Annotated in this window: 95 protein-coding genes, 1 tRNA gene, 1 rRNA gene and 2 pseudogenes (1 of these 99 running past the window's edge); 64 read left to right on the top strand and 35 right to left on the bottom strand. The window is 46.2% G+C overall.

The features are described from left to right. From rrf to tsaD, 6 genes are all read left to right on the top strand, one after another. A 5S ribosomal RNA gene (gene rrf / locus AC2Q9J_RS14720) occupies positions 1-79 on the top strand; the annotation flags it as partial. A gap of 12 nt (positions 80-91) precedes the next feature. Beyond that, positions 92-164: transfer RNA gene (locus AC2Q9J_RS14715), tRNA-Asp, on the top strand. Positions 165-351: 187 nt separating this feature from the next. After that, complete coding sequence (gene tsaE / locus AC2Q9J_RS14710; RefSeq protein WP_499041058.1) at positions 352-804, top strand: tRNA (adenosine(37)-N6)-threonylcarbamoyltransferase complex ATPase subunit type 1 TsaE; 453 nt, start codon at positions 352-354, stop codon at positions 802-804. Further along, positions 801-1,493 carry a tRNA (adenosine(37)-N6)-threonylcarbamoyltransferase complex dimerization subunit type 1 TsaB gene (gene tsaB / locus AC2Q9J_RS14705; protein WP_499041057.1) on the top strand — a complete coding sequence of 231 codons (693 nt, stop codon included), beginning with the start codon at positions 801-803 and terminating at the stop codon, positions 1,491-1,493. The genes tsaE and tsaB overlap by 4 nt, the downstream gene beginning before the upstream one ends. Beyond that, complete coding sequence (gene rimI / locus AC2Q9J_RS14700; protein WP_499041079.1) at positions 1,493-1,948, top strand: ribosomal protein S18-alanine N-acetyltransferase; 456 nt, start codon at positions 1,493-1,495, stop codon at positions 1,946-1,948. The genes tsaB and rimI overlap by 1 nt, the downstream gene beginning before the upstream one ends. After that, positions 1,941-2,960: a tRNA (adenosine(37)-N6)-threonylcarbamoyltransferase complex transferase subunit TsaD gene (gene tsaD, locus AC2Q9J_RS14695; RefSeq protein WP_499041056.1), complete on the top strand. Its 1,020-nt coding sequence runs from the start codon at positions 1,941-1,943 to the stop codon at positions 2,958-2,960. Before rimI ends, tsaD begins: the two co-directional genes overlap by 8 nt. 428 nt (positions 2,961-3,388) lie before the next feature. Here tsaD and AC2Q9J_RS14690 read toward each other — a convergent pair whose 3' ends face one another. Further along, the gene (locus AC2Q9J_RS14690) at positions 3,389-5,329 is read right to left on the bottom strand and encodes an ABC-F family ATP-binding cassette domain-containing protein (protein ID WP_499041055.1); all 1,941 of its coding nucleotides are present in this window, start codon (positions 5,327-5,329) and stop codon (positions 3,389-3,391) included. 129 nt (positions 5,330-5,458) lie between these two features. On the opposite strand from AC2Q9J_RS14690, the gene AC2Q9J_RS14685 reads away from it, so the two are divergent. From AC2Q9J_RS14685 to tatC, 3 genes are all read left to right on the top strand, one after another. Next, positions 5,459-6,094 carry a redox-sensing transcriptional repressor Rex gene (locus tag AC2Q9J_RS14685; protein WP_499041054.1) on the top strand — a complete coding sequence of 212 codons (636 nt, stop codon included), beginning with the start codon at positions 5,459-5,461 and terminating at the stop codon, positions 6,092-6,094. A 91-nt stretch (positions 6,095-6,185) separates the two neighbouring features. Next, on the top strand, positions 6,186-6,380 hold the full coding sequence (locus AC2Q9J_RS14680) for a twin-arginine translocase TatA/TatE family subunit (protein WP_112223307.1): 195 nt from the start codon (positions 6,186-6,188) through the stop codon (positions 6,378-6,380). Between the two features lie 12 nt (positions 6,381-6,392). Then, on the top strand, positions 6,393-7,163 hold the full coding sequence (tatC, locus tag AC2Q9J_RS14675; RefSeq protein ID WP_499041053.1) for a twin-arginine translocase subunit TatC: 771 nt from the start codon (positions 6,393-6,395) through the stop codon (positions 7,161-7,163). A 63-nt stretch (positions 7,164-7,226) separates the two neighbouring features. Here the strand turns inward: tatC and AC2Q9J_RS14670 are convergent, their stop codons facing one another. Next, positions 7,227-8,045: a CPBP family intramembrane glutamic endopeptidase gene (locus AC2Q9J_RS14670; RefSeq protein WP_499041052.1), complete on the bottom strand. Its 819-nt coding sequence runs from the start codon at positions 8,043-8,045 to the stop codon at positions 7,227-7,229. Between the two features lie 196 nt (positions 8,046-8,241). Between AC2Q9J_RS14670 and groES the strand changes: the two genes are divergently transcribed. The 4 genes from groES (at position 8,242) to AC2Q9J_RS14650 (ending at position 12,592) form a co-directional block, all read left to right on the top strand. Beyond that, a complete protein-coding gene (groES, locus tag AC2Q9J_RS14665; protein WP_084242988.1) occupies positions 8,242-8,526 on the top strand; it encodes a co-chaperone GroES in 285 nt (94 codons plus the stop codon). A 164-nt stretch (positions 8,527-8,690) separates the two neighbouring features. After that, entirely contained in the window at positions 8,691-10,319 is a 1,629-nt protein-coding gene (gene groL, locus AC2Q9J_RS14660; RefSeq protein WP_499041051.1) for a chaperonin GroEL, read from the top strand. Between the two features lie 641 nt (positions 10,320-10,960). Next, positions 10,961-11,692, top strand: a complete 732-nt coding sequence (locus AC2Q9J_RS14655) for a hypothetical protein (RefSeq protein ID WP_499041050.1) — start codon at positions 10,961-10,963, stop codon at positions 11,690-11,692. A 234-nt stretch (positions 11,693-11,926) separates the two neighbouring features. After that, positions 11,927-12,592: a hypothetical protein gene (locus tag AC2Q9J_RS14650; protein ID WP_499041049.1), complete on the top strand. Its 666-nt coding sequence runs from the start codon at positions 11,927-11,929 to the stop codon at positions 12,590-12,592. A gap of 395 nt (positions 12,593-12,987) precedes the next feature. On the opposite strand, the gene AC2Q9J_RS14645 is transcribed toward AC2Q9J_RS14650, so the two are convergent. Further along, complete coding sequence (locus AC2Q9J_RS14645) at positions 12,988-13,752, bottom strand: SDR family NAD(P)-dependent oxidoreductase (protein WP_499041048.1); 765 nt, start codon at positions 13,750-13,752, stop codon at positions 12,988-12,990. Positions 13,753-14,002: 250 nt separating this feature from the next. On the opposite strand from AC2Q9J_RS14645, the gene AC2Q9J_RS14640 reads away from it, so the two are divergent. From AC2Q9J_RS14640 to AC2Q9J_RS14610, 7 genes are all read left to right on the top strand, one after another. After that, the gene (locus tag AC2Q9J_RS14640) at positions 14,003-14,848 is read left to right on the top strand and encodes a DegV family protein (RefSeq protein ID WP_499041047.1); all 846 of its coding nucleotides are present in this window, start codon (positions 14,003-14,005) and stop codon (positions 14,846-14,848) included. 168 nt (positions 14,849-15,016) lie between these two features. Further along, positions 15,017-16,159: a sensor histidine kinase gene (locus AC2Q9J_RS14635; RefSeq protein ID WP_499041046.1), complete on the top strand. Its 1,143-nt coding sequence runs from the start codon at positions 15,017-15,019 to the stop codon at positions 16,157-16,159. Further along, complete coding sequence (locus AC2Q9J_RS14630; RefSeq protein WP_499041045.1) at positions 16,156-16,788, top strand: response regulator; 633 nt, start codon at positions 16,156-16,158, stop codon at positions 16,786-16,788. The genes AC2Q9J_RS14635 and AC2Q9J_RS14630 overlap by 4 nt, the downstream gene beginning before the upstream one ends. Positions 16,789-16,906: 118 nt before the next feature. After that, positions 16,907-17,839, top strand: coding sequence for an ABC transporter ATP-binding protein (locus AC2Q9J_RS14625; protein ID WP_499041044.1), 933 nt, complete (start codon positions 16,907-16,909; stop codon positions 17,837-17,839). Between the two features lie 13 nt (positions 17,840-17,852). Beyond that, a complete protein-coding gene (locus AC2Q9J_RS14620) occupies positions 17,853-19,124 on the top strand; it encodes an ABC transporter permease (RefSeq protein ID WP_499041043.1) in 1,272 nt (423 codons plus the stop codon). 1 nt (position 19,125) lies between these two features. Continuing rightward, on the top strand, positions 19,126-20,229 hold the full coding sequence (locus tag AC2Q9J_RS14615) for an ABC transporter permease (protein ID WP_499041042.1): 1,104 nt from the start codon (positions 19,126-19,128) through the stop codon (positions 20,227-20,229). 206 nt (positions 20,230-20,435) lie between these two features. Then, positions 20,436-21,413: a tRNA dihydrouridine synthase gene (locus AC2Q9J_RS14610; RefSeq protein WP_499041041.1), complete on the top strand. Its 978-nt coding sequence runs from the start codon at positions 20,436-20,438 to the stop codon at positions 21,411-21,413. Between the two features lie 49 nt (positions 21,414-21,462). On the opposite strand, the gene AC2Q9J_RS14605 is transcribed toward AC2Q9J_RS14610, so the two are convergent. Together AC2Q9J_RS14605 and AC2Q9J_RS14600 are read right to left on the bottom strand one after the other, a co-directional pair. After that, a complete protein-coding gene (locus tag AC2Q9J_RS14605) occupies positions 21,463-21,675 on the bottom strand; it encodes a hypothetical protein (RefSeq protein ID WP_499041040.1) in 213 nt (70 codons plus the stop codon). A gap of 89 nt (positions 21,676-21,764) precedes the next feature. Next, the gene (locus AC2Q9J_RS14600; protein WP_499041039.1) at positions 21,765-21,998 is read right to left on the bottom strand and encodes a hypothetical protein; all 234 of its coding nucleotides are present in this window, start codon (positions 21,996-21,998) and stop codon (positions 21,765-21,767) included. Between the two features lie 256 nt (positions 21,999-22,254). On the opposite strand from AC2Q9J_RS14600, the gene AC2Q9J_RS14595 reads away from it, so the two are divergent. The 4 genes from AC2Q9J_RS14595 to AC2Q9J_RS14580 all read left to right on the top strand — a co-directional run bounded on the left by AC2Q9J_RS14595 (position 22,255) and on the right by AC2Q9J_RS14580 (position 25,374). Next, positions 22,255-22,470: a hypothetical protein gene (locus AC2Q9J_RS14595; protein WP_112223318.1), complete on the top strand. Its 216-nt coding sequence runs from the start codon at positions 22,255-22,257 to the stop codon at positions 22,468-22,470. Between the two features lie 235 nt (positions 22,471-22,705). After that, entirely contained in the window at positions 22,706-23,704 is a 999-nt protein-coding gene (locus tag AC2Q9J_RS14590) for an ATP-binding cassette domain-containing protein (RefSeq protein ID WP_499041038.1), read from the top strand. Continuing rightward, positions 23,701-24,543 carry an ABC transporter permease gene (locus tag AC2Q9J_RS14585; RefSeq protein ID WP_499041037.1) on the top strand — a complete coding sequence of 281 codons (843 nt, stop codon included), beginning with the start codon at positions 23,701-23,703 and terminating at the stop codon, positions 24,541-24,543. The genes AC2Q9J_RS14590 and AC2Q9J_RS14585 overlap by 4 nt, the downstream gene beginning before the upstream one ends. 111 nt (positions 24,544-24,654) lie before the next feature. Then, positions 24,655-25,374, top strand: a complete 720-nt coding sequence (locus AC2Q9J_RS14580) for a class I SAM-dependent methyltransferase (protein ID WP_499041036.1) — start codon at positions 24,655-24,657, stop codon at positions 25,372-25,374. Between the two features lie 85 nt (positions 25,375-25,459). Here the strand turns inward: AC2Q9J_RS14580 and AC2Q9J_RS14575 are convergent, their stop codons facing one another. Beyond that, positions 25,460-26,359 (bottom strand): glycine betaine ABC transporter substrate-binding protein, encoded by a 900-nt coding sequence (locus tag AC2Q9J_RS14575; protein WP_499041034.1) that lies wholly within the window; start codon positions 26,357-26,359, stop codon positions 25,460-25,462. Between the two features lie 197 nt (positions 26,360-26,556). Beyond that, a complete protein-coding gene (gene cudC / locus AC2Q9J_RS14570; RefSeq protein WP_499041033.1) occupies positions 26,557-27,108 on the bottom strand; it encodes a choline uptake/conversion transcriptional regulator CudC in 552 nt (183 codons plus the stop codon). A gap of 297 nt (positions 27,109-27,405) precedes the next feature. On the opposite strand from cudC, the gene betB reads away from it, so the two are divergent. The 8 genes and pseudogenes from betB to AC2Q9J_RS14530 all read left to right on the top strand — a co-directional run bounded on the left by betB (position 27,406) and on the right by AC2Q9J_RS14530 (position 37,982). Further along, positions 27,406-28,878 (top strand): betaine-aldehyde dehydrogenase, encoded by a 1,473-nt coding sequence (gene betB, locus AC2Q9J_RS14565; RefSeq protein ID WP_499041032.1) that lies wholly within the window; start codon positions 27,406-27,408, stop codon positions 28,876-28,878. A 173-nt stretch (positions 28,879-29,051) separates the two neighbouring features. After that, positions 29,052-30,734: a choline dehydrogenase gene (gene betA, locus AC2Q9J_RS14560; RefSeq protein ID WP_499041031.1), complete on the top strand. Its 1,683-nt coding sequence runs from the start codon at positions 29,052-29,054 to the stop codon at positions 30,732-30,734. Positions 30,735-30,885: 151 nt separating this feature from the next. After that, positions 30,886-31,395, top strand: coding sequence for a YehS family protein (locus AC2Q9J_RS14555; protein ID WP_499041029.1), 510 nt, complete (start codon positions 30,886-30,888; stop codon positions 31,393-31,395). 162 nt (positions 31,396-31,557) lie between these two features. Beyond that, entirely contained in the window at positions 31,558-32,373 is an 816-nt protein-coding gene (locus AC2Q9J_RS14550; RefSeq protein WP_499041028.1) for a hypothetical protein, read from the top strand. A 320-nt stretch (positions 32,374-32,693) separates the two neighbouring features. Then, positions 32,694-33,608, top strand: a pseudogene (locus AC2Q9J_RS14545) (formylglycine-generating enzyme family protein); the annotation flags it as partial. 20 nt (positions 33,609-33,628) lie between these two features. Beyond that, the gene (locus AC2Q9J_RS14540; RefSeq protein WP_499041027.1) at positions 33,629-35,581 is read left to right on the top strand and encodes a glycoside hydrolase family 65 protein; all 1,953 of its coding nucleotides are present in this window, start codon (positions 33,629-33,631) and stop codon (positions 35,579-35,581) included. A 30-nt stretch (positions 35,582-35,611) separates the two neighbouring features. Continuing rightward, positions 35,612-36,712 (top strand): ABC transporter ATP-binding protein, encoded by a 1,101-nt coding sequence (locus AC2Q9J_RS14535; protein ID WP_282020079.1) that lies wholly within the window; start codon positions 35,612-35,614, stop codon positions 36,710-36,712. Positions 36,713-36,977: 265 nt separating this feature from the next. Continuing rightward, on the top strand, positions 36,978-37,982 hold the full coding sequence (locus AC2Q9J_RS14530; protein ID WP_499041026.1) for an LLM class flavin-dependent oxidoreductase: 1,005 nt from the start codon (positions 36,978-36,980) through the stop codon (positions 37,980-37,982). A gap of 53 nt (positions 37,983-38,035) precedes the next feature. Here AC2Q9J_RS14530 and AC2Q9J_RS14525 read toward each other — a convergent pair whose 3' ends face one another. Continuing rightward, entirely contained in the window at positions 38,036-39,646 is a 1,611-nt protein-coding gene (locus AC2Q9J_RS14525; protein WP_499041025.1) for a glycoside hydrolase family 43 protein, read from the bottom strand. An 81-nt stretch (positions 39,647-39,727) separates the two neighbouring features. Beyond that, positions 39,728-40,936 (bottom strand): ROK family protein, encoded by a 1,209-nt coding sequence (locus AC2Q9J_RS14520; RefSeq protein ID WP_499041024.1) that lies wholly within the window; start codon positions 40,934-40,936, stop codon positions 39,728-39,730. Between the two features lie 515 nt (positions 40,937-41,451). On the opposite strand from AC2Q9J_RS14520, the gene AC2Q9J_RS14515 reads away from it, so the two are divergent. The 3 genes from AC2Q9J_RS14515 to AC2Q9J_RS14505 all read left to right on the top strand — a co-directional run bounded on the left by AC2Q9J_RS14515 (position 41,452) and on the right by AC2Q9J_RS14505 (position 44,567). Beyond that, a complete protein-coding gene (locus AC2Q9J_RS14515) occupies positions 41,452-42,753 on the top strand; it encodes an extracellular solute-binding protein (protein ID WP_499041023.1) in 1,302 nt (433 codons plus the stop codon). Between the two features lie 98 nt (positions 42,754-42,851). Next, positions 42,852-43,730 carry a carbohydrate ABC transporter permease gene (locus AC2Q9J_RS14510; RefSeq protein WP_499041022.1) on the top strand — a complete coding sequence of 293 codons (879 nt, stop codon included), beginning with the start codon at positions 42,852-42,854 and terminating at the stop codon, positions 43,728-43,730. Positions 43,731-43,745: 15 nt separating this feature from the next. After that, complete coding sequence (locus AC2Q9J_RS14505; RefSeq protein WP_499041021.1) at positions 43,746-44,567, top strand: carbohydrate ABC transporter permease; 822 nt, start codon at positions 43,746-43,748, stop codon at positions 44,565-44,567. A 107-nt stretch (positions 44,568-44,674) separates the two neighbouring features. On the opposite strand, the gene AC2Q9J_RS14500 is transcribed toward AC2Q9J_RS14505, so the two are convergent. Further along, entirely contained in the window at positions 44,675-45,298 is a 624-nt protein-coding gene (locus tag AC2Q9J_RS14500; protein ID WP_499041020.1) for a YesL family protein, read from the bottom strand. Between the two features lie 616 nt (positions 45,299-45,914). Between AC2Q9J_RS14500 and xylA the strand changes: the two genes are divergently transcribed. The 10 genes from xylA to AC2Q9J_RS14450 all read left to right on the top strand — a co-directional run bounded on the left by xylA (position 45,915) and on the right by AC2Q9J_RS14450 (position 58,437). Beyond that, entirely contained in the window at positions 45,915-47,237 is a 1,323-nt protein-coding gene (gene xylA / locus AC2Q9J_RS14495) for a xylose isomerase (RefSeq protein WP_499041019.1), read from the top strand. Between the two features lie 30 nt (positions 47,238-47,267). Continuing rightward, entirely contained in the window at positions 47,268-48,767 is a 1,500-nt protein-coding gene (gene xylB, locus AC2Q9J_RS14490) for a xylulokinase (RefSeq protein WP_499041018.1), read from the top strand. Between the two features lie 83 nt (positions 48,768-48,850). Further along, positions 48,851-49,834, top strand: a complete 984-nt coding sequence (locus AC2Q9J_RS14485; protein WP_499041017.1) for an aldo/keto reductase — start codon at positions 48,851-48,853, stop codon at positions 49,832-49,834. A 47-nt stretch (positions 49,835-49,881) separates the two neighbouring features. Then, positions 49,882-50,979, top strand: coding sequence for an ABC transporter ATP-binding protein (locus AC2Q9J_RS14480; protein ID WP_499041016.1), 1,098 nt, complete (start codon positions 49,882-49,884; stop codon positions 50,977-50,979). A 96-nt stretch (positions 50,980-51,075) separates the two neighbouring features. After that, on the top strand, positions 51,076-52,089 hold the full coding sequence (locus tag AC2Q9J_RS14475; RefSeq protein ID WP_499041014.1) for a Gfo/Idh/MocA family protein: 1,014 nt from the start codon (positions 51,076-51,078) through the stop codon (positions 52,087-52,089). Continuing rightward, positions 52,086-53,153, top strand: coding sequence for an aldose epimerase family protein (locus AC2Q9J_RS14470; RefSeq protein ID WP_499041012.1), 1,068 nt, complete (start codon positions 52,086-52,088; stop codon positions 53,151-53,153). The genes AC2Q9J_RS14475 and AC2Q9J_RS14470 overlap by 4 nt, the downstream gene beginning before the upstream one ends. A 188-nt stretch (positions 53,154-53,341) precedes the next feature. Next, positions 53,342-54,661 (top strand): short-chain fatty acid transporter, encoded by a 1,320-nt coding sequence (locus AC2Q9J_RS14465; RefSeq protein ID WP_499041010.1) that lies wholly within the window; start codon positions 53,342-53,344, stop codon positions 54,659-54,661. A 305-nt stretch (positions 54,662-54,966) separates the two neighbouring features. After that, positions 54,967-55,956 carry a TAXI family TRAP transporter solute-binding subunit gene (locus tag AC2Q9J_RS14460; protein ID WP_499041008.1) on the top strand — a complete coding sequence of 330 codons (990 nt, stop codon included), beginning with the start codon at positions 54,967-54,969 and terminating at the stop codon, positions 55,954-55,956. 28 nt (positions 55,957-55,984) lie between these two features. Further along, positions 55,985-56,410, top strand: a complete 426-nt coding sequence (locus tag AC2Q9J_RS14455; protein ID WP_499041077.1) for a DUF1850 domain-containing protein — start codon at positions 55,985-55,987, stop codon at positions 56,408-56,410. Continuing rightward, on the top strand, positions 56,407-58,437 hold the full coding sequence (locus AC2Q9J_RS14450) for a TRAP transporter permease (RefSeq protein WP_499041007.1): 2,031 nt from the start codon (positions 56,407-56,409) through the stop codon (positions 58,435-58,437). Before AC2Q9J_RS14455 ends, AC2Q9J_RS14450 begins: the two co-directional genes overlap by 4 nt. Before the next feature lie 61 nt (positions 58,438-58,498). Here AC2Q9J_RS14450 and AC2Q9J_RS14445 read toward each other — a convergent pair whose 3' ends face one another. Then, on the bottom strand, positions 58,499-59,260 hold the full coding sequence (locus AC2Q9J_RS14445) for an SDR family NAD(P)-dependent oxidoreductase (RefSeq protein WP_499041005.1): 762 nt from the start codon (positions 59,258-59,260) through the stop codon (positions 58,499-58,501). Between the two features lie 183 nt (positions 59,261-59,443). Between AC2Q9J_RS14445 and AC2Q9J_RS14440 the strand changes: the two genes are divergently transcribed. After that, complete coding sequence (locus tag AC2Q9J_RS14440; RefSeq protein ID WP_499041004.1) at positions 59,444-60,427, top strand: F510_1955 family glycosylhydrolase; 984 nt, start codon at positions 59,444-59,446, stop codon at positions 60,425-60,427. Positions 60,428-60,491: 64 nt separating this feature from the next. On the opposite strand, the gene AC2Q9J_RS14435 is transcribed toward AC2Q9J_RS14440, so the two are convergent. The 4 genes from AC2Q9J_RS14435 to AC2Q9J_RS14420 all read right to left on the bottom strand — a co-directional run bounded on the left by AC2Q9J_RS14435 (position 60,492) and on the right by AC2Q9J_RS14420 (position 61,616). Beyond that, complete coding sequence (locus tag AC2Q9J_RS14435; protein WP_499041002.1) at positions 60,492-60,818, bottom strand: four-helix bundle copper-binding protein; 327 nt, start codon at positions 60,816-60,818, stop codon at positions 60,492-60,494. Positions 60,819-60,914: 96 nt separating this feature from the next. Beyond that, positions 60,915-61,169 carry an SHOCT domain-containing protein gene (locus AC2Q9J_RS14430; RefSeq protein ID WP_499041000.1) on the bottom strand — a complete coding sequence of 85 codons (255 nt, stop codon included), beginning with the start codon at positions 61,167-61,169 and terminating at the stop codon, positions 60,915-60,917. Between the two features lie 15 nt (positions 61,170-61,184). Further along, positions 61,185-61,409 carry an SHOCT domain-containing protein gene (locus AC2Q9J_RS14425; RefSeq protein WP_499040998.1) on the bottom strand — a complete coding sequence of 75 codons (225 nt, stop codon included), beginning with the start codon at positions 61,407-61,409 and terminating at the stop codon, positions 61,185-61,187. Positions 61,410-61,469: 60 nt separating this feature from the next. Then, complete coding sequence (locus AC2Q9J_RS14420) at positions 61,470-61,616, bottom strand: hypothetical protein (protein WP_499040997.1); 147 nt, start codon at positions 61,614-61,616, stop codon at positions 61,470-61,472. A gap of 244 nt (positions 61,617-61,860) precedes the next feature. On the opposite strand from AC2Q9J_RS14420, the gene AC2Q9J_RS14415 reads away from it, so the two are divergent. The 3 genes from AC2Q9J_RS14415 (at position 61,861) to AC2Q9J_RS14405 (ending at position 66,822) form a co-directional block, all read left to right on the top strand. Then, entirely contained in the window at positions 61,861-62,835 is a 975-nt protein-coding gene (locus tag AC2Q9J_RS14415) for a BadF/BadG/BcrA/BcrD ATPase family protein (protein WP_499040995.1), read from the top strand. 3 nt (positions 62,836-62,838) lie between these two features. Beyond that, positions 62,839-64,047, top strand: a complete 1,209-nt coding sequence (nagA, locus tag AC2Q9J_RS14410; RefSeq protein WP_499040994.1) for an N-acetylglucosamine-6-phosphate deacetylase — start codon at positions 62,839-62,841, stop codon at positions 64,045-64,047. Between the two features lie 822 nt (positions 64,048-64,869). After that, entirely contained in the window at positions 64,870-66,822 is a 1,953-nt protein-coding gene (locus AC2Q9J_RS14405) for a bifunctional 2',3'-cyclic-nucleotide 2'-phosphodiesterase/3'-nucleotidase (RefSeq protein WP_499040992.1), read from the top strand. A gap of 559 nt (positions 66,823-67,381) precedes the next feature. Here AC2Q9J_RS14405 and AC2Q9J_RS14400 read toward each other — a convergent pair. After that, complete coding sequence (locus AC2Q9J_RS14400; protein ID WP_499040990.1) at positions 67,382-68,860, bottom strand: phytoene desaturase family protein; 1,479 nt, start codon at positions 68,858-68,860, stop codon at positions 67,382-67,384. A 208-nt stretch (positions 68,861-69,068) separates the two neighbouring features. On the opposite strand from AC2Q9J_RS14400, the gene AC2Q9J_RS14395 reads away from it, so the two are divergent. The 4 genes from AC2Q9J_RS14395 to AC2Q9J_RS14380 all read left to right on the top strand — a co-directional run bounded on the left by AC2Q9J_RS14395 (position 69,069) and on the right by AC2Q9J_RS14380 (position 71,448). Next, entirely contained in the window at positions 69,069-69,611 is a 543-nt protein-coding gene (locus AC2Q9J_RS14395; protein ID WP_499040988.1) for a GNAT family N-acetyltransferase, read from the top strand. A gap of 99 nt (positions 69,612-69,710) precedes the next feature. After that, a complete protein-coding gene (locus AC2Q9J_RS14390) occupies positions 69,711-69,998 on the top strand; it encodes a DUF5316 family protein (protein ID WP_084242925.1) in 288 nt (95 codons plus the stop codon). 132 nt (positions 69,999-70,130) lie between these two features. Continuing rightward, positions 70,131-70,352: a hypothetical protein gene (locus AC2Q9J_RS14385; protein WP_499040986.1), complete on the top strand. Its 222-nt coding sequence runs from the start codon at positions 70,131-70,133 to the stop codon at positions 70,350-70,352. A 337-nt stretch (positions 70,353-70,689) separates the two neighbouring features. Next, positions 70,690-71,448, top strand: coding sequence for a class I SAM-dependent methyltransferase (locus AC2Q9J_RS14380; protein ID WP_499040984.1), 759 nt, complete (start codon positions 70,690-70,692; stop codon positions 71,446-71,448). 49 nt (positions 71,449-71,497) lie between these two features. On the opposite strand, the gene AC2Q9J_RS14375 is transcribed toward AC2Q9J_RS14380, so the two are convergent. The 7 genes from AC2Q9J_RS14375 to AC2Q9J_RS14345 form a co-directional block, all read right to left on the bottom strand. Further along, a complete protein-coding gene (locus AC2Q9J_RS14375) occupies positions 71,498-71,722 on the bottom strand; it encodes a helix-turn-helix domain-containing protein (RefSeq protein ID WP_499040982.1) in 225 nt (74 codons plus the stop codon). A 10-nt stretch (positions 71,723-71,732) separates the two neighbouring features. Next, the gene (locus AC2Q9J_RS14370; RefSeq protein WP_499040980.1) at positions 71,733-72,212 is read right to left on the bottom strand and encodes a DUF2975 domain-containing protein; all 480 of its coding nucleotides are present in this window, start codon (positions 72,210-72,212) and stop codon (positions 71,733-71,735) included. Between the two features lie 158 nt (positions 72,213-72,370). Beyond that, positions 72,371-73,009: a hypothetical protein gene (locus AC2Q9J_RS14365; RefSeq protein WP_499040978.1), complete on the bottom strand. Its 639-nt coding sequence runs from the start codon at positions 73,007-73,009 to the stop codon at positions 72,371-72,373. Between the two features lie 189 nt (positions 73,010-73,198). Further along, positions 73,199-73,381, bottom strand: coding sequence for a hypothetical protein (locus tag AC2Q9J_RS14360; RefSeq protein ID WP_499040976.1), 183 nt, complete (start codon positions 73,379-73,381; stop codon positions 73,199-73,201). Beyond that, complete coding sequence (locus AC2Q9J_RS14355) at positions 73,374-73,589, bottom strand: hypothetical protein (protein WP_499040974.1); 216 nt, start codon at positions 73,587-73,589, stop codon at positions 73,374-73,376. The genes AC2Q9J_RS14360 and AC2Q9J_RS14355 overlap by 8 nt, the downstream gene beginning before the upstream one ends. Positions 73,590-73,620: 31 nt before the next feature. Further along, entirely contained in the window at positions 73,621-73,881 is a 261-nt protein-coding gene (locus AC2Q9J_RS14350; protein WP_499040972.1) for a hypothetical protein, read from the bottom strand. Positions 73,882-73,893: 12 nt separating this feature from the next. After that, positions 73,894-74,250 (bottom strand): DUF1801 domain-containing protein, encoded by a 357-nt coding sequence (locus AC2Q9J_RS14345; protein ID WP_499040970.1) that lies wholly within the window; start codon positions 74,248-74,250, stop codon positions 73,894-73,896. 123 nt (positions 74,251-74,373) lie between these two features. Here AC2Q9J_RS14345 and AC2Q9J_RS14340 point away from each other — a divergent pair, with 123 nt between their 5' ends. Beyond that, positions 74,374-74,775 carry a hypothetical protein gene (locus AC2Q9J_RS14340; RefSeq protein WP_499040968.1) on the top strand — a complete coding sequence of 134 codons (402 nt, stop codon included), beginning with the start codon at positions 74,374-74,376 and terminating at the stop codon, positions 74,773-74,775. Positions 74,776-74,841: 66 nt separating this feature from the next. After that, positions 74,842-75,270: a helix-turn-helix domain-containing protein gene (locus tag AC2Q9J_RS14335; protein WP_499040966.1), complete on the top strand. Its 429-nt coding sequence runs from the start codon at positions 74,842-74,844 to the stop codon at positions 75,268-75,270. 301 nt (positions 75,271-75,571) lie between these two features. Here the strand turns inward: AC2Q9J_RS14335 and AC2Q9J_RS14330 are convergent, their stop codons facing one another. Continuing rightward, entirely contained in the window at positions 75,572-76,132 is a 561-nt protein-coding gene (locus AC2Q9J_RS14330; RefSeq protein ID WP_499040964.1) for a maltose acetyltransferase domain-containing protein, read from the bottom strand. Between the two features lie 563 nt (positions 76,133-76,695). Here AC2Q9J_RS14330 and AC2Q9J_RS14325 point away from each other — a divergent pair. Together AC2Q9J_RS14325 and AC2Q9J_RS14320 are read left to right on the top strand one after the other, a co-directional pair. Further along, positions 76,696-77,139 (top strand): annotated as a pseudogene (locus AC2Q9J_RS14325) (DUF4385 domain-containing protein); the annotation flags it as partial. A 36-nt stretch (positions 77,140-77,175) separates the two neighbouring features. Further along, positions 77,176-77,370: a helix-hairpin-helix domain-containing protein gene (locus AC2Q9J_RS14320; RefSeq protein ID WP_499041075.1), complete on the top strand. Its 195-nt coding sequence runs from the start codon at positions 77,176-77,178 to the stop codon at positions 77,368-77,370. A 33-nt stretch (positions 77,371-77,403) separates the two neighbouring features. Here AC2Q9J_RS14320 and AC2Q9J_RS14315 read toward each other — a convergent pair whose 3' ends face one another. The 3 genes from AC2Q9J_RS14315 to AC2Q9J_RS14305 all read right to left on the bottom strand — a co-directional run bounded on the left by AC2Q9J_RS14315 (position 77,404) and on the right by AC2Q9J_RS14305 (position 78,472). Next, the gene (locus AC2Q9J_RS14315) at positions 77,404-77,859 is read right to left on the bottom strand and encodes an HIT family protein (RefSeq protein ID WP_499040962.1); all 456 of its coding nucleotides are present in this window, start codon (positions 77,857-77,859) and stop codon (positions 77,404-77,406) included. 12 nt (positions 77,860-77,871) lie between these two features. After that, the gene (locus AC2Q9J_RS14310) at positions 77,872-78,174 is read right to left on the bottom strand and encodes a TIGR04104 family putative zinc finger protein (RefSeq protein ID WP_499040960.1); all 303 of its coding nucleotides are present in this window, start codon (positions 78,172-78,174) and stop codon (positions 77,872-77,874) included. Positions 78,175-78,271: 97 nt separating this feature from the next. Further along, positions 78,272-78,472, bottom strand: coding sequence for a hypothetical protein (locus tag AC2Q9J_RS14305; protein ID WP_499040958.1), 201 nt, complete (start codon positions 78,470-78,472; stop codon positions 78,272-78,274). A 213-nt stretch (positions 78,473-78,685) separates the two neighbouring features. Between AC2Q9J_RS14305 and AC2Q9J_RS14300 the strand changes: the two genes are divergently transcribed. Both AC2Q9J_RS14300 and AC2Q9J_RS14295 read left to right on the top strand, forming a co-directional pair. After that, positions 78,686-79,513 (top strand): undecaprenyl-diphosphate phosphatase, encoded by an 828-nt coding sequence (locus tag AC2Q9J_RS14300; RefSeq protein WP_499040956.1) that lies wholly within the window; start codon positions 78,686-78,688, stop codon positions 79,511-79,513. Positions 79,514-79,660: 147 nt separating this feature from the next. Continuing rightward, a complete protein-coding gene (locus AC2Q9J_RS14295; protein ID WP_499040954.1) occupies positions 79,661-80,038 on the top strand; it encodes a hypothetical protein in 378 nt (125 codons plus the stop codon). Between the two features lie 117 nt (positions 80,039-80,155). Here the strand turns inward: AC2Q9J_RS14295 and AC2Q9J_RS14290 are convergent, their stop codons facing one another. The 3 genes from AC2Q9J_RS14290 to AC2Q9J_RS14280 form a co-directional block, all read right to left on the bottom strand. Continuing rightward, positions 80,156-80,893 carry a hypothetical protein gene (locus AC2Q9J_RS14290; protein WP_499040952.1) on the bottom strand — a complete coding sequence of 246 codons (738 nt, stop codon included), beginning with the start codon at positions 80,891-80,893 and terminating at the stop codon, positions 80,156-80,158. A gap of 48 nt (positions 80,894-80,941) precedes the next feature. Then, on the bottom strand, positions 80,942-81,661 hold the full coding sequence (locus tag AC2Q9J_RS14285) for a hypothetical protein (RefSeq protein WP_499040951.1): 720 nt from the start codon (positions 81,659-81,661) through the stop codon (positions 80,942-80,944). A gap of 162 nt (positions 81,662-81,823) precedes the next feature. Next, on the bottom strand, positions 81,824-82,045 hold the full coding sequence (locus AC2Q9J_RS14280) for a hypothetical protein (RefSeq protein WP_499040950.1): 222 nt from the start codon (positions 82,043-82,045) through the stop codon (positions 81,824-81,826). Positions 82,046-82,230: 185 nt separating this feature from the next. On the opposite strand from AC2Q9J_RS14280, the gene AC2Q9J_RS14275 reads away from it, so the two are divergent. From AC2Q9J_RS14275 to AC2Q9J_RS14265, 3 genes are all read left to right on the top strand, one after another. Next, positions 82,231-83,145, top strand: a complete 915-nt coding sequence (locus tag AC2Q9J_RS14275) for a TIGR01777 family oxidoreductase (RefSeq protein ID WP_499040948.1) — start codon at positions 82,231-82,233, stop codon at positions 83,143-83,145. Between the two features lie 192 nt (positions 83,146-83,337). Further along, the gene (locus AC2Q9J_RS14270) at positions 83,338-83,994 is read left to right on the top strand and encodes a DUF4085 family protein (RefSeq protein ID WP_499040946.1); all 657 of its coding nucleotides are present in this window, start codon (positions 83,338-83,340) and stop codon (positions 83,992-83,994) included. 187 nt (positions 83,995-84,181) lie between these two features. Continuing rightward, the gene (locus tag AC2Q9J_RS14265) at positions 84,182-84,487 is read left to right on the top strand and encodes a hypothetical protein (protein ID WP_499040944.1); all 306 of its coding nucleotides are present in this window, start codon (positions 84,182-84,184) and stop codon (positions 84,485-84,487) included. 26 nt (positions 84,488-84,513) lie between these two features. Here AC2Q9J_RS14265 and AC2Q9J_RS14260 read toward each other — a convergent pair whose 3' ends face one another. After that, the gene (locus AC2Q9J_RS14260) at positions 84,514-85,146 is read right to left on the bottom strand and encodes a CPBP family intramembrane glutamic endopeptidase (RefSeq protein WP_499040943.1); all 633 of its coding nucleotides are present in this window, start codon (positions 85,144-85,146) and stop codon (positions 84,514-84,516) included. Continuing rightward, on the bottom strand, positions 85,143-85,949 hold the full coding sequence (locus tag AC2Q9J_RS14255; protein ID WP_499040942.1) for an alpha/beta fold hydrolase: 807 nt from the start codon (positions 85,947-85,949) through the stop codon (positions 85,143-85,145). The genes AC2Q9J_RS14260 and AC2Q9J_RS14255 overlap by 4 nt, the downstream gene beginning before the upstream one ends. An 88-nt stretch (positions 85,950-86,037) precedes the next feature. On the opposite strand from AC2Q9J_RS14255, the gene AC2Q9J_RS14250 reads away from it, so the two are divergent. Both AC2Q9J_RS14250 and AC2Q9J_RS14245 read left to right on the top strand, forming a co-directional pair. Beyond that, positions 86,038-86,187 (top strand): hypothetical protein, encoded by a 150-nt coding sequence (locus AC2Q9J_RS14250; protein ID WP_499040939.1) that lies wholly within the window; start codon positions 86,038-86,040, stop codon positions 86,185-86,187. 157 nt (positions 86,188-86,344) lie between these two features. Continuing rightward, complete coding sequence (locus AC2Q9J_RS14245; RefSeq protein WP_499040938.1) at positions 86,345-88,711, top strand: M14 family zinc carboxypeptidase; 2,367 nt, start codon at positions 86,345-86,347, stop codon at positions 88,709-88,711. A gap of 421 nt (positions 88,712-89,132) precedes the next feature. On the opposite strand, the gene AC2Q9J_RS14240 is transcribed toward AC2Q9J_RS14245, so the two are convergent. From AC2Q9J_RS14240 to AC2Q9J_RS14230, 3 genes are all read right to left on the bottom strand, one after another. Continuing rightward, positions 89,133-89,504, bottom strand: a complete 372-nt coding sequence (locus tag AC2Q9J_RS14240; RefSeq protein WP_499040937.1) for a hypothetical protein — start codon at positions 89,502-89,504, stop codon at positions 89,133-89,135. A 35-nt stretch (positions 89,505-89,539) separates the two neighbouring features. Further along, on the bottom strand, positions 89,540-89,965 hold the full coding sequence (locus tag AC2Q9J_RS14235) for an ester cyclase (RefSeq protein WP_499040935.1): 426 nt from the start codon (positions 89,963-89,965) through the stop codon (positions 89,540-89,542). Positions 89,966-90,052: 87 nt separating this feature from the next. Beyond that, positions 90,053-90,710: the 3' portion of a hypothetical protein gene (locus AC2Q9J_RS14230; protein WP_499040934.1), read on the bottom strand. It continues 467 nt past the right edge of the window; only the last 658 of its 1,125 coding nucleotides appear in the window; its start codon lies beyond the right edge, outside the window; it ends in the stop codon at positions 90,053-90,055.

The following is a 90,710-nucleotide window of genomic DNA, read 5'->3' as shown; positions in this document are numbered from 1 at the left end:
CCCGAACACGGCAGTTAAGCTCTTTTGCGCCGATGGTAGTTGGGGGATCTCCCCCTGTGAGAGTAGGACGTCGCTGGTCTGATTTTTTTATGGTCCCGTGGTGTAGCGGTTAACATGCCTGCCTGTCACGCAGGAGATCGCCGGTTCGATCCCGGTCGGGACCGTCTTATGATAAACACAGCCAAGCCGCTGTGTTTATTTTTTTTGTCCAAAAGCAATAAATAAACTTTAATTAATTTAAGAATACAAAACTTCAGAACTTCAAAACAACTGAGTGATGCGAATAATATATTTTGATTTACCGCGGTATCTTCGCTAAACTATGTTAAGACTCAATAGAGGTGACAAGGAATGACTTATACTATAGAAGTAAATTCTCCAGAAGAAACGGAAGCGTTTGCTGTAAAATTAGCTGGAAAACTGGAGCCGGGCGATTTATTGACGCTTGAAGGCGGCCTTGGGGCAGGTAAAACAACGTTTACTAAAGGACTGGCGAAAGGTCTTGGAATAAAAAAGATGGTTAACAGTCCAACTTTCACCATTTTAAAACAGTATTCAGGTAATCTTGAACTGAACCATTTTGATGTCTACCGCTTAGAAAACAGTGATGAAGACATCGGTTTTGATGAATTATTCGCCAGTGAAGCAGTTTCTGTTGTCGAATGGGCGCAATTTATAGAAGATTATTTACCAGGTGAACGCCTGGAAATCACGATAGACCGTCTAACGGAAGAAAGCCGTTCTATTCAATTACATCCGCTTGGACAGCGTTATGAAACTCTATGCAAGGAGATAATGCCATGATTTACTTGGGAATTGACACATCAAATTCGCCATTAAGTATTGCGTTGGCGAAAGATGATACCATTCTGATAGAAGAAACATCGAATCTTAAAATAAACCATTCGTTGACTGCAATGCCTGCTGTAGAAGATTTAATGGCAAAAGCAAAGGTTAATCCATCGCAACTGACTCACATTGCTGTTGCGGAAGGCCCAGGATCTTATACTGGCGTGCGTATCGGTCTTACAATTGCCAAAACGTTGGCCTGGTCGCTAAAAATCCCCTTGCACATGGTGTCGAGCTTAAAAGTACTAGCAGCAAATGGACAATTTTTTAACGGAATAATATGTCCGTTAATTGATGCAAGAAGAGGCACCGCCTTTTTGGGTGCTTATGACGGTGAAAGCTTAAAGTCGGTAATTCCTGATCAGCACACTGATGTAAGAGAATTCCTTCCCCAATTAAAAGATATGGGACGTCCCGTATTATTTGTGGGGATGGATATTGAAATTCATAAGGAAGCAATCCGCGAGGTTCTTGGAGATCAGGCTGTTTTTGCAGCACATCAGAACCGCTTGCCGCGGGCTTCGAACCTGATTATGCTGGCGAAAAAATCAGCTGAAAAGGATGTTCATCATGCGGTCCCTGAATATCGTCGGATTACTGAAGCGGAAGCAAATTATATTAAGGCACAAGGCGGCGGAGAATGATGAGCGAAGAAGTGACTTTTCGCAAAATGACAGTCAATGATGTGGATGCTGTATTTGAGATAGAGCATCTATCCTTTTCTTTGCCATGGACAAAAGAAGCTTTCCATTATGAAATGATCGAAAACAGGCATGCATATTATGTATTGGCTGAAACAGCCCATGGAATCGTCGGTTTTTGCGGCTTATGGATTGTCATGGATGAATGTCATGTTACGAATATCGCTATTCGGCCAGAACAGCGCGGCAAAAAATTGGGTGAGAAACTTATGATTGCAGCGATGGAAACGGCGAAGGAAAATGGCGCTAAAACGATGACGCTTGAAGCAAGAGTAAGCAATACTATTGCACGAAATCTTTATGAAAAACTTGGATTTAAAAATGGAGGTATCCGGAAGAGTTATTACTCGGATAATTTTGAGGATGCCATAGTGATGTGGGTGAATTTTGATGAATGAAGATATCTATGTTTTGGGAATAGAGACAAGTTGTGATGAAACCGCTGCGTCTGTAGTAAAAAACGGTACAGAAATCATCTCCAACGTTGTCGCTTCACAAATTGAAAGCCATAAGCGCTTTGGTGGAGTTGTACCGGAAATCGCTTCAAGACACCATGTCGAACAGATTACATTGGTGATTGAAGAAGCCTTGCACCAGGCAGAAATGACTCCGGCGCAATTAAGTGCTGTAGCGGTAACAGAAGGGCCAGGATTAGTCGGTGCTTTATTGATTGGCGTAAATGCAGCTAAAGCTTTTGCTTTTGCCCATCAATTGCCGATAATCGGAGTGCATCATATAGCAGGCCATATCTATGCCAACCGGCTTGCGCAGGAAATGGAGTTTCCTCTACTTGCTCTAGTGATTTCGGGTGGCCATACAGAATTGGTATATATGAAGGAACATGGCCATTTTGAAGTCATTGGGGAAACCCGGGACGATGCAGCAGGGGAAGCGTATGATAAAGTGGCGCGTACGTTGAACCTCCCGTATCCAGGAGGCCCTCATATTGACCGTTTGGCGCATGAAAGCACTAACCCGGTCAATTTTCCGCGTGTGTGGCTGGAAGAAGGCACTTACGATTTCAGTTTCAGCGGTTTGAAATCTTCGGTATTGAATTATATGCACAATGCGGCGCAGCGCGGAGATCAGGTGAGACCTGAAGATGTGGCTGCCGGATTCCAAAATAGTGTGGTCGAAGTAGTTACGTCCAAAACCTTGCGGGCAGCTGATCAATACAAGGTTCGGCAAGTGATTGCGGCGGGGGGAGTAGCAGCCAATAAAGGCTTGCGTGCTTCATTGGAAAAAGAATTTGCTGAGAAAGGAATTCCTTTCTTTATCCCGCCTTTGAAATTATGCACAGATAATGCGGCAATGATTGCAGCTGCTGGTACAGTGATGTTTGAAAAAGGAATCCGCGGAAATATGGCTATGAACGGCCGTCCGGGAATGGAAATGGCTTCTTGGATCTAAGATGTTAATAAATAAATACAAAAAAGCTCTTTATCCACAAAAAGGATAAAGAGCTTTTTTATTTGTGCATAAGTAAGCTGGAAATTGGACACTTAATGAAAAAATGCGAAAATTCCATAGACTTATCCACTTTTTATAAACAAATCACTCGAAATCTGTCAATAGAGAACATTTGTACTTATGCACAATTTGTTAGTAAGCTGTTTGTAAGTCGAGAATAACTTGGTGATTTCCTATATCTTGTGTACCATATAGCAGTATATTATGTGGATAACATTTTTATTAATTGTGGATAATGTGCATAACCCTGTTGATAGTTGATATTAAAGGAGAAGTGATGTGCACAACTTTGTGGAAACAAATATTTTGCAAAAGGGTATTGACCAAGATATGGACAAAGAAAAACCGTATACAAAAGTATACGGTCATTAACTCAATTGTTCAAGTTTTTCCTGCAATTCAAGCCATAATGCCATTGTTTCTTCGTGCTGTCCTTTGAGTTCTTCCAAATGCTGCTGCAGGGGAAGGAGGCGTTCATGATCCTGGAAAATTTCAGGGTCGGTGAATTGCTCTTCTGTTTCAGCAATTTGCAAATCCAGTTTTTCCATATCCTGCTCCACTTCTTCGAGCTGGCGCGTCAATTGGCGTTCCAGTTTTTTTGCTTCCTTATCAATTTGTGAGGTGGAAGTGGCAGTTTCCGGTTTATTGATAATAGAAGGGTTTTCGGCTTCTTCCAATGCTTTCAATTCTTCTGTTTCCAGCTTCTTCTCTACATAATAATCGTAATCGCCAAGGTATTCGGTCGTACCTTCCTTCATCAATTCAACCACTTTTGTGGAAATGCGGTTCATGAAATAGCGGTCGTGGGATACGAAAAGGATGGTGCCGGGGTAGTCGAGCAACGCGTTTTCAAGAACTTCTTTGCTGTCGAGGTCCAAATGGTTGGTCGGTTCGTCGAGCAATAAAACATTCGCTTTTTGCATCATCAGTTTCGCGAGAGCTACTCGAGCCTTCTCGCCGCCGGAAAGGGATGAAACAGGTTTCAGCACATCGTCGCCTGAGAACAGGAAACGGCCGAGAATGCCGCGGATATCTTTTTCGTTGACCATCGGATAATCGTCCCATAACTCGTTTAATACCAGTTTATTGCCTTTCAGGTTTGCCTGTTCCTGATCATAATAGCCGAATTGGATGCCCGTACCGTAATGGATATCGCCATTAAGGGGGGGAATCTCTTTCATGATCGTTTTTAGGAACGTCGATTTGCCGACACCATTCGGGCCGACGAGCGCAAGGCTTTCCTGGCGGTACAGCTTCAAATTGATGTTTTCGGAGACAGGCTTGCCGCTGTAGCCGATTTTCAAATCACGGACATTAAGTACATCGTTGCCGCTTTGTTTGGCGATTGTAAAACCGAAGCGCGCTGATTTTTCATTGCCGTCTGGCGCTTCCATCCAATCGGTTTTTTCGAGCACACGGCGACGGCTTTGAGCCATTTTGGTCGTTGAGGCGCGGACCAGGTTGCGGGCTACATAATCTTCGAGCTTCGCTTTTTCGCTTTGCTGCTTTTCGAACTGCTTCTGATCCAGCTCGTACTGTTTTGCCTTTTCGTCGAGGTAACGGCTGTAGTTGCCGGTGAATTTCCGTACCTGATGGCGTGAAACCTCATAGACGATATTGACGACCTGGTCCAGGAAGTAGCGGTCATGTGACACGACTAAAATCGCGCCGGGATAATTCTTCAAATAATTCTCAAGCCAGCTTAACGTTTCGATGTCCAGATGGTTGGTCGGCTCATCGAGGATCAATAGCTGTGGCTTCGTCAGCAGATGTTTGGCGAGCATCAGGCGTGTTTTCTGACCGCCTGACAATGAAACCACTTTTTTGCCATAATCATCAGGATAGAATTTCATGCCGTGCAAAATGGCACGGGTATCTGCTTCATATTGATAGCCGCCGGCATCTTTGAAAGCATGCTGAAGAGCGTCGTATTCCTGCATCACTTTTTCATTTATTTCCTGATTGTTGTAGACAGCGGGAACGGCCATTTGTTCCTCGAGCCGGCGCAATTGCTGTTCCTGTTCGCGGAAACCGCTGAAGATGGTCATCATTTCGTCCCATACGGTCATATCGGATTCGAGTTTTGACTGCTGTTCGAGATAGCCGACAGTAAGGTCTTTCGGCATGGTGATGTCGCCGCTGTCATAAGACATTTCCCCGGAAATAATTTTCAGCAGCGTCGATTTGCCTGCGCCGTTGCGGCCGACAAGAGCGACCCGGTCCCTGTGCTGGACTTCTAATTTAACGCCGGAGAGAATTTTCTCTGCTCCGAACGATTTATGGATTTGGTTTACTTGTAAAACGATCATTTTGGGTCACCTCTATTCTCTCTAAGTGTAGCCGATAGAAGCGGGCTTCGCAATCGGCCGGACCTTTACATATCGGGCCGCCTAATGTAAGATAAAGGCGATTTGACACGACCCAGGAGGTAACATTGCATGTTACAGGAACCAACATCCAAAATTCCGCAAGCCACTACCAAAAGGCTTCCGCTTTATTATCGTTTCCTTCAGAATTTCGCCAATGCCGGACAGAAGAGGATCTCATCACAGGAATTGAGCGAAGCGATGAAGATAGATTCGGCAACCATCAGGAGGGATTTCTCCCAACTGGGCGCTCTCGGCAAAAAAGGCTACGGCTATGATGTTCAGGAGCTGCTCGAATTTTTCCGTAAGACGCTGGACCAGGACGAAGCGACAAACGTTGCGCTGATCGGTGTCGGCAGTCTCGGAAACGCATTTTTGAAATACAATTTCCACCGGAACCATAATACGAAAATCATTCTTGCTTTCGACTCGAACAGCCCGCATGAAGGTGAAAAAATCAGTGGCATCGATACGTATCATCCCGATATGATCGAAGAGAAAATCAAGGAATATGGCGTCGAGGTGGTCATTTTGACGGTGCCATCGCGCTCTGTCCAGGAAGTCACCGATCGCCTGGCCATCACGAACATCAAAGGGATTTTGAACTTTACACCGGTACGCATCGCGGTTCCCGAGCACATCCATGTGCAGACAATCGATTTGTCCGTTGAACTGCAGACGCTGATCTATTTGATCAAGCAAACATGACTTAAAATCTTCACATTTGCAGAGTCCAAGGAAATAGCCAAAGCGTTACAGATGCTGTAAAATAAGACGCATACTACAGGAGGTGTCAATTATGCCAGGTCCACTAAGTTTGATCGTTATTGCAGTTGTAGCATTATTGATTTTCGGGCCGAAGAAATTGCCGGAATTGGGTAAAGCGTTCGGTTCTTCTCTGCGCGAATTCAAGAATGCCACTAAAGGGCTTGTTGATGATGACGACGATGACGTTTCAACAAAGAAGAAAGAAGAGCAAAAAGAACTACGATAGGATGTTAATCCGATGAATGAAAAAGATATGACATTAGTTGAACATATAGGTGAATTGAGAAAACGGCTGACGATTATAGTCGTTTTCTTTCTATTGGCCGTCATTGCCAGCTTTTTTCTTGCTCAGCCGCTGATTAACTATCTGCAGTTTACAGAGGAAGCGAAAAATCTGACATTGAATGCCTTCAAGATAACAGACCCGTTGAAGATTTATATGCAGGTCATGATGATTCTTGCGCTGTTCATCACTTCACCAGTGATCATGTATCATTTCTGGGCTTTCATCAGTCCCGGGCTGCATGATAAAGAACGGCGGGCAACATTAAGTTATATTCCGTTTTCACTATTGCTGTTTGTCGGCGGAATCGCCTTTTCCTATTTGGTGCTGTTCCCTTATGTAATCGGCTTTATGCTGAACATTTCCGACAATCTTTCTATACAGGAAACAATCGGAATCAATGAATACTTCCAGTTCCTGTTCCAGATCACCTTGCCATTCGGCTTCATTTTCCAGTTGCCGGTGCTGATGCTGTTTCTGACCAGGCTTGGAATTATTACGCCGATGCTGATGACGAAATACCGTAAGTACGCGTATTTCATCCTGGTGGTTATCGCGGCATTTATCACACCGCCGGATATCATCTCGCATCTCATCGTGACGCTGCCATTGATCCTATTATATGAATTCAGTATTGTCATCGCGAAAATCGGTTATCGCAAGTTTTTGAAAGCCGAACAGCAGCAGGCAATCGAAGAACAACAACAAGGCCTTTCAGGGGAATAAACTCTGAAGGGTTTTTATTTTATTACGTTAAAAGCCCGACTGCTAAGTGCAGCCGGGCTTTGTTTATCTGAAGAAAATTTGGGTGATGAATTGGATCTGTTCCAATTGTTCCATCCGTTCGATGAAGCGGTTGATTTTGTCCATATTCAGCTGGATGAGCATAACGTAGCCGTTCAGCAGGATATGGGCGATGATTGGAGTCAGTATGCTTTTCGTTTTCTTGTACAGGAACGCCAGAATCAGACCAGTCGTGAAATACAGCAGAAGGTGCGTGAATTCCAGGTGGACGGCTGCGAAAACCAGGGCGCTGACAGCTGTGGCAATCCAGAAATTCGTTGTCTGAATCAGAGAACCGAAAATGACGCGGCGGAAAACGAGTTCTTCCATAACCGGTCCAAAAAGGACGACAGCAAAAATGGCGGCTGGCACAACTTCAGCGATGCTTACCAGATTGGATGTGTTTTCAGATCCAGGGTCAATGCCGATGGCAAGTTCGATTAATGCAGCGAGGGATTGCCCGATGATCAGCAGGAGGAAACCGAAGAAGCCCCAAAGGATTGCCCAGCCGATATTCAGCTTTTTGCCTTTCCAGATATCGAAGAACTTCTTATCGCGGAAAACAACGATGAGGGCTATGGCAAAGCCGATGCCCATGGCTAGGAAAATCAGCCAGCCGGAAGTTGCCGCCTGGGCTATATCAGGTTCCATTCCCTGGCCGATGAAGTAATCATATGTGGAGTTGATGAACAGCACGGGAGATAATTGGATGGCGATGAAAATAAGCAGCACATACAATGAAGTCTTTTTAGTTTTCTTCCCTTTTGTTTTGGTTCCGGAATTTTTGAAGAATGTATCTATCAAAGGATTTTTCTTGTTGGCCATGTATACATAATTCCTTTCGTTTACAGATCTCTTTTCTATTGTAGTGGTTTGAAAAAAATAGCGCAAAGAAATTAAAAGGTTCTAACCTTCCCGCTTGCAAATATTCTTTGTTTTTATTAAACTTGGAAATGGGTTAGCACTCGAAGAGTGAGAGTGCTAATAATTGCATTTACTTATTCAGAGGAGGGTGTTTCAATTGTTAAGACCATTAGGAGACCGAGTTATCATTGAACTCATCGAAGCGGAAGAAAAAACTTCAAGCGGGATTGTATTGCCGGGATCGGCTCAGGAAAAACCGCAGGAAGGCAATGTCATCGCGGTAGGAAATGGCTTGATCCGCGAAAACGGCGCACGCACGGAGCTGGATGTTAAAGAAGGCGACCGCGTAATCTTCTCAAAATATGCAGGATCTGAATTGAAATACGAAGGCAAAGAGTATTTGATCTTGCGCGAAAACGACATTTTAGCAGTAATTGGCTAAAGAGAAACTTCATTCAGTGGGAGTTACTTCATCACACTGATTGTTAGTTGATCCAATCGGGTTTTTACGGTCAGTTGATTTCTCGCTTGGAAAAGTGGGAGTCTTACTGACCGTTAATACGGGATAAACGATAAAATTCAGTTTGATATAGGAGGAAGCTAAACATGGCAAAAGAGATTAAGTTCAGTGAAGATGCACGTACCCTCATGCTGCAGGGTGTAGATAAATTGGCGGATGCGGTAAAAGTTACGCTTGGGCCAAAAGGGCGCAATGTTGTGCTTGAGAAAAAATTCGGTTCACCACTTATTACGAATGACGGTGTAACGATCGCAAAAGAAATCGAACTTGAGAACGCTTTTGAAAACATGGGTGCGAAACTCGTGGCTGAAGTTGCTTCTAAAACAAATGACATCGCTGGTGACGGAACAACAACTGCGACAGTTCTTGCGCAGGCAATGATCCGTGAAGGCTTGAAAAACGTTACAGCTGGCGCGAACCCTGTGGGCATACGCCGCGGCATCGAATTGGCAGTTGAAAAAGCGGTTGAAGGCTTGAAATCCGTTTCTCAGCAAATCGAAGGTAAAGAGTCGATTGCACAGGTTGCAGCGATTTCGTCCGGCGATGCTGAAGTAGGTAAACTGATCGCTGAAGCGATGGAGCGCGTCGGTAACGACGGCGTCATCACTTTGGAAGAATCACGCGGCTTCACTACAGAGCTTGACGTAGTGGAAGGTATGCAATTCGACCGCGGTTACCAGTCTCCTTATATGGTGACGGATTCAGATAAAATGGAAGCGGTTCTTGATAATCCGTTCATCCTTGTCACTGACAAGAAAATCGGCAACATCCAGGAAATCCTACCAGTGCTTGAGCAAGTTGTTCAGCAAAGCAAGCCTTTATTGATCATCGCTGAAGATGTTGAAGGCGAAGCATTGGCTACTTTGGTGGTCAATAAACTCCGCGGTACATTCAATGCAGTAGCGGTTAAAGCACCTGGATTCGGTGACCGCCGCAAAGCGATGCTTGAAGATATCGCAGCGTTGACTGGCGCTGAAGTGATCACGGAAGACCTTGGACTTGAATTGAAAACAACGAACATTGCACAGCTTGGACGTGCGGCGAAAGTTGTTGTTACAAAAGAAAACACAACAATCGTTGAAGGCGCTGGAGATCCACAGAACATCGTGGCGCGCGTTACGCAAATCCGCAGCCAGTTGGAAGAAACAACTTCTGAATTTGACAAAGAGAAATTGCAGGAACGCCTTGCTAAACTTTCAGGCGGCGTAGCAGTCATCAAAGTCGGAGCGGCTACTGAAACAGAATTGAAAGAACGCAAACTTCGCATTGAAGACGCGTTGAACGCAACTCGCGCAGCGGTTGAAGAAGGCATCGTGGCAGGCGGCGGTACAGCGTATATCAATGTTTACAATAACGTCGCAGAAATTCTTGAATCAACAGAAGGCGACGAGGCGACAGGCGTTAAGATCGTTCTTCGCGCACTTGAAGAGCCGGTTCGCCAAATCGCGACAAACGCAGGCCTTGAAGGATCAATCATCGTTCACCGCCTGAAATCCGAAGAAGTCGGCATCGGCTTCAACGCAGCAAACGGCACTTGGGTCAATATGCTTGACGAAGGCATCGTCGATCCAACTAAAGTGTCCCGTTCTGCACTGCAAAACGCAGCATCCGTTGCGGCTATGTTCCTGACTACAGAAGCAGTAGTAGCTGACATTCCGGAAGAAAACAACGGCGGCGGCATGCCTGATATGGGCGGCATGGGCGGCATGATGTAATAAAAACCCCGTAAACCTTGTTAAATCAGGGTTTCGGGGATTTTTTTACCCATTTTTATATGAGGAAGGCAACAAAAAGGCAACAATGAAATTATTTTTACTCATTTTCAAAGCCCATGCCCCGGAACGGATGCAGTCAGCCATTGCTCAAGTGTTCCGGGATATGGCCAGTCAGAAAGTAACTCCTAAATATGGCTTAAACGAAATTCAGCGCATTAGAAAAGAGGTAATAGGTTGAGTACACTAAACCAGTTGAGAGCCTTTGAGAAGCGGGTGAAGGACAGGGGGTTAGATAGTAAGGCGCATTTCTTTGATAGCCCTGAAGAGTATGAGGAAGCGTTAAATGGGGGGGAGGTCAGAATGATGTATGTATCATTAATGATATTTCAAATGATGAAACCAGCGTATTAACTTATCAAATCAATACCGCCAGCGATCATAATAAGTAACAAGGAAGGCGACTTTTAACCGAGTCGCTTTTTTTTGACACAAAATATAGGTTCAATAAATTATAGGATGTCTCATCATAAGGAGGGGTAGTCACATTCCTGCTTTTAAAGTACACTTTTAAAGTAGAAGTAATCAATTTATTAAAAGTAAATATTTCTTATAACAATCAAATCGCAAAGAGAGTGATTCCCATGGCAATTTTCTATATGTTTTTAGCATGTGCTGTTATTATTGTAATCGCACATCAATTTCTTTTATTAATTCCTGCGGAAGAAGTATGGCACTATAATTTAGGGATTCTTTTCCAAGGTCTTTCATTATCTTATATAGCAGCATTCATCTTTTTTACTGTTCATGAATACTATCCACTTAAAAAAACTAAAAAGAAATTTGAGTCTGTTATTAATAAAGAGCTAAGCGATTTATGGGGAATCTGCCATGAGTTTACCGTTAGGCTTAAGTCTAAATCTGGAGTTACTGTTAATTTAAGTAGTGTAGATAAAGACGTATATGATCTATTGAATAAACTACCAGTAAATTTGAATGCTAATCCAGTAACACCGGGAGGTTCACAGGCTATTCCAATGCTTCCACCTCTTACACCAGCTCACGGTAGTTCGAATCTCCATATACTAACAGTAGATTTTAATAAATGGAGCGAAGCCGCAGAGTATTTGGAAAAAAAAGTAGATGGAACTCTAAATAGAATTTTAAAAATACAGCATGTTGTAGAACAAGAAACTTTAATTGACCTATTTAACTTAGTAAAAAGTTTTGAAATGTTCTTTATGATATCGGAAATCTATGAAAATGGAACGAATCATCAATATCTTTACAATGAACATCTTCAAAAGGAAGTTGTAAATATTTTTGAAGTTACAACTAAATTGAAAGCTTATAGCAACATGCATAAAAACTCGTAAATAAGAAAACCTCTCTAGTAGGATCTTAATCAATTTACTATAAGTGCATGCTTTTATCACATATGTATTAGTATCCCCAAACTAGTAAACATAAAAGGCAACAATTTGGCAATAATGAAATGACTTGATAAAATGAACTATGAAAAGGAACATTGATTTTATGCCGAAAAACGTTGTATATACATAGAAGGAAAAACACCAAAAAACTGCTAAGTCAATAAAGGGGATATTTTCTTGGGAGATAGATATAGATATATGCATATGGTTAAAAGAATGAATCTTAATGGTGAGAAATCGAAGGAAATGATGAAATTAATGGTGGAATGGGAAGAAAAGTTATTTCCTATACTGTTGAAGGATGAAGACATTTCCAGCTATATTACATGGAATTGGAAAGTGAAAATTACATCTTTTTTTCAATATGTTAATGAAGATAGTGTAAAACTGGAAATTCGTAAAGATGTTGATGAAGGATGTATAGGGGCAGTAAAGTTATGGGAAGCATTTTCCCCTTATAATAAAACTAAAAATGGAGACACGGTTACTTTTTCATGGTGGTATATTTTAGCTTTTTGTGAGTTTGTAATTACGCCTGCAGGAAATATATTATATGATCCTTTAGTATATAACCCTAGCAAATTGCAACAAAGATTAACTATGAAAGAGAAGTTAGGAAATAATTTATCAACAGGTCTATTAGGTGTATTGCTAGGTATTCCTGGTATAGGTTTTCTTGCAAAGTGGGAAAATTATTCTACTAAGCGTAGACAAAGTAAATTGTTTAATCGACTTGAGGGGATATATAAACCTAAACCAAGTCCGATGTCCATAGTTATAAATATGACAGAAGAGTTAACCAATTTAAGGATTGCTATGAAACATAGACTTGGTGATTATTAGAATAAAACATACACCAAAGATAACAATTTTGTACTCATAAAACTTACAAAGCAAATATGAAAAAAGAATATTTATTTCTAAGAGTTACTATAGGATACAAGGCATTGCACATTAATACTTTTTAAATTCTTAGAAAAGTTGGTATTCGATTTGTGTATAAGGAAATTAAAGACTCTTCTTTTTCTGTAAGGCAACAATCCGGCAATAATGAAATGATTATTTATAATGAAGTATAAAAAACGATGCTGATTTAATGGGAAAAAAAGCGGTATTTAATAGAAGGAAAAACGCCAAAAAACTGTTAAGTCAATGGACGGTATGATGTAATCTCGCTCAACCATAAAGAAAACTCCTCTCACATAGTGGGAGGAGTTTTTTCATGGAGAAAAATTAAATTACTTAGCTGTCCGCTTCGAAACATAAGGGAAAATAGGATCCATCAATTCGAAGTCATAGCTGTCACTGTTCACTTTTCCAATCGTCTTCTCGCTATCATAAAGATCCAGCATGAATTGGGCCATTTCTTTTGCGGTGTGGTATTTTTGGACATTGTCACTGTAGCTGAAGTCGTCCAGCTCACGGGCGGTTTTTACAAATTCCGTTTCCGTCATGGAGGGTGCCAGTATTTTCACTTTCATGGGTGAGTCATGATCCTGCAATTCCTGGGCGAGCCCTTCTGTAAAGGCGCTCACATAGAACTTGGTAGCGGCATAAGACACGGCATTCGGTACGATCCGGTAGCCCAAGTCAGACGAGACGTTAATTAATTGTGCACCTTCTTTATTGGAATAATCACGTGCGTAGAGCGTGGAGAGGGTGGTGAGCGCTTCAACATTTACACGGAGCATCTTTTCGATTTTCCTAACATCCTGCTCGGCAACAGGCGCGCTGTTTCCGAAGCCGGCGTTATTGACCCAGGTTTCAATGTCATAGTCTTTGAGGCTGTCATACAGCTTATGGACTTGTTCACTTTCGGAAAGATCTGCGGGTTTGATGACGACATCCAGTTCAGCATTGATGTCTTGGATGGCTTCTTTCAATTCACCCAGCTGCGCTTCACGTCTTGCAACGAGAATGAGGTTTTTATTCCGTGCCGCAAAAGCTAACGCGGTTTCATATCCGATACCTGAGCTGGCTCCTGTAATGACGGTGTATTTCATAAGAATTCCTCCAGTGAAATTTTTTATGATACACAGCTATCGTACTGTTAACTTTATCCGGAAAGCAAATGTTGTGAGAAGGGCCTGCGATTCCTCAGGTGAATGAAATATGTTCACATTATGTCAGCCAGTCTGAATTTTTCTCCTAATATGACAGCTGTCACTATCCTCGCGCTGTTCGATACTGTAAATTAGCGATAGTCGACAGATGGTTCCTGAAGGGACTCTGACTGAAAAGGAGATTTATCTAATGAAAAAAATAGCTTGGATTACGGATACAGCTGCACAGCTGGATGACGCATTCATCCAAAAACATGATGTTTATGTCCTGCCCCTCAGTGTTGTATTTTCCGATGGAACATATAGAGAATCAATCGATCTTACACAAGAAGAATTTTACGATAAATTGCGTGTCGCTAAAACCTCACCGAAAACTTCACAGCCGGCAATCGGCGAGATGCTTGCTTTATACGAGAAATTAGAAGCAGAAGGCTACGATTCGGCGATCGCACTGCATTTATCCAGCGGACTTTCGGGTACTTTTGAAAGCGCCCAGTCAGCTGTGAAAATGACAGGCTTAAAAGTTTATCCCATCGATTCGAAAATCGGTTCTTTCCCGATGGTCAAGATGATTGAAGCCGGAGATGAACTCTTGGAAAACGGGAAAGAAGTTGAAGAAGTGGTTGCGGCTCTGAATGAAATGACACCTAAAGCCCACTTATCTTTTATTCCTTCAAGCCTGAACCAATTGCACAAGAGCGGACGTGTTTCCGGCACGCAGAATTTCCTGAGTAACATCTTGAATATTAAACTGGTCATTACTTTTGTGGATGGGGTGACCGTCATGAAGGAAAAAGTGCGTTCGAATAAGCGGGCTAAAAACAATGTGACTGAAACGCTTCGCGCGGATATGACTGCCGGCACCGTGACCGAAGTGGCGGCTATTCACTGCAATAACGCCGCTGACGCTGAAACTTGGAAGAAAGAGCTTCTCCAGGAATTTCCGGATTTAAAAGTGGAAGTGGTGCAGCTCAGTGTGTGCGTTGGCGTATATGCGGGCGAAGGAACTACTGGTTTGAGCTGGCTGGCTAAATAAAATATAAAGAGGCGATTCGACAATACTAAATTGTCGAATCGCTTTTTTTTGTTTTCTATGAAACGTACTGAAAGAATATTTCGTAAATAACATGGTGATAATCGAATTTTAATGACGTAGTATAGAAACCATAAAGAAATGAAAGTTGTGGCGGGAGGAGAGTGAAGCATGCGGTCGTACTGGTTTTGGGTTTTAATACTGGGGGTGGCCTGGACGATGGGGCTCATTCAATTATCGATAGACATCACTGAATTGCCGTTGCGCATTTTCGGAAGTGCACTATTTTTCGGACTGTTTTTCCTGATGCCTTTGCTGAAAAGGATGCCGGTTTTAGCCTTGCTGAATTTATTGGGCATGGCTGTATTATCAATTTGGATTTTCTGGCCGGCACCGGGAACAGCGCTGAACCTTTATCCGCTGCTGATTTTTCCGATTATCGCAGGTAAAGCGGTGTACAGGCTGTCAGTGAAAGGCGCTATTGTGATAGGTCTCGTTTTATTGGCCGGTGCTTTGCTCCATAGCTTGGCCGGAGATTCAGGAATATCGCCATTCTTCATATTGCTTTATGCTTTATTGCATAGTGCAGCCTTATTGTTTTTCAAAAGAAGTTACATATTGGAGGATGAGTTGCAGGAACGCAATGAGGCGTTATTGAGTGAATACCGCAAGATGAAACGGCGCTTGCTGACGGATGAGCAGGCGGCGCGGCAGGAAGATCGGACGCAGATTGCCCGGGATATCCATGATTCGGTAGGGCATAAGCTGACGGCGCTGTTGATGCAGCTTGAAGTGTTCCGGCTGCAGGCGGATGGCGATGCTGCTGGACAGTTGGGGGATTTGAAAGCGTTGGCGAAAGAAAGCCTGGAAGAAACGCGAAGCGCTGTGAAAACTTTGAAACATGACGAAGCAGGTGGAGTTACCGCCATTATCGGCTTGATCCGTAAACTGGAGGCGGAAAGTTTTCTGCGCATCCAATTTGCGGTTAAGCACGGCGCTTTGTCCGCGCCGCTTGGCAATGAGCAGATGGTGATTGTGTACCGGGCGGTGCAGGAAGCGCTGACGAATGTAATGCGGCACAGTTCGGCGCGGGAAGCGGAGATTGTGTTTGAAGCACCAGGGGGAAGTATTTTCCGTTTCACGGTAAGCAATAAAACCGAAGATACTTCCACGTTCCGTGAAGGTTTCGGATTGTCTTCAATGAGGGAGCGTGTCGAGCAGGCAGGCGGCGAATTCAAGGCGGGACCGGAAAATGGTTTATTCGTCGTAAAAGGTTCGCTTCCTTTAATCGTTAAGGAGAGTGATTTGGGATGATTCGAGTGTTATTGGCCGAAGACCAGGCAATGGTGCGGCAAGGCTTGAGGATGATGATTGAAACAGATAAGGGAATTCAGGTGACGGGCGAAGCTGTAAACGGCAAAGAAGCGGTGGCGTTATGTGAAAGCCAGGCGTTCGACTTGATCATTATGGATATCCGAATGCCGGTGATGGACGGTTTGGAAGCTGCACGGATCATCCTGTCGCGGCGTCCGGAGAGCAAAGTACTGATTTTAACCACTTTCAATGACGATGAATACGCATTGGAAGCGCTGAAAAGCGGGGCTTGTGGGTATTTGCTAAAGGATGCTGATACGTCAGAGTTGATCCGTTCAATCCATAGCTGCCTTGAAGGCGGTTTGGTGCTTGAAGATCAGGTGGCAGCCAATATTCTGCCGAAATTAATGAAAGGGACAACTCAGGGGAAAGCGGATGACTCTTTGACACCAAGGGAATTGGATATTATATGCCGGATCGGGGAAGGGCGCAGCAATCGCGAAATTTCCGATGAATTGGCGTTGTCAGTCGGCACAGTGAAAAATCATATCAGCATCATTCTCGATAAACTTGAACTGCGGGACCGCACACAGATCGCGATTTACGCCATCCGCCATGGACTGGTTTAAATCCATGTGACGGAGGTCATGTTTATTGATGAAAGTTATGACGCAAGACAGTGGGAGCACTGTCTTTTTTTACATACACTGAACTTAATGGAACGGAGATTGAAAGGAGAAGGAGAGCATGCTTGAAACCGAAGAGTTGAAGAAAGTGTTCAAAGGCAAGACGGCAGTGGAAGGAGCCAGCCTCTATATCGATAAAGGCGAATCAGTCGGTTTGCTGGGTCCGAACGGAGCTGGAAAATCGACGACGATTTCCATGATTTCGACTTTAATGAAGCCGACTTCCGGAGATGTCCGGCTGAACGGCAAAAGTGTCATTAAGAACCCAACTGACATGAGGCTTGTACTGGGTGTCGTGCCGCAGGAAATCGCGTTGTACGCGGAATTGTCGGCATATGAAAATCTGAAGTTCTTTGGAAGGATTTACGGGCTCACAGGAAAAGGGCTGGAAGATGCTATTCAGCGTTCGTTGGAATTAGTGGGATTGGTGGAGCGGCAGAAAGAGATCGTCAAAACCTATTCCGGAGGAATGAAACGCCGGGTCAATATTGCCGCCGCTATGATGCATGAACCTGAAGTGATCATCATGGATGAACCCACGGTCGGCATCGATCCTCAATCACGCAGCCACATTCTTGAGATGGTCCGCAAGCTTAACAAGGAAAAAGGGTTGACGGTGCTTTACACAAGCCACTATATGGAAGAAGTGGAGCGGCTTTGTGACCGGGTTTATATCATGGACCACGGCAAAATAATCGCCAGCGGCACGAAAGACGAGTTGAAAAGCATCCTGTCGAGCGAAGAAACAGTATGGATTGAATTGGACCGTCCTTATCCGGCGTTCTTTAAAGAGCTGCAATCTTTCGAGTCGATCAAACAGGCGATTGAAACAGAAAAAGGCATCAAGCTGATCCTTCCGAAAGGCAGCCGCGTGCTGGACAAAGTTTTTCAGGCATCAGAACGTCATCATGTCCAGATCATTAACGTTAACGTCCAGACGCCAAGCCTTGAAGATGTATTTCTGCATTTGACTGGCCGAAAACTGAGAGATTGAGGAGGCAAGCTCCATGTATGCGTTTTTGAAAAAAGACATACTGATCTTAATTCGCGACCGCACTGAATTGGCCGTCCTGTTGGCGATGCCGTTCATATTAATCGCGATTCTCGGATTTGCACTCAGCGGATTGCTGAGCGGAAATTCGGAAGTCCTGTCGATGGACGTAGCCGTAGTTCAGGAAGATGACGAACAACAGGGGCTCGACCGATTTGGGGAAGAGTTGGAGGGTGCAGGAATCCCGGCAGAAGCCCAAACCGGAATTATGGCGGCAGCTGAAGAAAGCAGCCCTTCTTCAATTCTTCAAGGGATTTTGAAGGATGACAGCTTAAGCGGCTTGGTGACTGCCCATGAAATGGACGCGGCAGCGGCAACCAGGGCGCTGAAAGAGGAAGACGTAGTGGCAATCCTCACGATTCCGGAAGATTTTACATTCAATGCTCTGCAGAAAATGATGTTGGACTCGGGAGACGGAGCGGAACTGCAATTGATGATTTCAGATCATGCAGCAACGCAGTCAGAAGTTTTTCATGACATTTTAGAGGAATTCGTCTGGTCGCTGAATTTTGAAAGTGCCATTGCAAGAGCGGCGAATGGAGAAGGCGCGTTGCCGGAAGCGGAGCAAACGCAGATTGGCGGAGTGGAAAGTGTGTCAGCTGTGCAGCCGATCAGTTCGTTCCAATATTACACAATCGGTATGGCCGTCATGTTTGCGTTATTTGTCGGAGCCACGATATCTGGGATGGCGTATGTTGAAAAGCAGCAATTTGTCTTTAACCGCATCTTGCTGTCAGACCATCATCCATTTGTCTATTTGGGCAGCAAGGCGATTTCAGCAGCGCTTATAACGTTCCTCCAGTTCTGCATTCTGTTCTTCTTATCGTCGCTGATTTTCGGCGCATTCGATTTGACGGATGGGGCATTTTGGCCGGGGATGCTACTGATTGCATCCAGTCTGGCCATTTGTGTTGGCGCAGTGGCGGCATTTTTGACGGCGTTGACGATGCGCTTTGATAACGACACGATCACCACTGTTTTTTCCGGTGGAATCGTTACGGTTTTCGCGTTTCTTGGGGGCAGTTTTACACCCACTGAAGGGCTGCCGATTTTTGTTCAGGAACTCGGAGGCTGGACGCCGAATGGAGCTGCGTTGAATGCCTTTCTGCTATGGGTTCAGAATTTGGAAATCGGTTTGCTTTGGGAACCGCTTGGGCGGCTCTTGCTGATTACAATTCTGCTCCTCGTTTTGAGCTTGCTGCTGTTTCCAAGAAAGGGGGAGGCTTAGCATGAAATCTGTGTATTTATTGCAATGGCAGAGGTTTCGCCGAGCCCCTCTCATGGTTTTGTCGTTCTTCGTGATGACCATTATTTTTGTAGGGGCACTGGCGGGCAGTAATCCGGCGGAACGGCCGGCAATCATGGCTTATGCGGATGATTCGTTGGCGCCGTCTGAAGCGGAGGACTGGGTGGCTTCGCTCAATGAAGCAGAAGAATTTCAATTTCAATTATTGGATGAAGAGGAGGTTCGCGAAGCGGTTTCGAGCGGCGACACAGCGCTGGCGGTGCGTCTCCTGGAAGACGATTACCGGATTGTCCTCGCAGCTGATGATATGAGCCGCTTTGTCATTGAAGCATTCCTGGACCGGAAATACCGGGAGGAGCTGCGGCTGGAGCAACTCGAACAGCAAACAGGCGCTGGTGAAATTCGGTCAGCAACAGCGGCAGAGATGGAAGAACCCGCGCTGCAGCTAACCACTTCAACGTTGGAAGGCATTGATGAGTTTAAATACGATAACCAATTGCAGCTTCTGTTCGGGATGACCTTATTCTTTTCAGTGTATACGATCATGTTCAGTCTGATGAAAATCGTCGAAGAAAAGAAGCAGGGCACTTGGAATCGGCTAATTTTGTCTCCAGTCGGAAAATGGGAAATTTACCTGGGGCATCTTGCGTACAGTTTCACCATCGGCTATTTGCAGATCGTGATGATATTCCTATTATTCCAATACGTCTTCAATTTTGATATCGGCGACCGTTTCGGAGCGATATTGCTGATCATCGCCTGCTATACTTTCGCAATTGTAGCGCTCAGCATGCTCGTGATGAGCCTGGTCAGCCGGCCGCAGCAGCTGCAGGCGGTCGTGCCGATTATTGCAACGGGCATGGCGATGATCGGCGGCGCGTTCTGGCCGATTGAATTGGTAAGCAATCAATTGCTGCTGGCGATTTCTAAAATCCTGCCGATCACTTATGGACTAGATGCGTTGAAAGCTGTTGCGATTTATGACCGCAGCTGGCAGGAATTGAGTGAACCAATTTCGATTTTGCTGCTCTTCGGCGTGGCTTGCATGGGAATCGGCATCAATTTGATGGAGCGGCGCTCGTATTAATAAATCAAGGATAGGCAATCCATTCAGCCCGAGCGGCGGCTGAATGGATTGCTTTTTTCATTTATTAAACACCTCACTTTCCAGAAACGCCTGTGTCGTGTAAACTGTATAAGGTTAAGAATGAATGAGATGTATTTTATTTTGATTTTATTGATTTCAACTATAGATTCAAAAAGAGTCAGGAACGAAAGGATTGGAATGAAATTATGAAAGAGAATTTTTGGCAGGATCTGCCGCGGCCGTTTTTTGTATTGGCGCCGATGGAAGATGTGACGAATGTTGTGTTCCGCCATGTAGTGGCTGAAGCGGCACGGCCGGATGTGTTTTTCACTGAGTTTACGAATACGGAAAGCTATTGCCATCCTGAAGGGATCTTCAGCGTGCGCGGCCGTTTGACGTTCACGGAAGATGAGCAGCCGATGGTCGCCCATATCTGGGGCAATAAACCCGAGCATTTCCGCGAAATGAGCATCGGCATGGCGAAACAGGGCTTTAAAGGCGTCGACATCAATATGGGTTGCCCAGTACCTAACGTTGCCGCAAAAGGAAAAGGCAGCGGGCTGATCAATTACCCGGATAACGCAGCTGAGATTATCCAGGCAGCGAAAGCTGGCGGATTGCCGGTCAGCGTCAAAACGCGTCTTGGCTACACGAGCGTGGACGAATGGAGAGGCTGGCTGACGCATGTGCTTGAACAGGACATCGCCAATTTGTCGATTCACCTGCGGACGAAAAAAGAGATGAGCGCTGTACCGGCGCATTGGGAATTGATCCCTGAAATCAAGGCATTGCGTGATGAAATCGCGCCCGATACGCTCATTACAATCAATGGTGATATTCCGGATTACAAAACCGGCATGGAACTTGCTGAGAAATACGGCATCGACGGCGTCATGATCGGACGCGGAATTTTCCATAATCCGTTTGCTTTTGAAAAAGAACCGAGAGAGCATAGCAGTGAAGAATTATTTGATCTGTTGCGTCTCCATCTGGATCTCCATGATAAATATTCTACGGACATCGAGCCGATTGCATTCAAACCGCTGCGCCGCTTCTTTAAGATTTACGTTAAAGGAGTTCGCGGAGTCGGTGAATTGCGGAACGAATTGATGTACACCGAGACGACGGATGAAGTACGGGAACTGCTCAATAATTTTGAGGCAATGGCCAAAGTGAAAAGCTAATCAAAAACAGCGCATTCCCTGGAATTCAGGGAATGCGCTGTTTTATGTCTTATATTCTTGCAATCAGATTCTCAATCAATGTTTCATTGAGCATATTTTTTTCGTTCGGCAATGGCAAGGCTCTTTTGCCGGTCAAAACGTCTTCAACAAATATAATCTCCCGGCGTACGGTATTTGAAAAGCAAATCATGTATTTTTTGTCGTTATAGTCTATAACGCTGAAACGCGTTCGATCTGTAAGAAACCAATTTGGTGAGATCACTTGATGGCCGCCTTTACTGATGGATTTTAAAATAGTATGCCATGATATGGGAATTAAGTAAATATAAAAACTCCCTGAAAAAATGGGAGTTAAGTCACTTTATTGCGGTTAAGCTGAAGATCTATAACGACAGCAGCCTCTTCAACTGAATTGAATTGTTCCACTGCAGATGTTTCCAGAAACGTTAACTCGATTGTCGTTGTGTTCGGCACACAGCGTGCAATTATTATGTCTTTGTCTTCAAAAGTAAAAGTCTGGGTTATGCGAACGTTATTGTATTGAGAAATTGTACTTAGCAAATCACTGATATGATTGATTTTCATCGGAATTCTCCTTTCCATAATGGAAATTGACTAAAAAAAGTCTCGAAGAATCCAAATGTATTTAACTCGTAATGAGTAAACTATAACATTCTGTGCCTGCAATGAACAGAAACAAGCGATTCCGTTTTTTATTCTAGGGAAAGTGGGGGGCAAGCAAAGATAGTGTGTCCGTGCTATAATGAAGAACTTAGGAATGCCGAAGAGACTGTATGCCTGAAGAATTGAGCTTACCAATAAATCATAGAGGTGTAATGGAATGAACAAAAGATGGACGATCGATAAAATAAGAGAGTTTACCGAAAAGAATTCGACGAGCACATTGCTGTCGAAGGAATACCACGGATTTTCACAAAAGCTGCTGTTCAAATGTGAATGCGGCAATAACTTCGAAAAGACTTTTACGAAGTTCAACAAGAACAACCAGCGCAAATGTGATGTTTGCCAGCCGCCGAAAGAACCTCGGGGCGCGTAGTTTATATAGAAGAAACGCTGATTTCTGTAAAAGGAAATCAGCGTTTTTTATTGGATAAAAAGATTGAATAATTAGACTATAATCATTTACTTTTTGCTGGGATGGGTGTAGAATATACGGAACAAGTGTTCTTATCGGAGACACATAAATAGCCAGCAGATAGAATAGCGCAGAATGTCAACCTGCCTCTTATTCCACGGATTATTCCTTAGTTTCAAAGGAAAGGGTGAGAAGAGTGAAAGGTGTAAGTTTAGGGACAACAACACCTGAATGGGCAATTGAAGCAAAAGGTCTTGTGAAGATTTTTGGAAAACATCGGGCTGTGGATGGCGTAGATCTGTCTGTAAGAAAAGGTACTGTATTTGGATTTCTGGGACCCAATGGAGCAGGGAAAACTACGACAATCCGTTTGCTGGCGACTTTGCTGAAGCCGGACGGCGGATCAGCCGAAATATTTGGCCACGATTTAAGTAGAGAAGGAGATGAGATCCGCAGCCGCATCAGTCTGACTGGCCAATATGCCTCTATCGATGAAGATTTAACGGGAATGGAAAACTTGGTCATGATGGGCAGGTTAATGGGGTACGGGCGTGTTGCCGCAAAGGCGCGGGCCGCAGAATTATTGAAAGCGTTCGGGCTGCAGGAAGCGGCGAAACGCCAAGTGAAGAATTATTCCGGTGGTATGAGGCGGCGCATCGACATCGCGGCCAGCATTGTTGTGACTCCTGAACTGCTGTTCCTGGATGAACCGACGGCGGGGCTGGATCCGAGAAGCCGGAACCAGGTGTGGGATATCATTCGGGCACTGGTCGGGAGCGGCACAACAGTGTTGCTAACGACACAGTATCTTGAAGAGGCTGACCAGCTGGCAGATCGCATTGCAGTCATCAACCAAGGTAAAATTATCGCCGAAGGAACAAGCAGTGAGTTAAAAGCTTCGGTCGGTACAGGCACGTTGAGCCTTCAATTGGTTCACGCGGAAGAGCGGTCCCAGGCAGTGGATATTCTGGAAGATAAGCTTTCCACAGCTGTCCGCTTAATGCCTGATGCCACCTCACTGACGGCTCAGATCAACGATTCGTTTCTTGTCGCGGATGCTTTAAGTGAGCTGGCAAGAAATCAAATTGCCGTAAGTGATTTTTCATTCGGACGGCCTAGCCTCGATGAAGTATTCCTGACATTGACCGGACATGAAGCCACACAAGAGGCACAATCCGAGGAGGGTGTATCATGACGGGCTATATTGAACAAAGAGAAAAGGACGCAAGCGAACTGCGGCTTAATGAGTCTATTGCTTCAAGCGACCGGCCAAAACCGCCAAGCGCTGCTGCTTCCACTTTAACTTTCGCGACAAGGGCGTTATTGCGCATTAAACACGTTCCTGAGCAAATGTTTGATGTTACGGTTTTTCCGGTTATCTTCTTATTGATGTTCACTTATCTATTCGGCGGTGCGATTGCGGGGTCAACGGAAGAATACCTCCAATTCCTGCTGCCTGGGATTTTGGTGATGACGGTTGCTCAAATTACGATGTACACCGGAATTGATTTGAACAATGATATCCGTAAAGGAATATTTGACCGTTTCCGCACGCTGCCGATCTGGCTGCCGTCTGCCTTGATCGGATCGCTGCTGGTCGACGTCGTCCGGTACTCGATGGCTTCAGTGATTATGATCAGTCTTGGATTTGCGCTCGGATTTCGGCCGGAAGGTGGTTTGATGGGCGTGCTGGGTGCAATTGCCTTGATTTTGGTGTTCTCTTTCAGCCTGTCATGGATTTGGACGGTCTGCGGTTTGATTGTGCGCTCGGAGAAAGCATTGATGATGATCAGCTTTATGGTACTGTTCCCGCTGACATTCGTCAGTAACGTATTCGTCGATCCGCGGACTTTGCCGTCGTGGCTGGAGAGTTTCGTCGATGTCAATCCGATTTCGATTCTGGCTACCGCAGTGCGCGGCGCTATGCACGGAACGGTTACAACACAGCAAGTAATATTGGTGCTCATTGTTTCGGTGATCATGACCGCGATATTTGCACCGATTACCGTTTATTTGTACCGCAATAAGAAATAGACTGCAGGAACGCTGATTTCCGGTAAGAGAGATTGGCGTTTTTGTGTTCGCTGAAAGAGGGCTTTATTTCGCTATAATAGAAGCAAGCTCTACAATATCAGGAGGCGGATTATGAAAGAAAAAGTACGGGATACTTTCAATCAGATGGCAAATGCCTATGAACATTCAATAGACAGTAATAATTTATACAACTCGGAATACGAGCGGCCGGCGATGATGAAACGGATTCCCGAAAATTTAGCGGGCCAAAAAGTACTGGACGCCGGATGTGCAGCCGGTTGGTATACACTTCAACTGGTGAACAGGGGAGCAAAAGCAGTGGCAATTGATATGAGCCCAGAAATGGCTGAAGCTGCAAAGAGGCGGGTGGAAGACCATGCGCAGGTGCTTTGCATCGATTTGGAGGAGGCGTTGCCTTTTGAAGATGAGTCGTTCGACTTCATCCTGAGTTCGCTTACTTTGCATTACTTGAAGGATTGGGAAGAGACTTTCACGGAATTCCACCGTGTCCTGAAGCCGGGCGGGCGATTTCTGTTTTCTGTCCACCATCCATTAACTGATATCCGGCTGCTGGATAATCCTGAGTATTTTTCGACAGAATTGATTGTAGATGAATGGAAAAAAGAAGGAAAGACCTTTAAAGTGCCTTTTTACCGTAGGCCATTGAATGCGATATTGAACAGAACACTGGCACATTTCGAGCTTATAAACTTGCTAGAACCTCTGCCGACAGAAACTTTCAGGGAGCGGGACCCTGAACGATTTGAGCGATTGATGAAAGAGCCCAATTTTCTCATTATCGATGCAAAGAAAAGGACAGTTGTTATCTGATATCATGAAAGCCAAGTGTATATGCCATAAAAAAGCTCCGAATGATAGCCATTTACAAACTGGCCGTCATTCGGAGCTTTATTATTTATTTCACCCATTCGCCAATCAGGTCTTCGTTCTCGCCGACCCATTTCTCAGCACCTGTGTAAGGATCTTCGGCATTTTCGACATAGTCGATAAGTTCACCGATTTGTTTATCGTCCATTTTCCAGTTTTTCAACCATTCACTGACTTCCGGATTGTCATCTTCAAATCCTTGGCGTGTGGCATGGTGGATTTTTTCTACACCACCAAATGTGTTTTGTGGATCTTCGAGAAACTTCAAGTCAAACTGGGAAAACACCCAATGCGGACTCCAAAGTGGAGCGACAATTGGTTCCTCGTTTTTGACAGCTTCCTTGATTTCAGCCAACATGGCAGCTTCGGAACTTTGCTGCAATTCGAACTCAAGGCCATAATCTTTGATCAATTGTTCGGTCACTTCCATTGTTCCTGCACCTGGATCAAAGCCTACAATTTTGCCATCGAACAATTCTTTATGTTCATTTAAATCTTCGACACTATTAACTTCTTCAACGTAAGTTGGCACAACCAGCCCTACTTTTGCATTGTCAAACCAAGTAGCTTCGGAGAAATTTACAGTGTCCTGATATTTTTCCAAATAGTTGGCATCCTGCACCGGCAGCCATATTTCCAAACTGGCGTCGATGTCGCCAGTTTCCAAAGCCTTCATGGTAGTCCCCATATTCAAAATGTTTAATTTTACGTCAAAGCCTTTATCTTCTAAAATAACTTTCCACATATTTGTTACGGCAATGTTTTCAGCCCAGTTTATTTGTCCGAAGACTAATTCTTTATCATTATTCTCAGCTGCTGACTCTTCCTTTTCACTGTCAGAAGCACCACCCGTGTTTCCGCAGGCTGCAAGTAAAGCAATAATAAGAATCATTGCAATAAAACCGATACCGTTTTTCTTTTTTTCCATGATGTAAAACTCCCCTTTATAAGTATGTATATTTATTAAAATACATTTCAATATTAAATATATTAAAAGTATTAAAATTAAATTTAACAAATACGCCGAGCAAAACACCCTCTTTCCATAAAAAGAGTGGGGTGCTTCTATTAAAACAGGCAGCCTTCAGGTGTTTACATTGAAACTGCCTGCCAATGCTCATCGATTTATTTGGATTGATCTTTTGGCAAAAATTCAAATATCTCGCCGCTTCGAATACTCTCGACCAGATCATCCAGCCAGTTGTAATAAGCTTTGGATTCTTCCAGTTGATCATAAAATTGCTTGGCTTCCGCTACGACGTCCGGTGTGCTGGCCGAGTCTTTTATGATTTCAATAAAATCATTCTGTGACTCTTCGATTGCTTCCATGTTCATTTTTACTTCCCGCTCCCACATCAAACAATAGAACTCCATAAAAGAACGGAAGAAATTTTTCTCGGCCACATAAGTATGCTTTCTGGACCCGCGAGTAAATGTTTTTTTCACCATTTTAATGTCCTGCAGCTTGCGCACACTTGTACTCATGCTGGGTTTACTCATTTCAAGTTCTGCACGCATTTCATCAAGAGTCATTTGATCTTTAAAGTACATAGTCGCATATAAATTCGCTGCGGCAGGTGTTACTCCATACAGATCCATTGTTTCTGCAATTGCGCCAATGACTTTGTCTTTAGCTTCTTCTATTTTAGATCTTGACTGTTCGAGAGATTCACTCATAATCTTGCTCCTTCGTAAATAAAGTAAACCGCGTTAAATATTCATTAAATCTTCTTAACAAACTTTATGTTAACGCGTTCAGATTAAATGTCAAATGCCGAATCAGTGTTTTAGTAGCTGGTTTTATCCACCAAGCCTTTAGCTGTCTTGGATGAGCCAAGTCTAATTTATTTCTTTGAATCTGCTTATCTTCTATAGAAAAGTAACTTTGACAGCCCAGAAAAGGCATGTTATGGTTTTCTTACGTTAAATAAATTCTTAACAAACTTAATTTAATTAAAATTGGAGTTGATAAATTTGAAATTAAAACTAAAACAATACATTAACGGTCAATGGGTAGAAGCGGCTTCCGGAAAGACGCGCGAAATTATTAATCCGTATAACCAGGAAGTCATTGCTACAGTTCCTGACGGGGATAAAGAAGATGCACAAGCAGCAATTGCAGCAGCAAGAAACGCATTTGATAATGGAGACTGGTCTTTTACACCTGCAACTGAACGGGGTGCAATCGTCAGAAGAATAGCGGAACTCATTGAGCGGGACAAAGAAGAATTAGCTGATCTTGAATCGTTGGATACGGGCAAGACAGTAGAAGAAAGTAAAGGCGACATGGATGATATCGCTGGCGTTTTCCGGTATTTTGCGGAACTTGCGGATAAAGATGGAGGGGAGCTGATCGCTTCACCTGTTCCGAATTCGATCAGCAAAGTGGTGCATGAACCGGTTGGTGTTTGCGGACAGATCACGCCTTGGAATTATCCGCTGCTTCAAGCGTCATGGAAATTGGCTCCTGCCCTGGCGACGGGCAATACGCTGGTGATGAAACCAAGTGAAATCACACCGCTTACTACTATTAAAGTATTCGAATTGATGGAAGAGGCAGGTGTGCCGGCCGGAGTTGCCAATCTGGTACTGGGTTCCGGAGATACGATTGGCGCAGAGCTATCAAGCAATACAGATGTGGATCTTATTTCATTTACAGGCGGTCTTGCTACCGGCAAGAAAATCATGCAGGCGGCCAGCGCGAATGTGAAGAATCTGGCGCTAGAGCTTGGCGGGAAAAATCCTAATGTGATTTTTGCGGATGCTGATTTCGATGTGGCAGTTGACCAGGCATTAAACGGCGTGTTTTTCCATGCAGGCCAGATCTGTTCCGCCGGAACAAGGTTGATTGTGGAAGAAAGCATCCACGATGAGTTTGTGAATGCCCTTGTGGAGCGAGTAAAGAAATTTAAGCTGGGCAGCGGATTTGATGAAGAAACCCAAATGGGACCACTGATTTCAGCAGGGCACCTTAAAAAAGTGGAAGACTATGTGGAAATGGGCATTAAAGAAGGTGCCACTGTGGCAGTCGGCGGCAAACGTCCGGAAGATCCAGAATTGCAAAAAGGGTTCTTCTATTTGCCGACGATCTTTACAGGATGCACTACGGATATGAATATTGTTCAAGACGAAGCTTTCGGTCCGATTATCACTGTTGAAAAATTCAAGACAGAAAAAGAGGCAGTGAAACTTGCCAATGATTCGATATACGGACTCGCAGGCGGCGTTTGGACATCCGATATTGCAAAAGCTGAACGTTGTGCAGCGAAAATGCGCATGGGTACCGTTTGGATCAATGATTTTAATCTTTATTTCCCGCACGCACCATGGGGCGGTTACAAGCAATCCGGCATCGGACGTGAACTGGGCAGAATGGGCATGGAGGAATATACGGAAACAAAACATGTTTTCCATAACCTTAAACCTGAAACGATCAACTGGTTCTAATCTTTTATTGATAATGAAATTTTAGTGAAAATATACTGTTTCCAAACGTTGGCTCGAGGGAGCAGGTTGAGTAAATAAAATATGAAAAGAATTTGAAGGGTATGGCGTTTCAGCAATTGGAGCTGCAAACTGAATTGCTCTTTCCGTTTTCGATATTCAAGGAGGAACAAAAGATGAGTGAAACATATGATTATATAGTAGTAGGCGGCGGGAGTGCGGGTTCTGTACTCGGCGACCGTTTAAGTGAAGATGGCAAGAAAAATGTTCTAGTGCTGGAAGCAGGCCGGAGTGACCATGCGTGGGACCTGTTGATCCAAATGCCGGCAGCATTGCCGTTTCCTGCGGGAAAAAGCATGTATGATTGGAAATACGAATCGGATCCTGAACCCCATATGAACGGACGCCGCATCAAACATGCACGCGGCAAGATCCTTGGCGGTTCGAGTTCAATCAACGGCATGATCTACCAACGCGGCAATCCACTGGATTATGAGCGCTGGGGAGCTGACGAAGGCATGGATACATGGGATTTTGCGCATTGCCTTCCGTATTTCAAACGGTTGGAAACAGCTTTGGCTTCACCGGAAGATGATCTCCGTGGCCACGATGGACCGATCAAATTAGAGCGGGGACCTGCTACAAATCCATTATTCCAGGCTTTCTTCAATTCAGGTGTAGAAGCTGGCTATTCACGCACCCCTGATGTAAATGGCTTTCGCCAGGAAGGATTCGGACCGTTTGATAAGCATGTTTATAAAGGCAGACGTTTGTCAGCTTCACGGGCATATCTGCATCCGGCAATGAGCCGTCCGAACCTGACAGTGAAAACGCGTGCTTTTGTCACCACCATCGATTTCGAAGGCACTCGTGCCACTGGTTTGACGTATAAGCAAAACGGAAAGACCCACCAAGTCAAAGCGGGTGAAATTATCCTCTCAGGCGGGGCGATCAACACACCTCAGCTGCTTCAATTGTCGGGTGTCGGGAACGCGGAACACCTTCGCTCACTTGGCATTGAACCGGTAGTGGACCTTCCAGGTGTCGGAGAAAATCTTCAGGACCACCTTGAAGTTTATATCCAGCATTCTTGTCCGCTTCCTGTATCACAGCAGCCAAGCCTGAATGTAGCGCGCATGCCGTGGATCGGATTGCAATGGATGTTCGCTCGCAAGGGCCCTGCAGCAACCAATCATTTTGAAGGCGGTGGATTCGTCCGTTCGAATGACGACGTCAAATATCCGAACCTGATGTTTCATTTCCTGCCGGTAGCTGTTCGCTATGATGGCCAGAAAGCAGATACCAAACACGGTTTCCAAGTACACGTGGGTCCAATGTATTCCGATGCAAGGGGGTCGTTGAAGATTCGCTCGAAGGATCCTAAAGTATACCCGAGCATGGTTTATAATTACCTGTCGACTGAACAGGATCGGCGCGAATGGGTTGAAGCGGTAAGAGTTTCCCGGAAAATCATGTCGCAGCCGGCAATGTCACGTTATAACTCAGGTGAAATTTCTCCAGGACCTTCCGTAAGTACGGATGAAGAGATTTTGGAATGGGTGGCGAATGATGCCGAAACAGCACTCCACCCATCCTGCACAGCGAAAATGGGACCGGCTTCGGACCCGATGGCTGTTGTAGATCCATTAACGATGAAAGTGCACGGAGTGGAAAATTTGCGGGTAGCTGATGCTTCTGCGATGCCGTACGTAACGAACGGCAATATCCATGCCCCAGTGTTGATGCTGGCTGAAAAAGCGGCAGATCTAATACTCGGACGCAAGCCATTGGAACCGATCCACGCGGATTTCTATCGCCATGGCGTGCATGCGCCTGAGGCAGGCACTGTAAATCAATAAAACAACTTATTTTGGAAGCACCCTTTCAACATGTTTTCGCTTTGCAGCGGACGTTTGTGGAAAGGGTGTTTTCCTTTTTAAAAGCGGTGCAGCAATGACCTGTGCTATCATGAAAGAAGATAAATTTGCTTAGGCTACAGGAGGTTTCACGATGGATAATAACGATATTCTGATCCGGCTGCGCTATGCGCTGGATATTAAAAATAATGATATGGTGGAGATTTTTAAACTCGGCGGCATCCAGCTGACGAAGGAAGATGTGCAGAAGGTGCTGACAAAGTCGCCGGAACGCGATGAAGATGCAGACGACAGCATTTTCACTGAAAGTGCGAACGAAGATCATATTCCTGTAGACAATGCGATGCTTGAGTCGTTCCTGAACGGCTTCATCATCCACAAACGCGGACGCCAGGAAGGGCAGACGGGGACACCGCCTCTGACGAACGAACCATCGAAGAATCTGTTGCTGAAGAAAGTGAAAATCGCGCTGCAATTGACAAGCGAAGATATGCTGGAAATCATGCAGCTCGCTGGCGTTACGGTTTCAAAAAGTGAAATGGGCGGATTACTCCGCAAGCAGGGCCACAAGAATTACAGTCTCTGCGGCGACCGCTATGCGCGCAACTTCTTGAAAGGCTTAGCCATCAAGTATAGAAAATAAGCTGATTCAACCGCATCTTTTTGATGCGGTTTTTGTTTTGGGCTGATCAGCAAATTTAAATGGAATAAAAGATAATAATTTCTAAGGGACGAGGATGTTTTTATTCGCGGGAATCGGTATGATAATGGAAAAGATTCGATTTGGAAAAGGGGATGAAGAGGGATGGAGTTTCTGCCGCCGACTTTGAAAAAGCTGAAGGCGTTTGATGAATTATTGCATCAGAAAGGCTTATCGCTAGATGAAAGTATAGGTCTGCAGTGGGCGGACAGTTCGCTGGCATACGACCAGACGCCGTACGATGTGCTGCCGTTCATGAGTCCAGGGGTGGACGGAATTCATGTCGGGTTGCTGACGGATTTTGGCAAAGTGACTGATCTGGAGGAAGCGCTTGTCGTGTGTGTGCATCCGATGGAAGCACCGGATTCGCTCAAATTGCTGGCGCGCAACCCAAAGGAATTCGTCGACTTTCTTTACAGCGACCGGCATTTGATGATGCTGCATAATTTCATGATGATCGAATCGGCTGAGCAGTATCAGGCGATGGTAGATGAATCGGATAAAGATTACGAGGAATCTCCTGAGCTGGCGGAGGCGCGTAATCAGGTGCTGCCGTTGATGAAGGAATATATGGGCTGTGAGCGGATTGAAAATATTTATGGATACGTTGAGGAAGTGGAGGCATCGCGCCGGAAGCAGATAGTGCTGACTACTAACGATGGGATAGGTGTAGCTCTATTCAATAAAACCGATGCTGATTTACCGATTTATACAGTTTCAGAGGATGATGATATTAATCTGGATGAAGTGAAGGCATTTTTCGCGTCAGCTCCTATGGAAAGTAAATTGGCTTTTATTCGCGACGCGCAGCATGCAGGTTTGATCAATAATGAAACACCATTGAAAGAATTTATCATGTCAGAGCTAAAGAAGATGGGGATGGACGCGGAAGTTGAGCGTTTGAAGAGTCTCGATTGGTAGAAATATTGAAGTGGAATTGCTAATGGACAGTATTTGGGTGCTAATGGACAGTAAATGGTCGGTAACGGACAGTATTTCATCCATAATGGACAGTATTGCGGCTTTAATGGACAGTAAATCCATAAAATGGAAGTGACTAGTTGGAAAACTTTATACAATACCTCTCAGCAAGACTAAAAAGAATTCAAAATCGACCCAAACAATCAACAGCGACCAAAAATCCCTTAATCACGACCTGATATCTATAAAACTTTAACTCTTATGCCAAGGGATATACAATCTACACTAACTAATCCCTGAACCTGGAAGGAGGGAGTCGAATGGAGCGGGAACAGGCGAGCTGCTGTTCAGCCAGCCGGCAGGATTTCGCGGCAACTGAAAAATCAATCGAAAAAAACGAATCTCCACCTATCCACCCAGAGAAGAAGTTGCGCTTTCCCGAAAAGATGGTGCGTATCGAAGGCGGCGTTTTTTTAATGGGCACTGATGATGAAGAAGGATTTCAAACTGATTACGAAGGGCCGGTAAGAGAAGAAAATGTAAAACCTTTTCTGCTGGACAGCCATACAGTGACCAACGCGGAGTTTGCGCAATTCATCAAAGAAACGGGTTACATCACGGAAGCTGAGCGATTCGGCTGGTCGTTCGTGTTTTATAAGTTTATTGCCTGGGATATTCAGGTTGAAGTGCGGCAAGTGGCGGCGACTCCTTGGTGGTTCGCGTTAGAGCAGGCGCATTGGCATAAGCCGGAAGGACCGGGTTCATCGATCAAAGTCAGAATGGACCATCCGGTGATCCATGTTTCGTGGAACGATGCGCTGGCTTTTGCCAACTGGGCAGGCAAGCGATTGCCGAGTGAAAGTGAATGGGAGTTTGCGGCGCGCGGCGGTCTGGTACAACAGAAATATCCGTGGGGCAATGAGTTGACGCCCAACGGGGAACATTATTGCAACATCTGGCAAGGCGCGTTTCCAAATACAAATACGATGGAAGATGGTTATATCGGAACGGCACCCGCTGTTTCATTTCCGCAGAACGGTTTCGGACTCCATAATATGGCCGGCAACGTATGGGAATGGTGTTCGGATCCATTTACACAGCAGACAGAAGAAGCACATCAAGAAAATATCCACCGGACCATGCGCGGCGGATCGTATTTATGCCATGAATCTTATTGCAACAGATACCGGGTGGCGGCGCGCACGTCGAATACAATGGACAGTTCGGCTGGCAATTTCTGTAATTTGAGCGGAATTTGCATCTGGACAGCGGTTTTGCTGAACGGATTGTACACTGGATATCGCCTAAGGGCAAAGAAGTTAAAATCCACTTCAGGCGTCTGGTATCGTTCAATGTAAAGGAACTGTTTGCAATCGATATTAAAGTGGAAACCATCACGCCGGTCGAAGAGGTGAAAATCGTTTCCACGGTCAATGGCGATGTAACGAATTTTGTGGACAAAGACGATCCGCGTGTCGCTTCAGGGCATGCAAAACGGCTTCAAGTCACTGAAACAGGGCTGGAAGATGGAATCGGTATTGTAAAAGATACTACATACGTGACTGAGCTCGAAGTGGCGTGCGTTTCTTCTTCCGCTATTGCAGCTGAAACTTACGATTACGACAGCAGGCTGACAGCCACTTCCCTGGAAGAAACTTATGTTTTCACCGGACACGAAGCGGTTCATTTCACAAAATACGCTATCTATACAGAAACCTTAAGGCATGGGGAAAATATTGTTGATGAAGGATTGATCCTTCTGCGACAGGTTCAGGATAAGAGTTTCGATGAACTTCTGGAAGACCAAAAAGCTTATTTGGACGCTTACTGGAAAATTTCAGATATCGTCATTGAAGGAGATCAGCGCGTACAGGAAGGCATCCGCTTTAATCTCTACCAGCTGCTTCAATCCGTCGGCAAGGATCCTGCCAGCAATATTGCGGCAAAAGGGTTGTCTGGTGAAGGATACGAAGGGCATTATTTTTGGGACACCGAAATTTATATATTTCCTGTGTTCCTGATGACGAATCCGGAAATTGCGAAGAATCTGCTGCTGCATCGCTATTCAATCTTGGATCACGCCAGAGAACGGGCAAAGGAAATGGGACATGAAAAAGGTGCTTTATTTCCTTGGCGCACGATCACCGGAACGGAAAGTTCCGCATTTTTCCCCGCCGGCACTGCGCAATACCATATCAGCGCCGATATCGCATATAGCTATATCCAATATTATCTGGCGACAAAAGACGAAGACTTCATGAAGCGCTATATGGCGGAAGTGCTGTTTGAGACGGCGCGCCTGTGGGAAGATACGGGGCATTTACAGAACGGCAAATTCCGGATCGATGATGTGACGGGCCCGGATGAATACACCTGCATCGTAAACAATAATTATTATACGAATGTCATGGCCAAGCACAATTTAAGCTGGGCCGCGAAAATCTATCATTTATTGGATGAAACAGACAGCGGCCACTTGAAACAATTGGCGAGCAGGCTGGAATTGACCGAAACGGAAGTGGGCAATTGGCAGATTGCCGCTGACAGCATGTATCTTCCATATGATGAAACCCTGCAGATCAATGCGCAGGATGACAGCTTCTTGCAGAAGGCGAGATGGGATCTGAAAAATACACCGCCTGAAAAATTTCCTTTATTGCTGAATTACCATCCATTGACGTTGTACCGGTACCAGGTGCTGAAACAGGCTGATACCGTACTGGCCCATTTTCTGCTTGAAGATGAACAGGATTTTGAAACCATAAAAAATTCCTATGATTATTATGAATCGATTACGACGCACGATTCTTCCTTATCTTCCTGCGTCCACAGCATTATGGCGTCGAAGCTCGGCTATCCGGAAAAAGCCTATAGCTATTTCAATGAAACCGCGCGCCTCGACCTCGACAACACCCATAAGAATACGAAAGACGGATTGCATATGGCCAATATGGGCGGCACATGGCTCGGCATCGTCTATGGATTCGCCGGACTGCGGCTGAAAGAAGACGGCTTGTCGCTGGCGCCGGTTCTTCCGGCAGAGTGGAATTCACTCCAGTTTCATCTGCGTTACCAGGGCAGGGTACTGAGATTCCGGATAACCCGCGAGCAGGTGGGCTACACCGTTCTTGAAGGGGAAGATTTGAATATTACGCATAACGGAGAGCCGCTTTTCCTGGAGAGCGGAAAGGAAATTGTGATTGGATAAGTTCAAAACCACATGGCGGGAGGAAATAAAATGGCTGGCTTAACCTTGGTGAACATCAAAAAAGTTTATGATAAGGGAGTCGTGTCGGTTCAGGACTTCAATCTCGAAGTCAGGGATAAGGAATTTCTTGTATTGGTCGGACCGTCCGGCTGCGGAAAATCGACGACGCTTCGGATGATTGCGGGACTCGAAGATATCACGGAAGGTGATTTGTACATCGGCGATAAACGCGTCAATGACGTCTCGCCGAAAGACCGTGACATTGCGATGGTGTTTCAAAACTACGCCTTGTATCCGCACATGAATGTATACGATAATATGGCGTTCAGTTTAAAGCTGAGCAAAATGAAAAAAAATGATATCAAAGCACGGGTGGACCGGGCCGCAAAAATTTTAGGCCTGGAAGATTTCCTCTACCGCAAACCGAAGGCGCTTTCCGGCGGTCAGCGGCAGCGTGTCGCACTCGGCCGCGCAATTGTGCGCGATGCGAAAGTATTCCTCATGGATGAGCCGTTGTCCAATCTCGACGCCAAGCTGCGCGTCCAGATGCGGACGGAAATCCAGAAATTGCACAGCCGTCTCCAGACGACAACGGTTTATGTGACGCATGACCAGACGGAAGCGATGACCATGGCGACGCGTCTCGTTGTCATGAAAGACGGCTTTATCCAGCAGGTCGGCTCGCCGAAACAAGTTTACGATGAACCGGACAATGTTTTCGTCGGCGGTTTCATCGGTTCCCCGGCAATGAATTTTCTGGACGGACGGCTGGAAGGCAGTCATTTCGTGATGGGGGACATCCGTGTCCAGGTGCCTGAAGGCAAAGCACAGCTATTGCGTCAAAAAGGCTACGACGGAAAACCGGTGCTGCTCGGCATCCGGCCGGAAGATATCCATGATGAACCGGTATTCCTGGACCATTCACCGGAAACGAAAATCCGGGCGCATATCGAAGTGGCTGAATTGATGGGTTCGGAAATCGTCCTTTATTCGATCGTAAATAACCAGGATTTCATCGCCCGTGTCGATTCCCGGTTCAACGTCCAGGCCGGGCAGACGATCGATATGGCTTTCGACATGAACCGCGCGCATTTCTTCGACAAGGAAACGGAACTTCGGATTAAACGGTAGAAATGACCGTTGAAAGCCCCGGCATCTGCTGGGGCTTTTCTTTATGGATTTTGTCTCTGTGTATACGGACTCGACAAAAAATGCCGCTGCGCAAATAAAAACGATTTTGCGCAAATAAATCAGGATCTGCGCAAATAAAATTCGTTTTCCGCAAACAAATTCAAATCTGCGCAAATAAATCCATTTCACCGCAAACAAACCATTCCAGTCTGCCGCAACTCGCATGCTAAACTAGTAGCAACTTGAAAAAAAAGGCGGGAAACTCATGATTTCATTAAGCATTCTGGATTATTCGCCGATCGATGAAGGTATGGCGGCCGGAGAAGCACTGCATCAGACGACCCGACTTGCGCAAATGGCTGAACAGCTTGGCTTTAAGCGCTTCTGGGTGGCTGAACATCACCAGGTGTTTTCGGTGGCCGGCAGTTCACCGGAAATGCTGATGATGCATCTCGCAGGCTCGACCGAAAAGATCCGCATCGGCTCCGGGGGTGTCATGCTGCCGCATTACAGTTCCTATAAAGTGGCGGAAAACTTCCGGCTGCTCGAAGCGCTCCATCCCGGCAGGATCGACCTCGGCATCGGCCGCTCGCGCAGCTACCGGTTGGTCAATAAAGCATTGAACGAGTCCAAAGGGATACCGGTTTCCTATGAACAGCAAATCGCCGATATCCAAAAATATTTCACGGACGATACAGAATCGGAGCATCGCTTTCAGAAACTCCGCGCTACTCCGGTAAGCGGAACCGCCCCTGACATGTGGGTGCTCGGGACAGGTGAAGGCAGCGCAAAAGTGGCGGCAGAAGCTGGAGCAGGCTATGTCTATGCCCATTTTGCGAAACCGCTGAAATCGAGTGCCCGATTGTTCAGGGCGTATGAGGAGCAATTCCAGCCGTCGAAACTGCAGGATGCGTCCAAAACGATGGTCTCGGTTTTTGTTGTTGTCGGGGAGACGGAAGAAGAAGCGCAGGAACTGGCGAGGGCGTTCGACCTATGGCTGCTGTTCATCGAGTCGGAAACACCTCCGCCGTATTATCCTTCTGTGGAAACGGCAGCGCAGCGCGGTTTCAGCACGAGCGAAAAAGAGAAAGTCGAACGCAACCGGAAGCGCATGCTGGTCGGTACAGCGGAAGAAGTGAAACGGCAGATCGAAGAAATTGCCGAAGTTTTTCAGACCGATGAAATTTTGGTCATACCGAATGTTGCCGGCGCAGAAAATAGGATGAAAGGAATCCGTCTGTTGTCGGAAGCATTTGGACTGCAAGAATAGAAGAAAAAGCCGCTTGAAAGCATGAATGCTTTCAAGCGGCTTTAATGTGTCCGTTATTTATTTTCTTTGTAGATGAAGTAATCAAAATCAGCAGCTAACCCTGCTCCGGACGTATCCTGGCATTGCATGCCGACGAATGCGCCGGTGAAGAAGCCGCCGCCCTGGATGTAATCATCCGATAATTTATGCGACTGGAAAGAAACAGGGATCCCTTTCCAGTTTTCACCGTCGAAGGAGTAGGAATACTGATAGATGCCTGTTTGGACCTCGACACGCATATGCACGTAGTCGACATGATCGGGCACTTCGATTTCTTCGCCTTGCAGCGGCTGGTCAAATGCGGTATTGTCGCTCACGGTCAATTCGAGGATGCGTCCTTTTTCTTCATTCCATGAAATCTGGAGGGCCGTCCAGTTTTCGGTGTTGTAGTAATTGACAAGGCCAGCGCCTTGCTGGAACGTCGTCGGATTGAACGCGACTTTCGTTTCGGCAGTGAAGTTGAAATGCTGCCAGCGCCGCGCGACGAAGGCTTGCGTGAATTTCGACGTCAGTGATTCGCGTCCGTGGATGCGCAAGTGGCCTGGATTTTCCTTCAGCGAGACGATTTCTTCGCCGAGCGGGATGCGCAAAGTCTGGAAATGCGCGTTCAATTGCTCGGAATCGAAATCGTCTTTTTCCGGGAAGTCTTCGTCCCACACATGTTCATCGATTGCCGGTCCGTCGATTTCGAGTGAAGGCTGGTTGCCGCCGACAACATAGGGCCAATCGTTTTTCCATTCCAACCGTTGAATCGCTGTTTCACGTCCAAGCGGGCAGAAACCGCGCGGATCCAGCAATGCCTGATCTTGCTGTGGCAACGGACGGCCCGTCAAATGGACAAGGAACCATTCGTCGGTATGCGTCTGGACGATGGAAGCATGCCCTGCTTTTTGCAGCGGATTCCGCGGATAAGGGAACGACGTGATCAGCGGATTTTCAGGGTGCACTTCATACGGGCCGTCAATCGTTTTCGACCGGGCGATGGTCGCCTGGTGATCGTATTTCGTGCCGCCTTCTGCGGTCAATAAATAATAATAGTCGCCGATTTTATAAAGATGAGGCGCTTCCGTCAATTTGATGTCGGTGCCTTTGAAAATGATTTTGGATTCACCGACAAGTTTGCGCTGCTCCGGATCGAATTCCTGCAGCACGATGCCGTAGAAATTATGATGTCCTTTGCGGTGGTCCCAATACATATTGACGAAATATTTCTTGCCGGACTCGTCATGGAACAGGGAAGGGTCGAAACCTGAACTGTTCAAATAGGAAGGTTCGGACCAGTCACCGTCGATGGTGTCGCATGTCACCAGGTAATTATGGCAGTCTTTCCATTGGCCCTCGGTCACTTTGACGTCTGTATAGATGAGCCAAAACTGGCCGTCGCTGTAGGATAGAGCTGGAGCCCAGACGCCGCCTGAGTTCGGGTTGCCCATCATATTCAATTGGCTGACGCGGTTAAGCGGACGTGAAGCGAGACGCCAGTTTTTCAGATCTTTGGAATGATAGATGCCGACGCCGGGGAACCATTCAAAAGTGGAAACGGCTATGTAATAATCTTCCCCTACACGGCAGATGCTTGGGTCGGGATTGAATCCGGGCAAAATTGGGTTAAGAATTTTCGTCAAAATAATCCATCCTTTGCAGTATATTTTTGCATGTAAGTGCTTACAAATTTCTGGCCGGAAAAGATCCGGCAGCGGGTCAGCCTAGACAGAGAGGACGTTCTTCTGACGGATGCTGACCTGCAGGAAATTTTCGATTGAAAAAGCGGCCACGCCAAGTGCTGTCGAGAACGTGGACAGTTCTGAGAATTTAATCTCCAGATCGTTTTTCTGGAACCAAAGCGCCTGGTTGGCTACACGATTATTTAAGGGCTTTTCCAATAATTCTTTTGCGGATGCCAGCCGGTTGCCGATAATGACCTGCTGGGGATTGAACGTATTAATGATATTATTGATGCCGACGCCTAAATAATCACCTGTTTGTTCAAACAAGGCAATGACGTCTTTATTGCCGTCTGCCGCCAATGTCTGCAGGTTGGTCAAATCGAATTCTTCGTGGTCAGCGAGAGGCAAGCCCATCGGTTCCGCCCGTTTGATCAAAGCCTGTTCGGAAGCATACAGTTCCCAGCAGCCTTTATTGCCGCAACGGCAGGTTTCCCCGTCGATCTGGATGGTCATATGGCCGAGTTCCCCCGAGAAGCCGTTTGACCCTTTATAAAGTTCACCGTTCAGGATCAATCCAACGCCGATACCGATGCCGGCGCTGACGTAGACGATATTATCGCATTCTGTGCCGGCGCCGAATTTTTTCTCGCCATAGGCGCCGGCGTTCGCTTCATTTTCGATGATGACCGGCAGCCCGTATTTTTGTTCCAGAATCGCTTGGAGGTTCAAGTTCTTCCAGTTCAGGTTCGGTGCCAAGAGGATATTGCCATCGTTATCGACGATTCCCGGTACGCCGACACCGATGCCGATGATGCCATGCGGACTCGCTGGAGCGGAAGCTTGCAGATAATCGATGACCGCAAACATTTTCGCTTCGATCTCTTCATATGAAAGATCTTTAAAAGTGACTTCTTTTTTTAAGACGATATTGCCGCTCAAATCGGTCAAGATGCCTAATAGATAGTTGACGCCGATATCGATGCCAATCGAATGGCCGGCCGTTTCATTGAACAAGAGCATGACCGGGCGCCTGCCGCCGCTTGAAACGCCAGGACCGGATTCGTAAATCAGATGATCCTCTAGCAGATCATTGACCAAAGAGGAAACTGTCCCTTTATTCAGGCCGACTTCGCTGGCGACCGACGCCCTTGAAATTGGGGAACAATCGATGATTTTATTGAGCACCAACGATTTATTTCCTTCTTTAACTACATGATGGTTAAAAGTCCTGGTTACCACGGTTTTCATCAGCTTCAGCTCTTTCTCTGTTTTTATTCTATTCTAACAAATTAAACCTGTTATTTATGTTGAATAAATAATAATTTACATTAAAGATATTCCGTAAACCAGCTCCGCTTTCCTGGGGGCTTGCGCTGAGCTAACTCGGACTCGTTCCACTTCGCCCGAGTGGATCTCAGCACTTCGCTCGAAACAGAGTTGGAAAACCAACTCTGTTTCTAATCCCCTGGGAGTCTTCGCTGTTTTGCTCCATATCGTAAGAGATTCCTCTATAAAAAAGAAGGGAATACCGAAAATTTTATTTTTCAACTCAATAATAATTTTTTCGCCGAAATACAGAAAGCCTTTGACAATCGGCGTAGCTAAAGGGTTTCTCGGGAATTTTTACAGGTTTATAGCTTCATTATACCTCAAATAAAAACTTTGTTCATCTACTAGACTAACTAGGAATCATTTGATACAATGAAAACGCATACAACAATCAGAAAATTGTTGTAACTACAAACTCACTAGGGGGAGAAAAAATGGGTGGAAAGAAAACGCTTACAGTTTTATCGTCCGCTTTAGCCGCTTCATTGTTATTAACAGCTTGTTCAGGTTCAGGATCTGAGGATGCTTCTTCAGCGTCGGGGGAAACTGAAGTTAAGTTTATGCATTTATGGCCAGAAGGCAGTTCGAAGAAACATTATGACGTGGTAAACGACATCATTGCTGATTTCGAAGCAGAAAATGAAGGCGTTACAATCGACTTGGAAGTATTAAGCAATGAGCAGTATAAAGATAAATTACGTGTACTATCGACTTCTGGAGACCTTCCGGATGTAGGGATGACATGGGCAGCAGGATTCCTTGAGCCTTATGTCGGCGGCAATATGTTCGCGCCGCTTGATGATGTGATCGAAGAAGAATTGAGCGACGCATTTGTTCCGGGAACTGCGGAAGCATATGCAATGGATGGCGCAACATACGGCTTGCCATTGGAATTGAATATCGTATCACTCTACTATAATAATGCAATGTTCGAAGAGCAGGGCTTAGAGCCGCCGGCAACTTACGAAGAATTGCTTGAAGTGGTCGATGCATTCAATGAAGAAGGCATTCAGCCGATTGCTTTAGGAAACAGAGACGCGTGGACAGGATCACTTTGGTATATGTACCTGGCAGACCGTCTTGGCGGAGCTGATACATTGAACAAAGCCATTGACCGTTCAGGATCTTTCGAAGATCCGGCTTTGGTTGAAGCAGCTGCTAAAGTGCAGGAACTTGTTGACAGAGATGCATTTGTAAACGGCTTTAACGGTTTGGCTGATGAAGAAGCGAAGTCAATGTTCATGAGCGAACAGGCTCCGATGTACTTGATCGCTACTTGGGATCTGCCAAACTACACAACAAACGAATCGGTGCCACAGGAATTCAGAGATTCTGTTGATTACATGAACTTCCCGACAGTTGACGGTGAAGGCGACACGCAAAGCTTTGTCGGCGGCCCGGGAGTTGGATTGTTTGTAGCAGAAGAATCTGAAGTAAAAGAAGAAGCGAAAGATTTCGCTGCATATTTTGTAAAAGCGTGGGGTGAGCAAGCAGTTGAAAAAGCGGGCGTAATCCCAGCTACGAAAGTGGATGCTGCATCACTTGATCTTCCGCAAATGTACATTGATATCTTGGAAGAATTGAACAACGCAAGCAACATCACATTGTTCGCGGACGTTCAAATGAGCCCGGATACTGCGCAAGTTCACTTGGATTCAATCCAGGCGCTGTTCGGCAACGAAATGACGCCGGAAGAGTTCGCGAAAGCGCATGAAGACGCGTTATCAAAAGAATAAATAATACTTGAAACAGGTTAAATCAGATGAAAAGAAAGGGACATATCCTGATTGGCGGATTGTCCCTTTCTATTTTTCAGAATATGGGGTTGAATGCTATGAACAAAGTTATGTCCAATAAGCTTCATATCGCTTTATATATTGCACCGGCCCTGCTATTGGTCAGTGTACTGGTGTTTATTCCGCTGATTCTTTCCGGCTATTATGGCCTGATGGATTGGGACGGAATCGGCGCAAAGACATTTATCGGTTTGGAAAACTACATTACCGGGATCCAGGACAGCAAGTTTTGGGACAGTGCCTTGCATTCATTCCTGCTGGCAGTGTTTTCAACTTTGAGCCTGATCATCTATCTGGCTGTTTCCATTATTTTGGCTTCAAAAATTAAAGGCGCAGATTTGCTGAGAAAAATCTATTTGATTCCGATGCTTCTGTCTTCAGTTGCCATCGCTCAGCTTTGGATAAAAGTCTACAACCCATCAAGCGGTATTTTGAATACATTCCTGCGGTCAATCGGAATCGAGAATCCGCCTAACTGGCTGGCTGATCCGGCCATCGTATTGTTTGCGATATTCATTCCGATTCTATGGCAATATGCGGGATTCTACATATTGATCTATTACGCAGCATTGAAAAATATTCCTGAATCCCTGATTGAAGCGGCGCGCATCGATGGAGCGACTCCATTCCAGATTGCTACACGCATCAAATTGCCGCTGATCAAGGAAGTCGTGAGTGTCACCATCGTACTGGCAATTGTCGGTTCATTGAAATACTTCGACCTGATTTACGTTATGACTGCCGGCGGACCAAACGGCGCCTCGGAAGTTATGGCATCTTATATGTACAAACTGGCTTTCAATAGCTATAACTTCGGATACGGCAGTGCCATCGGATTCCTGTTGCTGATCATTACGATGATCGTAACCGTCATTGTCCGCAAAGTGACTGCTACAAAAGAAAGAATCGAGTATTAGGAAGGGGACTTGGGCATGAATCGCATTGGTTATTTTTTTCTTTACCTGGCACTGATCGTGGTGGCGATGTTCCAAATCCTGCCGTTGATCTGGCTATTCATCTTCTCGCTGAAGGACAACCGCGAAATTTTCGCCGGTTCTCCGTTCTCTCTGCCGAGTGAGTTCCGCTGGGAAAATTACGCGAAGGTCTGGGACGGCGGAATCGGCGTTTATTTCTTCAATAGCGTCTGGATCACTGTAGTGGCCATCATCTTGACGGTGCTGTTCGCAAGCATGGCGACATTCGCCATCACGCGCATGAGATGGAAACTGAGCGGATTGGTATTGGGCCTCTTCATGGTCGGCCTGATGATTCCGATCCACTCTGCATTGATTCCGTTGTACAGCATGTTCATGGGCGTGGGGATGATCGATAACCCGTGGTCCATCGTGCTGACGTATACAGCGTATAATCTGCCGATCACGATGATGATCCTGCTTGGCTTCTATTATACCTTGCCGAAAGAAGTCGAAGAAGCGGCCATCATCGACGGCTGTTCGATCCACCGGATGTTCTTCCGCATCATCCTGCCGATGACGACACCGGTCATGGCGACGACTGTGGTCATCAATATGATCTACAACTGGAACGAGTTTGTTTTCGTCAACACCTTTATCAGTTCTGAAAAATACAAGACACTGACTGTCGGTATCCAGAACTTTATCGGACAATACATGACGGACTGGGGCGCAATCGGCGCGACACTGATCATCAGTGTGCTGCCAATCATCATCGCGTTCATCTTCTTCAGCAATAAAGTCGTTGAAGGAATCTCGTCAAGTGCAGTTAAAGGTTAATGAAAAGAGTTCCGCCACCCGGAAATCGGTGGCGGGGCGCTGACAATAGAAAAGCTTCCCCTTTGAGAAAAATCTCGCAGGAGAAGCTTTTTGTTTATCATGAGCGCTCAGCTTTCCAATTCAGCACCGGTTTTATTGACCCGGTTAAATGAGCGGAGGGCAAGCCACATGATAATGTATGAAAATGAGCTGCCGCCGAAAATAACGGCCAGCGCTGGGATTGTCTGCATGATGACAGCAATCGATCCAAGACAGATGAAAATGAGCAGGGTATTGATCGGATTGATGAGCATGATGAGAAATGCGTTTTTGATGACCTGACCGACTTTTATGTCGAAGTGGACGAAAGTCGGGAACAGATAAAACAAATGCATCGCAAACAGCAGCATAAAGGCGAACAATGGAATATACGTCCAGGACAGATCTTGTGAGCTGGTCTGGATATAGAAAATATCAAGGGCGATAAATGCGGCAATTGCTGTTACGAATAACCCGAGCAAATTGCTTTTCACAAAATCGCGCCGGTAATATTGCCAAAAAGCCGAAAACACGGGCTTGCCGGTATCACCGCGCAGCCAGTCGCGGCAAACAGCGAACATGGCGATTGTGGCTGGATAGAAGCCCAGCAGCACGCCGCCAAGCAAAGTGAACAGGATCCACAGCAAATTGACGTAAGCAAAACGAGTGATCCATTCCAAAACATTATAGATAAAACCGCTGGTTGAATTCATATATTGACCATCCTTATCAGTTAGTGGGAGAGGGAATATAACACTTTTATAACCGCTTCGGCGCTTAGGACAGTGCGAAGATTATGCTCCTGCGCACTGCTCGTCGCAAAGGATGCGCCATCTTCGTATGGCGAACCTTGCCTCCCGTAATAAGTCGAGAAGAACACTCGTCTTATTACTCCGTCGGCATTCGCCTGCTCCATAGGCGCGCCGTTGCTGAGAGAAATCTCTAGAGATATGAAGCAAAACAGCGAAGACTCCCAGGCGACCAAGCGAAGTGCTGAGATCCACTCGGGCGAAGTGAAACGAGTCCGAGTTAGCTAAGAGTTGGCCGTAGCTTGCAAGGCCGGCTCTTTGCGACGAAGCTAGCGTAGCGATGCAGGAGCACGGGTTTTTGCAAGCCCCCAGGAAAGCGAAGCTGTTTTGCGGAATATCGATTACAAAAATCTTATGTCTGCTTAAAAACTATACCTTTTTTTATTATCTTACACTATCATTCTGAACTTAGTTTAATTAATAGACAAACTAATTCGTAATTGCTATAATCGTGATGAAAGCCTTTTCATTACATAACCAAATAACCAATAAAATAACAATACAGTTGGAGGTACATATAATGGCTTATTTCCCGAATATCGAAAAAATCAAATTTGAAGGTGCTTCTTCAAAAAATCCATTCGCATTCAAATTCTACAACCCGGAACAACAGGTCGGCGGCAAGTCGATGGAAGAAATCCTGCGCTATGCGGTTTCTTACTGGCACACATTCACAATGGACGGCTCTGATCCGTTCGGCGCGGGCAGCATGATCCGCAACTGGGACAAATACGATGGCATGGATCTGGCGAAAGCGCGCGTTGAAGCTTCTTTCGAATTCTATAACAAAATCGATGTACCATTCTTCTGCTTTCACGATATCGACATTGCACCGGAAGGCAGCAATTTGCGCGAATCCAATAAAAACCTCGACGAAATCGTCGGCATGATCCAAAAATACATGAAAGACAGCAAAGCGAAATTGCTTTGGAACACAGCGAACAATTTCACACACCCACGCTTCGTGCACGGGGCAGCATCATCAAGCAACGCGGATGTCTTCGCCTATTCAGCGGCTAAAGTGAAAAAAGGCCTTGAAATCGGCAAAGAGCTTGGCGCAGAAAACTATGTTTTCTGGGGTGGCCGTGAAGGTTACGAAACACTGTTGAACACGAACATGAAACTGGAAATGGACAACCTTAGCCGCTTCTATCATATGGCAGTTGATTACGCGAAGGAAATCGGCTTTGAAGGCCAATTCCTGATTGAGCCGAAACCGAAAGAACCGACAACTCACCAATACGATTACGATGTGGCGACTGCTCATGCATTCCTGCAAAGCTACGGGCTGGCTGATAAGTTCAAATTCAATATCGAAGCGAACCACGCAACGCTTGCGGGCCACACATTCGAACATGAGCTTCATTATGCGCGCATTAACAATATGCTCGGTTCTGTCGATGCCAACCAGGGCGATCCGCTTCTTGGATGGGATACGGACGAATTCCCGACAGATCTTTGGTCTACAACACTTGCGATGTATGAAATCCTTCAAAACGGCGGACTTGGCCGCGGCGGCTTGAACTTCGACGCGAAAGTAAGACGCGGATCGTTCGAGCAGGATGATCTTTTCCATGCACACATCGCTGGAATGGACGCATTCGCGGTCGGCTTGACTGTGGCACAGCAATTGATCGATGATAAAGTGCTTGAAAACATCGTCAGCAACCGTTACCAGACTTATACAGAAGGCATCGGCCTTGATATCGTCAACGGCAAAACCGACTTCCACAAGCTTGAGGAATACGCTTTTGGCTTAACGAATATCAAACAGACTTCAGGACGCCTGGAGCAGATTAAATCAACGATCAACCAGTATTTATTGCAGGCTTTCGCCAAATAAGGATTTTTTGATGCTAGGAGCGCTGGAGCTATGAAATATGTAATCGGTGTGGATTTAGGGACAAGTGCAGTAAAGATTTTATTGGTTAGCAAGCAGGGCGAAGTGGTGCAGACCGTTTCAAAGCCGTATCCGTTATTCCATGAAAAGACGGGATACAGCGAACAGGATCCCAAAGACTGGGTGACTGGAACGATTGCCGGGCTTCAGGAGCTGCTGCAGAATTTCAGCGGCGCACCGGAAGACATTGAAGGCATCAGTTTTTCAGGACAGATGCACGGCCTGGTGCTGCTGGATGGCAGCAATGAAATCTTGCGTCCGGCGATTCTTTGGAATGACACCCGCACAACCGCTGAATGCAGAAAAATTGTTGAGACTGTCGGGCAGGAACGTCTGCTTGAAATAACAAAGAACCCGGCTTTGGAAGGCTTTACGCTGCCGAAGATCCTGTGGGTGAAAGAATACGAACCGGAAATATTCAATAAAGCACAGTCATTCGTGTTGCCGAAAGATTATTTGCGCTACCGGATGACCGGTGAACTCCATATGGAATATTCCGATGCGGCGGGAACGCTGCTATTGGATATTTCGAAACAGCAATGGAGCACAGAAATCTGTGAACTATTGGACCTCGACCCGAATATTTGTCCGCCGCTGCTTGATTCGCATGCGGAAGTGGGCACGTTGACGGCGGAATTCGCTGAACAATCCGGTCTCGCACAAACGACACGCGTTTTTGCAGGCGGAGCCGATAATGCATGCGGCGCAATCGGTTCAGGAATTCTGGAAGACGGAAAAACATTGTGCAGCATCGGAACTTCCGGTGTCGTACTGTCTTATGAAGCAAGCGATGATAAAGAGTTCGGCGGCAAGGTGCATTATTTCAACCATGCGGCACCGAATGCTTTCTATACAATGGGCGTTACGCTCTCGGCAGGCTATAGCCTGACCTGGTTCAAGGACGTTTTCGCTGCAGGCGAATCGTTTGATGAATTATTGGCTGAAGTCGGCACGGTTCCCGCGGGTTCAAATGGATTATTGTTCACGCCGTATCTAGTCGGAGAACGTACACCGCATGCGGATGCGGCAATCCGCGCCAGCTTTATCGGTATGGACAGTTCGCATCAGCGCAAAGATTTCGTCCGTGCTGTACTGGAAGGAATCACGTTTTCACTGAATGAGTCGATTGCGATTTTCCGTGACAGCGGCAAACATATCGACACGATCGTTTCAATCGGCGGCGGCGCGCAAAACGAGGACTGGCTGCAGATGCAGGCAGATATCTTCAATGCGACCATCGTCCGGCTGAAAAGCGAACAGGGGCCTGGAATGGGAGCGGCCATGCTAGCGGCGTTCGGCTGCGGCTGGTTCGATTCATTACAAGCGTGCGCGGATGTTTTCCTGGAAGAAGGAAAACAGTTTACGCCAGACCCTGCCAACGTGGAGCAATACGAAAAACTGTTTGCGGTATATACTGAAGTGTATGGCCAAACAAAAGAACTGAATGAAAAATTACTGGCTTTCCGAAAGTGAATCATTGAATAAGAGTCTCAACTATTCGGTTGAGGCTCTTCTTTGCAAAATCGATGGACAATCAAACAAGGGAGCGTGGAATGATGAATTATCGACAAATCGGCAGTACAGACCTAAAAGTAAGCGAATTGAGTTTTGGAACCTGGGCAATCGGCGGTTCTTGGGGCAGCACGAAGGATGAAGAATCTCTTCGCGGACTGGACCGCGCGATGGATGCGGGCGTAAACTTTTTCGATACAGCAGACGTATACGGAGACGGGCATGCGGAAGAACTTTTGGCGAAAGCGACAAAAGGCAAGCATGACGAAATCCATATCGCGACGAAATTTGCACGCGCTGGCGATATTCATGATCCGAAAACCTATTCACTGGAAAGCGTCAGCCAATATGCGGAAAACAGCTTGAAACGGCTGGGCCGTGAACAGATCGACCTGTTCCAGATCCATTGTCCGCCGATTGAAATTCTGCGCGATGGCCAGGTGTTTGAAGTGCTTGACCGTTTGAAAGAGCAGGGGAAAATCCGCTATTACGGCGTCAGCGTCGAAACGGTGGAAGAAGGGCTCTTGTGCATGGAAAACCCGAACGTCAGCAGTTTGCAGGTGATTTTTAATTTATTCCGACAGAAACCGGCAATGGAGCTTTTCCCGGCAGCGGCTGAAAGGAATGTCGGCATCCTGGCGCGCGTGCCGTTGGCAAGTGGTTTATTGACTGGGAAATTCAAGAAAAACGCCGAATTCGAAGAAGACGACCACCGCAATTTCAACCGCGACGGCCAAGCATTCAACGTCGGCGAAACGTTTGCCGGACTGGAATTCAATAAAGGCGTGGAGTTGGCCGATAAATTATCGTGGATCGCAGAAGGCAGAGGCAATATGACGCAAGCGTCCCTCAAGTGGATCCTGGAGCACGAAGCGGTGTCGTCCGTAATACCGGGCTTTAAGACAGTGGCACAGGTCGAAGACAATCTGCATGCATTGAACGCAGCGTCTTACAGCGCTGAAGAAATGAAGAAAATCGAACAGTTCTATAAAGAAGAAGTGGCGGAGAATATTAGAGGTCCGTATTAAGTATCCGCTAATAGATGTTAAGACAATACATATTCGGAGGGATGAAAATGGCAGGGTTGAATTTAGTCAATATCAAGAAAGTCTATGACAAAGGCGTTGTTTCCGTTCAGGACTTTAACCTGGAAATCAGAGACAAGGAATTTCTCGTATTGGTCGGACCTTCCGGCTGCGGGAAATCGACGACGCTGCGGATGATCGCCGGACTTGAAGACATCACGGAAGGCGATCTGTTCATCGGTGAAAAACGTGTCAATGATGTATCGCCGAAAGACCGCGACATCGCGATGGTGTTCCAGAACTACGCGCTTTATCCGCATATGAACGTCTATGACAATATGGCGTTCAGTTTGAAATTGAACAAAATGAAGAAAAATGATATCAAGGAACGCGTCGACAACGCAGCGAAGATTCTTGGCTTAGAAGAGTATCTTTACCGCAAACCGAAAGCTTTGTCCGGTGGCCAGCGCCAGCGGGTTGCACTGGGCCGCGCGATTGTGCGCGACGCGGAAGTATTCCTGATGGATGAGCCGTTGTCCAACTTGGACGCGAAATTGCGTGTGCAAATGCGCACAGAAATCCAGAAATTGCACCGCCGCCTGCAAACGACAACAGTATACGTGACGCATGACCAAACAGAAGCGATGACCATGGCGACTCGTCTGGTCGTTATGAAAGACGGATTTATCCAGCAGGTCGGTTCTCCGAAAGAAGTTTATGACGAACCGGATAATATGTTCGTTGGCGGCTTTATCGGTTCTCCGGCAATGAACTTCCTGCGCGGACGTCTCGAAGGCAATCAATTCGTGATGGGCGATATCAGAGTGCTGATTCCGGAAGGGAAATTGAAATTGCTTCGCGAACAGGGATATGACGGGAAGGAACTTGTTCTCGGCATCCGTCCGGAAGACATCCATGATGAACCCGTATTCCTGGATTATTCACCGGAAACAAAAATCCGCGCGGCGATTGAAGTGGCTGAATTGATGGGCTCGGAAATCGTTCTTTATTCGGTCGTGGACAATCAGGACTTCGTGGCGCGTGTCGATTCCCGATTCGGCGTAGAAGCCGGACAGACAATCGATATGGCGTTCGATATGAATAAAGTGCATTTCTTCGACAAGGATTCAGAACTCCGCATCAAATGATTTGCCTGTGAGCGGTTCGCTGGCAGGATATAGGGATGCCGCTGAAGGATCAACATCCTTTGGCGGCGTTTTTTATTTGAAGAAAGGGTGATGGAGATGGGGAAAATCAGGTGGGGCGTCTTAAGTACGGCGAAGATCGGCTTGACGCAAGTGATTCCGGCAATTGGACGCGCGAAAAATGCTGAGCTTGCCGCTATTGCAAGCCGGAGCGATAAGGTCCATGCGATTGCAAAAGAGCATGGGATTCCAAAAGCTTACGAAAGCTACGAAGCGTTATTGGCAGACGATGAGATCGATGCAGTGTATATTCCGCTGCCGAATCATCTGCATAAAGAGTGGGCGATGAAAGCGGCGGCAGCGGGCAAACATGTGCTGTGTGAAAAACCGGCGGCGCTGAACGCGGAAGAAGCGGAAGAAATGGTGGCGTTCTGCCGCAGCCGAAACGTGAAATTCGCGGAAGCGTTCATGTACCAGCTGCATCCGCAGCACGGACGTGTAAAGGAAATCATGGCTTCAGGAGAAATCGGCGACATCCGTTTGATCAAATCGAGCCATTCCTTTTATATGGCCGATCGCGACACAAACATCCGCATGGATAAAAAGATGGGGGGCGGCAGCCTTTACGATCTGGGCTGCTATTCGATTCAGGTATTCAGCCATTTGACGGATGCTGAACCTTTGGAAGTGCAGGCATTCGCTGAAATGGACAAGGTGGACGGCGTCGATATGACAGCTCACGGCTGGCTGCGATTCGAGAGCGGCATCCGCGCTTTATTCGACTGCAGTTTCGATATGGTTCCGCGCAATGAATACGAAGTGATCGGCACAGAAGGGTCCATTAGAGTGCCGTACGCGTTCCGGCCGGATTTTGTCGGCGGTGTGGGAACGGTAATCGTCAAAGAGGGTGACGAGCAGCGGACAGAAGAAGTGGGCGGTGATAGTTACAGGCTCGAAGTGGAGAATTTTTCATCCGCGATATTGGAGGACCGGGAACCGTGGATCAGCGGCGACTCGACGATCCGCAATATGCGTGTGCTGGATGCTTGCTACGAATCGATTTCTACGGGCCAGCCCGTTCAACTGACGAAGGAAGGCAGTGATAGCAGATGACGGTGGAACAACGGGCATTCGGGAAAGCAGACGGAAAACCGGTCACACTCTACACGATAAAAAATGAACAGGGGTTCCAGGTTTCCTGCATCAATCACGGCTGCATCATTACAGAAATTTTGGCACCCGACAAGTCAGGGGAAATGGAAAACGTCGTACTGGGATTTGATTCAATTGAAGAATACGAGCGCGACGTCCATTATCTCGGTGCGGTGGCCGGCCGTTTTGCCGGCCGCATCAAAGACGGCGCAGCTGAACTGGCGGGAACCGGCTATCAGCTTGGGCGGAACGCAGACGGCCATCATTTGCACGGCGGCGCCGGTGGCTTTCATTCAGTGGTTTGGAATGCTGCGCCTTTTGAAGAAACGGACGGCGCAGGAGTGGATTTTACATACATGAGCCCGGACGGTGAAGAAGGCTATCCGGGGAATCTGGAGATGACCGTGCGTTATTTTGTTAAACACGACGTCAATGAACTGGTCATTTCCTATAGCGGAATTTCGGACCAGCCAACTCTTCTGAATCCGACCAATCATGCGTATTTCAATTTGAGCGGTGATCTGAAACGCGACGTGCTGGACCATCATTTGCAGCTTCCGGGTGAAGCCTACCTTGAGCTTGACGATGAGCTGCTGCCGACTGGCAGGATTTTGCCGGTGGCCGGCACAGTGTTCGATCTGCGGGAGGGCAATAAAATACGGCGGGCCGCCGAGTCGGAAGATCCGCAGACTCGACTTGCAGGGCATGGCTATGACCACCCATTTGTGCTCGAGCAAGCTGAAGACAGGGTGATCTTGCTGACGGATGAACAAAGCGGCCGCATGCTTTCGGTGACGACTACCGAACCGGCTGTTGTGCTCTACACCGGCAACGGTCTCGGTGGCCCTTATAGTTTGCGCGGCACGCCTGCGAGAAATCATCTTGGCCTCTGTCTGGAAACGCAAAAGCTGCCTGATTCATCGCGCCATCAGAATTTCGGTTCATCGGTGCTGGAGGCGGGACAGCATTACCATTCGGAAACCAGCTTCAGTTTTGGTGTCTTGGATAATGCATTTATAGAATAAAAATAGATTTAAAAGAAGCATGCACAAGGCGGAGAGCCTTGTGTGTGCTTTTTCGAATTGGTTGAATTTCAAGGGGCATAACAAACCACGACGAGTAGTCAAAATTTTTCAATTTATATACATTCAAACTGAAAAATAAGGTAGCATTAGAAAGGAAAAGAAAATTTAGACAAAGGGGAGTATGGAATATGAAGGGGATTATTCGCTTTTCCAATAATTTAATGGAAAGATATTTACCGGATCCATTTTTATTCGTCATCATCCTGACGCTGGTCGTTTTCGGGCTGGGTCTTGGATTGACGGGTTCATCGCCGGTCGAAATGGTGGCTTTCTGGGGAGAAGGCTTCTGGGCGCTATTGGCGTTCTCGATGCAGATGGTGCTGGTGCTGGTCACAGGATTCGTACTCGCAAGCAGCCCGATTTTTAAAAAAGGCCTCGGCAAACTCGCAAGTTTCGCGAAGTCACCAGGCAGCGCGATTATTTGGGTAACTTTAGTATCGCTTGCGGCAAGCTGGATCAACTGGGGATTTGGTCTGGTTATCGGAGCCTTGTTTGCGAAGGAATTAGCGAAGCGTGTTGAAAACGTTGATTATCGGTTGCTGATAGCAAGCGCATATTCGGGATTCCTTATCTGGCATGCCGGATTCTCGGGCTCCATTCCGCTGTCGATTGCGACAGACGGGCACCCGTTTATCGACCGGATCGGCATTATTCCGACCGGAGAAACGATTTTTGCAAGCTATAATTTAATCATCATCGGGGCATTGGTCATTATTCTTCCATTATTGAACCGTTTGATGATGCCGAAAAAAGATGAAACTGTCACCGTCGACCCAAAAGTACTGGTAGAACCGGAAGTTGAAGAACAACCGGCTAAAAAGGATCAGACACCGGCGGAGCGGCTGGAGAACAGCTGGATTCTGTCGATGGTCATCGGCGTACTCGGTATTGCATTTATCGCTTATTATTTCATCGAAAATGGTTTTGCGTTGACGCTCGATTTAGTCAATTTCATGTTCCTGTTCCTTGGAATCCTGTTCCACGGAACGCCGCGCAAATATCTGGTCGCTGTCCAGGAAGCCGTCAAAGGAGCGGGCGGCATCATCGTCCAATTCCCATTTTACGCGGGGATTATGGGCATGATGACGGCATCCGGTCTGGCAGCTGTCATTTCGGAAGCGTTTGTCAGCGTTTCGACCGCTCAGACATTCCCGCTTTTCGCCTTCCTTAGCGCAGGACTCGTTAACTTCTTCGTTCCTTCAGGTGGCGGGCAGTGGGCAGTCCAGGCGCCAATCATGCTGGAAGCAGCCGAAATGCTCGGCAGCGACACAGCGAAAGTTGCTATGGCTGTTGCGTGGGGCGATGCCTGGACGAATATGATTCAGCCATTCTGGGCTTTGCCGGCGCTTGCAATTGCAGGCTTGAAAGCAAAGGATATCATGGGCTTCTGTTTAATCGTCTTATTCGTCAGCGGAGTTGTAATCGGCCTCGGCTTATTATTCCTTTAATCAAAAATACTTCTAAACCTTGCCCATCCAGTGGCAAGGTTTTTTTAGCAGCAATAATTCAAGTAGACCCGACTTGGAAAGATAGGATAAGAATTTATTATCTTGGAATATCAATAAAACCGCTAAAAATAAGTGATTATTTTGTCGAATCCTTATGTTGATATAAACTAATTTAAATTAAAGCACTAGTTTCAGAATGTAAAATTATTCAATAAAAACTGAATAACAAGAAAATACCGTTAAATTCCTTCCGTTTTTCAAATGTATACGCTATAATTAGAAAAACTAAAAGAGGGGGCAACGACATGAAACAGAAGAAGTTAAGCGTTTTCATGATGTCGGCAGCTGCGGCATTGGTATTGGCGGCATGCGGTGGAGGAGAAGAATCATCGGATAGCGGTTCAGGCGAAGGCGGAGACTCCGAAAGCCTTGAGTCGAATATCGTAACGATTGCGACAGGCGGCGCATCAGGTCCTTATAACATTATCGGAACCACACTTGCAGACACTTACAGTGATGTTTACGGCGTTAACTCCCGTACACAGACAACTGGCGCATCAGTTGAAAACGTCAACTTGATCAAAGAAGATAAAATTGAAATGGCATTCACGATGAGTGACGTGGTCAGCCAGGCGGTTGAAGGAACTGAAGGCTTTGATGAGCCGACAGATACAATCAGCCAGATCGCAGCACTTTATCCGAACTATGTTCAAATCGTAACAACGGCGGATTCAGGCATAGAAACATTTGAAGATCTTCGCGGTAAACGTATCGCTGTAGGCGACCAGAACTCTGGTGTTGAAGTGAACGCCCGTACACTTCTGGAAGGCCACGGCATCACATATGACGATATCGAAGTTGATTATCTTGGATATGCGGAAGCGGCAGATGGTCTTCGCGCTGGCCAGATCGATGCAGCATTCCTGACAAGCGGATTGCCGAATGCATCCCTTCTTGAATTGTCGCAATCACTTGATATCCGCATGGTGTCAATTGACCCGGCAGACGTTGAACAAATTGCAGAAGACAAATCCTATTTTGTAGCTCTTGAAATACCGGCAGACACATACGGTAACGAAGAAGCGATTCCGACAGCAGCGATCATGAACGCATTGATCGTCAAATCGGATATGAGTGACGATGACGTCTACAAGCTGACAAAAACTTTCTTTGAAAATCTCGATACTTTAGAGAATTCCCACCAGGCAGCTTCAGATATTTCACTTGAAGCCGCACAGGAAGGTCTTGTAGCACCGCTTCACCCAGGAGCCGAACGTTATTACAGTGAACAATAAGGTTTTATTGGGGGGAGCATGCTTGCTGGTGCTCCTCTTTTTCCTGCTTTTCAAGCTGCCGGTGATCCATTTCGATTTTGGCAATGAAGATTATTTTCTGACGGAAGATGAATTCACCTTGAAGTGGATTCATTCCGTCGAAAAGGAAGAATGGCTTGAAATGTATGAGAGAGACGGCGAAGAGCTGCTGTTGACCGAAACGGTCTTCAAAACATTCGGGGCAGGCGTGCCGTCGGACGGAGAAATCATTTCCGCGGAAGATGGGTTTGTTCATATGCGCATCAATCAGCATCTTCCCGAAATGAACCTGACCGTCTCTGAAAATGCGCAAACGACGATTTTAACTGAAGACAGAACGATTCCGCTGTATGAGCTGACGGAAGATTACGAGTTCGTCACCATATCCATCCAGCGGATTCATCTTTGGCAGTATATTGGAGGGAAGCAGTTATGAACAAAGACAACCGGGACCTGAACATTGAAAGCGTCTCAGCGCATGACGAGGATAAGAACCTGAATCAGGAGATCCTCGAAAAATATGACGTCGACGCGAAAGTCCGAAAATTCAAAAACCGCAAGCTTGTGCTTGTAGTAGCAGCGATTGCCATTGCCTACTCGCTATTCCATTTATATGTAACATTTAATCCGCTTCCTGCCCTCCAGGCGAGATCGATTCACGTGGCTGTCGGTATGGCACTGATTTTCCTGGTCTATCCGACATTCAAGAAACAGGACCGCTCAAAAATTCCGATCTATGACTGGATTCTTTTTGTGCTCAGTTTGTCGACGGCTGGTTATATCATTTACGAATACAATGATATTGTTACAACACGCGGCGGCATTCCGAACAACATGGATATCGTCATGGCCGTGCTCACTGTTTTGCTCGTGCTTGAAGGAGCAAGACGGATTACAGGATGGATCCTGCCGATTTTGGCATTGATTTTCCTGGCCTATCCGTTCTTCAGCCATTATTTATGGGTACCGGACATGTTGATGACACGACCATTCGACCTTGGCGATATTTTCGGCCAATTGTACTTGAAGACAGAGGGCCTTTATTCGACGGCCATTTCAGCTTCCCTGCAATTCATCTTCCTGTTCATCCTGTTCGGCGCATTCCTTGCGAAATCGGGAATGGGTCAATTATTCAATGACTTAGCCATGGCACTTGCCGGCAGCAAACAAGGCGGTCCAGCCAAAGTTGCGGTCATTTCCAGTGGATTCATGGGAAGCATCAACGGTTCAGCCATTGCAAACGTGGTCGGAACCGGCGCATTCACGATTCCATTGATGAAAAAAATCGGCTACAATAAAAACTTTGCCGGCGCGGTAGAAGCCAGTGCCTCGGTGGGCGGACAGATTTTGCCTCCGATCATGGGGGCTTCCGCGTTCATCATGGCTGAAACAACAGGCATCGCTTACGGTACAATTGCGCTCGCAGCATTGATTCCCGCCGTACTTTACTTCCTCGGCGTCATCATGCAGGTGCATTTCCGTGCCGGAAAACGCGATTTAAAAGGAATTCCAAAAGCGGACCTTCCCGCGACGAAAGAAGTCCTGAAAGAAAAAGGACATCTATTATTGCCGATTGTCGGTTTGGTTTTCATGCTTTATACAGGATTGCCGATTGCACAATCCGCATTCTATACAATTGTTTTGACTGTACTTGTTGCGGCAATCCGCAAATCGACGCGCATGGGCTTCAAGGATATTCTGGAAGCACTTGAAAACGGCGCGCGCCAGTCGTTGTCCGTTATGATCGCCTGTGCGGTCGTCGGCATCATTATCGGTGTCGTCAGTCTGACCAGCTTTGGTACAGTCATGACTTCAGCAATCACTGCGTTCGGTGCAGGTTCACTGTTCTGGACACTGTTCCTGACAATGCTTGCATCGATCGTACTTGGCATGGGCTTGCCATCAATCCCTGCTTATATCATCACGGCGACAATGACTGCCCCGGCACTTGCTGAATTCGGCATCCCGGTATTAGTCGCGCATCTATTCGTTTTCTATTTCGGCATCTTCGCCAATATCACGCCGCCGGTTGCGCTTGCGGCGTTTGCAGGAGCGGGTGTTTCCGGAGGAGATCCGATGCGGACCGGTTTCAACGCCTTGAAACTGTCGATCGCCGGCTTCATCATTCCGTATCTCTTTGTCTATAATCCGGCGATGCTGCTGATTGAAACAGAAGGGATCGCCATGAACGCCAGGGAGTTTGCATTCCCACCAGCCATTGAAGTTATCTTGATCACCCTCACCGCCATAATCGGCATCATCGGTTTGAGTGCGGCAGTGGAAGGCTACTTCAAAACACGGTTGAATATTGTGACGTCGATTCTGCTCGGTGCCGGTGCTTTACTGCTGATTGTTCCGGAAACCTTTACGGACGTGATTGGCCTTGTAGTGGTGCTTGGCATCTTTGCCCTCAATTTCATCAAAGATAAAAGAGAGAATAAAGCAGCCGTTTCATCTGGCTGAATAGAATAAAAGCAAAAAGGGCGCGCCATTGAGGCGTGCCCTTTCATTATTTCCCGGGAAATTATTTAGCGGTCTGTCCGCCGTCGATCAAGTGTTCAGCGCCGGTGATAAAGCGTGCTTCGTCTGAAGCCAGGAACAGTGCCAAGTAAGCAACGTCTTCCGGTTCGCCGACAATGCCGAGTGGAATGTCCTTCAAGGCACCTGATTTCATTTCTTCGTCCTCGAGGACGACAGAAGTCATTGGTGTATTGATGAAGCCGGGATGGATTGAATTGACACGGATATTGTCAGGTCCGAGTTCTACCGCGGCACCTTTCGTCAGCAAACGGGTTGCACCTTTTGAAGCTGTGTAATGAACGCCAGCAGCGCCGCCGATTATACCCGCCATGGATGAAATGTTGACGATAGAGCCTTTGCCGTTTTTACGCATTTCCGGAACGACAGCTTTTATGCCGAGGAAATTGCTGGTCGCGTTGACCGTCATGAATTTATTCCAGGCATCAAGATCGACAGTGTCGATCAAGCCAAACCCTTCAGCGCCGCCGATACCGGCATTATTGATCAGAATGTCGATTTTGCCGAAACGGTCAACCGTTTCTTTTACGACCATATCCCAGTCTTCCTGTTTCGTTACGTCATGGTTGAAGGAAAGAGCTTCGCCGCCCGAACCTGTAATTTCTTCGGCTACTGCTTTGACTTTTTCAACCTGAATATCCGTCGCGACTACTTTTGCGCCTTCTTTCGCAAAAATGCGCGCTTCTTCCGCACCTTGCCCACTGCCTGCACCCGTAATAATTGCTACTTTGCCATCTAATCTGCCCATTTGAATCCTCCTTGTTTATTGTCATTAATTAAATGCTTCCCTATTTGAAAAATTCAAAACCGGCATCATAAATTTGTACAGATTGCCACACTTCCGACAAGCAGGAGAGGATGAAAAGAGGGGGGATTTCGTTATAATAGTAAACAGACAACGGGTTATAACTTAGAAGGGGCGGGATTTATTTTGAATAAAAAACTGTTAATGACTGTGCTGGCAACAGGTTTCATTGCAGCAGGGTGCAGTGGTGGTTCAGATAATGAAGAAACGAAAAATACGGCTTCGCCTGAAGAAGAAACTGTCGAACAGGAGAAGGAAGCGGAAAACAGTGCTGTTGAAGAGTTTTTGGTGCCATTTGATGGAACACTGACGCATGTGCATGGTATGGGCTATATTGAAAGTGAAGGCGGATTGTATTTTGCCTCGCATACCGGATTGAAAGTTTACCGCGACGGCAATTGGTTTGAGACGGACGGAATGTATAACGATTATATGGGCTTCAATGCAGTTGATGAAGGTTTCTATACATCTGGGCATCCGGGAATGGATTCGGATTTGCCGAACCCGATCGGCATCCAGAAAAGTACAGACGGCGGACAATCGCTTGAGTCGCTTGGTTTTGAAGGAGAGACGGATTTCCACTGGATGGCGGCGGGGTACCGAAGCCACGATTTATTCTTGATGAACCCGCAGGCGAATTCGGAATTGGAAGCCGGGTTTTATTTGGGTGAAAATGGCGGAGAAGAGTGGAATCGACTGGAGCCGCAGGGCTTGGACGGAGATTTGATGGCCCTGGCGATTCACCCCGAGGATTCACAATTCCTGGCAGCGGCAAGTTCGACCGGCGTTTTTCTGTCGAAAGATGGGGGAGCGACATTTGAACGGCTGACGGAAGAAGGCGAATTCGGAACGGCTGTGTATTTTACAGAAGAGCAATTGTATTACGGCAGCCATGGTACGGAAGCGGCTTTAATATCTTATAGTCTGGATGAAGGGGGATCAGTTTCACTTCCATTGCCGGATCTGAAAGACGACGGGGCTGTCTACATCGCGGTCAATCCAGCGGATAATGGAGAGATTGCGTTCAACACGGCTAAAGGCGATGCCTTTGTTTCAACAGACGGCGGGGAGTCGTGGCAGGAAATTATGAACGAAGGGCAGATTCAGTAAGCAACTGAAAGCTTGCATGAAAAAATCCTCTTCCCAAAACACGGGGAAGAGGATTTTCTTTGAATTATGCGACATTCTTGCAAGCTTCTGCACATTTGAAGCAAGCTTCAGCACAGCGCTGGCAATGTTCGTGGTCGTGTTTTTTGCATTCGTTGCCGCAAGCTTCACAAATTGTTGCGCAAACCTGTGCCAATTCCTTAACAAACGGCGAGTTGCGTGAAATCGCCTGTTCAAGATAGCCGCACATATCCGCGCATTCACGGTCCAAACGGATACATTCAGCCATCATCTTAACATCGTCTTCCTTTAGGCATGCGTCGAAACAATGGTTACATTCGGTCATGCACTCGTGCAAAACCTTCAATAATTCTGCATGTTGTTCATGTGCCACATTAAAACCTCCAGTTTCAGATTTATTTGCCTCTATTATCTTAGTTTTTCCTTTTCGGGGAAGACTTAAACATCCGCAGGGAGATGCAACAATCTCCTAGCGGGAATTTGAATCATTATCCGCTTCACGGCGCTTGCTCCTGTAATCTTCTTCCGTAATTTCTCCTTTGTCGTAACGGTCCTGCAGTTTGCGTTCTTCGTTGTTTGCAGGCAGTTCATCCACTTTTTGGGACCTTGGATTATTTTTCGCCATGAAGAACCAGTAAGCGATCAGTACACCGACAAGCAATGCGCCAAGACCGGCTAACAGCCGAAGCGGGACCGGGAATGTGGATAGTATAACAAGTTCCAAAACCATCAGCCTCCCTTACACGTTTTTATTCTGCTTCTCTTGTATTTCCCTTAATTGTCTGCGATATTCCGACTCTGTGATTTCTCCGCGCGCAAACCGGTCTTCCAAATGTGCTTCCTCTGTCGTTGGTACTCCGGAATCCACGCCTTTCGTTTTCCGTGTTTTTTTAGCAGCGAAAAAGGCAACTGCAATTGCTGCAAGCGCTACTAAAATAATGAGGATTATCGTATACGTCTCCATTCCAATCACTCCTTTATCTATGTTTTCCCTTTTGCGATTCTCTTAACCTGAATGCTAAAATCACTGCTCTGATTTTGGCTTGATCATTTTTAATGCAAGCCAGACTGCGCCGCCAATCAATAAAACCGGTGCCGCCACCATGCCGATAATGACAGGGATATTAAAAGTTTCCATGCCGAGCCCCGCACTTAATAAAAGCAGATCCATTTACTTTGCCTCCTCTTTTATTGAAAGACTAATTAAATGCATTTAGTTAAATTAAGTATACATCAATGAAAACAGAATTTTACAAAAAATATAAATATATATTAAAATCTGCGGGAATAAATTTTATTTTGAGTATGCTTACAGACGGCAAAAACTAACTAATTTGAGCTGAAATTTGCTATACGTATTTAACGATTTATAATGAGGGTAAGAGAAGCGAAACAAGAAAGCGGAGGCGCTATTTATGTATGTGTTGGGAATAGACGGGGGAGGCACAAGAACTTCCGGTATCGTTGCGGATGAGAATGGCAAAGTTTTTATGCAGGCGTTTGGTCAGGGCAGTAATCCGACAACTATGGCGAGAGTGCTGTTTGAAGAGGTTCTATCGACATTGATAGCCCAATTGGAAGAACAAAATCCAGAGATTTTCTCTAAGTTGGATATATGTTTCGCTGGGATGGCCGGGGTAATTGAAAGTGGAATGGAAGAGGAATTCGCGGCATTTCTGGAAAAACAATTGCCTGCCCAAACAAAGATAGTAGTAAAAAATGACGCCTATAATGCGTTGTATTCCGGTACGCTCGGCAATCCGGGAATTGTTCAAATTGCCGGAACGGGATCCATCACATTTGGGGTGAATTATGATGAAGAAATAGCACGCTGCGGCGGCTGGGGTTATTTATTTGATGATGCGGGAAGCGCTTTTTACTTGGGGAACAAAGCTTTGCGTGCTGTCTTTTATCATCATGACGGCAGAGGTCCGGCAACTGGTATGAAAGGAAAAATCTTTGAGCACTTCGGAGTATCCGATATTGGGGAGCTGACTTCTGAAATATACAGATTGGAGTACCCCCGGCAGTTGATCGCACAACTTTGCCCTATCGTCATAGTCGCCGCTGAAGCCGGTGATGCAGTAGCGAAAGGGATTGTCTGCGAAGCCTGTGAAAAAATGATGGAATGTATAGAAGCCTGCCATCAGAAATTGTTCACTCCAGACCACCCCACGGCCATTGTCTTAGCGGGTGGTGTATTCACCAAACCACAGCAATTTATCTGGTACTTAAATGAATTGAGCAAGAAATCCTTGCCAAACGTGGTTTTCCGGGAAACCAGATTTGCTCCTGTTGGCGGCGCCATTGTTGGGGGTCTCAGAGAAATGGGCCTTCAAACCATCAGTGAAACGTTCAAGGAACAGATGAAACTGCAGTTGCAGGAATAACTAATGAAACAATTAAAGCGGGTGTCCGGAATGGTTAAAACATTGATAGAAAATATTCGGTTGGTCCAAGAAGAGGGCCGTTTGACTAAAGGTGCAATTCTAATGGAAGACGGCAAAATTGCGGCTGTTTTAAATGAGCCGCTTTCTGAATTTGCCGGCGAGTGCTTTGCCGGCGGGGGTTCCGTAGCGCTGCCGGGTTTTATTGATGTACATATTCACGGCGCTGCGGGAGCGGACTTTATGGATGATGACAGCACAGGGCCAAGCACGATTGCTTCGGCATTGCCTGCAGAAGGGACGACTTCTTTTTTGGCGACGACTTTGACGCATTCACCGGAGCGTGTTGTAAAAGCGATCCGGCATGGAAGACAGTTCATGAACGGGAGCGATGAAGTCGCAGCGGAAATGCTCGGCTTTCATCTGGAAGGTCCGTTCATCAATCCAAACCAGGCAGGGGCACAGCCTTCCGCTTATATCTGTGAGCCGTCGATGGATTTATTGGTTGAATGGTTCGGCGAAGCATTGGAAGATTTGAAGATCGTTACAATGGCGCCGGAGCGGGATCGGGATTTTGAAGTCATTCGGAAATTGGCTGATCACGGTATCATCACATCAGCCGGCCATACAATGGCAGATTATAAAACGCTCAGCGAGGCGCAATCAGCAGGCCTGTCTCACCTGACACATTACGGCAACGCGATGCGCGGTTTGCATCACCGGGAAATTGGCGTAGTGGGCGCAGGTATGCTGAACAAGGAATTGTTCTGCGAAATCATTGCGGACGGTATCCATTTAGCGCCGGAGATGCTGAAGCTGATGGTTCAGGTAATGGGTCCAGAGCGCTTATTGCTCATCACCGATTCGATGCGAGCTAAAGGATTGCCAGACGGTTCCTATACGCTCGGAGATCAGGAAGTGAATGTCTCTGGTAAGGAAGCGTTGCTTGCGGATGGCACGCTTGCCGGCAGTGTGTTGAAGATGAATGAAGGCTTGCGGCAATTGAAGGAGGCGGCTGATATTTCGTGGATGGATGCGATTGCGCTGTCTTCTGGAAATGCGGCGCGGCGTCTTGGGGTCTTTGACCGCAAAGGCAGTTTGGAACGCGGCAAAGACGCCGATATTGTGCTGGTGTCGGAGGATTTTGAGGTCCATTCTACTTTTTGCAGGGGGAAGATGAGTTTTGCTTATGATTGGGTGAGAGATGAATTTTGATAGGTGAAGAGTGTCCTCTGCAGATGTTGGTCTGTGGGGGTTTTTTAATGCAATTATTCTTGTTATAGCCGCTTTGTCGCTCAGGAGAGGCCTCCCGCAACAAGCCTGGCTGCAGTGACGCCAGTCTTGTTGCTCCGGCCACTCCATAACCGCGCCTTTGCTCGGGGTGGGGGTTGAGAGGAGGAAGGTTGGAAGAAGAAGGAGTTCTGGAAGTTTGTTATTTTGAGTTCGTTTCTTCGGTACCTTCTATTTAGGGGGAGTTGAGTTAGGATGACGTATAGCTTGAAGGAGTTGTCGTATAGATGGATTTTGTTGTCGTATAGATTCGTTTTGTTGACGTATAAACTGAGTTTGATGACGGATAGACAATTTTAGCTCATATTCATCCGAAGTGACGCCAAATAAGAAGTTAAAAGAGCTTGGTTTGAAGCAGCTGGCGCAAGCCAGCTGCCAGGGCGGCGCGCCGCCCGATCAAAACAGCTCTTGCTCTGTTGTCTTATGGTTTCTGTTTTTTATCTTACGGTTTTGCATTTCTGTCTTACGATTTCACCTTTCTGTCTTACGATTTGCGCTTCTTATCTAACATTCAGCAAATTTCTATAAAAAGTGCCTGTACCAGTTCGCTGAACGAGCTCTCAAACTGACTATATCCCTAACCATAAGGCCAATCTCAAAAGCATTCAGCTTTTATTCCTGAAAACCTTGCCCAACGCATTGTTACAAATAGGTAAAATTTATTAAATTATCAAATAATGATTATTAAAGGCCAACTGTTTAGTATAATTAAATTGATTCACAAACTAAGCAAAAGGAGCTGGAAGAATGTCAATCCATAGAAAATTGGCGATGGTGCTGGCGGCACTGGTATTAGCTTTAAGCGGTTTGTTTACCGGAGGAGTCGCGGATGCGGCAAAACCGGATAAGGGCAATAAATTGAAGCCGATCGATGTATCGCTTCGGATAATGGGCACGACAGATTTGCATACGAACTTCATGAATTATGATTATTATCAGGATAAAGTGTCCAACGAGCTTGGGCTCGCGAAAACGGGTGTATTAATAGAAGAAGCCCGTGCGGAAAACCCGAATAATGTTTTATTGGATAATGGAGATTTGATCCAGGGGACACCATTCGGCGCGTATAAAGTATCGGTAGATCCGCTCGAGGAAGGCGAATTGCACCCGGCATACGCGGCGCTGGAATCCCTTGATTTTGATGCGTCGACTCTCGGGAACCACGAGTTCAACTTCGGATTGGATTATTTGGATGAGGCATTGGATGATGCGCCGTTCCCGGTCTTGAACGCGAACGTTCTGGATGCGGCAACAGGGGAGAATAAATACCAGCCTTACACTGTGATCGACAAAGAAGTAGTTGATCAGATGGGCAGAACACGCACGCTGCAAGTGGGCGTCATCGGTGTTGTTGCACCGAAAATCCTTCAATGGGACCGCACGCATCTTGAAGGCAAAGTCGTTGCCGAAGACGCAGTGCAGTCAGTTGAGAAATTCATTCCGCAAATGAAAGCGGAAGGGGCTGACGTCATCGTCGTTCTTTCGCATTCAGGAATTGGTGATGCAACACATGAAATCGGTGAAGAAGATGTAACGTATCAGATTTCCCAAGTCGAAGGCGTTGATGCCATCATCACTGGCCACGACCATGATGTATTCCCAGGCGCATACGGCGATTTGCCGAATGTTGACCAGGAGCAAGGTACGATCAACGGCACACCGGTTGTCATGGCCGGCAATTTCGGCAGCCATCTGGGTGTCATTGATTTGACATTGAGCCCGCGCGGCAACGGCAAGCGTTGGGTAGTGACTTCCGAGAAAGCGGAACTGCGTGAAATCGATTCAACGACTGGAGAAGTTGCTGAAGAGGTAGTGGAAGCGGTCAAGGAAGCGCACGAAGGCACGATTGAATACGTCAACACACCGGTTGCTGAAACGACAGCACCGATCAATAGTTATTTTGCTTTAGTAAATGATGATCCATCCATTCAATTGGTCAATAACGCACAGAGCTGGTATGTGGAGCAGCAAGTGGCAGGCACGGCGAACGAAGATTTGCCGATTCTTTCAGCTGCGGCACCATTCAAAGCAGGCGGCCGTAACGGCGGCGATTATTACACGAATATCGAAGCCGGGCAGATTGCGATTAAAAACGTCGCTGACCTCTACGTGTTCGATAACACGACATTCGCATTGAAAATGACGGGTGCAGATGTACAGGAATGGCTTGAAATGTCAGCTGGCCAATTCAATCAAATCGATCCGAATGCCAGTGGCGAGCAGCAATTGGTGAATAACGATTTCCGTACGTATAACTTCGATGTGATCGACGGCGTCACGTATGAAATCGATGTAACGCAGCCGGCGAAATACGATTTGGCTGGCAATGTAGTCAATGAAGGCGCGAACCGCATCAAGAACCTTTCTTATGCAGGCGAGCCGATCGACCCGAATCAGGAATTCCTGGTAGCGACGAATAATTACCGCGCAAGCGGCAGCTTCCCAGGCGTTGTCAACGCGACGGAAGTGATCGACTATGCTTATGAGAACCGTCAAGTAGTCATTGATTATTTGGAAGAGCAAGAAACGATCGATCCTTCTGCAGATGACAACTGGACGTTTGCACCGGTTGCAAGCGAGCAGTCAATTGTCTTTGAGACATCCAACAATGCACAGGACAAAATTCCGGCAGACAGCGGCATCACATATATTGCGCCGACTGTGAACGGTTTTGCGAAGTATGGCATTGCGATAGACTAATAAAATCTTGAGAGTGTGGCCCATCCGCGGATTGCGGGTGGGTTTTTTGATGTGTTTGTGGTGATATTCGCTTTGGCGCTCAGGAGAGGCCTCCCGCTACAAGCCTGGCTGGAGTGATGCCAGTCTTGTAGCTTCGGCCACTCCATAAACGCGCCTTTGCTTGGGGTGGGGGTTGAGAAGAGGAGAGGTGGAGGAGGAAGCAGTTCTGGAAGTGTTGTTATTTTGAGCTCATTTCTTCGGTACCTTCTATTTAGAGGGAGTAGAGTTATGTTGACGGATAGCTTGATTTTGTTGTCGTAGAGAGTCACTTTGTTGACGTATAAATCGCTTTTAGTGACGGATAGCCGATTTCAGCTCATATTTATCTGAAATGACGCTAAATAAGAAGCTAAAAAAGATTGGTTTGAAGCAGCTGGCGCATGCCAGCTGCCTGGGCGGCGCGCCGCCCGATCAAAACAGTTCTTGGTCTGTTATCTTATGGTTTTGCGTTTCTATCTTATGGTTTGGCGATTCTATCTTACGTTTGAGAATTCTTATCTTACGGTTCTTGCGCCTGCTCCTAAATCAGCCGCTTGGAAGCGATAGATCTGGCTGCGTGGATGCCGCTCGTCGCCGCGCCGATAGTGCCGCCGCCTGGGAAGATGTGATCTCCGCAAACGTAAAGGCCAGGGAGGCCGGAATGATGCGAGATGGAATTGAAGAGCGCTGAATCCAAGGTTTGGGGGAATCCGCCGACAAAGCCGTTGGGTCTGCCGGTGTAACGCTCCCATGCTTTGGGTGCGCCTTTTTCCAGATGAACAATCGATTCGCGGAAAGCGGGAATTTGCTGCTCAATTGCCTGGAGCATGCGCTCACTTAGGATTTCTCTGGTAGCTTCGTATTTTTTCTGCGTATCCCAAAAGCCGGCTTTGGAATGGGTGGAAATTGTCACGGTCTGATAGCCGGCAGGTGCCCGCAACAAGTCACCGGGAAGCGAGGCGGACATGAAGAAGTGGGCGCCTTCAGCCATGCCGGCTCCTGTTGAAATTTGCCGGAAAGGAGGCAGCGGATGGGACAATTTGCTGGAATCGACCGCAATATACAAAGTCAGGGTGGTCCACGTTTCACTCCTTGCCCCCTCGAGGAGGGGTTTTTTTAATTTTCGTGCGAGTTCCGGTGGCAGCATGCCGGGGAGCAAATGGATTGGGGCATTGACGATGACTGCATCGGCTTCGTATTTATTGCCACGGTGATCGGTTGCAAGCCAGCCTTTTTCGTTTTTCTCCAGGTGGGTGACAGTGCGGCGTTTTTTCAGCACACCGCCATTTTCCTTGATGCTTTCTCCCATGAGCTCGGCAAATCGATACAATCCGCCGGGTACATAATAAGCGCCTTCGTGATAGATATCGAGTGCAACGGCAGCCAGTAAATAGGAAACATCATCGGCGCCGGTCTGCATGCTGTCGATCAGCAGCCCGTCCAGCATGTGCCGGAATGCTGGAAGCTGGCCGAGGCCGTGACGTTCCAGGCGATCGCCAAGCGTCTTGTTGAAATGCGGTAGAAGTTTAGTATGGACAGGTCGGATGGCGCCGACTAATGCTGCCCATTCCTTCGCTGTTGCCGGCGGCAGTGCAGGAAGCGGATCCATCATTGTGCGGACGATTGAAGCAGTAGCGTAGACTTCCTGATAAAAGGCACGGATCTTCGCCTCGTATGCGGGAAAGTGGCTGATGATTGTATCCACATGCTGTTTGCGATCCTTCAGAAAAACAAAGGAATGATCAGGGTGGATCATCTCCATAACGTTTTCCAGCGGTTCGAGCGGCAACGGCTTTCCGAGGAAACGGAACACACGCTCATGAATGCCGCCGTTTTCCAGGCCCATGCCGAGTGTCGCACCGGCAGGGAACAGGAATTTATGCCGTTTGAATTTACCGGCGCAGCCACCCAGTTCAGAGGATGCTTCGAGAACTGTAACGTGGTCCCCGTTTTTAGCCAACAGCGAAGCAGCGGTCAATCCGCCGATGCCGGCGCCAATTACTAAGACATTTTGCGGCATGTCCAACCCTCCTCGAAAGTTTGATTTTTATTCTATAAAAATAAAAATATCTTGGATGATGCTTACGAAATACCGAAGCACAATTTATTTATTAAAGTACCACAGTTCTTGTCAGTGAGAAAATTTGCAGACTGAAAAACATGATATTCCATATTCTCACAACTGCCTGGTTGTGCTACTCTGAATATAGCAGTGGAGGGGATAGAAGATGTTTACATACCAGATTGATGAAGAGTTGTCGTTGAAATTATTGGAAGAGAAAGATGCGGAGCGGGTGTTTGAGTTGACGGACGGTTCGCGTGCTTATTTGAAAGAATGGCTGCCGTGGCTGGATTTCACGAAGACGGTTGAGGACTCGCATGATTTTATTCGCATGAGCCGCAAGAATTATGCGGAAAATACAACGTTGAATACAGGAATCGTCTATAAAGGTGAAATTGTTGGGCTGGCCGGGTTCAATGAACTGGCGTGGGCGAATAAGACGGCGAAGATCGGTTATTGGCTGGGGCAGGATTATCAAGGGCACGGGATTATGACGCGGGTGGCGGAAGCGCTGACGGAAATTTCGTTTGGGCATCTCGGCATGAACCGCACGGAAATCCGCGTTGCGACCGGCAACTTGAAGAGCCGCGGAATTCCCGAGCGTCTTGGGTACACGGAAGAGGGGACGCTGCGCCAGGTGGAATGGCTGTATGACCATTTTGTCGATCACATCGTTTATGGAATGCTGGCGTCGGAGTGGAAGAAATAAGAAGCCGATTTGAAAAAAGAAATTAATAGTTTTAAAATAAAGCCTATGCCTTTAAAATTTAAGGGCAGGCTATTACCTTAGAGCATGGAGGAAAACACAATGAAATTTTTAGGAATCGGAATTGTCACGGCTGCCATCAGCCTGTTGCTCGGCTATTTCCTGGAAGACTGGAACCTGGCATTCCTGATCGCAGGAATTCTTGGAATCGTCGGTGTCCTTTGGGCATTGCTGTTTTCAGGTGTACTTAAAGGAAACAGCGGCATGGAGCGCATGACCAGCTCAGAACGCCGCAAAGAAAGCGCAAGACGCAACGCGAGAATGAGAAATGCTTTTTTATTCGCATTGCCGAATCTATTGGCTGCCCTGGCAGCACTGTGGATTTTCTAATACACATCAACGACCTTCGAGCCATATGGGCTTGGAGGTTATTTTTTTATTGTAAAAAGGAATTTTTAAATATTACGGCGAATTAAACCTGTAGATATGAGATAATCTGGAAAAGGGTGGAGGAGGCGCAGTGTGGTAAAGAAGATTTTAATAGGTGCTTCACTAATGGTTTTAGGGTTTGTAATTAAAGATTTAAGAAGCGGGGAAGGAATCGCTTTGGAAAATATCCTGATATACGGAGGTATAGCTTTGGCTGTTATAGCGTTCAAGGAATGGGTTGAAGTGCCATACGATTGGGATAAGCATAAAAATAAAAACAAAGATAAGGATAAAGAGAAGAAAAATCTCAATTAGGTTGGGATTTTTTAATTTGTTGAAAATAGTATTGGTTGTAAAACCGATATTACGCAAAACAGCTTCGAAGACTTAGCCGACGGCTTTGAGGCTAAGTCTTTGCGACGAAGCAGCGTAGCGATGCAGGAGCACGAATTTTAGTTTGGTTAGTCAAAAGTAGTTTTCACTTCGCTGTTTTGCTCCATATCTCAATTGGTTTTTAATCTAAAATATTACATTTACTTCGCGAAAAACAGCAGAAAACGCTCCAAGGTTTCCATTTTCAGAAAAAGGGGAATACTTTGGGAACAAATTTTTTTAGGGTTATACCATCACATGAAGCGAAGGAGGGCATCCGATGTTGGGATATTACAGCAAGCTATCAACGGAAGTCTATGGAGTCGACAAGCCGATAGGGACATCGTTCGGCGATGTGGAGTTCTATCTGGACCGGCTCGCCGGCATCACTGGACGCATTCTTGAACCGGCAACCGGGACTGGGCGTATGCTCGTGCCTTTGCTTGAGAATAATCTAAGCGTGGACGGATTCGACAGTTCACCGGAAATGCTTGAGATGTGCAAAAAGAATTGCGAGGAACGCGGGTTGACGCCGAATCTGTTTGAAGCGGATATGCTGACGTTTTCGCTTGGCAAGAAATATGAGGCAATCGTTGTTCCGGCCGGCACATTTCTTTTATTGCATGAACGGGAAGCTTCGTTCAAAGCGTTAAGGAATTTCCATCAGCATTTAAAACCGGGCGGCAAACTGATTATGGATCTGTATTTGCCGACGGACAATGAAGTCGGGAATTCGACGCTGCGTTCATGGGAAATCGAAAACGGCGAAGTGATCACGCTTGAAACGACGACGAAAGAAATTGATCACATCAATCAATTCAGCGTTTCGCATAACCGCTACGAGCGGTGGAAATGCGGGAAATTGTTGGATACAGAGCTCGAACGTTTTGCAATGCGCTGGTACGGGGTGGAGGAATTCCGTACGATTCTCGAGAATCACGGATTCCGCGATATTGTCATTTCCGCCGATTACCAATACGGCAAATATCCGGATAGTCCGAAACAGAGCATCACGTTTGAGGCGGTTGCGGAAAAATAAATACAGCAAAAAGAGCCTGGAAAGTTATCCAGGCTCTTATCTTTTGGGTTTATTTCGCTGCCGTTTCTTCATCGTTGCGATATTCCAGGATATCGCCGGGCTGGCAATCGAGGGCTTTGCAGATGGCCTCGAGAGTCGAAAAGCGGATCGCTTTCGCTTTGCCGTTTTTCAGAATGGACAGGTTTGCCATGGTGATGCCGACCCGTTCCGTCAGTTCCGTCACGCTCATTTTCCGTTTTGCCAACATAACATCAATATTGATAATAATCGCCATTATCGTCACCTCAGACCGTTAAATCGTTTTCAGATTTTATTTCAATCGCATTTTCAAAAAGTTTTTGGAGCACTGCCGCAAAAACGGCGATGACAAAGGCACCGAATGTAATGACCATGCCAAGCCCGCCAAGTCCCGGCGCGTCATCGACCTGTGCCATGTAAAGGATGAGCGGCAGGCACAGAATGTAAATTCCCGTAATGGTCAGCGCGCAATACTTGATGTTTTTCAGCGCTTTGACCGACAGTTCCGAGAACGCGATGTTCTTATCGATGTAACTCAGCAGCTTCAGCGACTGGTACAGCGCAATAAAATAGGCGATTGCCGTTATATAGAGGGCAATCATGAAGATCCATTGCAGGAAAGCCCATTCCGGCAAGAGTTCAGCCACAAAAGAGCTGATCGGCGGCACGACAAATATGCAGATTGCCAGTACCGGCAGCGCCATCAGGACGATGACGATTTTCAAAAAGATGGTTTCCCGTTTCATATTCAGCACCTCGTTCACAATTTCTTATATTGAAGATACCATATATTTTATCGAATATCAATAAATAATTATTGAATATGAATTGGTTTGGTGGTGTTAAAAAACATTTAATCAAATTAAATGAGAAGAACGCCGCCCGAAGGCAGCGTTCCATAAAGTTATTTTTGATTATCGCTTCTTAATTGTTCGAGCAATCCGTCCTCAAGATCGTCCAGGTATTCTATCTGTCCGATTTTCCCTTCTTCAGGGACGATGGCATTGCCTTCGAAATTGAATTGTTCCGATTCACCGTTCTGATCTGTGTACTCCACATCAAAAGTGAAGTCATATAGGGTTTCACCGTTTTCGCTCTGTGTTATTTCAATATTGGAAGGCGTTAACTCATAATCGTGTTCAAAACGGGAATAGGTAAATGCCGTAGTCGTATTTATGAAATTATCATAGCCATTCTCTGTAAAATAGGAGGCGTAGGTTTCTTCCATATAGCTCATGAGTTCCTGGTATTCGGGTGATTCCAGGAATGCCTCATAATCCTCGCTATATTGTTCTGAAACTTGGGCTTCCTCCATCGCATTCCACTTTGCGATATATTTTTCGTCAGGGCCATTGAACTCTTCTTCGATAACAGCCAGAATCGCCTGTTCGCTCTGATCGGCTGTGCCTTCTGCTTCGGGTTCATCATCTTCAGCTGTTCCATTGGCTGAACATCCCATAATCAGTAAACTGGTGAAAATTAAAATCAGGATGCTGAGCGCTTTTTTCAAAAATGCAGGTTCGTTATTTTTAGTAAAATACATCATCGTTCCTCCTCATAGAATGTCTGATTTCCTTGGCGGCTTCATTAAAAAGTCTTTATATAGAGTAATACGAATGAAAGCAAGAAAAGTATCGCTTTTCTTACAATTATTTTACAATTAAAGATTGATGCAAAGAAAAAACCGCCAATTCAGCTGTGAATTGGCGGTCGTATTGTTGAATTAATACTATCAGGCATTTTCGTTTTTCTTTTTAAAATACGGTCGGGCACTCAGATAACCGCCGACCAGCATGCACAATGCAGATAAAGCGAATAGGACTGATTTGCCGTCTGTATGCATGTCAGAATTGGCGACGATCACGACTATCAGGACAGGCAGAAATATGAATGGAAGATACTTTTTATCACGCATTGGTGTCACCTCTCGTTTCATGAGATTGTTGGTCGGCATCTTTCAGGCGGTGGCTTGCATTGATGTAGAAAAATGAAGCGATGATGAAAAGAATGACTGTCAGAATCATGGCGATTCCGGAATATTGCCCGTCAAATAAATTAAAGTTCAGCAATGTAACAGCCATGATTAAAATCAGGCATATGTATAATCCTTTAAGTTGGTTCATAGTAACACCTCCAAACAGTTGCAAATCTTAGTTAGATAATCATGCTTAAAAAGAAAGGTGCTGCTAAAAGGCCAAAAATTAGCAGGGCGCCAAGCTTGCCGTCCATTTTTCTGCGCAGAAATTCGAAGCGTTCCTCAAGTTTTTGAGAAACGACAAGCAGTCCGAAAAATAAGACCATATAAACGGCGTAGGCAGCCCAGCGGTTTTCACCAAGCCTTGGTTCGATGCCAAAGAAAAAGACGGTCAGCAAAAGCATGACCAATACCATATAAAGTAACGTACCGATCTTCAAGATAACCCTACCTCACTTCCGATTAAGGTCAACCGCATCCCATATCAGAAACTTCAATTTCTCTTCATCAATTTCGTCTGCTTTGCGGATTTGGACGTGCCGCATTTTCTTGCCGTCGCCTTCGAGCAGATTATTGCGGTCTTCCAGTTCCGTGCCGCGGTAGAATCCGAAATTGACATGGCTCTTCGCGGTCTGCATATAGCACACCAGCCCTTCTTTCGAATAGCTCGGTTTTGACCATTTGATCTGTTCATCGATTTCCGGATATGCTTCGAACACCACGCCTCTTAAGCGTTTGACGATTGCCTGCACCGGTTCGCCCAGCCCGTCGATGAATTCGTCCACTTGCGGATCCAATTTGCTTTGCATCCTTGCCGCCCCCTTTTCGTCTATTGTTATACTCATTATAACGTTAATGATGTGCCAATTGGGGATAGTTTACAGAATCGTTTATTCAAATAAAACCGGAAACTACTGTAAGGGGGACTTCACGTGCAGCAATACCAAGGATTTTTCATTACGATTGCATTAATTTTACTAGTTGTGCTCACCAGCCGTTATTTCAAATGGTGGGTGAAAGGGATAATTACAATCTATTACATCGCTTTTGCTTATATTTTCATCACCGTCAGAAATGAAATCGATCAAAAATACGAAGGCATACGGGCGGTGCCGGAAGCTTATTGGGACGAAAATTCAGAATGGGTCTACAATACGAGCTATTTCTTGTATGTGCCGCTTTTCGTGATTCTGGTCTACATCTTTATCAGGTGGATCCGACGGGCGGAGACAGCCGGGGCTAAGGTGCTCATTGTGCTAACCATCATTCCAGTGACGCTTCTTTTCCTGTTTTCTCATTTTCTGTTCAACTTCGGTTACGGCTATCGTCCGTAAAAGATTTTATTTATAAATTAAGCCATGATATATTTTATTTATAAATAAAATCGAAGGTGTGAAGATATGGATTTCAATGCAAAGAATTTCGGACAGATTCTGCGATTTCTGCGGGAGCATGACGGCTTGTCGATGCTGTCGCTGGGGAAAAAGCTGGGGACGTCGGCCAGCCGCATCAAGAGTTGGGAAAACGGCGACTCGGTGCCGTCGGCGAAATGGATTGTCGCGCTGAGCAATGTGCTGGATGTGCCGGTGGATGTGCTGCTCATTACGCCGAAGGAAGAAGTCGTGCATTACAGCGACGCGGAATGGGACGATATCATGAATGGCATCGCGGCGGAAGACGAAGTTGCGCCGGAGGACTGGCTGCCGGTGGAATTGACGAAGGCGGATTATCTGGAGAGGCTGCTGTCGATTTCAACAGAGTTGAGCAAGCAGGATGTGTTGGAGTTATATACGCTGGCGAAGGTGAAGGCGGAAAAGGCTGAACGTTGATATAATCGTCTGAACGTAGATATAATCACCTGAACGTAGATATAATTTTTTGACCGTTGATATAATTTCCTGAACGGAGATATCCGTCGAAAACTATATATTTCTTATCCGATTCTCCCTCTCACAAAAGTCAAAAGGGTAAGAAAGGACGCTTTTCGCCAGCGAAAAGCCCTGATTAGAGCAGACCCTAAAACCAAAAACAAAAAAAGACGCATTTCGCTCGCGAAATGCATCCATTAAAATGGTTTTAAAATGGTTCCGTCAAAAAACGCCGCAGCTGCAAATCAGCCACGGCATTTTTTTATACTTTGATTTCCTTGATGACACGGGCAGGGTTGCCGCCCACAACCGTATTGGCGGGCACATCTTTCACGACAACCGCGCCTGAAGCAATGATGGTATTATCCCCAACAGTGACACCGGGATTGATGACAGCGCGTCCGCCGATCCACACATTATTGCCGATGCTTACCGGCTTGCCGAATTCCTTGCCGGCGTTGCGCTCATTCGGATCGAGCGGATGGGCAGCCGTGTAGATGTGGACACCCGGCCCGAGCATACAATTGTCGCCGAACCGGATTTCGCAGACGTCCAGCAGGCACGTATCGAAATTGGCATAGAAATTTTCGCCAATGTGGATATTATAGCCATAATCGCAGCGGATATTAGGCTCCACATAAAACTTATCGCCCGTCGAACCGATCAATTCCTTCAACAGCAGCTTCCGGTCCGTGCCGTCCATCTCGGAAGACTTATTGAACAACCGGCTCAGCCGCCGTGCATTCAACCGCTCATTCTGCAATGTATTGTCAGTCGGATCATACATCTCCCCATCCAACATTTTCTCCTTCTCGCTTTTCACCCTGCATCGCCCCTTTGTCTGAAACTTGCTACCGCCATTATAGCAGTTTCTTTTCCGGTCACTCCAATAAAGTCGGAATTGCCGTTATTTAAAAGGAGGATTATGTTCATTTAACAGATAGCGGATGTGAGACGCTGTATAGAAAGATTTTAGTGTCGTATAGATGATGGATGTTGTCGTATAACGGTATTTTGTTGCCGTATAAGCTTTTTCACTTCAAATCCTCATCTACATTAGTACTCACTCATCAAAAAAGCTGAATGGTCGCAGTCCGCCGCGCGGACTGCTGGGGCGGGGCTCTGGCCCCGCCCGTCTTTCGGCCAATAAGGGGGTTGCTCTTTGGCTGAAGGTTCGATGACATATAGAGAAACTTTAGTGTCGTATAACCTGGTTTTAGTATCGTATGGATGAGTGATGTTGTCGTTTAGATAAAATATAGTGACGTATAAACAGATTTTATTAACGTATGGAAATTTTCATCTCACAATTGAAATAAACCATACTCAAGCCGGAGGCATTTTCCACCAAAAAACGGGGTATGAGTTTCATAAGGAGTGATACGGATGGCATTCGATTATGATTTGGATTATGAGAAATTGGATTTGCGGAAGAATCCCGAGTTATATCGGGTCGGCAAAGGGGAGCAGGGCGTGCTGCTGGTGGAGCCGTATAAGAGTGAGATTTTGCCGCATTGGCGATTCAAGACGCCGGAAATTGCGCGGGAGTCATGTGAGAAGATTTCGGAGATGTTCGAGGAATACCGCAAGCAGGATGATTTTGTCGGCATGGACATGGCGCGGAAATTCATCCAAATGGGTTATACGCGGGCGCGGCGCTACACAAATTACAAAGGCGGCCGCAAATACAATGAAGACCGCACCATCAAAGAACGGCAGATTGACCCGGTGAAAGCCGAGTCGGCGGCGATTTTCAAGAAGCGCTGGGATGAAATTAGGGAAGATGAGGATTACAACAGACGCAAAAGGGAGCACCAGCATAAATACGGTGAATTAAAATCTAAGAATAAAAAGGCGGATCAATCAATGGGTGAAAACGACTTTCCAAAAGGCGTCGGCAAGCCGGCAACCAGAGCGTTGATCGGAGCGGGTTACAATAAGGTCGAACAATTGAAAGACGCCACTGAAAAAGAAATCCTGGAGCTGCACGGAGTCGGTCCGAAAGCGATCCAGGTGTTGAAGAAAGAACTCGCCGCAAAAGGGTTGGAATTTAAAAAGTGAAAGAAAAAACGCCATTCCAATAGGAACGGCGTTTTAAAATGCGGCCATTTCACTGACAAGCTTCGCCAAGCGCTCACGCGTCTCCGGCAATCTTGCCTTAATTGCTTCATTGTCCCAGACTTCATCCGTATAAAAGCTGGAGAAGTCCTGATCTTTCTGGCGCGGCACGATGTGCATGTGGAAATGCGTGAGGTCGTCAAACGTGCCGCCGTTCTGGCAAATCGAGATGCCGTCCGGATTATAAGCAACCTTAATGGCACTCGACAGCCATTGCGCTGCTTTCATCACCGACAGCGCCGTTTCTGTATCGAATTCATCGATAAACCGGTAATGCTGTTTCGGCAAAATCAGCACATGCCCTTCATTGAACGGATCGTGGTCAAGGATGCACGTGATCCACTCGTTTTCGTAAACGACATGTGTTTCCAATTCGTTATTGGCCAGCTTGCAGCCCAGGCATTCATCTATCTTTCCCATAATCCTGTGCACCTCCCGAATTTATTACCACATCGGCTCGTTTTCGTTTGTCAGTTCAGCCATCTGCGGATACGTCAGCATGAAGACGGTGAAAAGAAAGAACGCAACCGCCAGCACCGAAACGATGTTCAGGTCGAATAACCAGGCAGAACCTAACAGTATTACTGGGGGGAAAAAGTTTGCAATCCCCATTCGTTTCCGTGACTTCTTCGTCAGGTATTGTGTTTTGCCGCATTCCGGGCACTCCATTCCTTCACCGAGCGTAAACGACTTGCGCAAAGTCGTGCCCCATGACCATTCGTTTTTGCAATTCTCGCAGTGTGGCATCTGAAGTCCTCCATTCGAATCTATGTATATCTTTCCCTCATGCTAAAGCATACAGCTAATAAATTCCACAGCATTTCCCGGGAAATAAAGGATTAATTTACTTTTTAGCGTCAGCTTTCTTCTTCTTTTTGCGGTATCGGAAACGCCAAATATAATAGATGGCCAAACCAATCATCATGATTAAAAAGGGCAGATATCTGGATGTGGGTTCACTCGTGAATAAAGCGATGGAACCAAGTATAAAAGCTGGAACCATGATCAGAAACCACATCTTCACTTCTTTATTCTTGAAACTCATATCAACTCGCTCCGCCAACTCCTTCACCCCTTCCGAAATATTTCTGATGGATTCATTAATATCATGCTATAGTATTTATACGATTGAAACAGTTTGAAGTTTCAAGAAATTCCTCTTGTAATATATATTTTTGAAATAGAAGAAAAGCGTGCAACTTCCGCTAAAAAGATGCGTTTATTTAGGAAGAGATGATAATAGAAAGCAGGATGAAACATGGAATGGTTGGATTTACTGAAAGCCCTCATTTTGGGCTTTGTGGAAGGCATGACAGAATTTGCGCCGGTATCGTCAACGGGACACTTGATCATCGTCGATGATATGTGGCTGAAATCACAGGAGTTCTTGGGGAAGTACCCAGCAAATACATTTAAAATCGTGATTCAATTAGGTTCGATTCTGGCCGTGGTCGTTGTATTCTGGAAGCGGCTGTTCAGTTTGGTCGGCCTTTATAAAATAGACGGCAAGCCCGCCAATTCACGCTTCAACTTATTGCACGTCATCGTCGGCATGCTGCCGGCAGTTGTGCTTGGCTTCGCGTTCAAGGACTTGATCGATGACCATTTGTTCGGTGTCGAAACCGTCATTTATGCGTTAATCGCCGGATCGATCCTAATGATCGCCGCAGACAAATTCGGACCGAAAACGCCGTCCGTCAACAGCCTCGATGAAATCACCTACATACAGGCATTCAAAGTCGGAATGGTACAATGTTTGTCATTATGGCCAGGCTTCTCGCGCTCCGGCGCAACGATTTCCGGAGGCGTGCTGTTTGGACTCAACCACCGCACCGCCGCGGATTTCACGTTCATCATGGCTGTGCCGATCATGTTCGGTGCAAGCCTCGTGTCAGTCCTGAAAAACTGGGACACATTGTCGATGGATTATTTATCGTTCTATATCGTCGGTTTCGTCAGCGCTTTCGTCTTCGCTTTGATTTCCATCCGTTTCTTCCTGAAACTGATTTCGAAAGTCAAATTGATGCCGTTTGCCATTTATCGCCTGATACTCGCGGCAATCCTGATCGTCATCGTTTTCTTCTAAAATAAAAGCCAGCGAATCATGAGCGGAAGATTGCTCGTGATTCGCTGGTTTTTTTATCTCTTATAATTATCAGAATAATAAGGTAAAATTATATGGAGAGGAAATAACTGGATGAGAGCATGAGTTAACAAAGAAAGGGGATGTAAGATGAAAAAGGGGATAATCGGGATTCTGTTGCTGCTTATTTTAAGTTCCTGTGGAATTGGAGAAAGGTATGAACTAAAAGGGAGCAGTGATAACTGGGAAGTTTTTTATGCAGTAGAAGTATCTAGTCAAAACGATGCGACAGGCACAGGCACATTAGAATATACAGGTGCAGAACCGATTCCTGAGAAATTTGATTACATGATACACTACAAACAAAGCGGGTCAGGTACAACCAACAATGAATTGACCGACAGAAAAGTGAACTTTGGAAATTTCCAATGTGAGTCCTGTTATTTTGATGAAGACGATGAAATAGAAGTTGAAATTAACTGGGATGGAAAAAAGGAAAATATTCTTTTAATAACAAATAATGATTAAACGCCACTGCTTATAGCAACTTAGAAAAAGCCTCCTGAAATCGTCAGTTATAAAAATTGACGATTTCAGAAGGTGATTTTTTTGCGGAACGTTATTTTTAGTTGGATTTATTGAAGGTCATTCCTCTTTCATTCCTCTCAAAAAGTCAAACATTTCCTCCACATCATTCGACTTGAACAGCATGCCTTCCCCGTCAAAAACGAGAACTGCCGGGAACTGTTCAATCTCCAGTTCTTCTTTGAAATCCACCACAAAATCTTTATCGTATTCATGCCAGGAAGCACCAACCTGTTTCCCGGTATCTTTGAGTATATTGTTGGCCTCTTCGAATAGAGGTTCGGCATCCTTCATCTCTTTAGGCAATCTTTCCCCGTACTCATACATGATGACAATATTAATGTCACCGTTACGCCCTAAAAGCCGGTCATATTTTTCCTCATATGTCATGTCCAATAGGATAATCTCTTCCGCATAACCTTCAAAACTGTCGCCTCGTGGCGGGTTGATCTGTACTTTTTGCCCAAACTTGATGTCATCAAGGGAAGCTTCGGTGCCATCTTCGTTTCTTACGATAGTCTCATCGTCATAATGAGCTTCGTAGCCGATTCCTTCACCAGTTGTAACAGGCCCGTCATGCCGCTTTTCCCATTCTGAAATACCGACCCCGAGAATCTTGTTTTCCTTATCCGGCGGACCAGTTGTGCCGATCATTTTATCATCTTCGAACTTGGTTGCAGCAGACTGGTCAACTTCGTCATCATAGATTGTTTCTTCGACTGTGTCCTCGGTGCCGCATGCGGAAAGCGTTAATGCAATAAACAACAGACTTCCAAAATAGAGTGATTTGAATTTCATCTTTTTACTCCTCTCAATTAGACACAGCTTAACTGCTTAAACCTCAAGTTAACTCTCAGGTGTTTCTTCTTTTATTTCTTCCAAAAACTCATAAACCTCATCCACGTTAGTGGATTTGAACAGTAGCTCTTCCTGGCCGTAAAAGAGGATTACCGGAAACTGTTCAATGTCCAACTCTTCTTTATAATCGACCACGTAGTCGGGGTTATACTCAATCCACCCAGTGCCGACACGCTGGCCGGTTTCTGCCAGAATTGCGCCGGCATTCTCAAACAGCGGATCTCTCATTTCATCGGGAAGGGAAGTGCCGGATTCATGCATCACCACAATATTATAACCACCTCTATGGGCCAGGAACTTTTCGTATTTCTGTTCGTAAGTCATGTCCAAAATCACAATTTCATCGGCATGGCCCTTGAAATCGTTGCCTTTTGCGGGTGGGGTGACCAATAGGTTGTGGCCGTCTTTAATGACATCAATAGAGGCTTCTGTGCCATCTTCATAGGTGATGGCAGTTTCTTCTGAAAAACTGGCGTAATAGGCATAGCCTTCTTCTGTTTCAGAGTTTGAATCCCGTTTCTTCCATTCCGATATTTCCATTTCAATGACGTGATCTTTTTTACTGACTACCCATCCGATCATCTCTTCATGTTTATATTGGAAACCTTCTTCGCCAAACGCATTGGCATCTGAGCCGCCTTTGCCACATCCCGATACAACCATTATTCCAATCACCAGAACTAAGATGGAGCCAATTACTTTCTGCACATATTTGCCCCCTTCGCACAATAGATGATTCACCTATTTACCCAGTAGACTGATAAAAGCCGAAAACGTTTCATCCTAGATCAAACGCCCTTCAAATCTATTCCTGATTCGAAGGGCGCTGCCGGTTAATAGTATTGCTGTCATTCTTGGAACAATAATTTTTTATTCGTCCGTTTCATCGTAGAAATTACATTCAAACACTTTCACTTCAAAGCCGGATTTCACGACTTTCGGGAAGCCGCCCTGGTCATAGCATTGATCCGAAGAGGTTTTCACCTGCTGGTAGCTGAAATACGATTGTGTTAAAAAGATGGCGCTTGAAATCAGCAGCACGCCTGCGAATAAAAGAAATAGTTTTTGCCATGCGTTCATTTTGTTTTTCATGATGGACACTCCTGTCAGACATTAGATGGTTTTATTAGCATAATTAAAGGCTAACATAATATGGCATTTGTTACAGCTGAATTCCAAAAAATTTAATGAAATCTGATAAATTCATAAAAAAGTGAATCTTTTCCAGTAGTTCATACGTCTAAAAGGTATAGGAAATAATGCAGAGGGGTTTTTGTATGCTTAAAAAAATTGTACTGGCAGGCGGCACCGGTTTTATCGGACAATATTTGGAGCGCACATATACAAATCAGGGCTATATCGTCCATATCATATCGAGGCAGCCGGGGCAGATCTCTTGGAACGACGAGGCAGCGATGGTCGATGCGCTTGAAAATGCGGGTATGGTTATTAATCTAGCGGGAAAATCAGTGAACTGCCGTTATAACGAAAAGAACAAACGTGAAATTTATGAATCACGGACGCGGACGACTGAAGCGCTGGGCAAGGCGATTGAGAAATGCCAAAATCCACCGCTGCTTTGGATCAATTCCAGCACGGCGACGATTTACCGCCACGCGGAAGACCGGCCGATGACGGAATCGACCGGAGAACTCGGAACCGGATTTTCGGTGGATGTCGGCAAGGCATGGGAAGATATATTCTTCCGTTTCAACTTGCCGAAAACCCGACAAATCGCGCTGCGTCTCGCCATTGTGCTCGGAGCGGACGGCGGCGTGATGGATCCTTATATCAATATGGTCCGCTACGGCCTCGGCGGAAAACAAGGCGAAGGCAAGCAGATGTTCAGCTGGATTCATATCGAAGACGTCTACCACATCATCGAATTCCTGAAACAGCGAAAAGACCTGACAGGCATCTTCAATGCTTCGTCGCCGAACCCAGTAACCAATAAAGAGTTGATGGAGCAGATGCGTAAAGCGATGGGGCGTCGCAAAGGTTTGCCGGCGCCAGAGTGGATGCTCGAAATGGGCGCCGTTTTCATCGGCACAGAAACGGAACTGATCCTGAAAAGCCGGTGGGTGCTGCCGGAGCGTCTCGAAAAAGCAGGCTTTCATTTCGAATATGACAGCCTGGACCGCGCCCTGTGGCAAATCCTCCAGGAACAAAAGCAAGAACAAGAACAGTATTAAGCGCTGTTCCGCTTTATCGCGGAGCAGCTTTTTAATTTGAATAGAAGAGAATTCACAAAGGAAAGAGGAAATCCGTTAAGTTTGGGGAACATAGTTTAGTAGAGAGTAAAGAACAAACGTTTAAAGATAAAAATTCATTTCTTACAGAAGACCGAGTATAATCTTCTAAAAGAAGAGTTTAGGGGGAAGACGATGAAATACTTTACAAAAGAATGGTATGACGAGATGCAAGTGTCCAGTTTTCTGACCTTCCCTGAAACCGAAGAGCAATGGGAAGAAGATCTGGCGGGCTACCGCGGGCAGGACATCGATCCCGCGGAACTGCAGCGTCGTGACCTGGAAGATAAGAAAGAGGATCTTCTGAAGTTTTTGCCTGAAGCCTTTCATCCTTATATTTACGACGGCACGATCAATTCCAAATACCCGACGCCTGAGTTTCGCGAAATGGCGGACAAGTGGGAAGCGGATTACGAAGCCCGTTTTGACGCGCTGCTCGATGATTACAGCCGCCACTACGAATCCATCAAGGAATCTTTGCCGCCTGGCGCGATTCAGCTGACTGAGAAAAGTCTGCATGATTGTGTCGTGAAAAACGTTCACCAGCCATCCGATGATGAAGTCGTTCTCCTCATCGATTGCAGCGGTGGCTTCCATTATTTCAAAGATGTTGAAGTGAAGTTCACGGGAGCGAGCCAAGTCGTAATTCCTGAAGACATCATAGGTGCCAGGTGGCTGTATAACGAACTTTACTTGAACGGCGACCGTGTTGAATTGCATGTGCTGTTCGATACGCCGATGACAGAAGTAACGATTATTTGCAGAGATATTCAAATTGAGGAATTGGAATAAAACCAGTTTTTCTTTTTAGGTTAATTTGTTAATAAATTCCTAATAATAAGACATTAGAACCTATAAAGTATACAAAATACATGAAAATCATCTTTTTTGAATTATAATTGCAAAAATCGCATCTTTTATTTCAACTGGGAGTTTAGCCTTAGATGAGGCGGGTAGTTTGAGATAGAGGGGTGACGAGATGCGAGCAGATGAAAGATTGATCAAGGCTTTATTGCAGCAGGATAAAAAGGCGTTCGAAGAGTTGTATGACCGTTATCATTTATTGCTGTGGAAAATTGTCGCCGAAGCCGAATCCGATCATCGCATTTGCGAACAGCTTGTCACACAGGTATTTAAACAAGTATGGCACAAGCCGCACGAATTCATGGGCGAAAAAAGGCTGGCATTGCTGCTGATCGAATGCTGCCGCGCCAAGATGAAGGAGCGGCCCAGGCCGCGGGCAATTTGCCTAAATCCAATAGAACCACAAGTATGCTGCGGATAACGATTCCGCAGCTTTTTGTTTTTTATTTACCTGACAATAAACCAATACACACAGACAATCCCCAGATCGCCGAGGCCGTGGCCGATGATGGTGGCGGTGATAGAACCGGTGCGTTCACGGATATAGCCCCAGAACAATCCGGCTATCAGCACGGGGATGACGGCGACGAGCGTGTAGGCGACTTCGAAAAGCTGCATGACCGTCAGCACATGATAGAGCGTATAAAAGGAGGCTGTCACAATAATAGCAGTGGCCGCGCTGCCTTTTTTACGGATTTTCTCGAACATATAGCCGCGCCAATATACTTCTTCCAGCACCGGATTGAGCAGAAGCAGCACAAGTACGAGCCAGAGTTCACCCGGTCCGATAAAGCCCCAATAGACGAGTAGTTCCCGCAGCGATTCCACATCCAGTAGATATTCATGCAGCCAAATCATCCCGCCGAATATGAAAATGAAGAAGACCATCCCGCTGACAATTCCCAACAGGAAGCCGTGCTTCGATAATTGTATGCGCTCTTTCGGAAAAGCTTTGCCGAAAAGAGGGACGCCCAGCAGCCAGCCATAGAACAGCAAAAACGTCGCGGCAACATTTTCAATCAGATACAAGCCGATATACATCATGATCGTCGGGCCAGTCAGCAATAAAATCATTTTCATCGCAATCTCTCCGAATCATCTGTCTTGAATTTTGCCGCTATCGGCTGTAAAAAGGCATCGACTGCAGCGTTGAATTTCCTGAATGAGCGAGGCGGCACTTGATGGTCACCGCCTTCAATAAAGACAACCTGCGTCTGCGGCGCCGCTTTCTGAAACGGAATCCGGTAATGATGCATCGGCTTTTCCAGCGTTCCGTAAACCAGCAGAATCGGCATCTTCAGCCGGTGCAGCGAATGGGTCGACACATAATCCAATCCGGTCCGGCAGAATTCATACGAGCGCTGCGGATCCGATTTCCGCGCAAGGTGATAAATCTTTTTATCATCACCAGGATAGTATTTATTGAGTTTCGCCTGCAATTTTGCAGCAACCGGCACCATCCGGAATTTCGCCAAATACATCACCGTCTTGATGAAGAATTTCGGCGAAAAATTATTCAGCTCCGAATAGCCGCCGGACAGGATGATGGCTATCGTCCTTTCGGGATAGTTGAGCGCAAACTCCTGCGCCACTAAGCCGCCGTGCGAGTAGCCGCAGACGACCACTTTGTCTATGCCGATCCGGTCGAGGAGTTTTTTGAGGTGTTCCGCCAGCAACTCAATCGTCAGCGGCACATCGCCTTTCGAGCTGTTGCCATGGCCGGCCATATCGAAAAAGATGGTCTGATATTTTTCGGCAAGCGGTTCCTGATGCATAAACACATTATGCGCCATTACGAACGGATGGATGAAAACAATCGGCAGTCCTTCGCCTTTTGTCTGGTAATAAAGCGTCAGCGAGTCATCAATTTTGGCATAGGACATAAAACGGGATCCACTCCTAAATGAAGATACATATCTAAGTGGAATACCCTTCATGTGGGAGGGGCAAAACTTGTGAGGAGAGGGATGTGTGAGGATATCGAGTCTATACGACAGCAAACCGACGCTATACGACACTAAAAGCAATCTATACGACACTAAAAATCCGCCATACGACAGCGCCGCTCAATTCATCCCACGTCTCTCAACCCAAGATATGATAATGGATACAGATGTATAAATTAATGTATGGAAAAATTAGAACTATTGTTTAATTTAACCTATTCGAACTATACAATAATAAACCATTTGTTCGATATATTAATGTATAAATTATGTATATTATTAAAATTAGTTAATATTTATACAGTTTTTATTCGGATAGGGGAGAGTGGAAAATGAAGAAGTCAGTCAGTGTTTTATTGGCAGCGAGCCTTTTGGCGTCTGCGCCGTGGTCATCGGTTGTGGCGGAATCGCCGAAAGTTACATACGTAAATGCGCTTGAAGAGCAGGACGGCAGCAAATTCAACAGCGAGAATTACGATTTCATGAAGTTTTCGGCCATCGGACCGAAGCTTGAGGAAATTGCGAAATCGTCGAACCGTGTGAAAGTGGAAGTGACAGGCACTTCGTCTGACGGTCATCCGTTATACGTCGTGACGATTGCGGATCCGCAGTCACAAGGTAAGTTCGGCAAGATCCAGGCTTTGCGCAAGCAGATGTTCAAAAATCCGGCGAAAGCACAGGATTGGGTAGCGGAGAATCCGGATTTCAAAGTGCCAATCATGATCAACGGATCGATTCACGGTACGGAATTTGTCGGCAGTGACGCGACCATGCAGCTGATCGAGCGTTTTGCGACTCAAAATGATGACACGACAAAAGAGATCTTGGCGAATAATGTCCTCATTTTCAATGTCGTGGCAAACCCGGATGGCCGTGTCGACGCAACGCGTTTTAACGGTGAGGGCATCGATTTGAACCGCGATTTCGTCACGCAGTCGCAGCCGGAAACGCAACAGACGGTTGATTTGATTACCGAATGGAATCCGATGGTGTTCCTGGATACCCACGGCTACGTAAAAAATTATGCGCCGAACAAGCAGGGCTTGATCGAGCCATGTACGCCGCCGCATAATCCGAACTACGAATACGACCTGTACAATAAATGGGCTTACGGCCAAGCCGAAGCAATGGAAGCGGAAATCATGGACAATAAAGCCGAATACGAAGGCGCGCTTTATCAGGACATGACGGGTACTTACGTGCCGCAGCGCGATGACGCAGCTGGCTGGGATGATTATCCACCGATTTTCACTCCAATGTACGCGATGTATCACGGAGCTTATGGCCACACACTTGAAGCGCCGACCAACGATGAAGACGGCGTGAAATGGATGTACGATGCGGTCATGGGCGCATTGAAATACGCGACAGACAATAAACAGGAAATGATCTCTGACCAGATGGAAGTGTTCGAACGCGGCATCAATTTCGACCACCCGACGCACGCAGAAGGTTTCTTCCCGAAAGCTTATGTCCTGCCGGTTGATGAACAAGATCCGACTGTCACTGAAAAAGCGGTCAATCATTTGATCAAAAACGACATCGACGTCGTGCGCGCTTCCAAAGCGTTCACTGTTGAAGGCGTAACATACGAAAAAGGTTCTTATATCGTCCATATGGATCAGGCGAAAGCCGGTCTTGCCAACACATTCCTGTGGGACGGCGAGGATATCACGAACGACACGCCTTCCATGTACGATATTTCTGCATGGAGCCTGCCTGAACTTTGGGGCTTCGAGGCAAATCCTGTGACAACGGCTGTTGATGTGGCGGCAGCGAAAGTTAAAGAAGTGAAGAACCAGGGCGCCGTTTCCGGTAAAGGGCCGTTCATCATTCCGAATTCTTCCGTCCAAGCGGTCGAGCTCGTCAACAACTTGCTCGCTTCAGGCGTTGAAGTGAAGCGCAGTGCGGAAGGTGATTTCTACACAGAAGCTCCTGCCAATAAAATCGCGGCAGCCGTAAAAGAATCCGGCCTGCAAATCGAGTCGTCAAAAGTTCCGGCTGACGCTGAAGCGATTTCTTCCGTCAAAGTGGCCTTGCTTGAAGACGGCGGGATGAATAAACAACAGACGCACGCGGGTATGAACCTGGCACTCGAGCGTCTCGGATTTGAAGTCACGGAATTGTCGCCAGTTGAAGTGGCGGAAGCGGGTCTTAGCGGATTTGATGCCTTCATTTACAACGGCACTGAAAGCTTGATCGCAACTCGCCATAATGCAGCGAACCAGGAATTCGGATTCGAGAATCCTGCACAATTTGATGCTTTCAAAGCGAACGTCGAAAGCTTCATCGCGGACGGCGGCAAATACATCGCGGCAGGCGCTGGTGCATCCCGCGCGACTAAATCGCTCGGTTTGACCGACGCGACAGTCAACGTCGGCGGCTATAACAGCAACGGCATCGTGTCTGTCGATTACGATGGCAGCGGCCTGACAGCGGGCTACAGCCAGGACGATATCGGTTTCGTCTACCGTCCAGTTTGGTATGGCGGAGTCGAAGAAGACGAAGTACAAGCCTCTTACGATGAAGGCGACTTCTTCATCGCCGGCCACTGGAAAGGCAACGAAGCCGCGACCAGCCAGCCGGTATTAATCCAGGAAAACGACAAGGACGTAACGCTGATCGGTCTCGAGCCAACATTCCGCGACCACACCGATTACCTGTTCCGTTTGGTGTCTAACGCATTGTTCACGAAATAAAGATGAGAGAGGAGCCTGGGTGGCTCCTCTCTTTTTTGTGTGGTGGAGTGTTAGCATAATGGGCTTATCCGGCAGCAAATCGAGGCTATACGACACCAAAAGCAATCTATACGACACTAAAAATCCGCCATACGACATCTAACAGTCTCTCAAAGAACAAAACCCCTTATTGGCCAAAAACGGGCGGGGGCCGAAGCCCCGCCCCAGCAGTCCGCGCGGCGGACTGCGACCAATCGGATCTCCAGGCGAGTGAGGGGATGTGGATTGGGATACGTGAGGATATTGCGTCTATACGACACTAAATCCCCGTTATACGACACCAAAAGCAATCTATACGACACTAAAAATCCGCCATACGATATCTAACCCCATAAAAAAGAAGCCACGGATTCATCCGTAGCTTATGCTATATAAAGCGCATTTAAATTTTCAACTTCAACAAACGCTGCTCTTGCTCTTCTTTTGGCACAATCATAAATTTAGAAATGAGAAACGCCGCTAAAAATAGGAAGCAGGCAAACCCCGTGTTATTGCTGTTGACGAGCGCGTGCTGCACAGTATCCGGACGAATATGAGACAGCGTGCCCACCGCCACATTCAGAAAATATGAACTGAAGAATCCGGCGAAGGCGATGACCATCAAATAATGGCCGACAAGCTTTCTTTTAGCGAAACGCGTTTCCCATCTGGTTGTGCGCTTGATTTCCCATGTATCCCGAATCTGCCAAACCAGCGCATAACCGAATCCCAATATCGTCAGCGCCACAAAAATATAGCCTGTAAAGTTCTCCATATTCCAGCCTCCCCATTTCATTTATTCACAGTGAATCAGAACACTTCATGCGTATTCTTCGCTAATGCGCCGAGTTCATAAAGAATCGCCGCATCGCTGTTCTCGCACCACATCTCACTGACTTTTCCATCTGTAAATGTAAACAGGATCATACCCGTTTCCTTGACGCGCTGATCCTCAGCCGGAATATTGAACCAGCCGCCTTTGTACGTCATCCAGCCTGTATAGCGCACGACCAGCTTATTGTCCTGCTCGATTACATCGTCCAAAGTCCACTCGTCGTCATGGAAAACCTGCCGGTACCACTTCATAAAACCTTTCATCTGCTCACGGGAATTTTCGCCGTTCCTTGAATGGTAGATGAAATCTTCCGTCGTCAATTCGTCCAGCACGCTCAAATCGCCTTTTGTAAAATACTCCGCAAACCATCGCTCCGCAACCATTCTTTTCTCACTGCTCACCGTCGTTTACCTCCATACCGTCATTAATGATATAACATACGTAATTACTTCCAGATAAGTTTCATAAAGGGACAGCAAAACTCATACTTATTCATTCAATAAAAACGCAATCAGCTCATCAACATCCTCATATTTCATCCGATCTTCATATCCGATCTCTAACTTTTCTAGTGATGGAACTTTTCCATCAATATAAACAAACTCGATTTTGATTTCAGGTTCCAGATGCATCTCGATAAATGTGAAAATTGACGTCAAATCTTCTTTTAAATGAGGATTGCCCGCGTTGAGCTTATCTTCTTGATAAGTAACCGATAGCACTGCAGAAGTACATTCTGCAGCCTCGTTAACTTCAGTGCAGTATAACCAGGAGTCAAAAGGATCATCGTATGTGTGATCATAATGGTTTCCGAAATTGAAACGATCATTATTAAGATTTTTCACTTCTGTGGCATACTGGCTTTCAATTTCATGATTTATAATTTCTTTATGCGTTTCCTTCATCAATATTAAGAATTCTTCTTTATTGTAGAGTTTGGCTAATGGATCCCAGTATAAAGATATACCTTCATCAAGCTTGCTCCCAGCCACGGCATAACTGCCTATTTCAGCTTCACTCATTCTGATCAGTCTATATAACTCATAGTAACGATCCAAATTTTCTTCCGCAAAGTTTTCAAAACTAACGTCTGTTTTGCTTTCAAGAAATAAGTAAACGGAGTCATGATTGTAACTAATGCGAATA

This window comes from Planococcus sp. RAB007_Raresut (assembly GCF_057369535.1).
The sequence above is the reverse complement of the archived record's forward strand: the minus strand, read 5'-3'. Positions and strand labels throughout refer to the sequence as shown.

What these genes read in the sequence shown, in the direction of transcription:
- tsaE (WP_499041058.1), top strand. Translation starts at nt 352, where the DNA reads ATGACTTATACTATAGAAGTAAATTCTCCAGAAGAAACGGAAGCGTTT.
- tsaB (WP_499041057.1), top strand. Translation starts at nt 801, where the DNA reads ATGATTTACTTGGGAATTGACACATCAAATTCGCCATTAAGTATTGCG.
- rimI (WP_499041079.1), top strand. Translation starts at nt 1,493, where the DNA reads ATGAGCGAAGAAGTGACTTTTCGCAAAATGACAGTCAATGATGTGGAT.
- tsaD (WP_499041056.1), top strand. Translation starts at nt 1,941, where the DNA reads ATGAATGAAGATATCTATGTTTTGGGAATAGAGACAAGTTGTGATGAA.
- AC2Q9J_RS14690 (WP_499041055.1), bottom strand. Translation starts at nt 5,329, where the DNA reads ATGATCGTTTTACAAGTAAACCAAATCCATAAATCGTTCGGAGCAGAG.
- AC2Q9J_RS14685 (WP_499041054.1), top strand. Translation starts at nt 5,459, where the DNA reads ATGTTACAGGAACCAACATCCAAAATTCCGCAAGCCACTACCAAAAGG.
- AC2Q9J_RS14680 (WP_112223307.1), top strand. Translation starts at nt 6,186, where the DNA reads ATGCCAGGTCCACTAAGTTTGATCGTTATTGCAGTTGTAGCATTATTG.
- tatC (WP_499041053.1), top strand. Translation starts at nt 6,393, where the DNA reads ATGAATGAAAAAGATATGACATTAGTTGAACATATAGGTGAATTGAGA.
- AC2Q9J_RS14670 (WP_499041052.1), bottom strand. Translation starts at nt 8,045, where the DNA reads ATGGCCAACAAGAAAAATCCTTTGATAGATACATTCTTCAAAAATTCC.
- groL (WP_499041051.1), top strand. Translation starts at nt 8,691, where the DNA reads ATGGCAAAAGAGATTAAGTTCAGTGAAGATGCACGTACCCTCATGCTG.
- AC2Q9J_RS14655 (WP_499041050.1), top strand. Translation starts at nt 10,961, where the DNA reads ATGGCAATTTTCTATATGTTTTTAGCATGTGCTGTTATTATTGTAATC.
- AC2Q9J_RS14645 (WP_499041048.1), bottom strand. Translation starts at nt 13,752, where the DNA reads ATGAAATACACCGTCATTACAGGAGCCAGCTCAGGTATCGGATATGAA.
- AC2Q9J_RS14640 (WP_499041047.1), top strand. Translation starts at nt 14,003, where the DNA reads ATGAAAAAAATAGCTTGGATTACGGATACAGCTGCACAGCTGGATGAC.
- AC2Q9J_RS14635 (WP_499041046.1), top strand. Translation starts at nt 15,017, where the DNA reads ATGCGGTCGTACTGGTTTTGGGTTTTAATACTGGGGGTGGCCTGGACG.
- AC2Q9J_RS14630 (WP_499041045.1), top strand. Translation starts at nt 16,156, where the DNA reads ATGATTCGAGTGTTATTGGCCGAAGACCAGGCAATGGTGCGGCAAGGC.
- AC2Q9J_RS14625 (WP_499041044.1), top strand. Translation starts at nt 16,907, where the DNA reads ATGCTTGAAACCGAAGAGTTGAAGAAAGTGTTCAAAGGCAAGACGGCA.
- AC2Q9J_RS14620 (WP_499041043.1), top strand. Translation starts at nt 17,853, where the DNA reads ATGTATGCGTTTTTGAAAAAAGACATACTGATCTTAATTCGCGACCGC.
- AC2Q9J_RS14615 (WP_499041042.1), top strand. Translation starts at nt 19,126, where the DNA reads ATGAAATCTGTGTATTTATTGCAATGGCAGAGGTTTCGCCGAGCCCCT.
- AC2Q9J_RS14610 (WP_499041041.1), top strand. Translation starts at nt 20,436, where the DNA reads ATGAAAGAGAATTTTTGGCAGGATCTGCCGCGGCCGTTTTTTGTATTG.
- AC2Q9J_RS14600 (WP_499041039.1), bottom strand. Translation starts at nt 21,998, where the DNA reads ATGAAAATCAATCATATCAGTGATTTGCTAAGTACAATTTCTCAATAC.
- AC2Q9J_RS14595 (WP_112223318.1), top strand. Translation starts at nt 22,255, where the DNA reads ATGAACAAAAGATGGACGATCGATAAAATAAGAGAGTTTACCGAAAAG.
- AC2Q9J_RS14585 (WP_499041037.1), top strand. Translation starts at nt 23,701, where the DNA reads ATGACGGGCTATATTGAACAAAGAGAAAAGGACGCAAGCGAACTGCGG.
- AC2Q9J_RS14580 (WP_499041036.1), top strand. Translation starts at nt 24,655, where the DNA reads ATGAAAGAAAAAGTACGGGATACTTTCAATCAGATGGCAAATGCCTAT.
- AC2Q9J_RS14575 (WP_499041034.1), bottom strand. Translation starts at nt 26,359, where the DNA reads ATGGAAAAAAAGAAAAACGGTATCGGTTTTATTGCAATGATTCTTATT.
- cudC (WP_499041033.1), bottom strand. Translation starts at nt 27,108, where the DNA reads ATGAGTGAATCTCTCGAACAGTCAAGATCTAAAATAGAAGAAGCTAAA.
- betA (WP_499041031.1), top strand. Translation starts at nt 29,052, where the DNA reads ATGAGTGAAACATATGATTATATAGTAGTAGGCGGCGGGAGTGCGGGT.
- AC2Q9J_RS14555 (WP_499041029.1), top strand. Translation starts at nt 30,886, where the DNA reads ATGGATAATAACGATATTCTGATCCGGCTGCGCTATGCGCTGGATATT.
- AC2Q9J_RS14550 (WP_499041028.1), top strand. Translation starts at nt 31,558, where the DNA reads ATGGAGTTTCTGCCGCCGACTTTGAAAAAGCTGAAGGCGTTTGATGAA.
- AC2Q9J_RS14535 (WP_282020079.1), top strand. Translation starts at nt 35,612, where the DNA reads ATGGCTGGCTTAACCTTGGTGAACATCAAAAAAGTTTATGATAAGGGA.
- AC2Q9J_RS14530 (WP_499041026.1), top strand. Translation starts at nt 36,978, where the DNA reads ATGATTTCATTAAGCATTCTGGATTATTCGCCGATCGATGAAGGTATG.
- AC2Q9J_RS14520 (WP_499041024.1), bottom strand. Translation starts at nt 40,936, where the DNA reads ATGAAAACCGTGGTAACCAGGACTTTTAACCATCATGTAGTTAAAGAA.
- AC2Q9J_RS14515 (WP_499041023.1), top strand. Translation starts at nt 41,452, where the DNA reads ATGGGTGGAAAGAAAACGCTTACAGTTTTATCGTCCGCTTTAGCCGCT.
- AC2Q9J_RS14510 (WP_499041022.1), top strand. Translation starts at nt 42,852, where the DNA reads ATGAACAAAGTTATGTCCAATAAGCTTCATATCGCTTTATATATTGCA.
- AC2Q9J_RS14505 (WP_499041021.1), top strand. Translation starts at nt 43,746, where the DNA reads ATGAATCGCATTGGTTATTTTTTTCTTTACCTGGCACTGATCGTGGTG.
- AC2Q9J_RS14500 (WP_499041020.1), bottom strand. Translation starts at nt 45,298, where the DNA reads ATGAATTCAACCAGCGGTTTTATCTATAATGTTTTGGAATGGATCACT.
- xylA (WP_499041019.1), top strand. Translation starts at nt 45,915, where the DNA reads ATGGCTTATTTCCCGAATATCGAAAAAATCAAATTTGAAGGTGCTTCT.
- xylB (WP_499041018.1), top strand. Translation starts at nt 47,268, where the DNA reads ATGAAATATGTAATCGGTGTGGATTTAGGGACAAGTGCAGTAAAGATT.
- AC2Q9J_RS14485 (WP_499041017.1), top strand. Translation starts at nt 48,851, where the DNA reads ATGAATTATCGACAAATCGGCAGTACAGACCTAAAAGTAAGCGAATTG.
- AC2Q9J_RS14480 (WP_499041016.1), top strand. Translation starts at nt 49,882, where the DNA reads ATGGCAGGGTTGAATTTAGTCAATATCAAGAAAGTCTATGACAAAGGC.
- AC2Q9J_RS14475 (WP_499041014.1), top strand. Translation starts at nt 51,076, where the DNA reads ATGGGGAAAATCAGGTGGGGCGTCTTAAGTACGGCGAAGATCGGCTTG.
- AC2Q9J_RS14470 (WP_499041012.1), top strand. Translation starts at nt 52,086, where the DNA reads ATGACGGTGGAACAACGGGCATTCGGGAAAGCAGACGGAAAACCGGTC.
- AC2Q9J_RS14465 (WP_499041010.1), top strand. Translation starts at nt 53,342, where the DNA reads ATGAAGGGGATTATTCGCTTTTCCAATAATTTAATGGAAAGATATTTA.
- AC2Q9J_RS14460 (WP_499041008.1), top strand. Translation starts at nt 54,967, where the DNA reads ATGAAACAGAAGAAGTTAAGCGTTTTCATGATGTCGGCAGCTGCGGCA.
- AC2Q9J_RS14450 (WP_499041007.1), top strand. Translation starts at nt 56,407, where the DNA reads ATGAACAAAGACAACCGGGACCTGAACATTGAAAGCGTCTCAGCGCAT.
- AC2Q9J_RS14445 (WP_499041005.1), bottom strand. Translation starts at nt 59,260, where the DNA reads ATGGGCAGATTAGATGGCAAAGTAGCAATTATTACGGGTGCAGGCAGT.
- AC2Q9J_RS14425 (WP_499040998.1), bottom strand. Translation starts at nt 61,409, where the DNA reads ATGGAGACGTATACGATAATCCTCATTATTTTAGTAGCGCTTGCAGCA.
- AC2Q9J_RS14420 (WP_499040997.1), bottom strand. Translation starts at nt 61,616, where the DNA reads ATGGATCTGCTTTTATTAAGTGCGGGGCTCGGCATGGAAACTTTTAAT.
- AC2Q9J_RS14415 (WP_499040995.1), top strand. Translation starts at nt 61,861, where the DNA reads ATGTATGTGTTGGGAATAGACGGGGGAGGCACAAGAACTTCCGGTATC.
- nagA (WP_499040994.1), top strand. Translation starts at nt 62,839, where the DNA reads ATGAAACAATTAAAGCGGGTGTCCGGAATGGTTAAAACATTGATAGAA.
- AC2Q9J_RS14405 (WP_499040992.1), top strand. Translation starts at nt 64,870, where the DNA reads ATGTCAATCCATAGAAAATTGGCGATGGTGCTGGCGGCACTGGTATTA.
- AC2Q9J_RS14400 (WP_499040990.1), bottom strand. Translation starts at nt 68,860, where the DNA reads ATGCCGCAAAATGTCTTAGTAATTGGCGCCGGCATCGGCGGATTGACC.
- AC2Q9J_RS14395 (WP_499040988.1), top strand. Translation starts at nt 69,069, where the DNA reads ATGTTTACATACCAGATTGATGAAGAGTTGTCGTTGAAATTATTGGAA.
- AC2Q9J_RS14390 (WP_084242925.1), top strand. Translation starts at nt 69,711, where the DNA reads ATGAAATTTTTAGGAATCGGAATTGTCACGGCTGCCATCAGCCTGTTG.
- AC2Q9J_RS14380 (WP_499040984.1), top strand. Translation starts at nt 70,690, where the DNA reads ATGTTGGGATATTACAGCAAGCTATCAACGGAAGTCTATGGAGTCGAC.
- AC2Q9J_RS14375 (WP_499040982.1), bottom strand. Translation starts at nt 71,722, where the DNA reads ATGGCGATTATTATCAATATTGATGTTATGTTGGCAAAACGGAAAATG.
- AC2Q9J_RS14370 (WP_499040980.1), bottom strand. Translation starts at nt 72,212, where the DNA reads ATGAAACGGGAAACCATCTTTTTGAAAATCGTCATCGTCCTGATGGCG.
- AC2Q9J_RS14365 (WP_499040978.1), bottom strand. Translation starts at nt 73,009, where the DNA reads ATGTATTTTACTAAAAATAACGAACCTGCATTTTTGAAAAAAGCGCTC.
- AC2Q9J_RS14360 (WP_499040976.1), bottom strand. Translation starts at nt 73,381, where the DNA reads ATGCGTGATAAAAAGTATCTTCCATTCATATTTCTGCCTGTCCTGATA.
- AC2Q9J_RS14355 (WP_499040974.1), bottom strand. Translation starts at nt 73,589, where the DNA reads ATGAACCAACTTAAAGGATTATACATATGCCTGATTTTAATCATGGCT.
- AC2Q9J_RS14345 (WP_499040970.1), bottom strand. Translation starts at nt 74,250, where the DNA reads ATGCAAAGCAAATTGGATCCGCAAGTGGACGAATTCATCGACGGGCTG.
- AC2Q9J_RS14335 (WP_499040966.1), top strand. Translation starts at nt 74,842, where the DNA reads ATGGATTTCAATGCAAAGAATTTCGGACAGATTCTGCGATTTCTGCGG.
- AC2Q9J_RS14320 (WP_499041075.1), top strand. Translation starts at nt 77,176, where the DNA reads ATGGGTGAAAACGACTTTCCAAAAGGCGTCGGCAAGCCGGCAACCAGA.
- AC2Q9J_RS14310 (WP_499040960.1), bottom strand. Translation starts at nt 78,174, where the DNA reads ATGCCACACTGCGAGAATTGCAAAAACGAATGGTCATGGGGCACGACT.
- AC2Q9J_RS14305 (WP_499040958.1), bottom strand. Translation starts at nt 78,472, where the DNA reads ATGAGTTTCAAGAATAAAGAAGTGAAGATGTGGTTTCTGATCATGGTT.
- AC2Q9J_RS14300 (WP_499040956.1), top strand. Translation starts at nt 78,686, where the DNA reads ATGGAATGGTTGGATTTACTGAAAGCCCTCATTTTGGGCTTTGTGGAA.
- AC2Q9J_RS14295 (WP_499040954.1), top strand. Translation starts at nt 79,661, where the DNA reads ATGAAAAAGGGGATAATCGGGATTCTGTTGCTGCTTATTTTAAGTTCC.
- AC2Q9J_RS14290 (WP_499040952.1), bottom strand. Translation starts at nt 80,893, where the DNA reads ATGAAATTCAAATCACTCTATTTTGGAAGTCTGTTGTTTATTGCATTA.
- AC2Q9J_RS14280 (WP_499040950.1), bottom strand. Translation starts at nt 82,045, where the DNA reads ATGAAAAACAAAATGAACGCATGGCAAAAACTATTTCTTTTATTCGCA.
- AC2Q9J_RS14275 (WP_499040948.1), top strand. Translation starts at nt 82,231, where the DNA reads ATGCTTAAAAAAATTGTACTGGCAGGCGGCACCGGTTTTATCGGACAA.
- AC2Q9J_RS14270 (WP_499040946.1), top strand. Translation starts at nt 83,338, where the DNA reads ATGAAATACTTTACAAAAGAATGGTATGACGAGATGCAAGTGTCCAGT.
- AC2Q9J_RS14265 (WP_499040944.1), top strand. Translation starts at nt 84,182, where the DNA reads ATGCGAGCAGATGAAAGATTGATCAAGGCTTTATTGCAGCAGGATAAA.
- AC2Q9J_RS14260 (WP_499040943.1), bottom strand. Translation starts at nt 85,146, where the DNA reads ATGAAAATGATTTTATTGCTGACTGGCCCGACGATCATGATGTATATC.
- AC2Q9J_RS14255 (WP_499040942.1), bottom strand. Translation starts at nt 85,949, where the DNA reads ATGTCCTATGCCAAAATTGATGACTCGCTGACGCTTTATTACCAGACA.
- AC2Q9J_RS14245 (WP_499040938.1), top strand. Translation starts at nt 86,345, where the DNA reads ATGAAGAAGTCAGTCAGTGTTTTATTGGCAGCGAGCCTTTTGGCGTCT.
- AC2Q9J_RS14240 (WP_499040937.1), bottom strand. Translation starts at nt 89,504, where the DNA reads ATGGAGAACTTTACAGGCTATATTTTTGTGGCGCTGACGATATTGGGA.